Here is a 115,343-nt window from a genome sequence, read left to right on the forward strand (position 1 = left end):
TCGGCGACTACATCGGCGGCCCCAACCACGTGCTGCCCACAGCCCGCTCCGCCCGCTTTTCCTCGGGCCTGTCCGTCCTCGACTTCATGAAACGGACCACACTGGCCCGTATGACACCCGAAGCGCTCCGCGCCATCGGCCCCTCTGCCGAACGCCTGGCCACTTCAGAAAGCCTTCAGGCACACGGCTTGAGTGTGACCGCCCGTCTGGACAAACTGAACCGCTAGACCGTTGGTCGCGCATTTGACATTCCGCAAAGTGCCGAAACCTGTCAATTTGCGCACGGAAGGGGTATGATGCGTCGTGGAAACCCCTAATCTTTCATCTCAGCCAAGACAGCCCACGCACCGTCAGAACGTGTTGGCAATATGCCTTCTTGTCGTGATGCTGACCCTTCTATTGGCCGTTATCACCGCTGGAGGATGCCGATCCGAAAGCTTTGCGCATAAGACAAAGTTGGCCTTTTGTAACGCTGCCCTTGTCACCGCCACTCCGTTTCATGTTTTCCCGATTGAGCGTGACCGAAGTTCGATGATACGGCTCGAACGCGGCATTGCATTGGCACAATTGGAACGGACGAGCGACGCAAGAAGTGACTTTGCGGCAGCGCTCAGGTTCATGGTCAACAAAGGGCAGGCCTCATGGCTGCGGGATGAACACCTGCGCCGCATTGCGCGCCTAAGAGGCACAAGGACCGAGGCACTTTGGCGATCAGTGCTGGATGGTTTGATCGCAGACGAATACTGAACTCGACAAAGCGGCTCTTGTCTCACTCCAACCCGATTGTTGCTGCGCTGCGGCATTGCGTTGCACGCATGAAGCGCGTATCCATCCTGCGAACCCGTAATCAAAAGGATGCGATCCATGTCCCGCATCAGCCACATCAACCTAGACGACGCAGGCCTGCCGCCTCCCACGCCCGAGATCGAGCAGGAGCGCAAGGTCGCCGTCTTCGACCTGCTCGAAGACAACACCTTTGTTATACCCTCGCGTGACGACCGCCCCGTGCCGCAAGGCCCCTACCATCTGGGTCTGTCAATCCGTGACAAGCGGTTGGTGTTCGAAGTTGAGACAGAGCAGGCCGAAAAGGCCGCCGAATTCCACCTTTCCCTCGGCCCCTTCCGGCAAGTCGTCAAAGACTACTTCCAGATCTGCGAATCCTACTTCGACGCGGTAAAGAAACTGCCCCCCAGCCAGATCGAAACCATCGACATGGCACGCCGCGGTATCCACAACGAAGGCTCCCGCGTGTTGCAGGAACGCCTTGAGGGCAAAGCCGAAATCGACATTGACACCGCACGCCGCCTCTTTACCCTGATCTGCGTTCTTCATTTCGGAGGCTGAGTGTCCGAACCACTCCCCCAATCGGTGCTTTTCTGCTGCGATCACAACGCAGTACGCTCTCCTATGGCAGAGGGCATCATGAAGAAATTCTACGGCACGGACACTTACGTGCAGTCCGTGGGCGTGAAAAACGATCTCGAAATTGACGGCTTCTCTATCGCCGTCTGTGCCGAAATGGATGTGGAATTAAGCCGCCACCGCAGCCGCAGCTTTGATGAAATGGAACAATGGGGCGACGATTTGTCTTCTTTCGATCTGGTCATAGCGCTCAGCCCTGCCAGCCAGCGGCGCGCGCTGGAACTCACACGTTTTTTCCATCTCGAAGTGGAATACTGGCCGATCCTTGATCCGACAGGTCTGGGCGAAAACCGTGACGCCAAACTGGTGCAATTCCGCGCCGCCCGCGACCAGATCGTGACCCGCCTCAAGGATCGCTTCGGCCCGCCGCTTGAGGATTGAACTCTTGCGTCACAGTGCAGTTTTCTGAAAATTCCGCACCGTTTTCATTGAAAGAAACCGCCCTGCCTCAGACGCCGGAACAGGTGCGCGTCGCACTTTGCCCATATGCTTTCCAAGCCGCCCAAAAGCGCCTGTTGCTTGCGTTATTGTCCTGATTCTGCCGAACCTGCTGCAAGGCATGGGGATCTTTGAAATACTTCGCCCCGCGCCGCTGGTCCGCCGCTGACAATTCGCGGTTCGCGACCGCCTGAACACAGCCGCACCGCGCCCTCGTTGCTGCCTTGCGATCCTGCGCCTGACAGGCTTTCTGTATCGGGCCGGAGGCGAACTGTACCTGCGAAAACACCCTTTCACGCTGAGAGGATGATCCTCCGCAAGCGACCAAACCCAAAAGCGCAACAAGCGCCAAACCGGTACGTTTCATAACCACTGCCTCTGCCCATGGACCTGTGGGGTTTGCCCCTTGGTGGTCCTGTTCTGCCTGTCGCGCAGTATGACGGATTTAGGGCAGGGGGGCAAATCACGAATGGTGGGGTGGGATGTCACACTGTAGGGCGGGACTGGTCCCGTCGGATCAGCCCGTGATCAACCCATACAAGTTGAACAGCAAGGATTGATAGCCATACAGAAAAGGCCCAACCAAACTTGACCAGAACACAACCCCGATCCAGTAGATCAACAGAAGTGGAACTGCGAGGCCGAGAGTGAAAAACGATCCCAACAAAAACGTCGCCGCCACCCCGTCCAACGCCACGCCCTCATGCGCACGGCGGATCAAACCACACAAACCATTCCGCCACCGGAGCGGCAACAAAGCTTGCAGGCTGAGGCAGGCCAGACACAAGTGCAATACGGTGGGCAAGGCAGTGGAAAACAACATTGCATACAGCCACCAGTATTCCGACGCGCCGATTCGCTGTGTCAGTAGGGTATTCAGGTCGGCGAAAGGCACACCCGACAACGCCTCCATTCCACTGATCACCACCACCAGTACAGCGCCCAAGGCAAGGAACAGCGTCATAGCGACTGCTGCATCTGCCAACCCCCAAAGGAGCGCCCAGTCGTTTCGACCCCGCTCTGCAAGGGCCAGCGTGACCCCGTAGCTGACCGTATCGAACAGGGCGTTGAGAACGGGAAGGATGCCTAGGAACAGGAGGACTGTGGCCGCCAAAGGCGCGCTATCGCCAAATCCTTCCCAAGGCAGAAGCCACACGACGAGCAAAGCGCCAATCGAGGGGAAACCGATCGCCAGGAGCGAAGCGGTTTTCGTTCGTTCTGAGGCGATGAGCTTTGCGCTTGCGATTGCGAATGCGACTGTGCCTGCGACTGCGCCTGCGAATGCGACTGCGACTGCGACTGCGATTGCGATTGCGACTGTGCCTGCGACTGCGCCTGCGAATGCGACTGTGCCTGCGACTGCGAATGCGAATGCGACTGCGATTGCGACTGCGACTGCGCCTGCGAATGCGAATGCGACTGCGCCTGCGATTGCGAATGCGACTGCGACTGCGAATGCGCCTGTGGGCAATTCCGCAAAGTAATTAAACACGGTAAAACCAACAATCGCACCCGCACCCAGTAAGCTCGAAACACTTCGAACGAACCGTTTCGGGCTTACTGCGGCCCGTGTCTCACTAAAATAGGCCAGAAAGATCATGGCAACCCCGCCTAATGTCGCAGGCCCTTTCCAATACGCATCGGCTGGCGGGATGATCTGAACCTCCCCCAGAAATCCGCCTTGCCCGACCAGCGCCCAGTACAGCAGCAACAGCAACACGGGATAGGCTACTGCAATCAGCATGGCCCGGTCCAGCAAACGGTAAGTAAACACATCTGACAGCAAGGAAAAAAGCCCGCTGCCTTCCCGCGGTTCACTGATGGTCAAGGCAGCGCGCAATCTGGGCAGGGCAAAATCCAGCGACAGGTTATAGGCCGTCGGTGGTTTCGCGCTGGACAAGGCCGAGATGATCCAGTCTGCGGTCGTATATTTGTCAATCAGCAGCGCCGTGGCGGCAAACACCAGCGTCAACCCAAGCGTCACACAGATCATCAAGGGCATCTGGAACGCGGTAAACACGCCAATGAACAGTGCCCCTATTGCAAGATATGCCGCGCCAATCGCCAATTCGGGCATCTTGCTTGATTTTGGCACCTGCACGATGCGCTGCGACATATCTGAACCGCCCGTATCATCCACCTTGACCAAACCCCCAAACCGCCTCATATCCCCATACATGACACCACTTTCACACATCCGCAATTTCTCCATCGTCGCCCATATCGACCACGGGAAATCCACGCTGGCGGACCGCCTCATCCAATCGACGCACACCGTCGCTGATCGTGACATGAAAGAGCAGATGCTCGACAGCATGGACATCGAACGCGAACGCGGGATCACGATCAAGGCCCAGACCGTGCGGATCAACTACACCGCCAAAGATGGCGAGGATTACGTCCTCAACCTGATCGACACCCCCGGTCACGTAGATTTTGCCTATGAGGTGTCCCGCTCCATGCGTGCGGTCGAAGGGTCGTTGCTGGTTGTGGACAGCACCCAAGGGGTCGAGGCACAGACACTGGCCAATGTGTATCACGCGATCGAGGCCGATCATGAAATCGTGCCCGTCCTGAACAAGATTGACCTGCCTGCGGCCGATTGTGACCGCGTGGCCGAACAGATCGAAGATGTCATCGGTATCGACGCCACAGACGCCATCCGCGTCTCTGCCAAGACCGGTGTCGGGATCGCCGAAACACTCGAAGCGATTGTGACCAAACTGCCCGCCCCCAAAGGCACCCGCGATGCGCCGCTTAAGGCGATGCTGGTGGATTCGTGGTACGACAGCTATCTCGGTGTCATCGTCCTTGTCCGCATCATGGATGGCGTGCTGAAAAAGGGCGAGCGTATCCGCATGCTCTCCAACGACAGCACCCACCACGTGGACCGCATCGGCGTCTTCCGCCCCGCCATGACAGAGATTGACGAGCTTGGACCGGGCGAGCTTGGCTTCCTCACCGCCTCCATTAAACAGGTGCGCGACACCCGCGTGGGCGACACAATCACGCACGAACGCAAAGGCACCACCGAACGCCTGCCGGGCTTTAAACCCTCGCAGCCTGTGGTTTTCTGTGGGCTCTTCCCCGTAGACGCCAACGATTTCGAAGACCTGCGCGACAGTATCGAAAAACTCGCCCTCAACGACGCGTCCTTCAGCTTCGAGATGGAAACTTCCGCGGCTCTCGGTTTCGGCTTCCGCTGCGGCTTCCTCGGGCTTTTGCACCTCGAAGTTATCCGCGACCGGATCGAGCGCGAGTATGACATCGACCTTATCACCACCGCGCCGAGCGTGATCTACGACATCCACATGAAGGACGGCACGGTTACGCAGTTGCACAACCCCGCCGATATGCCCGACATGACGCTGGTCGACCACATCGAAGAGCCGCGGATCAAGGCGACGATCCTCGTGCCCGACGAATACCTCGGCGATGTGCTCAAGCTCTGTCAGGACCGCCGCGGCATGCAGCAGGATCTGACCTACGCAGGCTCCCGCGCCATGGCCGTATATGACCTGCCTCTGAACGAAGTGGTGTTCGACTTCTACGACCGTCTCAAATCCGTCACCAAAGGCTATGCGTCCTTCGACTACCAGATGGTCGGCTACCGGACAGATAACCTTGTAAAAATGTCGATCCTTGTGAACGATGAACCGGTCGATGCGCTCTCCATGATGGTCCACCGTGACCGGGCCGAAACGCGGGGCCGCGCGATGGTCGAAAAGCTCAAAGACCTGATCCCCCGCCACATGTTCAAAATCCCGATTCAGGCGGCGATTGGCGGCAAGGTGATCGCGCGCGAGACATTGTCAGCGATGCGCAAGGACGTGACGGCGAAATGCTACGGCGGCGACGCCACGCGTAAGAAAAAGCTGCTGGAAAAGCAGAAGGCCGGTAAGAAGAAAATGCGCCAGTTCGGTAAGGTGGATATTCCGCAGGAAGCGTTTATTTCAGCGCTCAAGATGGATGGGTAACTTGAGTGAGACCCTGGCGTCGCCCGCCTGCAACCCCCTGCAAAGCTTAGGTTTCACCTTGACTACACCATCGCTATGAACTGCCCTCTCTGCGACACACCCGATACACCACTGGTCAGCACCCCCGTCCCCGGAGGCCCTGCTGACGCATCTGTCGACATCTGTGGCATCTGCGCAGACCAGACGCAAAACAACACGCCCAACCCCGACCACTTTCGCGCCCTCGCTTCGACCATGTGGTCCGAAGACCCCGCTCTTCAGGTTCTCGCCGCGCGCACGCTCAAGCGCCTCGACACAGACTGGGCGCGTGATCTCTCCGATCAGCTGTACCTCGACGACGAAACGCAAGTCTGGGCTGACAATGTCCCTCAGGACACCGCACATAAGGACAGCAACGGCGTCCCGCTTAGTGCGGGCGATACCGTGGTGCTGATCAAGGACCTACCCGTCAAAGGCGCGGGCTTTACCGCCAAACGTGGTACCGCCGTCCACAAAATTTCGCTGGTCGCCGATAATCCTGCCCACATCGAAGGGCGCGTCGAAGGCCAGCGCATCGTGATCCTGACCGAGTTTGTCAAAAAGCGCTGAACCCAGCTTCCGAAATTTGACCCAAATCAACGTAGCGGCCCGTCACATCCCGTAATCCTTTCGCAGCGCAATCTGATCGAAAGGTTTCTCCATGCTTCGTCTCGCCTCCGTCCTCTATTCCATAATCGCTACAGCTATGGCTGGTGCGGGCGTGATCGCTGTGCTCTCCGCTGGATACGGAACGCTTACTCCGATCCTTGTCGCTGCGGGTATCGGGGCGGTTTTGGCATTTCCGGTGTCCTATTTTGTGGCACGGGAAATCACGAAACCCTGAAGGTCAAACATCGTCCGATAGCCGCTTCATTCAACGCTTTGTGCATGCGCGGTGTACAAGGTGTGACATTTAACGCAATGTAGAGAAAATCCAAAACCGCCATTGGGTAAGCGCTGCTTTTACCAATGTATTCAACGGAGTGCGTTCATGTCCAATCCCTGCATCCTCTGCGTCGCAATCACCGGATCTGTCCCGACCAAAGCGGCAAACCCTGCCGTGCCGACCACCACCTCCGAACAGATTGAAAGCACCCACGCGGCCTATGAGGCCGGTGCCGCGATCTGCCACGCCCATGTCCGCAATGCTGATGAAACCCCGTCCTCAGACCCCGATAAATTCGCCGCATTGATGGAAGGGTTGAAGAAGCACTGCCCTGACATGATCATCCAGCTGTCCACCGGTGGCCGCTCTGGCGCGGGTGAAGAACGCGGCGGTATGCTCCCCCTGCGCCCCGATATGGCGAGCCTCTCTGTCGGCTCCAATAACTTCCCCACACGTGTCTACGAAAACCCGCCACAGCTTGTCGATTGGCTCGCGGGCGAGATGCGGACCTATGACATCAAGCCGGAAATCGAGGCTTTCGATCTGTCCCATATCCACAAAGCGGCCGAGATGAACCGCGATGGCCGCATTCCCGGAAAGCTGTATGTGCAGTTCGTCATGGGCGTGAAGAATGCCATGCCCGCTGACAAAGAAACCTTTGATTTCTATATCAAAACGCTGGGGCGCTTGGCACCGGACGCGCTCTGGTGTGCGGCGGGCATCGGGCCAAATCAGGTCGTTGTTAACGAATGGGCTATCGCGGCAGGTGGCCACACCCGCGCGGGCCTGGAGGATAACGTGCGCATGGACAAAAACACGCTGGCCCCGTCCAACGCGGCGCTCATACAGCGCGCGGTCGATCTTTGCGACAAATATGAACGCCCTGTCGCGACGCCACAGCAAGCCCGCGAAATTCTGGGTCTACGTCCCGCCTGATATTCCGCTGTTCAAGGTAGGATAGCGCCGGATTTGCGTAGATCGACGGCGTCCGCGCCGCCATCGAGCAGGGTCTTGATGAGGCTTTCGGTGAACGCCCAAATCGCTTCGTCATGCACCAGATGATGGGTTAAAATACCAAGCGGTTCATCATTGTCGGTCTTGCCTTTTCGTCGGGCGGTCAGGTTTGCCGTGACCACAGCGACAATGTCGTCCGGCTCAACCAAGCCACCGCCTGCTTTCCAATGGATCGGATCAATGTGGGTATTGATTTGTGCCAGCCCGCGGGCCGCCAGCGGCGCTCGGCGCGGCGTGAATGTGGAAAGCGCTTTATATCCCAACCCTGCAAGTTGCGGTAAAAGGCCGGCGTCCACGCGGTTCCACGGCGGCGTGAAGACGGGCAGCAAATCATCCCCGAACAACCCTCGCAGTCGGACAATCCCTCGCTCAGCGTCATTGATTAGGTCGGCCCGCTGGTGGCCGAACTCAGCCTTCTTTTGATCCGCCGGCGCGTGATTAGCGTGAGCCCATCCATGCACAATCGGGATGATCTCGCTATGCTCTGCACAGTGCCGGACCAAACTGGCATCGGCGAATTTCGGGATAACAGCGAGGTGGACAGGCAGGCCGCTTGCATCAGACAACCGCGTCAACCGGTCGAGTTCTTTTGTCTGTGTTACCGCATCATCATCCCGCCACCACAGCTTTAAAGACAGGTTCTGCTGCCGCCAACGCTGGAATTCCTGCTCTAACGGTTGCCAGTCAACCTTCATGCCGCGCCCCGATGTACTGTTCCACAATGTCCACCGCAGTCGCCGCACCCTCAAAATTGACCGCTGAATTCGTCGCCCGCCCCTCGGCCACACAAGCATCCACCGCCGAAATCAGACCCGCGGGTGACAGATTTGCCGAAGTGACCAACCCAAAGCCGCGCTGTTCAGCCAGTGCTTTGGCGCGGATCATCTGTTCCACTTCACTGCCTTCGTCAAAGGGGACAAAAACGCCCGGACAAGGCGACTGCAACAGGTCCAGCGCAGTGTTGTACCCGCACATCGACACGGATGCGCGGGCATGATGCAGCATTTGGCGGAACTCCGGGCGGGCCGCTTCGACTTGCAGGTTCGCCGATGCCTGCCTAAGCAGTCGCTCAATACGGGGCGCGGCATCCCGCCCGCCGACAAGGATACGCCATGTCTGGTCCGGTGTGTCGAACGCGGCTTGTCGCGCGCAGTCGAACAATGCGTCCCCCACGCTGCCGCCGCCTGCGGTCACGATAATCTCGCCTGCGCCGATCCTATCCGGATGCGGCGCAGCTGCGGGCGGCGCAACAAATCCGGTGTAGCGCAGCATCGCTTCAAGAGGGGCAGAGACCGGCCAGCTTAGCGAAAGCGGCGCAATTGCGGGATCAGAATGCACAAGCACCGCGTCATAGAAAGCGCTCAGCGTCGCCTCGGCAAAATCTGCCTTGGACGGTTTGCTGGGCGGGGCAAGGATGTCACGAATAGAGGCGAAGACAGAGGGCGGCGCTGGCATCGCTTTTGCTGCACGGAGCAACGTTTGAAACTCTTCTTTCAAGACACGCCTTCCGAACGGAAAAAGCTCGGTAATCAACGCATCCGGTGCAAATTCGTCTAGCGTTTCACACAGCAGTTGCTTGCGCTGTTCAAGTGTCTGGGTCGAGGCGACAGAGCCGTTCAAATCCAGAAGCCGTGTAAAATCAACACCGTCAGAGCGCAGCGGCGGCAGCTGTACGTGCTCGACATCCTCAAAACGCAAGTGGTCGACAGACAAGCCACCGGAAACCAGCCTTACCGGGTGGCCCGCTTTCCGAAATGCTTTGGCAAGCGTTAAGGCGCGTGTCAGGTGACCCGTGCCCAACAGATGCGTGACAACGATCATCACCTTCACATTGACCGCTCCACCAATGGGATCGTATCGGGCTCCAGATACCATTCTCCATCTGCAATCCGGATGACATAAAGCCGGTTGCGCTTGATCCGGAACGGGGCGGGGCCTTCAAATTGCCATCCCGTCGCAAGCGCGAGCGCCGCGCGCATCACACCGATATGACAAACAGCAAGTGTGTCTTCGCTCAGGTTTTCCGCCCATGGTTTCAGCCTCTCGCGAAGCGCAGCAGGGGCTTCACCATTCGGCGGCGTATAGTTCCAGCCCCATGTCTCGATCGGGCGGTGGTCTGCATCTTCGGCAGCATGCAGGTCCGCCGCATGAAGACCTTCCCAATCACCCCAATCCATCTCCATGAGCGCGGGAACTTTCTCAGGTTCCCGACCCGACACCAGCCGCGCTGTCTCAGCGGCACGGGCCAGCGGACTTGAAGCCAGTGCACACGTGTCCCATGGACGCGGCAACGCCAAGGACCGCAGAACATCCGCGGCTTCTGGGTCTAGCGGAATGTCCGTGCGTCCCTGAATTCGGCCTGCGCGGTTCCACGACGTATGGCCATGGCGGAGCAGCGCAAGCCGTATCACGCGGTTACTCCCGCGATGCTCAGACCGTATTTCAACGTAGCAACCGCTGATGGCATCAGATTGTTTTCACTTGTGTAATCACGTATCCGCATGATCTCGGCTTGTGATGTGCAGCTCTCGCGCAGCTGCTGCTCAAGCACCCTCGCAAGACCCGCCGCGCCTTCTTCCACAGCAGGATATTCGCCGGGTGCCAGCACATCCCGCATGCCGGGTCGGTCTTGTGCAACAACCAGAAGGCCATGCGCCTGCGCTTCCAGATAAACCAATCCCAGTGCCTCATTCACACCGGGCCACAGCAGAATTCGTGCTGATTGATAGAGGTCCGACAGACCATCCGAAGATAGCTCTCCCAGAAATTGCACACGTTCGCCGAAGGGGGCCATCATGGCCTCGACCTTGGCACGGGCAGGGCCATCACCCGCGATATAAAGCTGCCATTCATCGCGCTGCAAAAGCGCCAGCGCTTCCGCGATGAGGGCATAAGATGCAAGCTTATCTCCTTCTCGCATCATGCCAACTGCGATCAAAGGGCCGAAACCTTCGGTAGCGTATGGTAGATCGGTACGTTGCAAAAACGGCTTCAGGTGGACAAGGGTTTGGCCCGCCGGCTGGTTCTCTTCCAACCCGATTGCGTCACGATGAGAGAAATAGAACACGACATCCGCCGCATCTGTTGCGGCCTCTGCCGCGTGCGCATACGCTTCCCAATCCCCGTGCAGTCGCTTTCGCGCGCGTGTGCTTTCGACCTGCAAATAGGGGATGCCCAAAGCGCGGGCGACATATGGCCCGACAAGATCAGGCGCTTTGTAATAGTTGTGATACGTGATCCATGCCTGCCAGCCGGATGTTCGCCCCAAACCGATACAACGGTCCACCTCAAGCTTGGCAGCCTGCATAATCTGCGCTTGCCGTTTTTGGTCACCCTTGCCATCACGACTGCGCAAGGAGCTTGGGACCTCTGTCTCAACACCCATCTCCGCCAGCGCCTGTCGCAAGGCGCGCGCAATTGTGCGGTCGCCCGACGGCACTGGATCGTCAGGCGGCTTCATCGGCGCATAGAAGGCAAGCTTCATACGCCGCCAGCTGACAACATTGCGTCCAGCCGCTTTTTCAGATGTACAATTCCGGGATGCATCAGGAAGTCTTGCGTCAGCCGTTCAAACGCAGCCTCCGTCATCTTGTCAGCCAGTGCCGGATCTGCCGCAAGCCGCATCATTTCAGATGCAAGGCTGGCAGGATCATCAGAGCTCAGAACGCCATGCACGCCATTGTCGATGAATTCGGGGATCGCAGACACAGGCGTGCTGAGGATAGCGAGCTTTTGGCTGGCCGCTTCCATCAGGACATTGGGCAATCCGTCCCGATCTCCGTCCTCGGCAATACGAGAGGGCAAGACAAACAAATCCGCTTGCCGCATGGCTTCGATCACTTCGGGCTGATCGCAGGCACCGCGCCATGTAATGCGGTCGTCGACACCCTTGTCAGCTGCACGCGCGCGCATCTGCGCATCAAGTGCGCCGCCGCCGATATGCGTCCAGTGCCAGTCCAACGTCGCAGGCAGCAACGCCAGCGCATCGATCAAATTGTCAAAGCCCTTCTTTTCCACAAGTCGTCCAACAGACATCATGTGAAAAGGCGAAGCCGGATTGCGCAGAGGGCGGTCTGGCGGAGATGGGAACCGGCTCAGGTCCAGCCCGTGATAGACCAGATCAACGCGGGTCGGTGTATCGGCAAGGTCTTGTAGATGCTTCGCGCCAAATCCGGTGCAGGTCGCACCGAATGATGCACCATGGGTCGTCGCCGACAGCTTTTCACGCAGTTCCCATTCGGGCGAGGTCCAGATGTCCTTGGCATGCGCAGAAAAGGACCATGGCAAGCCGCGCAGGATCGCCGCATACCGCGCAACCGAAGAAGGCGTATGTAGGAAATGGGCGTATATCCCGCCCACATCCGCAGGCAATTCATGTGCCATGACACAAGCCTGACCCCAACGCCTCCGCCGGTTGACGGTGTCATCGCGCGCAAGATCGGCGCGGTACGCCTCAGCGGCTGCTTCAAAACCCGGCATCTCTGCAGCGGCACCCATCGCGCGGGCAACCCGTGCAGGATCATCGCGCAGGTATTCCGGAAGATACAGCACCGGTGCTTTCAGCCGGTCATGCAGCGGATGGGTTTTGCCATCTGTCGGGTGGCGCAGGGACCAGATGTCGAAATCAACACCGGCTTCCTCCAACGCGACCAATTCTTGCGCGATGAACGTTTCTGACAGGCGCGGCCATCCCTTCACCACAATCGCCAAACGTTGACCGGTCATCGCACGGTTCCCTTCTCCATCAGGCGGCGGGCGCGTTCCACGACAACACCAAGTCCGTCCAGTAATCCATCCGCACCCGCTTCCGACGGCTTGCGCTGGTCGGGCAGGGCGCGGATTGCACGAATCATCGAATCTGTAGTCATTCCGTCACGGCTTTCGTCCAACATACGCACAAGGCCAAGCCCTTCGGCGCGGCTCGCACGTATCCACTGCTCAAGCCTTGGTTTGGTGCGCGGCAAGATCACCGCAGGTTTATCGAAGGATAGTACTTCGCAGAACGTGTTGTATCCGCCCATGCACACAACCCCGACAGCACCGGCAAAAAGCGCCTCGATCCGGCTGTCAAATCCAACGGCGGTCACGCGTCCGTTCAGCTTGGCCACCCGCGCATCAAAGGCGTCGCGTACTTCGCCTGACAGGAACGGGCCATAGATCAACATGGCATCCGGGCCCAGATCAGGGTCCTGTTCATAGGCCGACAAAACCAGTGACACCATTGCAGCACCATCACCGCCCCCGCCGGGGGTGACAAGAATATAGGGCGATTGCGGAATGTCGGAGGCATCTGTTACCTGACGCCGCAGGTATCCGGTCCAGTGAATACGCGCACGCGCCTCATCCGATAGCGGCAAACCTTCGGTGGGGTCATAGACGTCGCGCACGCCGTAAACCCAGATTTCGTCATATAGGTTTTCGGTCGCGGCAACCGCGCCCTTGCGCGCCCATTCCGCTTCCAGCACTTCCGGCTCGTCCAGAACATCGCGCAGTCCAAGCACCACACGGGTCCGCCCGCGCATCCGCAGATACTCAAGTGAAGGCAACAGCTCGCCGCGAAAGCCGGTGGGCTCCTTGTCCACAATCAAAAGGTCTGGCTCGTAGCGTTCGATCGCGCTCTGGATCAGACCGGCACGGATCGAAGTGGTATCGTCAATGTCCAATCCCATCGCCTGCGAAACATAGGTCCCGTCCTGCAATTTGGTCACGCCGGGCAAGCGGATGTGATCGACGCGTTCGGGAAACGTAAAGCGCCCCGCAACCGGAGACCCTGTCAGGATGATCGCCGAAGACCGGTCGTTGTCCTGTGTCAAGGCAGTGGCAAGTGCCCGCGAACGGCGCAAATGACCTAACCCGAAGGTATCGTGGCTATACAGAATAACGCGGCGGGCTTCCGTCTGCTCGCCTTGTGCGGTCGCGGGGAGGTGTCGCATAAAGGTCTTGTTCCTATCGGGCCTGCACGAAATATGCGCAAACCAGTCGTTTTGCTTTAGCCCGTTACCGCTTTGGACCGCTCTGATCAAAGTCTCGGAATCCTCTGACCCTAGACCGCTATGGCATAAACCGGGTTGCTTTGTAAAACATCGGCAATACGCAATCGCGTGATCCTGTTCCAGCCGCGCGATATGCGGCCAACATTGCCTTGAAAGGTGGCGTCGATTACCGTTGCCGGAAGAAGTTTATTCAGAAAGATACTGATGCGCATTTTGATGGCTTTATTGGCGCTGGTTTTCTCGTGCTTTGTTGCGTTCCCGCACAGCGTAGCGGCGCAAAGCCTGTCGGGGCTGTTAAGCGGCTCCCAACAGACCGAAGATGCAGCCACCGGCAACATTGACGACATCATGCGACAAGCCGCTGAGAACGGCGTCGGCGTGATTGTTATCGATGCAGAAGGCAACCTGCTGTCGCAGCCCGTTCCCCCCCAGGAGCCGGAGGTCGAGGAAACGCCTTCTGCCGAAGGCTCGGCGCTGATGAAAATTCAGGACCGCACGGTGCGTTTTCGCGGGGCTTTGGTCGACCGTCTGATCCATCTGCCCGATGCCATCAACGAGGTGCTATATATCCTGCGCGCGGCCAGCCCCGATGGCACGCTCTGGGCGTTCGGCAAGGTATTGCTTTACAGCCTGCTCCTGCTCGCTCTTGGTGTTGTGGTTGAGCGCCAAATCTATGGCAAACGCTTGATGAAAAGCGTCGTCATGTCCCGCATTCTCGATGCTCCCGAAGGCTACGTCGAAAAAATGCCCTTCCTCGTTCTGCGGTTCTTTGCAGGGGTCGGCGGCATTTTTGTATCAATGATGGTGGCCTATGTTGTCGGCTTTACGCTCTTTGGCGCGATTGAAGATACGGCGATCCAGTTCACCGCGACCTTGGTCAACATCGGGTATTTCGCATGCCGTTTTGTTGCAGGCCTGTGGCGCATGATACTGTCCCCATTCTTGTCACAGTACCGCATCCCCGCGCTGAACGATCGGGAGGCGAAGCGACTGCACCGCTGGCTCTGGGGGCTGGCAACCTTCGACATCTGCGCAATACTGTTCGGCGTCTGGATCGCGGAACTGGGCCTCAATTACGATGTCTTCGCATTCCTGACCTCCGGCCTTTCTGCGGTGAACGTGCTGGCGAACATTGCGCTTGTTCTGGTGAACCGCCGTGCAATTTCCGGCGCCTTGCGCCACGGCAGAACGCCAGATCAAAGCAGCATGCTGGTACGGATTCTCAGCGCTGTCTGGGCACCCGCGGTTATCATTTACATCGTCTTTGCTTGGTTCGAACTGACCTTTGATCTGGTGGTTGGCCAACCCGGTGGCATTCCTCTGATTGCCGGTGCCTATGGCATTCTGATCTCCATCATCGTGGTCTACGGTGTCATTAATTACCTGATCGAGCGCAGCTTTGCCCGTGCCCGTGCCGTGCGCCGCATGAACGAAATCATGCAAGAGGAAGAAGCGCAGGAAAGCGCACTTGCCCAGGCTCAGGAAGCGCAAGACAATTCCGAAGAAGTCGAACGTCTGACCGAAGAACTCCAAGAGACGCGGGCGACCGAAGAGGAAATGCGTGCCGTGGTCGGGCAGCGCACGCACATGAATACCTTTGAGGGACTGGCACGGCGCGTCGCGGGTATTCTTGCCTTTGTCGCTGGTGTCTATGCGTTCTTTTATATCTGGGACAACAACTCCGCCCGGATGGTCGAAAGCTATGCGGACCGGATGCTGGATATCATGGCGATCATCTTTATTGGCTACGTTGTGTATCATGCGTTCCGCATCTGGATCGACACCAAGATCCGCGAAGAATCCGGTGACGAGGTCGAGGCGGAACTGGGTGATGAGGGGGGCGGTTCTTCGGCCAGCCGGCTTGCAACGCTTCTGCCGCTTTTCCGTAATATAATGCTGATTGTGGTGGTCGTGACCATCATCCTCATTGTTCTGATGGAAATCGGGATCAACGTTGGGCCGCTCTTTGCAGGTGCGGGCATCGTGGGTGTGGCTGTGGGCTTTGGCTCGCAGGCGCTGGTGCGCGATATCTTTGCCGGTGCGTTCTTTCTGTTCGATGATGCGTTTCGCAAAGGCGAATATCTGGATGTCGGCGGCGTCAAAGGCACGGTTGAGAAAATCTCGGTCCGGTCCTTCCAGCTTCGCCACCATCTGGGTGCGCTGCACACCATTCCTTTTGGCGAATTGCAGGTGATGACCAACTATTCACGCGACTGGGTGATGATGAAACTGCCCTTGCGTGTGACCTATGACACTGATGTCGAAAAGGTCCGCAAGATGATAAAAAAGTTGGGTCAGGAACTGCTCAACGATCCTGTCATCGGGCCGGATTTCATCCAGCCGCTTAAATCCCAGGGCGTGATCGAAATGCAGGACAGTGCGATGATCATCCGTGTCAAGTTTATGACCAAACCCGGCGATCAATGGGTCATCCGCAAGCGAGTCTATGAAGAAATCCGCACCCTGTTCGAACAAAACGGCATCAATTTTGCCCACCGCGAGGTGACGGTGCGTTTGGCGGACGGCAAGGTGGCGGACCTGTCCGAGCAAGAACGCAAAACAGTCACCGCCGCGGCGCAAGCATCGTTGGAAGAGGACTTGCTGGAAGGCGGCGCGGACCCGTCAGGAGGTGACGACAGGTAGCGAATTGCTGCTGGTCGCCAACCGGCTTTGCTTGATCCGGCGCGCGGCCCGTCTAGGTTGAAGGGTATCACAATCAGAGGATTCCTTGATGTCTCAGAACTTTACCGCCCCGACGCGCCGCAGCTTTCTTGTGACCGGTGCCGCAGCAGCAGGCACTATTACGCTTCTGCCGTTTGCCGCCCGTGCCGCTGGCCATGGTGCCGATACATTTGAAACCGCCGCAGGCCCGATCACCGTCCATCCGGTGGCACATGCCTCTGTCGTGCTGGAAACTCCCAAAGGTACAATCTATGTCGATCCGGTAGGCGAGGCCGCTCAATACGAAAACATGCCGGCCCCCGATCTGATCCTGATCACCCACGAGCATGGCGATCACTACAATGAGGAAACCCTTCAGGCCATCGTCGCGGACAACACGGAAATCATCGCGAACCCCGCTGTAATGGGCAAACTCTCGGACGGGCTGAAGGCACGCGCAAGCGAAGTTGCAAACGGCGGCACGGCGACCTTTGCTGACATGGATATCGAAGCAATTCCTGCCTACAACACCACCGAAGAGCGCCTGAACTTCCACCCCCAAGGGCGCGACAACGGCTATGTCCTGAATTTCGACAGCTTCCGTGTGTATCTGTCCGGCGATACCGAAGACATCCCAGAGATGCGTAACCTGCAGAATATCGATCTGGCCTTTGTCTGCATGAACCTGCCTTTCACCATGGACGCGAATGCTGCCGCATCAGCGGTGTCCGAATTTGCGCCGACATATGTATATCCCTACCACTACCGTGGCCGAGACGGTGGCACGCAAGATCCCGAAAGCTTTGCCAAAATGATCGGGACCGGAACCGAGGTTAAGCTGGGCAACTGGTACGGATAAATCTCAACCGACAGCCATCGGGCGGCATCGCTGATGGTAGCCAACAGCAGGGCGCGGGACGGGACGAATTGCCCGGTCCGCGCCCTTAGCTTTTGTAAGGATCAAGAGAGGCGCGCAGGCCGTCACCAAGGAAGTTGAACGCCAGTACCACAACGATAATTGGCAGCATCGGAATGGCCGTCCACCAATAAATCTCGATACTCGCAAGGTTCTGTGCATCGTTCAGCATCACGCCCCACGACACCGCTGGTGCCCGCAGACCAAGACCCAGAAAGCTGAGAGCGGTTTCACCCAGGATCATTGCAGGAATGGAGAGGGTCGCACTGGCAATCAGATGCGACATAAAATTCGGCAACAGGTGCCTGCGGATCACCCGCGAGGGCTTGGCCCCCATCATCTCGGCTGCTTTTACATATTCCTCTTCGCGCAACGACAGGAACTTCGATCGCACCGCACGGGCCAGACCGGGCCAGTCAAGAATGCCAAGAATGATCGAGATGATAAAGAACACCGCCACTGGTCCCCAGTTAGACGGCACAGCAGCAGACAGCGCGAGCCACAGCGGCAATTCGGGCAAGGACCGCAAAATTTCGATGGCGCGGTTGATGATCCAGTCTGTTTTGCCACCGAAATACCCCGCCATCGCACCAAAGGTGATGCCGAGCAGGAACGACACGGTAATACCGATCAGACCCACTGTCAGTGACAGCTGCGCCCCGTATAGGATACGGCTGAAAACATCGCGGCCCAGACGGTCAGACCCCCACAAAAACACCGTGGCACCATCTGGCGCGCAGAACAGGTGGGTATCTGACGGGATGAGGCCGAACAAACGGTAGGTCTCGCCTTCGCAGAAATACTCCAACGGCATCGGCGTCGTTTCGTCAGTCTCATAGACCCAGCGGAAATTGACCAGATCGGCCTCTCCGGTGATGGGATAGACATAGGGGCCAACCAGCTTGCCCTCGTGCCAGAGGTTAATGCTTTGCGGGGGGGCATAGAGATAGTCGGCACTACGTTCGTTCGGGGTATAAGGCGCGATAAAGCCTGCGATTGGCAGGATCAGGTAACAGGTCAAAAGAAAAATGCCCGAGATCAGCGCCAGCTTGTGGCGCCGGAACTTGCGCCAAGTAAGCAACCAACCCGGCGCATCCATGTCCGACCGCTCCGGCGCGCTGATGTCGCTCTCGTCGGTCCAAGGCGCGCTGTCGACAAAGCGGTTGTCAGGCTGGATACCACTCATTTGCCACGCTCCCCGTAGCGGATGCGCGGATCAAGAAGTACCAGCAGAATGTCCGAAATCATCGTCCCGATCAGTGTTAACAGGGCCACGAACATCAGCACGAAAGCAGCCAGAAACTGATCTTGCGATTTTAGCGCCGTCAGCAGGGACGGCCCGATGGTCTGCAAACCCAGAACAACCGACACCAGAACAGAACCGGACACCATCGCAGGCAACAGGTTGCCGATATCCGCGACAAAAGGATTGAACGCCATGCGCAGCGGATATTTCGTCAGCATCCGCGTCGGTGACATCCCTTTCGCGATGGCTGTCTCCACGTAGGGTTTGCTCAACTCGTCCAGCATATTGGCCCGCAAACGCTGCATCATCGCGGCAGCACCCGATGTGCCGATCACAAAGGTAGGGACGATCAGGTGCAAAAGGATGGACCGCACCTTTTCCCATGACATCGGTTCGCCCTCATAGATGGGGTTCATCAGCCCGCCAATGGGCAGATTGAAATACTTGTTGCCATAGTAGAACAGGATCAACGCCAGCAGAAAGTTCGGCGTAGCAAGGCCGAGGTAGCCCACAAAACCGGCGGTATAATCCACCCAGGTCTCTGATTTGGCCGCTGCCAGCACGCCCAGCGGCAGTGCCACGGCATAGACGAACAAAACAGCAGCAAGGTTTACAAGAACCGTGAGCCACAAAGCGTCGCCCACGATCTCGCCCACCGGACGGTCAAATTCGAACGACCAGCCGAAATCACCCTGTATCAGCCCGGAAAAGCCGTTGGGACCAGGCAGCATGCCCACCCAGATGAAGTATTGCTCCCACAAGGGACGGTCCAGCGCGTATTCCTGTCGCAGAAACTCCGCCTTCGCAACACCCTCGGCCTGCCCGGTCGCGCGCAGTTCGGCGATCTGGTTGGATAGATAGTCGCCGGGCGGCAGGTTGATGATGACGAAGACAAGGATCGACACAACCCAAAGGGTCAGAAGCATCGTGATCAGGCGCCAGAAAGCATACCGCAGCAGGATCATTGCGTCACCTGCATGAACGGTTCTTCGAAATAGAATTCGTCAATCCGGTGAACGCCGAAGTGCGCACCGGGCTCGTAGGCCCAGATGGCGGTTTCCGGCACGTTGCGCAGTTTCTTTGAGACCACGACCGGCTGCGGTGCTTCAGACAGGATACCAATTCCGAATTGCTGTTCGGCATGTATGTCCAGCATCCGGTGCCAGATCTCTGTCCGTTTCGCGGTGTTCGTGGTGTGGTCCCAGTCCTGCGACAGCGCCAGCAACTCTTGTGCGGCATCAATATCCGGCGGCTCGCCCGCGCTGCCGGCGGTGGCATAGTACTGCCCCCACTTTGGCCATGCGAAAAATTCTTGATTGGTTGGCGCCAGATAGCGCGGCGAGGTGCCGGGCGTGGGCAGGCCATTGTCCCAACCGAACCAGATCGCGGCCATTGTGACACCTGCATAAACACGGTTGCGCAGAATATCGCGGTCCAGCGGCCGCATCACCAGCTTGATGCCCAATTCGCGCCATGTGTCGGTGACGATCGCCAAAGCGTTTTCGACCTCTTGCCGCTCGCCTGCGGTCTCGATCACAAATTCCATGGGCCGTCCGTCCGGCAGCTTGCGCAGACCGGAAGGCATCCGCTCCGTCAGGCCCATGTCGTCCAGCAGCGCGTTGGCCGCGTCGATGTCCATCTGCGACCACATCGTCAGGTCTTCGGCCTTGTAAAGCGGGCTGGACGACAACGCGGTCATGCCACCTTCTTTCGCCAGACCGAAATAAAGTGCGCGGTTAATCATGCGCCGGTCGATACCAAGGCTTAGCGCACGGCGGAACCGCACATCACGCATGATGTCGCGCCAGACCGGATCACGGAAATTCAGGTTCGGATAGATGGTGATCTGGTTCGACACGCCGTTCCCCCACAAAAGGGTCCGGTAGTTGCCGCCGTCCGTCTCGCCCTTGCGCAGGATTGCGATGTCGGGAAAATCCAGCCCGCGCGCCTGAAGATCCACCTCGCCCGCATTTGCCTTGGCCGCGACCAGTCCACCGCCGACAATGTCCATATTCACCACATCGATGTACGGCAGTTGCAAGCCCTTGGCGTCGATACGGTGGTAATATGGGTTGCGGACAAAAAGCTGTCGTGACGTGCGCCCGCTGGCGTTGATCCACGGCTGCAAGGTCGGCTGATCGGGGTTGTCGTATTTATACATGTTGTCGCGCTTGTTGTGCAGCGCGGCCCAACTCTTCACACGGGCGCGACGCACTTCGTTGGCAAGCGATTCAGTCTCTGCAAATTCGATGTGAAACTGTTTGAGGTAATGCGCAGGCCGGTAGATGAAGGGCGGTGAAGCCTGCGCCAGCAGCGGCAGGAAATTGGGGTTTGGCGCATCCCATTCAAAGACAACCGTGTGCAGATCAGGGAATGTCACGCGCCCCGGTTTGTCATCGACCAGCATGAATTCCGGCGTGCCTGAAGGCGTGATTTCACTGTTGTTGGCAATCTTTTCCCACCAATAGCGGAAATCATCCGATGTGAAAGGCGCGCCGTCTGACCAGCGGTGTCCGGGGCGCAGGTGCATGATGAACTTGCGGTCGTCGATCACCTCGATATCGCGCAGAATATCTGGATAAAGCTCGTATTTGGAATTGTACCCCACCAGCCGCGCATAGCCGTAGACCACCATTTGCCGCACATCCTTGGACCGCGTCACCATCGTGCGCAATGTGCCGCCTTGGGTACCAAAGGTACGGCCTTTTGCTTCCAGATCGACGATCAGCGGCGTTTCGGGAATACGCTCGGCAATCGGGGGCAGGTCGCCCGCGCTGACCTCGGATTCCCAGAATGTTGTTTCCTGCAATACAGGTTGCGGAAGGGCGGGTGTCGCAATCAGCAGCAAAAGGCACAGAAGCTTACGCATGGCACCGTACCTTATGGCCGGGTTCCAGCTCGCGCAAGGCGGGGGCCGCAGCACCGTCAAAGCGGAACATTTCCGGCCATGTAGTTGGCGCGCCGGCCCCTTTTGCCACCAGATCAAGGTCGATGGGGCGGGTGATGTCAGGCTCCGGCTGGGCCGCAATCAGCGCTTTTGTATAGGGATGTCGCGGGTTGTAGAATAGTGTGTCGGGCGGTGCCTGCTCCACGATCACACCGGCACGCATCACCGCGACTTCATCGGCAATCCGCGCCACGACAGCAAGATCGTGACTGATAAACAGATAGCTCAGACCCGCGCGGTCGCGGATGTCCTCCAGCAGCGTCAAAATCTGGTCCTGCACCGAAACATCAAGCGCACTCGTCGGTTCGTCGCAGATCAGCAGTTGCGGATCGAGCGTCAGGGCACGTGCAATCGACAGACGCTGACGCTGACCACCGGAAAAGGCATGCGGATAGCGACGCAGCATATCGGGGTTCAGTCCCACCAGCTCAAGCATCGCGGCGGCCTTGTCCCGCCGGTCGGCCCGTGTCCCGATGCGGTGGATTTCCATCGGTTCAACCATCGCATCCAGAACTCTCATGCGGGGGCTAAGCGAAGAATATGGGTCTTGGAAAACCATCTGCGCCTGCCGCTGGAATGCGGTGCGCTGGGCCTTGGTCATGTCATGAACCGGCATCGGGGCTGTGGCCTGATCCGGACAGAAAAGCACCTCGCCCCCCGGATCAGGGCGTTCCGCACCCAGCGCCACACGCGCGCAGGTCGTCTTGCCGGATCCGCTTTCCCCAACCACCGCCAGCGTCTTGCCGCGCGGCAGTTGCAGGTTCACATCGCGGCATGCCGTCACCTGCTGCGGTTTGCGCCAGCCACCCGCCTTGAGCGTATAGGTCTTGGTCACGTTCTTCAGATCAAGGATGATGTCGCCGTATTCTAGTTCCGGCGCGGGCGTCGCAACTGTCGGGATCATCGGTGCGGCGGCAAACAGTTTCGCGGTATAGCCATGAGCCGGACTGCCCAGAACATCCTCGGCACTGCCCGCCTCCATCACGCGGCCCTTGTTCATCACCACGACGCGCTCCGCCATGTTGGCCACAACACCCAGATCATGCGTCACAAGGATCACGCCCATACCGGTCTCTTTTTGCAGGCCATTAATCAGCCCCAGCACCTGCGCCTGCGTGGTGACATCCAGTGCGGTTGTCGGCTCGTCCGCGATCAACAGTTCAGGCTGTGCAACCATCGCCATGGCGATCATGGCGCGCTGCCGCATACCGCCCGACATCTCGAACGGATAGCTGCGAAAGGCGCGCTCCGGGTCGACAAACCCGACTTTCTCGAATTGTTCCAGCACCCGCACCTTGGCCTCTGACGATCCCATATTGCGGTGCAACCGCAGAACTTCGCCCACCTGATTGCCCAGACGGTGCAGTGGCGACAAGGAGCGCATCGGCTCCTGAAAGATCATCGCAATCCGGTTGCCGCGCAATTTGCGCATCTGCCGCTCGGGGGCGCGCAGCATGTCGATGGGCGCACCCTGTCCGGCAAACATCACGCTACCGCCCCTGATCTGCGCGGATGAAGGCAGGATCCGCAGCGCACTGCGGCAGGTCAGCGTCTTGCCTGATCCACTTTCGCCCACCAACGCCAGTGTCTCGCCCGCTTGCACGGAAAATGACACGTCCGATACCACAGGCGGGGCGGACCCGAACCCGATCGTCAGCGCATCTACATCCAGCAAAGCGGTCATCAAAGTCCTGACTGTGAAAGCATTTCCCTTGGATTCGGAGTGAAGCCGATTTGTGCCGCACCGTCCAGCGATCAAAGCATTTCTTTGGGTAAGCTGCCCCTCTGGCGCTGTGGGGGCGTTTCGCGCTATGGCAGGATCAACCGGAGCCGCAAGACACCGTTCTCCCCGAAACCAAAGGACACTCCCCATGAGCCGACTGGATAAATTCATCAACCGCATGACATCGCAACGCGCCTGTCTGAACCATGCCGCTAATCTTACTTCGGATATGCCGGGCCCTGTCTATGAACTGGGTCTGGGCAATGGCCGGACGTATCACCACATGGTCGAAATTATGCCGGGCCGCGAGGTCTACGTGTTTGAGCGTGCCGTTGCGTCCCACCCCGAAAGCACACCACCCGATGAAATGCTGATGCTGGGCGACGTTTACGAGACGCTGCCACAGGCGCTGGAGCGCTTCGGCCCAACCGCATCGCTGATCCACGCGGATCTAGGCGGGCATAACCCGAAAAAGAATGACGAATTTGCCCGCTCGATTTCCAAGGTGATCGAACCGATGCTGGCCAAAGGCGGTCTGATGGTTGCCAGTGACCGGATGTACTTCGAGGGCTTGACCGAACAGCCCCTGCCGGAAGGCGCTGTCGAGGGCAGCTGCTTTATCTACGGTTAAATCTGACGCGGCGTGGCACTTGCAGCCCGCCGCCCGATCAACGCATGATGCATCCCAAATGGGGGGCATCATCGCCGCACGGTTTTCGTGCGGAACACGGCTCTCCTGCCCGCAAGGGACGACAAATACATCAGGAGAGTATGATGAGCGACAAAATAGCATACGCCCGTCACGGTGATATCGCCGTGCTGCGGATCGAGAATCCCCCCGTCAATGCATTGAGCCAGGCCGTGCGGCAGGGTCTTTGGGATGCCATGGACCGCGCCGAATCCGACGAGGGCGTGCGCGCCGTCGTGATCGTAGGCGAAGGCCGTGCGTTTATTGCCGGTGCGGACATTACCGAATTCGGCAAGCCCCCGATGGAGCCGCATCTGCCCGTTCTGTGCAATCGGATCGAGGCATCGCCACTGCTGGTCGTGGCCTCCATGCATGGTGTGTCGCTCGGCGGCGGATTGGAAGTCGCGCTCAGCACACACTACCGTATCGCCCAACCCACCGCCCGAGTAGGGCTGCCCGAAGTCAATCTGGGTCTCATTCCGGGTGCCGGTGCCACCCAGCGCCTGCCGCGCCTGACAGGTGCGCAAAAGGCGGTAGAGATGATCACCAGCGGCGCACCGATCAAAGCCGGCGCAGCGCTGGATCTGGGCATTCTGGACCGCGTCACCGAAGGCGAACCCGAAGCTGTCGGTCTGGCCTACGCCAAAGAGCTGCTGGAACAGGACGCCGCACCGCGCCCCGTCAGCCAGTTGCCGGCGGCAGACCCGCTTGATTGGGATGCCACCTATGATGCCGTCCTTGCCAAGGGGCGCGGTCAGATCAGTCCGGCGGTCGCCGTGCGGGCGGTTCAGGCAGCCAGCGAGCTGCCCTTCGCGCAAGGACTTGAGAAAGAGCGCGAGCTGTTCATGGAGCTCATGCAGACCGACCAACGCCAGGGCATGATCCACGCATTCTTTTCAGAACGCGCTGTCAGCAACCTGCCGGAACTCAAAGGCGTCGCGTCGCGTGACATCAAGGCCGTTGGTGTAATCGGTGGTGGCACGATGGGGGCGGGTATCGCGACCGCGGCACTTTTGGCGGGCATGGAGGTTGTCCTGATCGAGATGAAGGAAGAGGCCGCCCTTGCTGCCCACGAGCGGATCAGCGGCAATCTTGCGGGCGCATTGAAGCGCGGCAAAATCAGCCAAGAGAAATTTGACGCCTTGACGCAGAAGGCGCTGACCGTTTCGACCAACTACGACAGCCTTGGCGATGTTGATCTGGTGGTCGAAGCAGTATTCGAAGATATGGACGTGAAAAAGCAGGTCTTTGCCAAGCTTGATGCCGTCTGCAAACCGGGCTGTGTTCTGGCTTCAAACACATCCTATCTCGATGTAGACGAGATTGCCGCAAGCACCTCGCGCCCTGCGGATGTGATCGGTCTGCACTTTTTCTCACCTGCGCATATTATGAAACTGCTTGAGGTCGTCGTGGCCGACAAGACTGCGCCGGATGTTGTGGCCACCGGTTTCGCGCTGGGCAAGGCGCTGGGCAAAATCTCTGTGCGGGCTGGCGTCTGTGACGGCTTTATCGGCAACCGCATCCTGGCGACTTATCGCACGGCAGCCGATCACATGGTGCTGGATGGTGCATCGCCCTACCAGATTGACAAGGCACTGGTTGATTTCGGCTTTGCGATGGGTCCTTTCGCGGTGGCTGATCTTGCGGGTCTCGATATCGGCTGGATGACCCGCAAACGCAAAGCGCCGCACCGCCACCCGGATGAGCGGGTGCCGACGTACATCGACAAACTCTGCGAAGAAGGACATTTTGGCCAGAAGACGGGCGAAGGCTATTATATCTACGCTGCCGGCAAACGCGCAGGTGTGCCCAACCCCAAAATCGCGGAACTGATCGCGGAGGAACAGGCCGAGCTTGGAATTACGCCACGTCCTTTCAGCGACGAGGATATTGTGCGCCGCTACATGTGTGCGATGGTGAACGAGGCTGCGAAGGTAGTTGGTGAAGGCATCGCACGGCGTCCTCTGGACGTCGATATGACGCTGCTCTTTGGCTACGGCTTTCCGCGCTATTGGGGGGGACCAATGAAATGGGCCGATATTCAGGGGCTGGACGCTGTTCTGGCCGATATCGAAAGCTATGCGCAAGACGATGCCTGGTTCTGGCAACCGGCCCCCTTGCTGAAAACACTCGTGGCCGAGGGCCGCACATTTGATGATCTGAACAAGGACGCCGGAAAATGAAACAAGCTGTTATCGTCTCCACCGCCCGCACGGGCCTCGCCAAGTCGTTTCGCGGGTCGTTCAACATGACTCACGGTGCCTCTATGGGTGGCCACGCGGTTAAACATGCAGTCGAACGTGCAGGTATTGATCCATCGCAGGTCGAAGACGTGCTGATGGGCTGCGCCAATCCCGAAGGGGCCACCGGCGGCAACATTGCGCGTCAGGTTGCCTTGCGGGCCGGTCTGCCGATCACTGCGTCGGGTGTTACCGTCAATCGCTTCTGTTCCTCTGGTCTGCAAACTGTTGCGATGGCTGCGAATGCCATCACCCAAGAGGGCGCAGGCCCTATGGTTGCAGGCGGGGTCGAAAGCATCTCGATGGTTGCGCCGGATTCCAAGACCGTAAAAGATCCATGGATCGAAGAGCATAAGCCCGCCATTTACATGACCATGATTGAAACGGCGGACATTGTCGCGGAACGCTATGGCATCAGCCGCGAGTATCAGGACGAATTCGGACTGCGTAGCCAGCAGCTGATCCATGCCGCGCAGCAAGCGGGCAAGTTCGACGATGAAATCGTGCCGATGCAAACCACCATGGGCATGAAGAACAAAGAAACCGGCGAGATCACGTATCACGAAGTGACCGTCGACAAGGATGAATGCAACCGCCCCGGCACTACGATGGAAGGTCTGTCCGGTCTTCAGCCTGTGCGCGAAGGTGGCTTTATTACCGCCGGTAACGCGAGCCAGCTTTCCGATGGGGCGGCCGCCGTGGTCGTGATGGACAGCAAGCAGGCAGAACAGCAGGGCCTTGAGCCGCTGGGCGCTTTCAAAGGGTTCGCTGTCGCCGGCTGCGAGCCTGACGAGATGGGTATTGGCCCGGTCTATGCTGTTCCTCGTTTGCTTGAGCGTCACGGCCTCAAGATCGACGACATCGACATCTGGGAACTGAACGAAGCCTTTGCGTCACAGTGTCTCTATTCACGCGACACGCTGGGCATCGACCCCGAAAAATATAACGTCAATGGCGGGTCCATCGCCATTGGCCACCCCTTTGGCATGACGGGTGCACGCTGCACCGGCCACCTGCTGCTGGAAGGCAAGCGGCGCGGGGCTAAATTGGGTGTGGTCACAATGTGTATCGGCGGCGGCATGGGTGCTGCGGGCCTGTTTGAAATCTACTAAGGGAGCCACATCATGGATCTGAGCTATTCTGACGAAGAGAAGGCATTCCGCGAAGAGGTGCGTACCTTTCTCAAGGAAAAACTGCCTAAAGACCTGAGCGACAAGGTCGCGGGGTCGGACGGGGACGACCTGACCAAGGATGATATGGAACGCTGGCATGCGATCCTGAACGAACAGGGCTGGCTTGTGCCAAACTGGCCAAAGAAATTCGGCGGTGCCGAGTGGAACGCCGTACAGCGCCACATCTTTGAAGAAGAAGCCGCCGCTGCCAACGCGCCGCGCATCGTGCCTTTCGGTTTCTCCATGCTGGCCCCTGTGTTGCAGAAATTCGGCAGCCAAGAGCAGAATGATTACTGGCTTCCCCGCATGTTGAACGGCGACGATTGGTGGTGTCAGGGCTATTCCGAACCGGGTGCCGGTTCCGACCTTGCTTCGTTGAAAACCACGGCCGTCAAGAACGAGGCGGGCACGCATTATGTCGTGAACGGTCAGAAGACATGGACGACACTTGGTCAGCACGCAAACATGATTTTCTGTCTGGTGCGGACCGACAAGGACGTGAAGCAGCAGGAAGGTATTTCGTTCCTGCTGATCGACATGGACACACCAGGCATCGAAGTGCGCCCGATCATTCTGCTGGATGGCACGCATGAGGTGAACGAGGTCTGGTTCACAGACGTCGAGGTGCCGGTCGAGAACCTTGTCGGCGAAGAGAACAAGGGCTGGACCTATGCCAAGTATCTGCTGACCCACGAACGCACAAACATCGCGGGCGTCGGGTTCTCTCAGGCAGGTCTGAACACCGTAAAGCGTCTGGCCAAATCCGAGATGGCAGGCGGCAAGCCTCTCATCCAGAACCCGCATTTCGCAGCACGCGTGGCGCAGGTCGAGATTGATCTCAAAGCAATGGCGACCACGAACTTGCGGATCATTTCCAAGGCTGCCGCAGGCTCCGCACCCGGTGTCGAAGCGTCAATGCTCAAGGTCAAAGGCACGGTAATCCGTCAGGAAATCAACGATCTGGCACGCCGCGCTGTCGGCTCTTACGCGATGCCATTCGCATCCGAAGCTGTTGAAGGATCGAACGCCGGTCTGCCCGATCCGCTGGGCGCGGGTCCGGTTGCGGCCAAGTACTTCAACAACCGCAAGCTGTCGATCTTCGGCGGCTCGAACGAAATCCAGCGCGGCATTATCGCCAAAGTCAGCATGCAGGGATAAGACCATGAATTTCGACCTTACAGAAGAGCGGCAGATGCTGCAGGACACCCTGCGACGTTTCCTGCGCGACCGTTACGACACAGCAACGCGCAACACGATCCTTGAGAGCGACACAGGCATGTCCAAAGAGATATGGGCAGAACTGGCGGAGCTGGGTGTCATCGGTGCACTGTTCACAGAAGAGCAGGGCGGCTTTGGCGGCAAGGGTTTTGACATCGCAGTGGTGTTCGAAGAACTGGGCCGTGCCGGAGTGGTGGAACCCTTTCTTGATACTGCCGTTCTGGGTGGTGGTCTGGTGGCTGATCTGGGCGACGAGAGCCAGCTTGCGCTGGTCGAAGAGGTCATCGGCGGTACGTCCCAGATGGCGTTTGCACATGGTGAGCCGTCCAGCCGCTATGACCTGAACCGCGTCCAGACAACCGCCAAGACGGAAGGCGACGACATCGTCCTGAACGGTCACAAGGCCGTGGTGGTAAATGCCGAAGCTGCCGATCACATCGTGGTGTCTGCCCGCGAAAGCGGCGACCGTGATGACGAGGCGGGAATTTCCCTGTTCCTTGTCCCTGCCGACACGAAGGGCGTCACTGTTCAGGGGTATGCCCTGTTGGCCGGTGGCCGTGCTGCCGAAGTCATGCTGGACGATGTGCGTCTCCCGGCAAGCGCACGTTTGGGCAAAGCGGGCGAGGCCTATGCCGCGATTGAGGCGCGTATCGCTGCGGCAAATGTCGCACAATGCGCCGAGACGCTGGGTGCGATGGAAACCGCAACCCATCTGACAAAAGACTACCTGATGACGCGCAAACAGTTTGGCCGTCCGATCGGCACGTTCCAGGCGCTTGCGTTCCGCATGTCCGATTTGCTGATCGAGATGGAGCAGGCACGTTCTGCCGTGATCAACGCTGCAGGCCATCTGGAAGGCGACCGGAAAACACGCGAAAGCAATATCTCGGCCACCAAGAACCTGATGGGCCGCGCTGGCCGTCTGGTGGCAGAGGACAGCATCCAGCTGCATGGCGGTATTGCCATGACGCAGGAATACGAGCTGGCCCATATCGCCAAGCGGATTGTCATGGCGGATCACCGCTTTGGCGATACCGATCATCATCTGGAGCGGTTTATCGCACTCGCTGCCGCCTGAACGGACAGGCAGATGAGTTCGCAACCTGATGAGAAGTTCCTGATCCGGGACGAAACAGGCACCCAGACCCTGATCGGATACGTCGTTGACGTGTCCGACGGGGTCCACGGTCGCTGTTTTCTGGATGTGGGGCCACAACACACCAACCGCCATGGCGTTTTACACGGCGGCATCGCAACCTGCATGCTGGACAACGCGTGCGGGTGCACAGGATCGCTGACGGTTGACCCCTCCGGGACGGCTCCGTTTCTGACGATCTCGATGAACACCCATTACATCGCACCGGGGCGCGCGGGCCGTGTCTGGGCCACCGGCACCCTACGGGGCGGCGGGCGCAGCCTCTTTTATATCGACGGTGTGCTCAAGCACGAAGATGGCACCGTCATTGCCACATCCAGCGGCGTTTTCAAACGCGTCCCACAGGAGAAACTGACATGAGTGCACGGATCGAGGATGCGGGCGACCGGTTGATCATCTGGAACGGCAATCAGGAAACGCGCGGCGCACTGTCGCCGGAGCTGTACCAATGCATCAAGGACGCGATGGAGCAAGCGCAACAGCCACGCATCCGGGCCGTCATTCTGACAGCCGACGGGCCGTTCTTCTGCGCAGGTGGCAACCTGAACGTCATCATCGAGCGCCGTCAGACACCCGAGATGGAACGGCGCGAGAGAATTGAAGATTTGCACGATCTGGTCCGCGCGATGCGGTCCTGTCCTGTGCCTTTGATCGCCGCTGTCGAAGGTGGTGCGGCGGGTGCAGGGTTAAGCCTTGCGCTGGCGTGTGATCTGATCGTTGCGGCGAAAGATGCCAAGTTCACAGCCGCTTATGTCAAAGCAGGCCTGGTGCCGGATGGCGGTTTGACGTCTTCGATGGCCCGTCTGTTGCCGCGTCCACTGGCGATGGAAATGTGCCTGTTGGGCCGGCCCGTTATGGCATCGCGTTTTGCCGAGCTTGGCGCGATCAGCCGCTTGGTGGCACCGGGCAAAGCGATGGAAGAAGCGACAGCCCTTGCTGACGCCATTGCGGCGGGTCCGAGAGAAGCGCAGGGTGTCATTCGCGGGTTGGTTGCGGATGCTTATGAAGCGACCGAAGCAGAGCAGCTTGATGCGGAGCGCAACGCGATGGCAGCAGCGTCAGGTCGCGACGAGGCCGCAGAAGGCATCGCGGCGTTCTTGGAAAAGCGCGCACCGAATTACAGTTGATCGGATAGATCAACGCGTCCGGCACTTGGGAGGGTAAGAATGGCACGTGTAGAAGAACTTTTGGCCGCGCAGGTTGCGGCGCGCCCCGCTGCGCTTGCGCTGACCGACAGCACCGGCACGCAGTGGACATACACGGACCTCGATACCGCGAGCACGGAGCTGGCTTATGTCCTGCGTGGTGCGGGTGTTGCTGCCAACGACCGTGTGCTTATGCTGTCCGAAAACTGTGCATATGCAGTTGCGGTTCTTTTTGCTTGCTGGAAGCTTGATGCGGTCGCAATTCCCGTCAACGCGAGGCAGACCGAAAGCGAGCTGAACCGCATACTGGATCACGCCACACCTGCGGCAGTGCTGATGACCACGGCAGTATCGAAAGACGCAACAGCCCATGCTGAGCGGTTGGGTGCGGCGGAAGTCAAAGGGACATTCGGCGGGCTTCACATGGCGGCGCGTACCACCGATCCTGATGCCGACCTGCATGATGTTGCTGTGTTGCTTTACACGACAGGCACCACCGGCGATCCTAAGGGCGTGATGCTGACACATGACAATATGTGCTTTGGCGCGGAGGCGTCTTCGAACCTGCGCAGGATGACCCCGGACGATGTAATCTATGGTGTGCTGCCGCTGACCCATGTGTTCGGTCTGGTCTCAGTTGTGACGGGGGCCTGCTTTGCGGGTGTGACCGTTCAGCAGGAGGCGCGGTTTTCAGCCAAGGCGCTGTATGATGCCGTTATGAACGGCGTGACGATCCTGCCCGCGGTGCCACAGATGCATGCGCTGGTGATGCAGTATGTGCGCGAACAGGGTCTGACGAAATTGAATTCGCCCAGCCTGCGATATGTCTCGTCGGGCGGTGCGCCGCTTGATCCGGCTTGGAAGCGCAAGGCAGAGAGCTTTTACGGCCTGCCATTGCAGAACGGTTTTGGCATGACAGAGACCTGTTCGGGTGCGTCGGCCACAGATAACCCGCTGGGGTCGAGCGACATTTCAGTAGGTCCCAAGACACCCGGAACAGAGATACGAATTGACGATCAGGCACCGGGCGGAAATGGCGCGGGCGAAGGTGAGGTCTTGGTCAAAGGTCCGCATGTGATGAAGGGCTACTACCGCAACCCGACCGAGACGGCCAAGGCGCTTGATGCGGAGGGCTGGCTGCGCACTGGTGATCTGGGCAAGATTGACGAGCATGGCCATCTGCACATTCTGGGGCGCTCGAAAGAACTGATTATCCATGGTGGCTTTAACGTCTATCCGCCTGAGGTGGAGGCCGCATTGAACGATCATCCGCAGGTGATCCAGTCAGCGGTGGTCGGGCGCATGAAAGACGGTGACGAACAGGTGCTGGCGTTCGCCCAGATTGCGGAGGGCGACACAGTCGATCCGGATGAATTGCGCAGGTTTGTTGCGGAACGTTTGGCAGGCTACAAACGCCCCTCGCAGATCGTGCTGGCCACCAGCTTACCGGCTGCACCTACTGGCAAGCTTCTCAAGCACAAGCTTCTGGATACGTTCGCGGACCAGCTTGGCTGAAGCAGCGCATGTTTCGCGTGCGAAACATTGCTTTTTAATCAATCCGTTAAGGGTTTAGACATAAACACCTTCAGCCGCTGCACGAATGGCGCGGATGTTCTCGCCGTAAGGGGCCGGATCGGAAACCGATCCGCCCTTGAACACGGCCGAGCCCGCGACAAGCACATCAGCCCCGGCGGCTGCAACCAGAGGTGCGGTTTTCGCATCAACGCCGCCGTCGATCTCGATATGGATCGGCCGGTCGCCAATCATGCGGCGCAGTGTCTCGATTTTGGTGCGCAGGTCGATGAATTTCTGTCCGCCAAAGCCGGGGTTCACCGTCATCACACAAATGAGGTCGGTCACTTCCAGCAGGTCCGCGACGCTTTCCGCAGGCGTGCCGGGGTTTAGTGCTACACCGGCCTTGGCACCACTTGCGCGGATTGCTTGCAGGGTGCGGTGGATATGGGGACCAGCCTCAAGATGGGCGGTGATGACATCGGCACCGGCTTGGGCGAAAGCATCGATATAGGGGTCAACAGGCGCGATCATCAGGTGCACGTCCATGACGCCTTTTATGTGGGGGCGGATCGCGGCACAGGTCGCTGGGCCAAAGCTGATATTCGGAACAAAGTGTCCGTCCATGACGTCGACGTGCACCCAATCGGCACCCTGTGCCTCAACCGCTGCACATTCGGCACCGAAGTTGGCGAAGTCGGCGGCAAGTATGGATGGGGCAATCTTGATTTTACGGTCAAAGGTCACGGGCGCGGCTCCTGTTTTGCGCTTCATAGCGGCTGGCAGTGCGGGTGGAAAGGACGGAGAGCTGAAAGGCCAAGTGAGGCCGTTGGTCAAACATTGTAATAGGCACGGTACCAGTCAACAAAATGCTGGATGCCTGTTGCAATCGGTGTAACGGGCCGTTGACCGGTGAGGGTTTTAAGCAAGGTCGCATCGGCCCAAGTGGCTGGCACATCCCCCGGCTGCATCGGGTGATAGGTTTTGATGGCTTCGCGTCCGCAGGCGGTCTCGATCGCCTTTATGAAATCCAGCAGGTTCACCGGACTGTCGTTGCCGATATTCACGACACGAAAGGGCGCAACGGGCGAGATGCTGTCTCCGGCGACGGGATGCTCGGGGTCGGGGACCTTGTCGGCGAGGGCCAGCAGGGAAGCGACAAGATCATCCACATAGGTAAAGTCGCGCTTCATGTCACCGTGGTTGTAGATGTCGATAGGATCGCCGTTCAGGATAGCACGGGTGAATTTGAAGTGCGCCATATCGGGACGACCCCAAGGCCCGTAGACCGTAAAGAACCGGTACATGGTGGTAGGTAACTTGTAGAGATGCGCATAGCTGTGGGCGAGGTTCTCGGTCGCCTTTTTGGTGGCCGCATAGAACGACATCTGGGTGTCGACCTTATCGCCTTCCGCGTAGGGAAGTTTCGTGTTTGCACCGTAAACGGAAGAACTGGAGGCCAGCAGAAGGTGTTTTGGCGGGAAGGTCCGCGCGGCTTCAAGCAGCTCGAACGTCCCGATCAGATTGGCTTCGACGTACGCGCGGGGCATCTGGATCGAGTGGCGCACGCCCGCTTGTGCGGCAAGGTGGATGACGATGTCGGGGCGGTGCTGCTCAAAAAGGGTAAGAAGCGTGCCGGGCGTTTCGATCTTGTCGTTGACGACCTGATATGCGGGATGGTCCAGCAGCATTGCCTGACGGCGTTCTTTCAGCGTGACATCGTAGTAGTCCGACATGCTGTCGATCCCGATCACGCGCCAGCCTGTATCCAGCAGGGCGCGGGCGGTAAAGTAGCCGACAAATCCGGATGCACCGGTCACAAGAGCGGTTTTCAAAGGTCGATCTCCACTACGCCGTCCGGTTCGGCCGCGCGGGACTGGCACAGGATCATCGATGTCTCGCGTTGGGCGGCGGAAAGGACAAAATCGCGATGCTCAACCACGCCAGAGGTGACGCCGCATTTACACACGCCGCAAATCCCGTCGCTGCATTTGAGGTCGACAGGGATGCCAGCGGCGATCAGTGCGTCGGAGGCTGTCATATCTGACGGCACGGCAATGTCGCGGCCTGATGACAGGCGCAGCGTGAAGGCGTGGTTCACGTAGTCGGGGACATCCGGCACCCCGAAATACTCAAGATGGCGGTGATCTTCGGGAATATGTGAGGCGGCTGCTGTATCCATAACGGCTTGCATGTAGGCATCCGGTCCGCATGTGTAAACATGTGCACCCCGAGGTAACGCGGACATGATAGCGGGCAGATCGGCACGCGTGCCTTCGTCAGAGAGATGCAGATGAACATTCGCGGCCCACGGCATATCTGAAAGGATGTCACAGAACGCCGCATCGGCGCGTCTGGTGGCGGAATAGTGCAGATCAAACGGGCGGCCCAGCGCGTGCAACCGGTGCGCGAAGGCGATCATAGGTGTGACGCCAATGCCGCCGCCCATCAAAAGGGAATGCGACGCGTCTTCGACCAGCTCGAAGTGGTTCACAGGTTTGGAGACAAACACCCGCCGCCCCTTGGTGAAGACCCGGTGCAGCAGGGCCGAGCCGCCACGGCCCTCATCCTCGCGCAGAACCGCAATCTGGTAGCAGGAGCGGTCGGCAGGGTCGCCCGTTAGGGAATAGGGGCGCAGATATTCAGGGGCGACGACCAGATCCAGGTGTCCCCCAGCCGTCCAGCTTGGCAGGGCGTGGCCTTGGGGGTGCGCGAATGTATAGAGTGTGACGCCATCACTGAGCCTTTCGGCTTTGGTGATGCGCAGGTCGAGCACGGGGGCGTCGCGGGAGGCATCGTAGAGGTGCAGGTGATCTGTATCGCCTGCCGCAGATTTCGCGCGGTGTTCATCTGCGCTGAGCAAAGCGGCATGTGCCGTAATTCCGGCTTCGCGGTTCATCGGATCTGGATAGGGCCAAGGATGGGGCGCAAGGGGCGCAGGGTAGACCGCAAGCGTCTGGTCTTCCGGCCTGACCTCCAGCTCGGGTTGCAATCCGCGGGTGTTCACGGGGGCTTCGGGCACCGAAAATCCGCCGTCCGCTTTCGCTTCGATATCCCACCACCACTTTTTCACGGGGTTGAGGCTGCCGCGCCCTGCTTTATCATCCAGCTTGGCCAGCAGCGGGGCCGCGCTTGGCACGTTGCTGGCCGCCCAGCGGAAAGGGCTTTCTGCGAACAATCCTTCGAGATTCCAGGGGCAGGTTTTCATGCAGCGTCCGCACATGGCACCGCCCTGATTTGTGATCCGGTAGGTCGCGCATTTCTGGCTGTCGGATTTCCAGATCTCGTAGCCGTTAAACATCTTCTTCGGACCGGCGGTGATCGCACCTGAAGGGCATTCGCGGGCGCATTTATTGCAAGCCTCGCAGAATTTTTGCAGGCCGAAGTCGATGGGTTTGTCAGCGGTTACCGGCAGGGTGGTGGTGACGACACCGGACTTGAGGCGCGGTCCGAGAAACGGGTTCAGGATAACCTCGCCGATGCGGCTCACCTCGCCCAGACCGGCCAGCAGCAGAAGCGGGGGTTGCAACACGTCCCCGTCCATCACGGTGTGCGCTTTGGCCGGATAGCCCAGATTGCGCAGATGCTGTGATAACACACCGCCCAGAATGGCAAAACGCAGGTAGGCGCGCATGCTTTGGCTGACGCTGATCCAGTCGTCGCCCGACGCCCCCTCCATCGTCTCAAACCCCTGATCTATAATCATCGAAAGTGCTTGATCATGGGGCGGGTCGACAGGCGTGCCTGTTGCGTCATGGCTGTACCACGTCCAGTCGGGGCAGGCCGAAAGACCGGCGGCATCGGCCCCGAGAAAATAGCTGGCGGCCTTCATGTTGGCGGCATTGCGGTCGGCATCGTTTTGCGCAGGCGCATCTGCAACCGGCCCGTCCTGCAACAGGATGAGCGCGCCCAAAAGGCGGCGTTGTGCGGCAGATGGGGCGGCTTTGACGATATGGTGCCCGCCTTTCATCGCGTTCTGGACCTTGGGGCCCATGTCGCCGAACTGGCCGCGTGCAAACATGTCGGTACGTTTGGGAATACGTGGCACGTTGGGCGCGTCGATATAGGTCGTCGGGCTGTCAACGCGCTTGAGCGTTTCGAACGGATGCGGGCCGCTGGCAAAGTCGCGGGCGCGGTAGGGGTCCTGGGTGCGCGCATTGTGGCCACCATGGGTGCCCAGCTGCCACAGTGGACCTTTGAGCGCCGACCAAGGTTGCCGCGCCAGAGGGGCGAGTGGTTTGTCTGGCGTGAGCGTCATGTCGGTTGTCACAACAGCAAGGCCAAAGCGGGTGCCGATCCACGGTGCCTGAGCGCGGCCACCTTCCCAGACAGCCAGACCTGCGGCCACGGCGCAGTGGTTGAGGTTTACGTCGGAGGTTGTGGTGGAATGCGCCCGCGCATCAAAGCCAAGTTGCCGGATATATTCGGCCAGCACCGTGGCGTTCTCGGTGGCACGCAGGCAGGCACGCTCGGCTTGTGCGTCCATGATCCAGTCGCTGCCCGGCTCGTCCTTGCGCGGATCGCGGGGGAACGCTGTGAGGACGACAAGTGCATGGGTGTGCTTGGGCAAAGGTCCGACCGGCGTGGATGCTGCGTCACGCAGGTTGGCCATGATCGCGTCGACACCGGCGGCAAGCGTTTTGGTCTGCTTGTCCCGCAAATCCTGAGCGAGCGCATCCATGTCCGGATTGCAGCGCGGTTGCGCGAGCGTTGCGGTGGAAGGCAGCGCACAGACGCCCATCATCGAGGCGTCATTGAAGTATCCGAATGCCTTGAGGTGGTTGGCGCGTTCCTGACCGTCTGCCGGGATCGTCGCGCGCACAGGATTGACCTTACCGGTGCGCAGCACATCCATCATCGCCTGAAACGGGGCCATCGCATTGACGATGTTGGCGGGGTCATCAGGGCGATGAAAGCTCAATGCAGCAAAGGGCAAACGGGGCATCTGGACGGGCATAGCGGGGAGGCGGTTGAGCCGCTCAAGTGGATATGACCCCAGATGAACGGGCCGCGACTTTGCAGAGAATAACTTCATTCGGAACTCGTGACACAGCGCGATGCGGAAAACCAGTGCAACAGTGCCGAGCCTTGACACCGGTGCCGTGCGCTGCCCATGGTTGGCCGCAAAAGGGGAGGAATACCATGACACGAATGAACCGCCGCCATGCGTTGGCCACACTGGGTGCCGCGACCGCCGTAGGACTGGCCGCACCTGCATTGGCGCAGAACCGCAAGATCACTGTAGGCGCGCTGCGCTTTACCAGCCATTCGGGCAGCTTTGTTGCTTTCGAGCGCGGCTATTTCGCGGATGCCGGTCTTGATGTTGAACTGCGTTTCTTTGAGGCGGCACAGCCGATGGCCGTCGCGATTGCCAGTGGCGATGTGGACTATGCCGTGACTGCGATTTCGGGCGGATTGGTTTCGTTGGCAGACAAAGGAGCCATCAAGGTGATCGGCGGCGCGTTGCAGGAAGATCCCGGTATCGACGGGCAGAAAATTCTGGTGTCGGATGCGGCCTATCAGGCAGGCATTACCAGCCCCGCGATGCTGGACGGCAAAAGCTGGGCTGTGACGCAGGCGGGATCATCGTTCCATTACATGGGCTCCAAGATCGCGCAGAAGGAAGGCATCTCGCTCAGCTTCAAGCCGTTGCAGAAGGTCGGCGCGATCATCGGCGCGTTGAAGTCAGGGCAGGTGGATGCTTGGTCAATCGTGCCGCATATCGCCAAGCCGTTGTCAGGCGGTGGTGCCGTGCACATCATCGGTAATGTCGCCGATTATGTGCCGGATTATCAGGTCACGACTGTCTTTACCTCTGCCAAGAATGCAGCAGACGAGCGTGAGATGACCAAAGGTTTCATCGACGGGTTCTCGAAAGGGGTGAAGGATTACAACAGCACCATGATCTCCAAGTACAAGGGCGATGAGGGCGTGAACGAGATGGTCGATCTTATTCACAAGTATGTCTACACCGACCGCCCGCGCGAGAAGGCGGCACCGTCAATCATCAACGGCACGATGCGGCTGAACGAAGGTGCGGCGCTGAACGTGGCCTCTGTGGCCGATCAGTTGGCATGGTTCCAGTCCGAAGGGCTGGTGGACGCGGACATCACAATGGAGACGCTGGTCGATACATCTTATGTAGAGACGATGGGCGCATAAGCGGCCCTTCGTCAGAACGCTTTGCCCGTGAGTGACACGGGCATCGCCCTCCCTTCCTGCGGAGGGCGATTTACTTTGGAAGACCGGAGCCGCCGTTGGACCTCAAAGCAGAACATATACACCACCACTACGGCGATACCGAAGTGCTGCGCGACATCACACTGGATATTCCGTCGGGCAGGATCGTGTGCATCGTAGGGCCTTCGGGCTGTGGCAAGTCCACCCTGCTGCGTCTTTTGGGTGGTTTGGAAAAGCCGAGCAAAGGCACGGTGATGCAGGTGGGGGCACCGCCCGAGGCCTGCCTGAACCCGCTCACATATATCTTTCAGGATTTTGCCCTGCTGCCGTGGCGTAGCGTGCGTGGCAATGTCTCGCTCGTGTTAGAGGATCACGGGCTTGCAGCGGCAGAGCGGTCGCGGATCATTGACGATGTGTTGGCGCGCACCAAGCTAAGCGAATTCGGTGATGCGCTGCCCAAACAGCTTTCGGGTGGCATGAAACAACGGGTCGCCATTGCGCGCGCGCTTGCCGTCAATCCGGCTGTGATGCTGATGGACGAGCCGCTGTCCGCGCTTGACAGCCAGACCCGCGAATTGCTGATGGATGATCTGATAAGCCTGTGGACGCGCCAGCCGTTCACCGCCGTTTACGTCACCCATAATCTGGCCGAGGCGGTACGTCTGGGTCATAAAATTGTTGTGTTGTCGCGCAGGCCCGGACAAATCCGCGAGGTGGTCGAGCTTGATACACCGCTGGCCGAGCGTAGCTATGGCGATGCAGCGCTGGAAGCCCAGCAACAGCACTTGTGGGGGCTGATGCGCGATGAGGCTGCGGCGGCAGATGCGGAGTTGTTGCATGTCTGATCCCCGGCGTCCGGTCCCCTTTCGCGGTGCGGGTTTCGTAGCCGAACGCAAGCGCGGTGTCGGTCTGGCCGTCTTTATCGTTTTGCTGTTGCTTGCCGAATGGGGCACGGGCACAGGCTTTATCTCGGCGCTGACACTGCCGCGCCCGAGCGATGTGTTGTGGACGTTTCAGGAGCTTTACCAGTCGGGGCTTTTGTTCAAGCATCTGGTGCCATCCCTGACGCGACTGGTTGTGGGGGCGGCCATGGGAGCGACGCTGGGCATTGCCATCGGCGTTTTGATCGGGCTGTTTTCATTGGTGCGGGCGGGGTTGGTGCCGTTGGTCGCCGCGATTTTTCCGATACCGAAAATCGCGCTGCTGCCGCTTTTTGTGATCTGGTTCGGCATCGACGAGATGAGCAAATACGCCCTTATCGCGTTTGGTACGTTCACGCCAACTGTTGTGGCCACCTATGCCGCCGTCGACAATGTGGACCGCACGTTGATCCGCATGGGGCAAAGCTTTGGCCTGAGCTGGCGTTCGATTGTTGGCAAGATCGTGCTGCCGGGCGCGATGCCCGGTATCCTGTCGGGGCTGCGCATATCGCTGACCATCGCGATTATCCTGCTTGTGGCCGCAGAGATGCTGGGCGCGGAATACGGGATAGGCGCCTATATACTTCAGGCAGGCAGTCTTTATGATCTGGAGCGGCTCTTTGCCGGGGTCGTCATTCTGTCAGTGTTGGGTGTCGCGGTATCTGCCGCTATCGCTGCATTGGAACGGCGCGTCCTGCGATGGCGCGTTTGACGGGAACCCGAAGCGCATTCCGGGGGTTTGCTGTCTGAAACCAGAATTGGAGACAGACATGGCAAACTCGTACAGCGAAGGCGACAAGGTAGAGTGGGACTGGGGCGACGGCACTGCCACAGGCACGGTGCAGAGTTCTTTTGAAGAAAAGACGACGCGCAAGATCAAGGGCAACGAAGTGACCCGTGACGGATCAAAGGACGATCCGGCGCTATATATCGAGCAGTCAGACGGTGACAACGTTCTGAAACTGTCATCCGAGGTGCGCAAAGCATGACCGCGCCGTCTCATCTGGTCCATGTTACGGATGCACAACCCGGCATCAAACGGCTGCGCCGCGGTCGGGGGTTCAGTTATGTGGCACCTGATGGGACGACGATCGCACGCGGAGCCGAGCGCAAGCGCCTTGAAGCATTGGCTGTCCCGCCTGCCTATGAAGACGTCTGGATGTGCCCGATGCCGAACGGCCACCTGCAGGCAACCGGTCGCGACACGCGCAAGCGCAAGCAATACCGGTATCATCCCGATTGGGCCGAGGCACAGGCGCAAACCAAATTTGATGGTCTGGTGCAGTTTGGCGAGGCTTTGCCACGTATGCGCCGTGCGGTGCGCCGCGATCTTGAGAACGAAGCAGGCGATCGCGCTTATGCGCTGGCCTGCGCTGTATCGCTTATCGACAAGACGGCCATCCGCGTAGGTGATCCGGCCTATACCCGCGAGAACGGGAGCTATGGTGCAGTGACGCTGAAATCCCGCCAGATCAGATTTCACGGTAACAGCATTGAGATGCGGTACCGTGCCAAAGGTGGCAAGAAGGTTCAAAAGCGGATCAACGACAAGCGGCTGGCAGCGATGTTGCACAGCATCAGCGACTTGCCGGGCGCGCAGTTGCTGTCTTGGGTCGATGATGAGGGAGATACGCAGACGGTGTCTTCTGCCGCGCTGAACGCTTATATCGCTGATGCGGCAGATGTTGAGGGCGTCACCGCCAAGACGTTCCGCACATGGAAAGGGACGCTCGCCGCGTTCGAGGTTGGCCAGCAGGGCGATGCCACGATCAAGGCAATGGCAGAGGCCGCCTCCGATGTGCTGAACAACACACCGACAATCGCCCGCAACAGCTATATCCACCCCGCCGTCATCGATATGGCAGGTGGTGACGCATGGGGTGTCGAGGGATACCAGCGCGCAGACCTTTATGCGGCGGAAGGACGGCTGCTCAAATTTCTCGAAGCGCTTTGAGGGCGCTGGCAGCACGCATCAAACCTGCTATCATCCGAGGGTAAATAACCTCAGAGGCCGCCGGAATGAGCACGACCCACGAAGCGCAGGAAGACGAACGCAATCGCGACATCAAAATCTATGTAAATGGCGAGATTGTTCACAGGGATATGGCCAAGGTTTCTGTCTATGACAGCGGCTTTATGCTGGGTGATGGCATCTGGGAAGGGATGCGTCTTTATGACGGCGTCTGGGCCTTCTTCGACGAGCATATGGACCGCTTTTTCAATTCCTGTAAGGCGATTTCGCTCGATGTCGGCATGGACAAAGAAGGCATCGCGCAGGCGATGAAGGCCACGCAAGCAGCCAACGACATGCACAGTGATGTGCATTGCCGGTTGATGCTGACGCGGGGGATCAAGGACAAGCCGTTTCAACACCCCGCACTCAGCACATCCGGCCCGACGCTCGTCATCATCATGGAACATTCAACGCCGGTGGACCGCCTGCAATCGGCGGGGATCAGGCTGGCGTCTGTACCGCAGGTGCGCGGATTGCCGATGGCGCAAGACCCCAAGCTGAATTCGCATAGCAAACTGAACTGCATCATTGCGTGCTTACAGGCAGAGGCCGCAGGGGCGGACGAAGGATTGATGCTTGATCCGCACGGATTTGTGAACACGACCAATGCTTGCAACTTTTTCATCGTGCGGCGTGGCGCGGTTTGGACGTCTACCGGCGATTATTGTATGAACGGTGTTACGCGGCAAAAGGTGATCGACCTGTGCCGCACAAACGACATTCCCGTTCTTGAGAAGAACTATTCCTTGTATGAGGCATATGGCGCGGACGAGGCGTTTCTGACCGGCACTTTTGGTGCGCAGACGCCAGTAGCCCAGATTGACGGAAAGCCGATCGGAGACGGATCGCGTCCGGTGACGGCGCGGATACAAGCGCTGTACAAGGATCTGATCCGCGACCATGTCGCCCAGCGCGGTTAGGCTTTAGGCACATCTCCGATCAGGATTGCACGAAAGTCATTCACATTCGTGCCGGTCGGTCCGGTCACAAACAAGTCGCCGACAGCGTCAAACGCGGTGTAGGCGTTGTTGCCTTGCAAATGTCCTTGCGGGTCAACGCCTGCCTGACGCATCCGGTCTGCGGTCTGTCCGTCCGCAAAAGCCCCCGCGTTATCTTCTGATCCGTCGATGCCGTCGGTGTCAGCGGCAAGCGCTGTGATCCCATCGGTGCCTTCCAGTGCTAGTGCGAGCGCAAGCTGGAATTCGCTGTTGCGCCCCCCGCGCCCTTTGTGGCGCAAAGTCACAGTTGTTTCCCCGCCAGAGAGCAGGACCACAGGTGCCGGATAGGGAAAACTGCTTTGCGCGGTTTGAAGGGCGAGGGCCGCATGGACCTGTGCCACGTCGCGGGCCTCCCCTTCGATGCGGTCGGACAGCACCCATGCCGCAACACCTCTTGCGCGGGCGGCGGCGGCGGCGGCGTCGAGCGAGATATTTGCAGAGGCGATGATGGTGGTCGTGATGCGCGGATCGTTGGCTGCCGTGGCGTCCGCTTCTTGCCGGGCGAGAAAGTCGGTCAGACGCTTCGTTAGTGTGATGCCGCGGGTTTCGATGATTTGACGGACGGCAGCGATACTCGGGCGCCCCGGCACTGTCGGGCCTGATGCAACTTCGCCCGGAGCATCGCCCGGCACATCCGATACAATCAGGTTGCAGACGCGGGCAGGGGCGGCGAGTGCAGCAAGGCGCCCTCCGTTGATCCCGCTAAAGCACTTGCGGATATCGTTCATCACAGAGATCGGGGCACCGGAAGCGAGAAGCGCATTGTTCAAATCTTGTAGATCCGAAAGCTCCAGCCCCTCGGGTGGATCTGGCAAAAGCGACGAGCCGCCACCGCAGATAAGGCCGATTATCAGATCGTCCGGTCCCAGATCGCGGACCATGTCTTTGAGCGCTTGTGCGGCATCAATTCCTGCGGCGTCGGGGACGGGGTGTGCCGCTTCCATCACACGAATGGTTTTGCATGTCGCGCCGTAGCCGTACCGCGTCACCACAACGCCCTCTACCGGCCCTTGCCACAGTGCCTCGAACGCTTGGGCAAGCTGTGCGGCACCTTTGCCTGCGCCGACCACAACTGTGCGACCCTTCGGAGGAGCGGGCAGATGCGCCTTGAGTGCGGCCATCGGGTCAGCGGCGCCGACTGCGCTGTCAAACAGGTGAGCCAGAAATGCGCGGTTCAGGTTTTCCATCGGAACATTGTCCCCAGATCAGCTTTTGCCAAAGATATCCCGCGTGAACACTTTCTCCGCCACATCGCTCAAATCCTCAGAGGCGCGGTTCGCCACGATGACATCACACTGCGCTTTGAAATCATCAAGGTCACGTACGACCTCGCAGGCCATGAATTTTTTCTTCTCAAGCGCAGGTTCGTAGATCAGCACCCGGATACCCGCATCGCGAATGTCGCGGATAACCCCTTGGACGGAGCTTTGGCGGAAGTTGTCCGAGCCGCTTTTCATCACGAGGCGATGAATACCTACCGTCTGCGGCTGCATCCCGATCACATGTGCGGCGATATATTCCTTGCGGGTCTTGTTGGCCTGTACCACTGCGCGCATCAGGTTTTGCGGCACGTCGGAAAAGTTCGCCAGCATCTGTTTGGTGTCTTTCGGCAGGCAATAGCCGCCGTATCCGAATGACGGATTATTGTAATGCGTGCCGATACGCGGATCGAGCCCGATGCCTTCGATGATCTGGTAGGCGTCTATATCCTGACTAAGCGCGTAGCTGTCCAATTCGTTGAAGAACGCGACCCGCAGCGCGAGGTATGTGTTGGCAAAAAGCTTGATCGATTCCGCTTCGGCCGGACCTGTGAACAGCATGGGAATGTCTGTGGCCTCGGCCGCTTCGGCCATCAAACGCGCAAAGTCATGCGCGGCAGGGCTGTCGGCGCCAACAACGATGCGGGAAGGGTGCAGGTTGTCGTGCAGCGCCTGACCCTCGCGCAGGAATTCAGGACAAAAGAAGATGCGATCGGTGTTATGAAGCGCACGCATGCGGGCCACAAACCCCACAGGCACCGTGGATTTTACAACGATGCTTGCCGTATCGCTTTGCCCAAGCGCAAGGGCGATCACGCTCTCGACTGATGAGGTATCAAAGAAGTCGGTTTTCGGATCATAGTCAGTCGGGGTCGCCACGATAACAAATTCCGCATCCGCGCAGGCTTCGGTCGCATCGGTGGTCGCGCTGAGGTCAAGCTCGCGGGTGGCGAGCCATTCGGAAAGTTCGGCTTCTTCCAGCGGAGAAACCCGCGCATTGATCTGGTCTACGCGTTCTTGTGACAAATCAACGGCCACAACGGTGTTGTTTTGTGCCAGCAGGACCGCGTTGGACAAGCCGACATAACCGATGCCAAAAACTGCTATTTTCATGTTCGGACTGCCGCCCCTCAATTCTTTGAAACTGTTTTTCACATAGGAACATGGCTGGCAATGTCAGGCGGGCCACGCGGGCGGAGACAAGATGTGGGTGATGCAATGGTGCAATGCAGTTTCGCGGTTCGCGTGTTGAAAATTGTCATGCAAGCAGGACTTTCGCGACGCCACACCTATCTGCATGACAGGACGGCAATGAGGGGCGGCAGGATGAAGGCATTGGTATCGGTCTGCATGGGATTGGGTATTTGCATCGCGGGCGCTGCGCTTGCGCAAGAGCTGCCGGGCGCGCTTTCGCCGCAGCAAAAAGCGGCGATGATGGAAGCGGATGTGGTGATCCTTGGTGAGGTGCACGACAACGCAGCCCATCATGAGGGGCAGGCGGCATTGATGGCAGAGATTGCCCCCCGTGCAGTGGTTTTCGAAATGCTTGACGGTCCGATGGCCGATACCCTGAATGGCTTGCCCCGCGATGATGTTGCGGATTGGGGAAAGCGCATTGGTTGGGAGGAGGCCGGTTGGCCCGATTTCGGTCTGTACCAGCCGGTATTCGAGGCGTTGGGTGACGCGGTTGTCGTGGGTGCGGCGGCAGATCGCGCGGTTGTCCGGGCGGCATTCGATCAGGGTGCGGCTGCAGCGTTCGGGAAAGGTGCAGAGCGCTTTGGCTTGCATGTGCCGCTGCCGGATGCGCAGCGGGAGGCACGACGGGCGCTGCAATTTGATGCACATTGTCAGGCGATGCCATTCGACTTGATGGACGGCATGGTCGAGGCGCAACGTTTGCGCGATGCCAGTTTTTCAAAAGCAGTTGTGGGGGCACTGGAACGCTATGGGCCTCCCGTGGTGGTGATTACCGGCAACGGGCACGCGCGGCGCGACTGGGCCATGCCCTTCATGCTGGCCCAAGCCGTCCCGACACGGTCTATTTATAGCATCGGATTTGTCGAGGCACCTGCCGCTGCCAAGGACGACAGGTTTGATGCGACCCTTGTGGCTGACGCCGCACCGCGCGATGATCCCTGCGCCGCATTTGCCAACTAGCCCGGAGAGCGAGATGTATATTGCCATGAACCGATTTCGTGTGACGCCACAGAATGCCGAGGCCTTTGAGGCGTTGTGGCTGGGCCGTGACAGTCACCTCAAGGAGATGGACGGCTTTGTGGAGTTTCACATGTTACGCGGGCCGGAAACAGAAGGAGCGATCCTTTATGCGTCTCACACGGTCTGGGCGTCCGAAGATGCGTTTCGTGCATGGACACGCAGCGATGCATTTCGCGCGGCGCACAAAGGGGCAGGGGCCACCGCCAAGCTGCATGAAGGTGCGCCGACCTTTGAGGGGTTCAGCACCATCCAGCACATCACCTGATGCGGGCGTGATCCAAAGGACGCGCAAGCGCGACGACTTTTTTGGCGCGTGGCGCGACGTGCTCGCGTAACTGGGATGTTGGGGACCTGTGCAAGGGCCCCAGATTGCTGAGAGGTGCTTGAGGGATCAGTATGATCCTCAAGTCACCGCGTTGAGGCTGGGGGCGATTCCGCACGGCATCAAGGACAGGCCAATCAAAGATTGGTCGCGTGCCGCGATCCTTGACCCCGTCCAGAATCACAGCGGGCGATCAGTCGTGCACTTGTGTTTCAAAATTTGCGGGCAGCGTGGCTTCAATCAATTCGCAGTCAGGCGATGCATCGATATATCGTGATTTGAGGAAAGGCGGCAGCACGAAGGCGTCGCCTGGCACAAGCTTTTGGGGCTGCGCATCTTCGGACGCGACCTCAAGTGTGAGTGTTCCTTCTTTCACGAAGGTGAACAGGATATCGGTGTCATGGCTAGTCCATGCAGGCGCTGCCGCTTTTGTGGGGCGGGCCACCATCACACCTGCCACGTTCTTTGTTGCGTCAGCGATGCCGGTGTCGCGGGCCTCCCATCCCGGGACGCGCCATGGCGTCCAGACGGCTTCTGCCGCTTTGTGATGGATAAATCTGGTACCCTGCCATTCACGGTCCGGGTTCACGGTGCCGTTGGGCAATTCCATATCGTGATCGATTGTCGTGATGTGTTCTGCCGGAACGCCAAGTTCAAGCACTTCGACGTTGTCTGACGCTTCCAGCACGCGGTGGCGGATTTGCGGTGGTTGGATGACGCAGTTTCCTGCTTCGAGGATGAAAGGCTCCCCCTGATCTTCATAGACCAGCTTGACCCAACCGCGATAACAAAAGATCAGCTGAAAGCCGACGGTGTGGTAGTGCACCATGTCCGGCACCGGCCCGCCATCAGGGATGCGGATGTGGCTGGCGATGATAGAGCCGCCAAGGCGGTCGGTGATCAGGTCGCGGTAGCGCATACCCGCGCGGCCGATGACCCATGCATCGCTGTCTGCCAGCCGCCGCACCATGAAGGAGTGACGCGTCTGCGGAACCACCAGCGGTGGATTGGCGTCGTGCATTTCGACAAGGTTGCCGTTTGGTGATGTCAGCGTACGCGCGGCGGAAGGGTCTTTCATGTCTTCATAGATGCGGATGAGGCCCGGCCCATTTTGCGCATCACGGTCGAGGCGCAGGCGCATACCATGGCCTGATACCACTGCCACCGCAGGGTCATCTGCGGGAAAGATCGTTTCAAGGCGGAACCCCAGTTCATTGAGAAAGAAGGGCATTTCAGTCTTGAGGTCCGTGACCGGCAGGACAACTTCGGCGGGGGTATGGGTGTCTGTCATGAAAGTGATCCGTTCATTTTTGCGGCACCGTTCCAGATCGGCAAAGGCTCTGCAAGGGATAAGCGCGGACAAGGCAGACCACAGATACCGGATGCTTGCCGCCTGCTGCGTCGCATGCCATCAAAGCGACCACTGCAAAGCAACGCCTAGGGAACCACATGACCAAACTTCTGATCACACGCCCGCTGCCGGAAAAGGTTGTGAAGGCCGCGCAGGCGGCTTTTGACGTCACGGTGCGTCTGGAGACCACGCCGATCACCGAGGCCGAGCGTGCCTCTGCGCTTGCCGATTATGATGCAATTTTGCCGACACTTGGGGATGTCTTTCCGGCAGAGGCGTTCGAGGTTGCAGCACGGGCGCGGATACTTGCGAATTTCGGTGTCGGGTTTAACCACATCAATGCGGATGCCGCCCGCGCGGCGGGCATCGAGGTGACCAATACGCCCGGTGCAGTAACGGATGCGACTGCTGATATCGCCATGACGCTGATGCTGATGACCTGCCGGCGCGCCGGAGAGGGCGAGCGTATGGTGCGGGCCGGCAAATGGCCGGGCTGGCACCCGACGCAGCTTTTGGGGTTGCATGTATCCGGCAAGACCCTTGGCATCATCGGCATGGGCCGCATCGGTAAAGCGATTGCCAAGCGGGCGCGGTTCGGGTTCGGCATGAAGGTGGTGTTCTATAACCGCTCCACCGTGGATATGCCAAAGGACGAAGCCACCCAACTGGACAGCCTTGAAGCCGTGATGAAAGCTGCCGATGTGGCGGTGATCGCCGTGCCTGCCACGCCGCAGACCCATCACCTGATTGATGCTGCCGCGCTGGAGGCACTTGGCGCTGACAGCTATCTCGTGAACATTGCGCGCGGCGATATCGTGGACGAGGCGGCGTTGATCGAGGCGCTGCAGCAGGGCCGGATTGCAGGGGCGGGGCTGGATGTTTACGAATTCGAGCCGAAGGTGCCCGAGGCATTGATCGCGATGGAAAACGTTACGTTATTGCCGCATCTCGGAACCTCGGCGCAGGAGGTGCGCGAGGGGATGGGCATGATGGCTATCGACAACCTGATTGCGTTTTTCAACGGAAAACCGGTGCCTAATCCGGTCTAGACCCTGCGACATTCATGCCCGCCATGGGGGAAATTTCTCTTAGACAGAATCGGTTCGCACCGTCAGACTTGCCCCCTGTTGAACTGTTACAAATCTTCACACTTCGGTACGTTGCTTCTTTTGCGCTGCCGCTGATAACAGAAGAGCGTAACGCTATAACGGATCTGGGAGGATCACTGAAATGGTTAAGAATTTTCTATATGCAAGCACGGCTGCGCTGACGGTTGCGGCACCCGCTGCGGCAGAGACAGAGGTTGAATTCTGGCATGCTTTTACCGGTCGTCTGGGTGAACTGGTGGCAGAGCAGGTTGAGACGTTCAACGGTGCGCAGTCGGACTATAAGGTCGTGGCAACGCACAAGGGCAACTACTCCGAGACATTGAACGCAGGCATCGCCGCGTTCCGCGCGGGAGAGCAGCCGGACATCCTGATGGTGTTCGAAGTAGGGACAGCCACAATGATGGCTGCCAAGGGTGCAATCAAACCCGTCTACGAAGTGATGGCAGACGCGGGTGCCGAGTTTGATCAGGACGCCTACATCGGGTCGGTCAAAGGCTACTACACCTCCAGCGACGGCAACATGCTGTCCCTGCCGTTCAACTCTTCCACTCCTGTTTTGTGGGTCAACCGTGACGCGCTGAGCGAAGCGGGCATCGACCCCGATGTCGATCTGTCCACATGGGAGCAGGTTGGCGATGTGTTGGGCCAGTTGAAAGAAGCCGGCAGCACGTGCCCGCTGACAACAGCATGGCAGAGCTGGATCCACCTTGAGAACCTGTCGGCCTATCACGACGTGCCTTTTGCAACCGAAGCCAACGGCTTTGGTGGTGTCACAACCGAGCTGGCGCTGAATGGCGAAGCACAGGTTGCGCATATCGGTGCGATGGGTGAGTGGGCCAAGGATGGCAAGTTCATCTATGCCGGTCGCCGCAACGAAGGGGGTGCAAACTTCCGTGGTGGCGAATGCGCGCTCTTTACCGAAAGCTCTGCCGGGTATGCTGGCATCAAGGCCGAGGCCGAGTTTGATTTCGACGTGCGCCCGCTGCCTTATTGGAAGGCTGTCGCGGACGAGCCGCAAAACACGATCATCGGTGGTGCATCCCTTTGGGTGATGGAAGGCCAGTCGGACGAGGAATACAAAGGTGTTGCCGAATTCCTGAACTTCCTGTCGTCAGCAGAGATTCAGGCGAAATGGCATCAGGACACAGGTTATCTGCCGATCACCGAAGCGGCGGCCGACCTTACACGCGAGCAGGGTTTCTATGAAGCGAACCCCGGCACGGATGTTGCTGTGATCCAGATGACAGCCAAGGCACCGACCGACAACTCCAAAGGTCTGCGTCTGGGGTCCTTCGACCAGATCCGCGGCATCATCGACGAAGAGCTTGAGGCCGTTTGGTCCGGCGACAAGTCCGCGCAAGAAGCGATGGACAGCGCGAAAGAGCGCGGCGATGCGTTGCTGCGCCGTTTCGAGCAAGCCAACCGTTAAGAAAGAGATGCCCCGGCCTTCGGGTCGGGGCACATCCCTATGGAAAAGCGCGTTACATTCAAAGGCATTTGGTTGCCGCTGCTGCTGGTATTGCCGCAGATATTCATCACGGCTGTCTTCTTTTTCTATCCCGCTGGGCAAGCGATCTATCAGTCGCTGTTTATCCCCGATCCTTTTGGGCTCTCGATGCAATACGTGGGGCTGGGGAATTTCGAGTATCTCTTTTCCAACTCCTATTATCTGGCGTCCTTCGCCACGACTGCAATTTTCTCGATCCTTGTCACCCTGGTTTCGATGGGCGTTGCCCTCTATCTTGCGGTGCTCGCCGACCGTCTGATCAAAGGGTCGGGCGTTTACCGAACACTTCTGATTTGGCCCTACGCGGTGGCCCCTGCTGTTGCGGGTGTGCTTTGGCTGTTCATGTTCAACACCCGCGTTGGCGTGGTGACGTGGTATCTGGGGCTGTTGGGCTATGACTGGAACCATGTGTTGAATGGTGAAGAAGCGATGGGGTTGGTTGTTGTGGCCTCTGCCTGGGGGCGCATCAGTTATAACTTCCTGTTTTTCCTCGCGGGTCTTCAGGCCATACCGCGCAGCGTGATCGAGGCGGCTGCTATAGATGGCGCGAAATTCTGGACGCGCTTTCGCACGATTGTCTGGCCCCTGTTGTCACCGACGACATTCTTCTTGCTGGTCGTGAATATCGTCTATGCGTTCTTTGAGACTTTTGGCGTGATCCACACGATCACTTCGGGCGGGCCGCAGCAATCAACGACGATCCTTGTCTACAAGGTCTACTCGGACGGGTTTGTAGGCCAGGATCTCGGCTCATCTGCCGCGCAGTCGGTTGTATTGCTGGCCATTGTGGGCGCGCTGACGATCTTCCAGTTCAAATTCATCGAACGCAGGGTGCATTACTGATGGCCGAACGTGAGGGCATGGTCGAGAAACGGGGTGCGGGCCTTTGGCTGACGCATCTGGGGCTTATCATCGGGTTGCTGTTCATCTTCTTTCCGATCTGGCTGGCCTTTGTCGCCTCGACCGTCAGCCAGCCGGAGATTGTGAAGCCACCGATGCCGCTTTGGCCGGGGGACCACTTTATCGAGAATTACCGGAAGGCCTTGCTGTCGGGTGTGAATGCACCTGTGGCGATGATGATGCTGAATTCACTGATCATGGCGCTGGGCATCACCATCGGCAAAATCGTGATTTCGCTGCTGAGCGCCTTTGCCATCGTGTACTTCAAATTCCCGGGGCGGCGGTTGTTTTTCTGGCTGATCTTTCTGACGCTGATGCTGCCGGTCGAGGTCCGGATCGTGCCGACCTATGAGGTGATCGCGAATTTTGGAATGCTGAACAGCTATTCCGGTCTGATCTTTCCGTTGATCGCAAGCGCCACGGCGACCTTTCTGTTCCGGCAGTTCTTTATGACTGTGCCGGATGAACTGGCCGAAGCCGCACGCGTGGACGGTGCCGGCCCGATGCGATTTTTCTGGGATATCCTGCTGCCGATGAGCCGCACGAACATCGCCGCGTTGTTCGTGATTCTGTTCATCTATGGCTGGAACCAATACCTCTGGCCGCTGCTGATCACCACGGACCCGTCAATGAATACCATCGTGATGGGCATCAAACAGATGTTCCCGAGCGGCGACGATATTGCGGATTGGCCGGTCATCATGGCGACCTCAATTCTGGCGATGATCCCGCCGGTCATCGTGGTCATCTCGATGCAGAAGCTCTTTATCCGCGGCCTAGTAGACAGCGAGAAATAATATGGCGACAGTCAGCCTATCAAACGTCAAGAAATCCTTTGGGAAAACGGATGTGATCCACGGGATCGACATCGATATTGCGGATGGTGAATTCATCGTAATCGTCGGCCCGTCTGGCTGTGGCAAATCCACGTTGCTGCGCATGGTTGCCGGGCTTGAAACGGTGACGGACGGAGAAATCCGTATCGGGGACCGCCGCGTTAATGATCTTGAGCCGATGGAGCGCGACATCGCGATGGTGTTTCAGAACTACGCGCTTTATCCGCATATGTCCGTCTTTGATAACATGGCCTACGGGTTGAAAATTGCAGGCACGCCCAAGGGCGAGATTGAAGCGCGGGTCGAAGAGGCCGCGACGTTGTTGCAGTTGAAGGACTACCTTAAGCGCCGCCCGCGAGAATTGTCGGGTGGGCAACGTCAGCGTGTGGCGATGGGCCGTGCGATTGTGCGTAAACCCGCGGTGTTCCTGTTTGACGAGCCGCTGTCGAACCTTGACGCAAAGCTGCGCGTCCAGATGCGGCTTGAGATCAAGCAGTTGCAGCGCAGGCTTGGGGTGACATCGCTTTATGTGACGCATGATCAGGTTGAGGCGATGACACTGGCCGACCGTATGATCGTGATGAACGCAGGGATCGCCGACCAGATCGGCAAGCCGCTGGACGTATACGGCAATCCGCAGACGGAGTTTGTGGGTGGCTTTATCGGGTCACCGCCGATGAATTTTCTGGATGTGACGATGGGGCAGGGCTTGCCCACGCAGGCAGCGCGACTGGGCGTGCGTCCCGAACATATGAGCCTGAGCGATACAGGCGCGCAAACCAGTGGCGAGGTGATGTATGCCGAAGCGCTGGGCGCGGAAACGCTGGTGCATGTAAAGTTGGCTGATGGGGAAATCGCAACAGTCCGGCAGGATGCGACCATACCGGTGCCCGAAGAGGGGGCGCAGGCAGGGATCGCTTGGTCGAAAGCGGATCAAATCGCTTTTGACGCGCAGGGCCATCGCTGCTGAGGTCAAACGAAAAAAGGGCGCACCGGATGGTACGCCCTTTTGTCATCATCTAGGCAGGATTACTTCCAGCCAACCTGATTAAAGATTTTCTGCGCTTCGGGTAGGTTCTTGGCCACATCAGACAGATTTACATCGTCCGCTTTGAACTCACCGAGCTTGGCGACGCTCTCGCTCAGGGCCACGCCTTCGACGGCTGGGAATTCATCGTTACCCGCAGAGAAATACTGCTGCGCCTGATCCGAGGACAGATACTCAAGAAACGCGATGGCGTTTTCGCGGTTTGGTGCGTAGGCTGCCACGCCGCCACCGGACAGGTTCATGTGTGCGCCTTCTGCGTCCTGCGCAGGGAAGATCCAGCCGACCTGATCGATATCAGCGCTCAGACCTTTTACGTCCGTCCGCAGGGCGCGGGCAAAGTAGTAGGTGTTTGCAACAGAGATATCGCACTGGCCGGAAACGATACCGCGCAGCTGGTCGGTGTCGCCGCCTTCGGGGTCACGCGCAAAGTTGGCAACCATGCCTGCGGCCCAATCTTTGGCCGCTTCCGCACCGTGGTTTTCAATCACGGATGCCAGTAGTGTCTGGCTGTAAACGTTCGAGGACGACCGGTGGCAAACCATACCTTTGTATTTCGGATCGGCCAGCGACAGGTAATCCATCGGCGGGTCCTGCACCTCGGCTTTGTTGTAGAAAATGATGCGCGCACGTTGTGAGAAAGCGAACCAGTTATTGTCGCTGTCTTGCAGGTTGGACGGGACGCGCTCTTCCAGAACGTCGCTGTCGATGGATTGCAGCACGCCTGAATCTTTGGCGCGTGTCAGACGTGATGTATCAACGGTGATCAGAACGTCAGCAGGCGAGTTCACGCCTTCCGCTTTCATGCGGGCAATCAGTTCGTCGGCATTGCCTTCGATGCGGTTGATGGTGATCCCCGTTGCTTCGGTGAAGTCGGAGTAGAGCCGCTCGTCCGTGTCGTAGTGGCGCGAGGAGTAGAGGTTCAACTCTTTGCTGTCGGAGGCGGCAAAGGCGGCAGTTGCTCCGCTCAGCGCGGTCGCGCCAGCGAGCAGTGTGGTGAGAGGGCGTGATGACAGGGACATGGAAAACCTTCCGATTAAATTCTTGACTGATTTAATCAACTACCACATTCAGCGGGCTTGGCAATATTCTTTATTAAAATAGTCGGATTAGGTGCCTGAGCCTTGTTATACTTGGCAATCTGTCCCCCCGCACTTCGTTCCGCATGTGTGGGAATATGCGGTATGTGAACTTTGTGCAGGCAGTGAATCACTTGTCATTCTGTGGTCAATCCGAAAGGATCAGCCGCACAACAGGGAGAGAGATTGATGAAATTCACCAAGATATTTGCGGCCGCGGCACTTACTGCGGGTCTATTGGCCCCCGCTGCGTGGGCCGAAACGCGGATCACCTACAAATCGGCCAAGACCGCATCGTCTTATTACCAGATGGGCGTGCAGATCGCCGAGGCCATGAAAACAGGCACCAATGGCGACGTGATCGTGACGGTTGAGGAAAGCCAGGGTTCGGTACAGAATGTCATGGAAGTGCGCGCGCGCGGCGGGGACTATGTGTTCACCACGCCACCCGCTTTGATCGGGCTGGCGCAAGGTGGCAAGGCGATGTTCGAAGGCAAAAGCGATCCTGCCTTCGACGAGATCCGCGCGCTTTTTCCGATCCCTTCACTCACCATGCACTTTGTGATGTCTGAGGCATCAGGCGTAACAGATTTCGCCGGCATGGAGGGCAAGACGATCCTCTTGGGCAGCGGCTCCTTTGGTGCGCGTGAAGGAGAGAAATATCTCGGCCTGTTCGGTCTGGAAGGCAAGGTGACCATTGCCGATAGCGAACTGTCGAACGCAGTATCTGCGTTGAAGAACGGCCAGATTGACGGCTTTGTCACCGCAGGGTCCTATCCGGCACCCAACGTGATCGAAGCGGCGGCATCCACACCTGTGAACGTTATTTCGCTGAGCGAGGATCAGGTCGTGGCATCCAAGCGCACGCGCCTCGTTATTCCGGCAGGTACCTATGCAGGCCAAGAGAGTGAGATCGTCACGACATCGCTGCCGGTTGCGGCCTTCACCACGACCAAGATGGATGACGACGCGGCGTATCTGCTGACCAAAACCTATTGGGAGCGTCAGGGCCTGCTTAAGGGTTCAGCTGCGTGGTGGGGCGGTGTCAACTTGCAGATGCTCTTTAACATCACCACCAAGATGCATCCCGGCGCACTGAAGTATTACAAGGAAATCGGTGCGCGCTTGAGCGACAACCATATGTGATCGCGCTTTGCTCCGGCGGTGGATGCTGCCGGAGCATTCTGTTTTGTGAAAGTCCCCCGACATGAGTGATTTCTCCCGTCCCGTTCTATGGGTCGCGCTTGGCGTGTTGACCTGCGTCTTTCACCTCGGGTTGATCTTTTACGGGCTGGTGCCCAATCTTGTAAGCCGTCCGTTGCATATGGCACTGCTGTTGCCATGGGTGTTTCTGTTCGCGGCGACAGGGCGTTGGCGGATTATCAGCGGCGCAGTCATTACGGTTATCGGGCTGGGGTGCTGTTTCTGGGTCGCGTGGAACCACCAGATGCTGCGCAATCAGTACGGGTTTCTGGAAAGCACCGGTCAGGTCTGGATCGCGGTGGCCCTGCTGTTAATCGCGATTGAGGGCGCGCGTCGGATGATCGGTTGGCCTCTGCCCATCGTGGCGTTGACGGCGCTGGCTTACGGGTTGTTCGGGCAGTACCTGCCCGGCGAATTTGGCCATTCCGGCACACCGCTGCGGTCGTTTCTGGGAACGCTGACCATTGCCGAAGGGGGGCTTTGGGGTAGCCTGACAGGTGTGTCGGTCAGTGTCGTGGCGATTTTTGTCATTTTCGGTGCCGTGTTGAATGCGGGCGAAGCGGGGCAAGGGTTCATGAACGTGGCCTCTGCGGCGGCGGGACGACTGAAAGGCGGGGCAGCAAAGGTATCTGTATTGTCGTCTGCGCTCTTCGGGTCGATCTCCGGCTCCGCCTCGGCCAATGTGGCATCAACGGGCGCGATTACGCTGCCTGCGATGACAAAACTGGGATATCCCAAGCGATTGGCCGCAGCGGTGGAGGCCGTGGCAAGTTCAGGCGGGCAGATCATGCCGCCGCTGATGGGGGCGGGTGCCTTCGTCATGGTTGAGCTTACGGGCGTTCCTTACACCCAGATCATGATCGCCGCGATTCTGCCTGCGTTGTTGTATTTCTTTGCGGTCTGGGTGGGGATCAACGCGTATGCGGGGCGTTATGACCTAAGAGGTGTGCCGGAGTACGAGCGACCCGGTACGCGCGATGTTGTAATTACCTCGGCGTTCTTCCTGATCCCTTTTACAGTGCTGCTGAGCGCGATGTTCGCGCTGGGTTTCACACCGCAATATGCCGCCTGCTTGGCGGTTCTGGCTGGCATCGTGGCGCTGGCCTTTGATGGTAAGCAAGGACTGAACCTTGCGCAATGGCCGGGCAGGCTGGCGGATGCGGCGGTGAATGCGGGTAAACAGGTCGCGATGATCGGGTCGATCATCATCTGCGCTTCGATCATCATCGGGGTGCTGGGGATCACCGGTCTGGGTGTGAAGCTGACCAGTGTCATTCTGTCCGGTTCGGGCGGGATGTTGTGGCCTGCGCTGTTGTTGACGGCGCTTGCCTGTCTGCTTTTGGGCATGGAGGTGCCGACCACGGCGGCCTATGTGATCTGCGTCTCGGTCGCGGGGCCTGCGCTGATCGAACTGGGACTAGAGCCGTTGCAGGCGCATCTGTTTGTTTTCTGGTTTGCGCTGTTATCCACGATTACACCGCCGGTTTGTGGCGCGGTGTTTATCGCGGCCGGTATGATCGGAGAGAACTGGCTCAAGGTTGCGCTGACTGCGATGGCGCTTGGCGTCGGGCTGTATCTGATCCCGCTAGGAATGATCGCCAATCCGCGTCTGATTGATCTGGGGGGCAGTCCGGCGCTGGCACTGATCGCAACCCTGCGCATGGCGCTTGGGCTGTCACTGATTTCGTACGGCTTGATAGGCAATGCAACAGCCGGTCTGCGGATGGCGCTGGCGTTGATGGGGCTTGTAGTGATCTTTTCCGGCATCTGGATTTAGGCGCGGCATTGAGCGAAGGGTTGATTTCCGGCCTTGTTAGCGCTAACGAGGCGGCAACCGATCATTCACCCATTTTAAGGAGCCGCTCCCATGACCACCAAAGTCGCTATTAATGGATTTGGCCGCATTGGCCGTTGCGTTCTGCGTGCAGTTTTCGAAAGCGGTCGCACCGATCTGGAGGTCGTGGCGATCAACGATCTGGCGAAGCCCGAACATCTTGCGCACCTGCTGAAGTACGACTCGGTACATGGGACATTCCAGCAGGACGTGTCGATTGATGGCGATGCGATGCTGGTCGGCGGCAAGCGTATCCGGTTGAGCGCCTCGCCAAAGCCTGAAGAGCTGGAGTGGTCCGACGTAGATATCGCGCTGGAATGCACAGGTCGCTTCAACAGCCGTGACAAAGCCGTAGCGCATCTGGAAAACGGCTCGAACCGCGTGCTCTGCTCGGCACCGGCATCGGGTGCGGACCGCACGGTGGTTTACGGCGTAAACCACAGCGAGTTGACGGCAGAAGATATCATCGTCTCGAACGCGTCCTGCACTACGAACTGTCTGGCACCTGTCGCGCATGTTCTCGACCAGGCGTTCGGCCTCAAGACCGGTTACATGACCACGATCCACGCCTACACCGGCGACCAGCCGACCCATGACCGCGACCACAGCGATCTTTACCGCGCGCGCGCGGCGGCCTTGTCGATGGTGCCCACGTCTACCGGTGCGGCCAAGGCGATTTCACTCGTGTTGCCACATCTGGAAGGACGTCTGGAAGGTTCAGCCATCCGCGTACCAACGGCGAACGTGTCGATGGTCGATCTGTGCATCATGCCCGAGCGCGACGCCACAGTCGAAAGCGTGAATGCTGCGATGAAGGACGCCGCCGAAGGGGCGCTGAAAGGTGTACTGGGGTATGAGGAAGCGCCGCTGGTGTCCTCTGACTTCAACCACAACCCGCTGTCATCCGTTTTTGCACCTGCGCAAACGAGCGTCACAGGTGACGGGATGGTCCGCGTGGTCAGCTGGTATGACAACGAATGGGGTTTCTCCAACCGCATGCTGGATACCGCCGCGCATATGGCAACGCTCTAAAGGCCGGGCAGCCAAAGGGCGATCTGCGGGAAGGCGACAAGCAGCGCCACCAGCAACAGCGAACAGCCAATAAATGGAAAGGCGGAGGTGTAAATCTCTCGCATGGTCGTCCCGGGAGGGGCGACCCCTTTCATCACAAAGAGCAGCAAGCCGAAAGGCGGCGTGGTAAAGCTGATCTCAAGCGCCAGAAGCATGATGAGGCCGAACCAGATCGGGTCAAACCCGAGTGTTTGGGCCAGCGGGAAAAAGATTGGCACGGTCAGCAGCATGATCGAGATTTGCTCCATGAACATGCCAAGCAACAGCAGCACACCGAACATCACCAGCAGCATCACCAGCGGTGCCAAATCGTATGATGTGGCCCAGTTGACCAGTCCGCGTGAAGCACCGGAGAAGGCCAAAAGCTGGCTGAACGTGGCAGATCCAAACACGATCAGATAGGCCATCAGTGTCACGCGCAGGGCGCCGACCACCGATTTCTTCATGGTCTGCCACGTGAGGCAGCGAAATACGGCGGCGAGGATCAGCACACCAAAAGCGCCAAAGGCGGCGGCCTCTGACGGGGTGACGATGCCATTGATCATCAGCACGATGATGGCGACCATGACGCCAACCATCGGCACAACTTCGGTCAACAGCAGCTTGAGCTTGGTCGTAATCGACATCGGATCTACGTCATAGGCAGGGGCCGCGTCCGGGTCGATTTTGGTCTGAAGCCAGATCGTCGTGATATAGAAGGTCGCGAGGATGAGGCCCGGAATGACACCCGCAATCAGCAAGGCACCAACATCAATCTGGGCGAGCGTCGCCAGCAGAACGGCCAGAGCGGAAGGCGGAATGATGATGGCCAGACCGCCGGTGCCAAGGATAGGACCGATGCTCATGTGGGATTTGTAGCCGCGCTTTGCCATCTCGGGCACCATCAGCGAGCCGAGCAACGCCGTTGATCCCATGGATGAGCCCGACAGCGTAGAAAAGGCTGTGCCGCCCAAGACGGTGACATAGCTCAGACGTCCGGGCAGGCGGCCCAGTAGTTTGTCGATGGCATTGAACATGCGCCCGCCAAGGCCGGTATGAAAGAAAATCTCGCCCATAAGCAGGAACAGCGGAATCGGAACAAGCGCGTAGGTGGTCAGTGACCCTAATCCGTTGTTCAGAAGCTGGCCGATGCCACGCTCCCCGCCCATGAAAATCCACGCGCCAATGATGTTTGCCGCAAGAAACGCAAGTGCCACGGGCATGCCCAAGGCCATCAGGAACATGATCGCGCCTAACAGCAGGCCCAGTGCTTCATACCATTCCATTATTCGTGAATTCCCGCTTCGCCAGAGTGCATGAGGTCGTCGCCAAAAACAAACCGCGAAAACTCGATGGCCATGATGCCGAAGCTCAAGGGGAAGGTGATCGTCAGCAGCCAGCGGGGATAGTAGTATGCACGCGTGTCAAAATCGCCGCGCGCGATGTTCTTGAGAAAAAGTTCAACGCCTTTCCACGCAAGGATCACGCAGACCAGCACGCAGGCCACGGCGACCAGGCGGCTGACAAGACGTCGTGCCTGTTCGGGCAGGGCCGCTGTCACCAGCTCGATATGCACATGCCCTTTTTCACGTACCAGCCAAGGTGCGCCCAGCATTGTCATATAAAGGATACCGTATTCGGCAGAGGTAAAGAGCCACGCAGCAGGTTGCATGCCGAGGTTGCGCATCATCACCGATCCGATGACCGATATCATCAGCCACAGCAATGTCGCGCCCGCAACGATTGCCATCGCATAGACCAATGCGCTGTAGGTTTTGAACACTGCCGTCATGCTGCCTGCCTTAAATGAGAAATAGGCCCGCCCCGATAAGGAGGCAGGCCCGTTTTCTGAATTAGTCGAGCTTGTAGAAAAGTTCGATCAACTGGTCGTAGTTGTCGGTGCCGCCAGGCTGACCGGCCATGACTTCTTTCATCCGCTCCCACGTCTTTTCACGCGCAGCAGCCAAATAGTTGGCTTTCGCTTCACCTTCGAGAGTGACAACCTTCATACCGGCCTCTTCGAGTGCTGCGAAATCCTCGTCACGCTTGGCACGCAGTGCTTCGACGCTGTCTTTTTCGTGCTGGATCGCGACGTCCTGAAGAATCTTTTTGGATTCGTCTGTCAGGCTGTCCCACTTTTCATTGTTTACGATCACACCAAGGTCGGTGGAAAAGAAGCAAGGTTCGATACGGTAATTCAGGAACTCGTTCCATTTCAGATCAATCAAACCGATCTGCGTCCAACCCGTCGCATCCACCACACCACGTTGCAGTGCGGAGTAGACTTCGCCCGTGGGCAGGTCGATGACCTGTGCGCCCAGATAGTTGGTAAAGAAAGCGTTGTAGACGTTATTGCCGCGCAGCTTGAGACCTTCGACTTCCAAGTTGCCATCCGCATCGAAGGACGGCTCGTCACGTGTCCAAAGGTTGTAACAGACGCCGGAATCGAACCAGCCAAGGTACTTCAGGCCCATCTTTTCCTGATGGATCTGGTCGATCAGTTCGATTCCACCGTTCTCGCGCGTTTCGATCGCAGTGAGGTTGGAGGCAACCATCGCGTCTTTCTCGGGCAGCGCACCGCCGTAAAATGAACCGGGGGTATAAACCATGTCGACGATCCCGTCGCGCACCGCATCCGGCTGCTGGAACATGCCAATCGCTTCTGGTCCGCCGCGCACTTCGATCTGTACAACGCCTTTGCCGGCTTCGTTCACCTTGTCTACAAACGACAAAAAGCTCTGCGTGTAGATCAGGGTTTCAGGAAACGCGTGAACGGCTGTTACTGTGTCTTCGGCATAGGCCGCACTGGCAACCAGTGTCGATCCGGCGATCATTCCGCCAATAAAATTCATCTTCATGTGTCTTCCTCTCACATTTCAGGTCCCAACGCTTTGCCGGTTCCGATTGATGGGCAACTCCCTTGTGCCCGGTGGTGCCGGCGTAGCGCCGGCTTTGGTCACGCCACCCCCGCAGGCCAGGCCCAGGGTGCAGTCGTACGTCTGTCGTCTTTGTAGCTTTCGATGGCTTGAGCATGTTGCAGCGTCAGATCAATGTCGTCCCAGCCGTTCATCAATTTGGTGCGCCAGCTGTCCTGTAGATCAAAGGGAATGCTCTGTGTCTGGGTGCTGATGACGCCGCGCTCAAGGTCCACCTTTAGCGTCCGGGGGGCCTCGCCGATCAACCGTTGTAGCGTCTCTGCACCGGCATCGCTGACCTTGGCTGGCAACAGTCCGTTATTAACAGCGTTGCTTGCGAAGATGTCGCCAAAGGCCGTGGCAATCACCACACGGACGCCTGCATCAATCAGGGCATAGACCGCTGCCTCGCGTGATGATCCGCTGCCAAAATTCGGGCCTGCGATCAGGATGCCAGTGTCTTTGTGCCGATTCAGAACGAAATCAGCGCGCAGCGTTCCGTCAGCTGCGCGGCGCATATCGTAAAGAAGGTAGTCGCCATACCCGTCCTTGCGTGGCACAGACATGAAACGCGCGGGTATCAATTGATCGGTATCGACATTGGCAATCGGCAGCAAAGAAGCCTTGCCCTCATATGTAGTCCAGCCGGCCATCACAGCGGCCGTTCCGCCAGTAGGGGACGCACATCGGTAATGGTGCCGGTGACAGCGGCCGCAGCGACCATGGCGGGGGACATTAAATGCGTGCGTGCGCCACGCCCCTGCCGTCCGCGAAAATTCCGGTTGGTCGAGGAGGCGCAACGTTTGCCTTCGGCCACCAGATCACCGTTCATGCCCACACACATGGAGCAACCCGACGCGACCCATTCGAGCCCCGCATCGGTAAAGATACGGTCAAGCCCTTCCTGTTCGGCCTGAATTTTGATGCGTGCCGACCCCGGTGAAACGATGCCGGGAAGTTGCGCACGCCTGCCTGACAGCACTGCGGCGGCGGCACGCAAGTCTTCGATGCGGCCATTGGTACAGGACCCGATAAAGACCTGATCCACAGGCGTGCCTGCAATCGGTTTGCCCGCCGTCAGCCCCATGTAGTCAAGCGCGTCAGTCACCGCTTTGGATTTGTCGGACGGCACGTTTTCAGGTGCCGGAATGTCAGCGGTCACGGGCAATGCCTGTTCGGGGCTTGTTCCCCAAGTGACCGTTGGTGCGATGTCATCAGCGTCAAAGACAACGTCCCTGTCAAAACTGACATCGTCATCGCTGCGCAGCATCGACCACGCCTCAACCGCCTGATCCCACGCGGCACCCCTTGGCGCAAAGGGGCGGCCTTCGATATAGGTAACCGTCGTATCGTCCGGTGCGATCATGCCAAACCGCGCGCCGCCTTCGATAGAGAGATTGCACAGCGTCATACGCCCTTCCATCCCCAGATCGGCAATTGCGCTGCCGGTATATTCCACCGCATGGCCTTGCGCGCCGCCTGTCCCCAACGCTGCGATCCAGTTCAACGCGATGTCTTTGGCCGATACCCCCGGCCCGAGTTTGCCGTTCACGGTGATCCGCATGGATGCCGGTTTTTTCTGCCAGATCGTTTGGGTCGATAGGACATGCGCCACTTCCGTAGCGCCGATGCCAAAAGCGAGCGCCCCAAACGCACCATGGGTGGAGGTGTGGCTGTCGCCGCAGTTGATGAGCAGACCGGGCAGGGTAAGCCCTTGTTCCGGTCCGACAACATGAACAATGCCCTGCGCCGGATGATCCAGATCGAAAAGTGTGATCCCATGCGCGGCGGTGTTGACCTTGAGTGTTTCCATCATGCGCGTGATGTCAGCGGCCACAGCGCGGTCGCGTCGTGTTGGCGCATAGTGATCCACAACGCCGAATGTCAGATCGGGCTGGGCAACCTGTGTACCCCTCTCAGCCAGCTTGGCAAAGGCGTGATGCGATCCTTCATGCACCAGATGCCGGTCCACCCACAAAAGGGACGTGCCATCGTCGCGCTGCAAGATTTCATGCGCGGACCAAAGCTTGTCCAGAAGGGTGCGCGGTGCTGTCATGTGGGGCTGTCCCCGTCCTTGCCGATGGCAGGCTCCCAATGCCGCGCCGCACCTTGCCCCACGCGGGTCAGCGGCATTTCCAGCCGGAACATATCGGGCCGGTAAAGACCGCTGAGATATTCGACGCCGTTGCCATCCACATCCAGCACAACGCGTTTCAAAGACAACAGCGCTGTGCCGACCGCGACCTCTAGCGCTTGGGCCACTTCGGGACCGGCGAGGCTGGCCGAGACAGATTGGTGAGCTTGGTCAATAGCCACGCCGCTGCGTTCCAGCAGCGAGAAAAGCGGGTGATTGGCGAGGTCGTCTTCGGAATAGTTGCGGGCGATACGCTCTGGCACATAGGTCGTGAGGTAAGAGAACGGTGTATCGTCCGCACTACGCACGCGGATCGCAGTTTGCACGGTGTCATCCCGCGACAACCCCAAGGCATTTCCCACAAAACTGGGCGCGTGCTCATAGGTGAATGACAAAAGGCGCGCCTGTGTTGTGTGGCCCATTTCAACCAATTGCGGCATCAGGGTGGTAAAGTTCATGGCAACCGGTGCACCGGATACAGCGCCTTCGCGCACGGTTGTGCCACTGCCCGCCTTGCGGTCGATCAAGCCGGTGCTTGCCAGCGCATCAAGCGCACGGCGCACGGTCACGCGGGAGACGGAAAAACTCTCGGCCAGCTTTTGCTCGCCCGGCAGTGACGCGCCCGCAGGCAGTGCCCCACCAGTGATCTGGTCGCGCAAAGACAGATAGACGCGCCGCGCTTTGGCCCCTTCAGGCAACAGTGCTGCTCCGGTGTTGTCCACGTCGATCCGACCCCCATTGTTGACCCGACCTTACCCACGAAATTCAAAAACGCAAGTTAATGTATTTTCAAAAGCGATAAATTGGTACTATAGATAATACAGATAATCCGGGGAGGGAGCATCATGCCAATCGTCGAAGTCCATATTCTGAGCGGATATGACGCCGAGGCCAAGCGACGTCTTGGTGAAGCTTTGACGGATGCTGTCCGTTTTGTGGTCCCAGCCCCGCCCGAGGCAGTGACGGTGATGATCCACGAAATGCCGGGTGAGCATTACTATAGAGGGCGCACACAAAGATCCGGTGCGCCCGCGCTTGCAGATCCCAAGGAAATCGTCCGCAGCTATCTGCTGGCGATGGAGCGGCGCGACATTGATACAGCGCAGGAGATGCTGGGTGATGGTTTCGTCATGCAGTTTCCGGGAACCGCGCCGATGAGCAAACTGTCCGAGCTGATAGAATGGGCAGCACCGCGTTACCGCTCTGTCACCAAAACCTACGAAGGATTCGATGCTATGCAATCCAGCAGTGATGCCGCGATCGTGTACGCGCGCGGTACGCTTTCGGGTGTCTGGCCAGATGGTACCGACTTTGAAGGCATCCGCTTTATCGACCGCTTCGAACTGATCGGCGGCCTGATCACGCAGCAGGATGTCTGGAACGATATTGCAGAGGTAAGAGCAAGCACATGAATACGTCGACGACATCCGAAATTGATCCGATCACGCTATCTGTCCTTGCCGGACGTATGGAACAAATCGCAGATGAAATGGACGCCACTCTGTTTCGCGCAGCCTTCAACCCCATCATCGCCGAAGCGCATGACGCCAGCCACGGCCTTTATCATGCGACCACGGGTGACACGCTGGTGCAGGGAAAATCCGGGCTGCCGATTTTTGTGGGCGTTATGTCGTTCGCCGTGCAGGCGGTGATCGAGAAAGCGGCCGCGGATGGCGATCTGGCGAATGGCGATATCTATATTTTCAATGATGCACACATCGGCGGCACACATTTAAGCGACATGCGGCTGGTGCGGCCTTACTTTCGCGATGGCAAATTGTTCTGCTACCTCGCCTCTGTCGGGCATTGGCATGATGTGGGTGGCGCGGTGCCGGGCAACTACAACCCCGCCGCGACGGATGTGTTTCAGGAGGCCTTCGTGCTGCCGCCGGTCAAGCTGGCGAAGGCAGGCGAGATCAATCAGGACATCATCGACATCCTGCTACGCAACACGCGACTGCCGCAGTCCGCGATGGGCGATCTGAACGGCCAGATGGGGGCGCTTGATCTGGGTGTGCGCCGGATGGACGAATTGCTGGATGAATACGGCGGTGATACGGTCAACGGTGCGCTTGATGCTTTGGGCCATCGCGCCGAGGCGCTGATGCGGTCCGAATTGCAGGGCCTGCCCGATGGGCGTTGGGAGGCGGAGGATTTCCTCGATAATGACGGGATCGCTGACGAACCTCTGAAGATCAAGGTGGCGTTGGAGATTAAGGACGACCGTATGACGCTCGATTTCACCGGCTCCGCACCGCAATGCGCAGGCCCTGTGAATATCGCGCTGCCGACAACGGTGGCGACCGCCTATGTCGCGATCAAACATATCTTTCCGGGCCTGCCTGCTAACGCAGGTGTGATGCGTCCGATTGATGTGATTGTACCTGAAGGGTCTTTGTTGTCGGCGCAGTTTCCGGCCCCTACGGGTGGCTATACGGAAACGATCTTGCGGATGATCGACGTGGTGTTCTGCGCATTTGCAGGAGCCGCGCCGGACCGTGTCGTTGCCAACGCTTACGGCACCATTAACGCGCTGTCGATTGCGGGCAAGCGCAGCAATGGTCAGCCCTGGGTGATGTTCAGCTTTTATGGTGGCGGGCATGGTGGTGCGATTGATGGCGACGGATTGAACCATGGCAATGCGCCGATTTCCACCGCGACGATCCCGCCTATGGAAATCCTTGAAGCGGCCTATCCGGTGATGTTCAGGCAATGGGCGTTGCGCCCTGACAGCGCGGGGGCAGGGGCGCATCGCGGGGGGCTGGGCGCCATTTACGAGATTGAAGTGCTTGAGGAAAACGGGGCCGAAGCTTTTCTGTTCGGTGAGCGCGGTCGCTTTGCGCCAAAAGGCATTGCTGACGGTGGGGATGGTGCGATGAATGTCTTTACCTACGAGCAGGACGAGGGCTGGGCCACGCCGCCGCTGGCTTCCAAGATGCGCGGGATCGTGTTGAAACAGGGGCAGGCGGTGCGTCTGGAAACACCCGGGGGTGGCGGCTATGGCACGGTGGGCGACCGTGCCGCACCTAGCATCGCGCGGGATGTGGCGCGTGGGCTGATCTCTGACACAAAGGCGGATGAAACCTATGGCACCGCATGGCGGGAGGTCGCACAATGAGTGGTCGTATGATTGGCGTGGACGTGGGCGGCACGTTTACAGATGTGTTTGTCCTGAACGAAGCGGACGGCACGGCGGCAGTGGCAAAGGTGCCTACGACGCGGCCTGACCAGTCGGGCGGCTTTCTGGACGGCATCGGGCGGCAGGTCTCGGATCTGGCGGATATTTCGGTTGTGGTGCATGGCACAACGGCGGGCACCAACGCGCTGTTGGAACGCAAAGGGGCTGTCACCGGAGTCATCTGTACCGAAGGGCTGCGCGATGTGCTCGAAATGCGGCGTCGCGACCGGCCCCGCACATGGGGTTTGCGCGGGGATTTCGAACCTGTGGTCGATCGCCGCAACAGATTGGAAGTGCCCGAGCGCACGCTGGCCAGCGGTGATATACGCACACCCGTTGATCTGGACGCGGTGCGGGCCGCTGCGCGAAAGTTGATAGATCAAGGCTGTGCGGCGGTGTCGATCCTTTTCGCCAACGCCTATGCGAATGCAGAGAACGAAGCATTGGCCGTGGCGGCTGTGCGTGAGATCTGGCCGAATGCGCATGTCTCTGCATCCTCCGAAATCTTGCCGGAAATCCGCGAGTTTGAACGGTTCTCAACCACGGCGCTCAACGCCTATCTGCAACCCGAAGTCTCTGGTTATCTGGGACGGTTGGAAGCGGCGCTAAAAGACGGCGGCTTTGACGGGGAATTCATGATCGTGCAGTCGAATGGTGGTGTGATGGCGGTCGATACCGCCTGCCGCCTGCCGGTGCGCACGGCGTTGTCCGGCCCCGCCGCAGGGGTGATTGCCGCAGGCTACATCGCGTCCTCTGCCGGTTTTGACAACGTGATTACGGGCGACATGGGCGGCACGAGTTTCGACGTATCTCTGATCGCTGACGGTCGGTCCATGCTCTCGCCGCAAACTTCTATCGACTTTGGCATGGTCGTTCGCGCACCCATGATCGAGATTACGACGATCGGTGCGGGCGGTGGCTCCATCGCGTGGGTGGACAAGGGAGGATTGCTGAACATCGGTCCTGAAAGTGCGGGGTCTGATCCCGGTCCGGTGGCTTACGGTTTGGGCAACGATCGTCCCACAGTGACAGACGCGAATGTGGTGTTGGGGCGGATCGATCCCGACAACCCCATCGGCGGCAAGCTGGACCGGTTGGATGTCGAAGCGGCACAGGTGGCGATTGATACGCATGTTGGCAAACCGCTCGGCCTCGATACATTGGCCGCCGCCGAAGCGATCCTGCGCGTGGCCAATTCGCGCATGGCCGGAGCGATCCGTCTGGTCAGTATTGAGCGGGGGTTTGATCCCAAGAATTTCGCCTTCATGCCCTTCGGGGGAGGAGGGGCGCTGCACGCAGGTGCCATGCTGGCAGAGGTCGGGATTGCGCGGGCCATCGTGCCACGTTACCCCGGTGTGACTTCCGCCATGGGGTGTGTGATTGCCGATATGCGGCAAGATTTCGTGCAAACGATCAACACGCTGGTCAGTGGTCTGGACACGCAGGCGCTTGGTCAATTCATGCAGTTACATACCGATCAGGGGATGGCGCTGCTGGATGCGGCGCGCACAACCTTTGAAGCGCGAGAGGTGCGGTTCGAGTTGGACATGGCCTATGTCGGGCAGACGCATACGGTTGCCGTGCCGGTTGAGGTGACGGTTGAAGACGGCAAAGTGACGCCGCCCGATATTGCGGCCGTCGAAGCGGCGTTTGATGCGGCGTACCAGAACACCTTTGGCCGTCTGCTGAAAGCCGGTGTGCGGCGTATCCTCAACCTGCGCAGTGCGGTGACGGGCAAGCGACCCAAGTTTGATTTGTCCACACTGGCTCCGACAACCAGCGGCGCGGTCGAACCCAAGGCGCAACGGCCTGTGCATTTCGGGGACGCGTGGCATGATACCGCGATCTATGACCGGCTCGATTTACCTGTTGGCACTGTGATCGCTGGCCCCGCAATTCTGGAGCAACCTGATACCACGGTGCTGATCGAGCCGCATCTCCAAGGCCGCGTCGATGACTTTGGCAATACGATTATCGAGCCAGCGAAGGGGACATCATGAGCGATCCAACCACATGGGATCTGAGCCGTACGGCGCTTTTGACCATTGATCTGCAAAATGACTTTATCCATCCCGAAGGGGCTTATGGCCGTGCGGGGCAAGGCGCGGCAAGTATCGCGGCTCTGCCGGATCGGGTGGCCCCTTTGGTCAAGGCGCTCAGGGCAAAGGGCGGGCATTATATCTCGGCGCAGTTCACGCTGGTGCCGGGACGGGACGGCGAGCCGCTGATCGCGCCGCACCTCAAAGAACTGCGGCCCTTCCTTGCCAAAGGCGATTTCGAGCCGGGGAGCTTTGGTCACACCGTTGTCGATACCTTGCATCCAGCGGACTTTGTGATCGAAAAAGTTGCCTATTCCGCCTTCTACCAGACGCGGCTGGAATACATCATGCGCGCAATGGGCATCGACCATCTGATTGTCGGAGGGATCGTCACCAATGGCGGTGTTGCCTCTACTTTGCGCGACGCGCATTTGCGCAATATCGCGACCTGTATGCTGACCGATGGCTGCGCGGCCTTTCGCGACGATGTGCATGAGGCCACGATCCTGTCGCTGGGGACAGTCACGCACCAAAAGACCTGCGCCGACGCGCTGACATGGCTGGAGGGCAAGGCATGACCCTCAAAGAGCGGCTGGCCCGCGATACAATCCTGACCGCCCCGGGTGTCTACGACGGGCTTACCGCAGCCATCGCCGCTGAGGCAGGGTTCGAGGCGTTGTATCTTAGCGGTGCGGCGGTCGCTTATACGCGGCTGGGGCGTCCCGACATTGGCCTGACATCGGTGACGGAGATGGCAGATACCATGACGCTGATCGCGGACCGTGTTGAATTGCCGGTGATCATCGACGCCGACACAGGCTTTGGCAACGCGCTTAATGCCCAGCGGACCATGCGGCTTTATGAACGCGCGGGCGCTTCTGCCTTGCAGATTGAGGACCAGACCTATCCCAAGCGCTGCGGACATCTGAAGGACAAATCCCTGATCCCTGTGGGTGAGATGGCAGGCAAGGTCGCCGCGATGGCGGATGCGCGGCAATCGGACGAGACGCTGATCGTGGCACGCACCGATGCGATTGCCGTCGAGGGGCTGAATGCCGCCCTTGATCGCGCGGAGCGATATCTGGAGGCGGGGGCGGATGTGCTGTTTATCGAAGCACCACAAGACCGTGCGCAGATGGAAGCGGTGACCAAGCGGTTTGGCGAGCGTGTGCCGTTACTGGCGAACATGGTTGAAGGGGGCGCAACCCCGATCACCTCTGCCCGCGACTTGCAGGCGCTCGGCTTCTCCATCGCGATCTTTCCGGGTGGCATTGTGCGGGCCTTGGCGCGCACGGCGCAAGATTACTACGCAAGCCTGCATTCCAATGGATCGAACAGGCCCTTTTCCGACCGGATGTTTGATTTCGACGGATTGAACAATGTCATCGGGACGGGTGACATGCTGGCGAAAGGTGCCGGGTACGAACACGATGACTGAACTGGTGACAGCACCACCGGCAGCGTTTGACATCGACTGCGAGACACTCATCATCGGGGCCGGGGCGTGCGGATTGGTGGCGGCTTTGGCCGCGCATGAGGCGGGACAAGAGGTACTGGTGATCGAAGCGGATGCCGTGCCAAGCGGTTCAACCGCGCTGTCTGCCGGTTTGATCCCTGCGGCAGGCACGGCGCAACAGCGCGGTGCCGGTATCGACGATACCGCTGAAATATTTGCGCAGGATATTCAGGACAAAGCGCATAACGAGAACGATCAAGGCTTGGTTGACCTGCTGGCGCAGAACGCAGGGCCCGTGATTGACTGGCTGACCGAAACGCATGGGCTGCCGTTCTCCGTTGTCACCAACTTTGACTATCCGGGTCACAGTCGCCGCCGGATGCATGGATTGCCCACGCGTGCGGGTAGCGAGTTGATCAATGCATTGCGCGCGGCGTGTGAGGCGCAGGGCATCGACGTCATCTGCGGGCGTCGCGCGGCGACCCTCTTCAGGGATGGTGATGAGATGTGCGGTGTCGCAGTGACGCGACCTGATGGCGGGGTCGAGACGCTAGGGTGCAAAAAGCTGATCCTTGCCAGCAACGGCTTTGGCGGCAATCGCAAACTGGTGTCCAAATATATGCCGCAGATTGATGACGGGATATGGTTCGGCCATGACGGCAATCAGGGCGAAGCGATGCTTTGGGGTGAAGCCTTGGGCGCGTCGCTCAAACATCTGGGGGCCTATCAGGGGCATGGCAATGTGGCCCATCCACATGGCATTCTTATTACCTGGGCGGTCATCACCCAGGGCGGTGTTCAGGTGAACCGTGACGGCAAACGGTTCTGGAACGAGGCGCAGGGGTATTCCGAAGCGGCACGCGCGGTATTGTCCCAACCGGGTGGTGAGGCATTCGCAATCTTTGATAGTCGGATTGCCGCGATTGCAGCGCAGTTCGAGGACTTCAAGCAGGCGCAGTCAGTAGGGGCAATCCGTTCGCACGACACACTTGACGGTCTGGCAGATGATCTGGGCGTGCCTGCTGGTGCCTTGACCAAGACCATCGGAGATATTCCAGACGATGGCACGGACGCCTTCGGACGTGTGTTCAGCGGGACGCGTTTGCAAGCGCCTTACTGCGGTGTGCGCGTGACCGGTGCGCTTTTCCATACCCAAGGCGGGCTTGAGATTAACGAACATGCGCAAGTGCTTTCAGTCGAAGGAACCGCCTTCCCTAACCTCTATGCGGGTGGCGGGGCGGCCTGCGGCGTGTCGGGCAAGGCAGACAGCGGATACCTGTCTGGCAACGGATTGCTGAGCGCAGTTGTGCTGGGTCGTCTTGCTGGATCGACACCCTTAAGCGGGGCGTAATCCGCCCGGAATAACTGCGCGGTTTCCTTTGAACATGCCGCCTGACTGGCTTAGGCTTTCGCGGTGACAGGTTCAGCAAGGATAGTAGATATGACCCTCCGACCGCTTGGCATTGATCCGGCCCTTTGTCTGATCGGCGGCAGCTGGGTGCCGCCCGAGGAAGGCGGTACACTTGAGCTGCGCAATCCGTCTGATGGCAGCACGCTGTGCGCGATTGCCAAGGGGACAGGCGCGGATATCGACAAAGCGGTACTTGCGGCGCAAGCGGCGCTGGAAGGCGCATGGGGACGTCTGCCAAATTTTGAACGTGGCCGCATCCTGTACCGTATCGGGCAAAAGGTGTTGGAGCATGTTGAAACCCTTGCAGAGCTGGAAGCGCTGGATGTTGGCAAGCCGCTGAAACAGGCGCGCGCCGATGTGATCGCACTGGCCCGCTATATGGAATTCTACGCCGGTGCTGCCGACAAAATCCACGGTGCCACGATTCCTTATCTGGAGGGCTATTCCGTCTATACCCTGCGCGAGCCGCACGGCGTGACGGGGCATATCGTGCCGTGGAATTATCCGATGCAGATCATTGGCCGGTCAGTCGGCGCGGCGCTTGCGATGGGCAATGCCTGCGTGTTGAAACCGGCAGAAGAGGCGTGCCTCACGGCGCTTGCCTTTGCCCAGATCGCGCAGGATGCCGGGCTGCCGGCTGGTGCGTTGAACGTTGTGCCGGGATTGGGCGCTGAAGCGGGTGCCGCGTTGAGCGGACATGCGGGCGTCAATCACATCTCTTTCACCGGATCGGTCGGGGTGGGAAAACTAATCCAATCTTCCGCCGCTGAAAATGTCGTGCCGGTTACGCTGGAACTTGGCGGCAAATCACCTCAACTGGTGTTCGAGGACGCGGATGTAGACGCAGCGCTTCCTTTTCTGACCAACGCAGGCATTCAGAACGCTGGCCAGACCTGTTCGGCGTCGTCGCGTATTCTGGTCCACCGCAGCCGATATGACGAAGTCGTTGCGGGAATGGCAGAGCGTTACAGCGCATTGCGTGCTGGTCCGGCGATGGACGACCTTGATGTTGGTCCGTTGGTGTCGATGCGCCAGCGCGAGATCGTCGAGGGGTTTCTTGAACAGGGGGCCGATCTTGAGATTGCAGCGCAAGGCCAGGTTATCGCCGATGCGCCTTCTGGCGGCGCATACGTCGCGCCGACCTTGTTCGCAGGTGCCTCTCCGGATCATACACTGTCACAAGATGAGGTGTTCGGCCCCGTTCAGGTGGTGATCCCGTTCGACAGTGAAGAGGAGGCAATTCGCATTGCCAATGGTACTGCATATGGGCTGGTGGCCTCTGTTTGGTCGCAGAACGGCGCACGGCAAATGCGTCTGGCAAAGCGTTTGCGGGCTGGTCAGGTTTTTCTGAATAACTACGGTGCAGGCGGCGGGGTGGAGCTTCCCTTTGGCGGTACCGGTCTGTCAGGACATGGACGCGAGAAGGGGTTCGAGGCGCTATACGGGTTCTCGACGTTGAAAACGGTTGCCGCGTTGCACGGTTAAGGGAGAAAAAGATGAGACTTGAAGGTAAAACAGCGATCGTTACTGGCGGTGCTTCGGGCTTTGGTGCGGGGATTGTGCGAAGGTTTCACGCAGAAGGGGCGCGTGTCCTGATCGCTGATCTCAACGAAGAGATGGCCCAAGAGCTGTCAGACGAGTTGGGCGAAGGAGTCGAGACAATGCGCGTCAATGTGGCCGACGGCGCTGACGTGCAAGCGATGGCAGACCGCGCTCAAACGCTTTGGGGGCAGATCGATATTCTGGTCAACAATGCAGGCGTCACCCATTTGCCTGCCGCGATGGAGGACATCAGCGAAGAAGATTTCGACCGTGTGATCGCGGTCAACGTCAAATCCGTTTACCTTACCGCGCGGTCCATTGTGCCGTTGATGAAAGAGCGCGGGACCGGGGCGATTCTTAATGTTGCGTCCACCGCAGGCGTTAGTCCACGACCGCGGCTCAGCTGGTACAACGCTTCAAAGGGATGGATGAATAATGCAACCAAGGGCATGGCAGTCGAGCTTGCGCCGGCCGGTGTGCGTGTGAACGCGCTGAACCCGGTTGCCGGCGAGACGCCGCTGCTGAAAAGTTTCATGGGCGAGGACACGCCCGAGATGCGGGCGAAGTTTCTGTCCACGATACCGTTGGGCCGCTTCTCAACGCCGGAAGACATGGGGAACGCAGCACTTTATCTGTGCTCTGACGAGGCGAGCATGATCACGGGCGTTTGTATGGAAGTTGACGGTGGCCGCTGCATCTAGCGCGCGCCTGCCTTAGCCGTTGCTTTTGACGCCAATCCTCAGTAGAAGGTCCTTGTTAGCGCTAACAAGTGTAATTCCATAGAGACCGGGAGCATCCAATGACCGTGAACGCCACACTTCTTGAGATCACCGACCGTATCATCGACCGCAGCGGCCCGAGCCGTTCTGCCTATCTTGACCGGATGCGTGCCGCAGAAGGCAAAGGGCCGTCGCGCGCGCATCTGTCGTGCAGCGGTCAGGCCCATGCCTATGCTGCTGCGGGCGAGGATCAGGAAACACTGGCCACCGGCACCGGAGGCAACCTTGGCATTGTAACCGCCTACAATGACATGCTGTCGGCGCACCAACCGTTCGAGACATATCCAGACGTCCTGCGCAAAGCGGCGCGTAGCGTGGGCGGCACCGCCCAAGTTGCGGGCGGGGTGCCTGCGATGTGTGATGGCGTCACGCAAGGTGAGGCGGGTATGGAGCTGAGCCTGTTCTCCCGTGATGTAATCGCCATGGCGGCGGGAGTTGCGCTTAGCCACAACACATTCGATGCGGCTGTTTTTCTGGGTGTGTGCGACAAGATCGTTCCCGGCCTTGTGATTGGTGCGCAAGTCTTTGGCCATCTGCCTGCTGTTTTCCTGCCTGCAGGGCCGATGACAAGCGGCTTGGCTAACGATGACAAGGCGATGGTACGTCAGAAATTTGCCGCGGGGGAGTGTGGCCGCGATGAACTGATGAAAGCAGAGATGGCTGCCTATCACGGTCCGGGCACCTGCACATTCTACGGCACCGCGAATACCAACCAGATGTTGATGGAATTCATGGGTTTGCACTTGCCCGGTTCAAGTTTTGTGACCCCCAACACAGGTATGCGAGAAGCCCTGACTGCCGAAGGGGCAAAACGTGCGTTGTCACTGTCCGCGCTGGGCAACAATTACACACCGGTCTGCGATATTCTGGATGAGAAGGCTTTCGTAAACGGGATGGTCGGGCTGATGGCGACAGGGGGGTCCACCAACCTGCTGATCCATCTCGTCGCAATGGCGCGTGCGGGCGGGATCATCCTTACACCTGAAGATTTTTCCGAAGTGTCCGATCTGGTGCCGCTGCTGGCACGGGTTTATCCGAACGGTCTGGCGGATGTGAACCACTTCCACGCTGCAGGGGGTCTGGGATATCTTATTGGTGAATTGCTGGGTGGTGGCTTGTTGCACCCTGATACCAAAACGGTCGCGGGCGAGGGGCTTGAGAACTATACTCAAGAGCCGTTCTTGCAAGATGGCGAGCTGACATGGCGCCCCGGCACGAAGGAAAGCCTGAATACCAAAATCGTAAGCCCGCTGACGGAGCCGTTCCAGAAGACCGGCGGCCTAAAGCGGTTGAGTGGATCATTGGGTACGGGCGTCATCAAGGTGTCAGCCGTAAAGCCCGAATTCCACGTGATCGAAGCGCCTGCGCGTGTCTTCCACACGCAAGAAGACGCGAAGGCCGCGTTCAAGGCCGGAGAGCTGACCGATGATGTTATCGTTGTCGTGCGTTTTCAGGGGCCGAAAGCCAACGGGATGCCGGAGCTTCACAGCCTCACGCCGATGTTGGCAATTTTGCAAGGACGTGGACAAAAGGTGGCGCTGGTCACAGATGGCCGCATGTCGGGTGCATCCGGCAAGGTCCCTGCGGCGATCCATGTCTGCCCCGAAGCTGTTGACGGCGGACCAATCGCACAGGTGCGTGACGGGGATATGCTGCGCGTAGATGCTGTTGCTGGAACGCTTGAGAACCTGGCACCCGATGCGGCTGACCGTCCTTTGGCGACGGCCGATCTGAGCGGGGGCCACGCAGGAACAGGGCGCGAATTGTTTGTGCCTTTCCGTACAGCGGTTGGCGCAGCTGATGATGGCGCATGTGTCTTTGGATGGTAAGGAACTGGATATGACTTCGAACACTCACTCAGTAGAGACCCGAAAATTATGTGCTCTGGCTCCGATCATTCCGGTGCTGGTTGTTGATGACGTGGCGCACGCCCGCCCTCTGGCCGAAGCGCTGGTGCGTGGCGGTTTGCCGGTGCTTGAAGTCACGCTGCGCACGCCTGCTGCATTGGATGTCATCGCAGAGATGGCAAAGGTCGAGGGTGGTCATGTGGGCGCAGGCACCTTGGTGACACCTGCCGACGTGACCGCAGCCAAGAACGCAGGGGCCACCTTTGGCGTGTCGCCCGGTGCCACGGATGCGCTGCTTGATGCGACGGAGGCAGCTGGCATGCCGATGCTGCCGGGAGCCGCGACCGCGTCCGAGGCGATGCGCCTGCTGGCGCGGGGATACGACATGCTGAAGTTCTTTCCCGCAGAAGCCTCTGGCGGCGTGCCTGCGTTGAAGGGCATCGGCGGGCCGCTGCCGCAGATCACGTTTTGTCCGACAGGCGGGATCAACCCCGACAACGCGGCCGGTTATCTGGCGCAGCCGAATGTTCTATGCGCAGGCGGAAGCTGGGTTGCACCGGGCGAGCTGGTCAAGGCAGGGGCCTGGGACCAGATCGAAGCGCTGGCACGCGCAGCAAGCCAGCTGCCGCGTTAAAGCGGTCCATCTTCGGATATCTTATCGAGGGTGGCCAGTTCCCCCTCGACATCCTTTGCATAAGCGCGAAGGAACACGCGCAAGCCGTTTGTAATGGAGCGGTGCAACGTATCGTCATCGGCAACGTCCTGCGGGAAATACAGCGCGTGATTGCGCGGTCCTGATAAGATCAGCGACCACAGATGTTCAGCCGCCACATACGCATCATCAAAAATCAAATGGCCCGCATCCCGCCGGTCTGTAAGATAGGCCGCGATGCCGCTTAGCGTGCGCGCTGGTCCCGTGTCATTGAACTGCTTGACGACTTCCGGCACCCGCTCTGCCTCACCAATCATCAGGCGTGCAACAGCAAGGTGATCCGGTCGTAGTACGTGGCGCGCATAAGCCCATGAAAACTGCCACAGTACACGCGCCATTGTGTGCGTTTGCGCCTCCGTAAAGGGGGCAAGGATCGTCTCACGCCCTGTCTCAAGCACGGCACGAAGGATTGCGTCTTTCTGACCAATATACTGGTAAAGCGTCGGCTTTGATACTTCTGCACGCTCCGCTATCGCCTGCATAGAGGTGCCTGAATAGCCGTTAAGGGAAAATTCACGCAGTGCAGCGTCCAGAATGCGAGCGCGTTTCGCAGCTTGCCGCGCTTGCTTTGCAGACGGGGCCGGCGGCTCTGCGAAAAGCGAGAGAAACTTGTGCAAATGCCGGTTCACCTGCGCCGGCGCTTCGAGGTTGCAGACATGACCGGCCCCCGCGACCACCTCGAACTGGACAAATGGCGCGGCGCTGGCGGCAAAACGCTTGCTGACCTCGCGGATTTCTGTTGGCGGGGCAAGCCGGTCATGTTCACCTGTCATCATCAGGACCGGAAAATCGGCGCTGTCGAATGCAAGTGCGGCAGGAGGGTTCGTAAAACAGGTCAGCGCGTCGCGGTAAGTGGCAGAAGGGATCGCCGCCATAGATGCGTGCAGTGTTGCGCGGACCTCGGTCGTGGCATCAGGTCCGGCAATCACGGCCAGAACTGCATCTGCAAAGTCGGCAGGCGTTTGTCCGGCATCCAGTGGCACTTGCCGCGCATTTCGAAAGGCGTCTCTGGCCTCAGTTGATGCTTCGGACATGCCGGTGCATCCGCCGCAAAGCACCAGACCCGCCATCCGTTCCGGCTTTTGCAGCGCGTAGCTCGCCGCAATCCAAGCGCCGTAGCTAAGGCCGCAAAGCACCAGCTTTTCCGCTCCGAAGTGGTCCATGACTCGATCAATATCGTCGAAATAATCCTGAAGAGTGGATTGCGCCGCGCCAAGCTCGCTGTCGCCGTAGCCGCGCAGGTCCAAAGACGCCATCGGCATCATACTTCCCAAGGCGGATACTTGGGTGTCCCAGTTGCTGCGGTTGCCGCCAATACCATGCAGGAAAAGGCACAAAACCTTACTGTCCGGGTATTTCCGCCGGAGTGTCGTCACTGCGAGGGAGGGAGAGCCCGCTATCTGGGTTGTGGTCGTCTTGACGGGATCCGGCAAAGAACGGTTTTTGCTCCGCTTCAGCGGGCCGGACGCCAAAGCTTCTATTCCGGCCTTAAAAACTGCTTCGGTGCCCTGCGCGATCTGACGTGCGCGCGTCGCCTCTGCGTCGATATCCGCCGACCAGTTTAAGCGTGAACCGGTGCCGTCATCGCTGATCTGCAACCACGCGTCGTAACGGTCCGCCCCGGTGATCCCCTCAAGCGCGGTATAGGCGAAGATACGATCGCTGTGACTGAGATAGGTCAGTTGTTCGCGCACCACCTGATCGTCACCCTTGGCTGCAAAGCGCCTGATGATCCTGCCGCCTGACGCGGGCTCCAGCGCCATCCAGTCGATCATCGGGTGCCACGGGGCGGCGAATTCGGCGGCCACCGCCCATATTTCGTCAGCAGAGCGATCAGAGGTGCCGATACAATGAACAGTTTTGACGGGCATCCTACTCGGCAGCTTGCGCCGCAAGAAATTCGGTATCCGGTCGCCAGAGCGAGACCCGAGCGCTGGCTGTTGCATCGCTCACATTGTCAATTTCATCCATATCATAAAGCGTCATTATGCTGAGGTAATCTTCCATGATTTCAGTGGTGTAAGGAAGCATCAACGCGCCGCACCGGCTGTCGCGGTACATCCGTTCGAGCGGGAGTGATTTTAGCATCGACTGTCCGCCACAGGTGCGGATGGCCAGCGCCGTCATCTCTTGCACACCCTCCATCACAGCGTATTGCGCCGCATACAGCCGCATGACTTGTGCCTTGCTGGGATAGCCTCGCGCTTCGGAAAAAGCAGTATGCCATAGGGTCCGCATCTCTGTCAGCTTTTGGTACATCTTTGCGACCGTCGCGCGTTTCGTCGGATAGATGCGTCGGTCAATCGGGGGCAGCCCGTCAACCTTTCCGCTGAGGTATGCAACGGTATAGTCGTAGGCCCCCTGCGCGATGCCCATGTATGCGGGCGTCAGTGTTGCCATCATATGCGGCCATTGTGGCAGGGTGCGCACGAACATCCCCTGCGGCATCATCATCTCTTCTTCTTTGACGAAAACATCTTTGAGGATCAGGTCCTTGGAGTGGGTGCCACGCATCCCGATGGGATCCCATTCGCCAACCACCTGCAAACCGGGTGTGTCCTTGTGAACGGCAAAGTTCATCGTGTCCTCGTGGCGCGGCTCAACCCCTTCGAAATGTTCTGTGCAGACGATGGAGTAGTAGTCACAGTGTCCGGCAAGCGAGGCGAATTTCTTGAATCCGTTGATCAACCAACCGCCATCAACCTTTTTGCAATTGGTCTGGATCGGTTTGGATGTCCAGTTGGTGCCGCCTTCTGAAATGGGCTGTGAGTAGATTGCATTGTCTTCGACCACGTTGCGAAACTGGCGTTCGCGCAAGGGGGCGAATGCGGCGCGGTCGGCGTCGGTGAGATTGGGCAATTCATACATAAACCGCGACCACATCATAGACGACGTGTGCATGTTGAACGTCAGCGCCGTGGCCCCGCAGTACTTGCCGATCTCCGATCCGATCATTGCGTATTGACCCAGTGAGAAACCAAAACCGCCAAATTCTTTGGGGATCACCAGTCGCAGAAATCCATGCTCGGCAAAGTCTTCATAATTGGCGGTAGGGAAGCTTGCATCCTTATCCACCTGCACCGCACGCTCCGCAAAGCGGGTCCGGCCCAGCTCGTTCACCAGCTCCATCATGCGCAGGAATTCTGGGTCCCAGTCCTGCGTGTTGTAATAATCGTGAAAACTGCTCATGCGAGGTCTCCTTGGAGTGTGCCGTCGATCACGACTGGCGTGCCGTCTAGGGAAATGGTGCAGCCGCGCATGGGCAAATCGAAATGTCCCAGCGTAAAGCGACCTGCGTATTGGTTGGACCCTGTGGACCACAGGAAATTTCCGGCCCACGCGCGGAATTCGGTTCCCTGGATGTCGCCCTTGTCATAAAGGGCAAGGCTCTCCCAACGGGCATGGGGGTTCATGCCCCAGCCCACATGCGAAAAGCCGTAAGCCTTGGGATCGTCCCACGCGGAGAGGTATGCGCGAAAAAGGTCGGCATCCAGATTATCGCCTTGGATGTCAGTAATGTAATCCTTCTCGACAATCATACGGACCGGGTCGCGCAGGTAGTCTTTGAACGTGAGGTTCATGTCGCCGGTGTTCATCACCACAGTGCCATTCACTGCGTTCTCACCGGGGAAACACAGGCATAACCCTCCGGGCCAGTGATCAACGGCACCTGGGCGTGTGGAAAAGCCGGGCGTGCCACCGCATGGAGCATCGCGAATGTCGATGGCCAGATCCGTGCCTGCCGCAGATGTGACACGCATTTCAGCGGCATCGCGCAGCATCTCGATCCCCAGCGCGACCTTCGGCCCCAATTCAGCACGTGGTTCGGTGCGCTCAAGTATTTCGGGATGTTCATTACAGATGACCAGCAGCCGTGTGCCAGCCTGCTCGATCTCAGCCATCTCTTCCGCGTGGATCAATCCTTCGACGGTCACATCGACGATGACCTCGACGCATTTGAGCGCTTCGATCACATGCCGCTTGTGCTGTATCGCATCACTCGTGCCGGTGGATTTTACGGGAACTGGTGCAGTTTGCGGCGCGCTGGGCAGCATGATTGTGGAATACACCGCGCCCAGATCATAGAGCGCCAGACCCGCAAGCTGCGCCAGAACGGGGCGGGACTGGGTTTCGGCGACAATAGCGACCTCTGTCCCTTCGCCAATCCCGTTCAGCGCGAAGACACGCTTGAAAGAGGCAATCCATTTACCTTCAGGGACTTCTTGCATCATGAGGTGATTCCAAAAATTTTACGATACGGTTTAGTAGATTCCAGAGGTGTGTGACGTGTCAACAATCCTCTCGCTATGTGGTGGAAACAGTTGCTGCAACACGATGCACGACAGTGTGATAAAACGCCCCCTTGCTTGCCTTTCCTTGCGTGATTTGATGTGAGGGGACAGTCACCCAGCAGCAAGGCAAAGCGTTATGGCAACTTGGGACGATCTAGAGGCAGAGCTTGATCTGTGGCATGCCGCAGGGGAGCAGCCGACATTCTGGTGGCGTGATGACGATGCAGAGGCACCGACCGATGCTTTGGGCCGCTTGATCGCTCTGACCGGGCGCCATAACGCGCCGCTGCATCTGGCCGTGATTCCAGTGGCCATTGATCGTGGCCTTGCTCCGATGCTGAAAGCAGCGCCGCATGTATGGTCAACGCAACACGGCTTTGCCCACAAAAACCACGAGCCCAAAGGCATGCGTGCTTCAGAGGTCGGTGTGTCGCGCGATCTGGACCTGATCCACGCCGATCTTCGCACCGGCTGGCAGCGGATGCAGGCGGCCGAATTACCGAACCTGATACCGGTTATTGTGCCACCGTGGACCCGTATCGGAGAGCAGGTTCTGCCGCACCTGAACGGTTGGGGCTATCCTGTGCTGTCTACTTTTGATCGTCGGCCCTGTCCGGCACCTGTTGCGGGCCTTACGCACTATAACGCCCACATCGAACCTTTGCGCTGGCGCCCCGATGCGCGTTTTGCCGGCGAGGAAAAGACGCTTGCGCAATGCGTCACCCATCTGCGGCAGCGCCGCACCGAAGGAGACGCGTCCGAACCGACCGGCCTGTTGACCCACCACCTCCAGACCCCTGACGAAGTTTGGGATTTTTGCGATGCGCTGGTCACGCGGCTGAACCACAAAAACCGCGTGCGGTGGATAACATTGAACGATGAAATGAAAGAGCAGTCCCATGGTTGATATCGCCTACGCCCGCCCCGAAGAGCGCGAAGAGATCGCGCAATTCATGAATACTGTTTTTAAACGGGCGAAATGGGACATTGATGGCTGGCGCAGATTGCTGGCCGGTCGGTGGTGTGGACCGGAAGGACGCTATGCCATCGCCGTTCGTGACGAAGGGCGGCTGATCGGAGTACTGGGTCTCGTCTATGCAGACCGGATGACGACCGGGGGACGGCGCACAACGGCGGATATGACCTCATGGTATGTCCTAGGCGATTATCGCGGACAGGGGATCGGGCAGAAGATGCTCGCGCTTGCCACTTCCGATCCTGAGGTGACTGTTACGAACTTCTCATCTGCCAAGGCAGCGGTGAGCGTATTGGTCAACGCCGGACTTACAGTGCTGGATAAGGAACGTCTGGTTTGGCACCCACGCACGCCCGAGGCGGGGTTCAAGCTGCATGATGATCCGCTCAGTTTGGGGGATCGTATCAGTGAAAAGGACCGGAAAGTGGTGGCCGACCATCAGGGATTGCGTTTGCGGCACCTGACGGTTGAAACGCCGGACGGTCTGGTCACGCTGGTCGTCTATCCGCAAAAGAAACACGATGAGTATACCACGCATGAGATCATGTATCTGGGTAATCAACCGTTGTTTGCCCGCTATGCTGCACAGATCGCCGCAGCGGTTCTGCCGAGTGAAGGCGCGATTCTGTCGCTTGACCGTCGCTTTGCCGCACCGGGGATTGAATGTGATGAAGTCCGCGAGTTTGCGACGCCCCGATACTGTCAGCCCGGTCTTTTGGCCCCGTCTGAGATCGATATGTTGTATTCTGAATGCGTCTTGCTGAACATCAAGATCCACTGACGTGATCTGTTCGTATGGCCGGATAGCCGTGCCTTGATAGACACGGCCAGCGACATGCCATCGCGTTTATCAATCTGAAACCAGTTCCAAGGTAAGCCTGCGCACATGCACGCGGCGATGCTTGTCTTTTGGCAGGCGGCTCCGATGCAGGGCGTAGCTGTGGGAGATATCCGGATGCTTACTGGGATCAGAAATCTGAAGATCGGGGTTAAGCTGCCGGTCATCATCGGGGTGTTGGTGGCAGTAACGATTGCCATCCTTACTGCGTCGAACATGATCCTGACCGGTGCGGTTCTCAAGCAAGCTGCACGTGAAAAACTGGAAAGCGTGGCGACCCTAACGTCAAAAAACATTTCGACGCTTTTGCATACGATCGAGCGTGATCTGAACCAGACAGCGGAACGACCGTCCACCATTCAGGCGGTTCTTGCGCTGACCGACGGTTTCAAAAGCACGCAAAATGCTCTGGATACGCTGACCCGCACTTATATCACCGAAAACCCTGCGCCCTTGGGCGAGAAGGATGCGCTGGTCAAGGCGGACACCGGATCAAGTTACGGGTTCATCCATGCGGTCTATCATCCTGTTTTCAACAGCTTGCAGGACAGCATGGGGTATTATGACATCTTCCTTTTCGACACCGAAGGAAACCTTGTCTACAGCGTTTTCAAAGAGAGAGATTTCGCCACCAACATGTTGACTGGCGAATGGAAGGACAGCGGCCTTGCCGAGGCATTCCGGCGAGGTTTGGAGCTTCCCCAGCACAGCGCACCTGCATTTGTCGATTTTGCGCCCTATGCTCCCAGCAATGATGCCCCTGCCGCATTTATATCCCGTCCCGTTTTTAACGGGCAGGGAACGCTGGTCGGTGTGCTGGCCTATCAGATGCCGGTTGACTGGCTTAATGCGACCGCCGCCGATCTTGAGGGGCTCGGGGAGACGAGCGATGGTTTGGTCGTGGGTGCGGACGGGCAATTGCGCACCGATTCTGTTCAAACATCTCAGGATGACACGTTGAAAATACTTCCGGGGTGGGATCATCTTTCCCAACTTGATGAAGCCGCAGGTGGGCATTTCGATGGTATCGGACATTATCAACAACAGGTAATGGGCTTTCGTGCGCCGGTAGAAGGGCTCGACTTGCAGTGGTCTGCAATAGTCCAACAGGACAAGAGTGTTTTGATGGCGGGGCGGACATGGGCCGTCCTTCTTTCAGGCGTTGTCTCACTTATAATACTCGCTTCGGCCCTGTTTATCGCACTGCTATTTTCAAAAGCTGTCACGCGCCCAATCCAGAACCTTACCACCACAGTCAAAGCTGTGGCTGGCGGCCATCTCGACGATGCTGTGCCCGGAAAGGAGCGCGAGGACGAGATCGGTGATTTGGCCCGCGCGACAGAAATATTCCGACAAAATGCGATCGAACGGGAACGGCTGATGGCCGAGCAAAAGACCGCACAGGCGCAGATGCAGGCAATGAACCGAGAGCGTGAGGCCGCTGCTGAGGACTCCATCAGGCTCGCCCGTGAGCGGCAAGAAATTGATGAGCGGCGCGCCGTGGAAACCCAAAACATGATGCGCGACTTGGGCACATCTTTCGGTGAAGTGGTAGAGTCCGCGATCGCTGGCAGGTTCTCGGACCGTGTCAAAGCGGATTTCAAGAATGAGCACCTCATAATGCTTGCGACGAACATCAACAGCCTGATGGAGGCTGTGGACCATGGCATCACCCAGACTGGCACACAGCTGGCCAGAGTGGCAGCCGGAGATTTGACGCAGAGGATGGAAGGGAATTTCAAGGGTGCTTTCGCTGACCTACAGAATAACGTGAACACGATGATCGATGCACTTACGCTTTTGATCGGTGACATTTCCGAAAGCGGGCTGACCCTTTCCGGCTCTTCAGAAGAGCTTCGCCAGACCGCTGATCAGCTTTCGCGGCAGGCAGAACAGAACGCGGCTTCGGTCGAGGAAACATCCGCAGCTCTTGAGGAATTGGCAGCCAGTTTGAAAAATGTGAGTGCAAACGTGGATGAAGTACGCACAACCGCGATTGACGCGAGCACGGCGGCCCAGTCGAGCGAGGTTATCGCGTCGGAGGCGGCGGAATCGATGGACCGGATCGCAGAAGGCTCGACCGAGATTTCGCGGGTGACAGCTGTCATTGACGATATCGCTTTCCAGATCAATCTGCTTGCACTGAATGCAGGCGTAGAAGCGGCACGTGCGGGAGACGCAGGACGAGGCTTTGCCGTGGTCGCGTCCGAGGTCCGCTCGCTCGCCCAACGTGCAAGTGATGCCGCGCAAGAGATCGGAACAGTCATCAAACAAAGTGATCATGCGGTGAGCGAAGGTGTGACCAAAGTTGCAAGCGCAAAGATGTCCCTCGAAAACATTGCCAAAAGCGTCTTGGAAATCTCGGCAAGCGTTAACGAGGTATCAACCGCAGTGACCGAACAATCCGCGGGTATCAGCGAGATCACAAACGCAGTGGGCCATATTGATGCTGTCACGCAAAAGCAGGCGGCATCTTTCGAAGAGGTCACGGCCTCAAGTCACGTTCTGGCTGATGAGGCCCGTGATCTGCGTGCGACAACTTCGCGCTTCAGAATTAGTGAGAATGTTCATGCGGGCGGCAGCGAAAAAGATGATGGTTTCATTGATGGTGAACAGGCACAAGACACGGCAGGGTCCGGGTCGGTCGCCGCTTGAGAATAGTGTTCTGGCCAGCTGTTGGATGTCGTCGATGGCCACCCTTTACCGTCAGGTTTTGAACAGCATCGCGAATATAGGGGCACCCGGAATAACAATGATTATCCGCAATACATGGTGGGCAATGACAAAAGCCATATCCGCACCGACGATCAGTGCCAGAACGGTTAGCTCTGCCTGACCACCCGGCGCAAAGGCGAGCAGGGTTTCCATCGGTGGGGCAAGACCCGCAGCATAGATAACTTCCGCGAAAATCACTGTCAGGATGATGAGGATCACACAAAACCCCAGACCCGCTGTTAGATCCCGACGGATCTCGGTCAGTGAAATTCCGGCATACTTTGCGCCGACAGACATCCCGATAAAGAACTGTGCGGCGCAGATCGCCTCAACCGGAGGACGATGATGTAATACACCGACAAGTGCTAAAGCCGCCGCAGCGATAAGCGAGCCAAGAATAGACGCACCGAATAAGCCGATCCGCTTAGCGATCTGCCAGCCAAAAAGTGCGCAAAGCACCATCATCAAAAGCTGATCGGGCGGGATACTTACGACAGGCGCACCGGGCGGGGTGCTCAGATCCGCTTGCCAAACGCTTTGCAAAAGAAACGGCAGCGCCACGACGATTACCAGAACGCGGGTTGCATGGATCAAAGACATGGCCCTGACATTGCCGCCTGCTTCTTCACCAAAGACCAGCATATCCTGCGAGCCGCCGGGCATCGTTGCATAGTAGCTGGTGGCAAAATCATAGCCCCAGACACGATGAAAATAGGGTACGCCGATGACACTTATGACGCCATCCATCACTGGTATCATCAATAAAGTTGGCCAAAAGCCCAACAACGTAAAGAGTAAAGCCTGCGTAAATGTGGCACCGACGACGACGCCGAGAATGGTGCGCATCGCTTCGTTCAGGGGTTTGTTTCCGCCCATTGGCACACCAGTCAACGCGGCACTTAAGCAGGCGAAAATTGGCCCCAGCAGCCCTGGCAGGGGCAGTCAGCGGTAGTGAAACACTGCGACGCTGATCGACGCGATAACAAATGTGAAGCCGATTTGCATCAGGTGCGCCACCAGCCGCCGAGCGTTTCGGCCGACACTGCTTGTTCGTAGCATCCCGATATCACGCCGCCCGAGAACAATATCGACACAGCGGTAGAGATAGAAACGCGCATGAAGGCCGATCCGACGATGTCAGTTATTGGCCGGATCATGTGGACTACTGTCGAGAATGCCAAGTACAAAGCACGAATGTATCGGCCTGTTTGACGCAAAAGGGTCTCTGCCGCGCGATGGCCTGATTAGAGATCCCGCATATGCCCCACCTGTCAGTGCCTAAAGAGCAACTTCGATCAGTCGCGGTCCGGTGCTTTCCAATCCGTCAGCGAGCGCATCCTCAAGCTCAGTGCAAGTGGTCACGCGACTGGCAGATACGCCCATCGAATGCGACATCTCCACCCAGTTGAGCGCGGGGCGGTCGAGCGAAAGCATGTCGATCGCACGAGGACCAGGGTTCTGGACTCCCACGTTCGTCAGCTCCCCGCGCAGGATCTGATAGCTGCGGTTGGCGAAGATCAACACTGTTATATCAAGGTCCTCGCGGGCCATGCTCCATAGCGCTTGCACCGTGTACATCGCCGATCCATCACCGGTCAGGGCCATCACTTTGCGATCTGGGCAAGCGACGGCGGCACCAATGGCGGCGGGCAGCCCATACCCGATAGAGCCCCCGCAGTTGTTAAGCCAAGTATGCGCGGGTGCACCTTGCGTCGCAGGGAAGAAAGCGCGGCCTGTGGTGACGGATTCGTCCACAACGATCCCGTTTTCGGGGATCGCCCTGCCGATCAACGTGGCAAGACTGTCGAGCGTGATCGGTCCTTCGGGACGGTCGGGAAGGTCTGCTTTGGCGACATGCGCGGGTGCTGTTTCTTTGGCTTCGGTCGCCACGCAAAGCGCTTCAAGTGCAGAAGTCAGATCAGTACCTGCGGGTGCGAGCGGAACGATTTCGGCATCCGGAGCCGTCAGAACAGCCGGTTTGCCGGGATAGGCGAAAAAACCGATGGGAGGGCGGGCACCTACTAGGACGATACGTTTGAACGGTGCCAGTACCTTGAGCGCGATATCAATCGGATAGGGAACGCGACCTACGATCACACGTCCCGCACCCCGCTCCATCCGTGCATTGGCCCACTCAGACTGCAGTTTGCATCCGGTCTTTGCAGCGATCTGTCCCGCGATGTGAAGGTTGTCTTCGGTCAGGGCCGCGCCACCCAAGAGCAGCAGGCTTTCCGGTCCCAAAAGCGCCTGGGCTGCATCAGCAAGCAGGTTGATTGCGAATACTTCCGGTTCGGGGACGGGCAGGGGATCATGCCGCACGCCCCCTTCGTTCCAAGCCGTGTCGCTGGGCAAAATCAGCGATACGATCTGGCCGGGAGCAACCTGCGCTGCCTGAACCGCGCGTGCGGCATCTTCACCCACAGTTGCGGCGGATTTCGACGTGTGCACCCAATGGGAAACGGGTCGTGCAATCCCTTCGATGTCGGACATCAAGGGCGCATCCAGCTCGATGTGGCTGGCGGCATGTTCGCCAATGATGTTGACCACGCCCGAGCCTGCTTTCTTCGCGTTGTGAAGGTTCGACAGGCCATTGGCCAGACCGGGACCGAGGTGGAGCAGGGTGGACGCAGGTTTGCCCTTCATCCGCCAGTATCCATCCGCAGCACCTGTGGCGACACCTTCCTGCAACGCCAGCACGGAGCGCATGCCGGGGATGTGGTCGAGAGCCGCAACAAAATGCATCTCTGACGTGCCGGGGTTGGTAAAGCATACGTCCACACCGCTATCGATCAGCGTATGTACCAGACTTTCGGCTCCGTTCATTGTCGGTGTATCGCTCATGCTTTTGGCTCCGGTGTGTTGGCCCAATAGGGGACGCGTAGGTCTTTCTTCAGTATTTTTCCGATGGTGCTGCGCGGCAGGCTATTGCGTATTTCTACGCCGGCAAGGCGCTGGCTTTTGCCAAGCACTCCATTCGCGCGGTCGCGGATGTCGTCGGCACTGCGGGTCGCGCCATTGCGCAGGACAACCAGCCCCAAGGGCGTTTCGCCCCAAGCATCGGACGGGATGCCGATTACGGCGGCGTCGGTCACGTCGGGGTCTTCAAGCAGGACAAGCTCTAGATCATTGGCGTAAATGTTCAAACCGCCAGAAATGATCATGTCTTTCTTGCGGTCGGACAGCACCAAAAAGCCATCGGCGTCAAAGCTGCCCATATCGCCGGAGCGGAAGTACACCTCGCCCTCTGCGTTGCGCCAGATGTAGTCTGCAGTCAGGTCATCCCGGCCATAGTAGCCTGCCATCATGGTTGGTCCGCGCCCGCAAATCTCGCCCACAGTGCCTTGTGGGACTTCTTTGCCCGCGCCGTCGATCAGCCGGATGTCATTGCCGGGGGCCAATTTGCCAACAGTGTGCAATTTGGTCGGAAATTCGTCAGCCACGAGAACAGTTACACCGCCACCTTCGGTAAGGCCGTAGTATTCGATGAGCTTGCCGGGGAAGCGGGCCAGAACGTCTGCTTTGACATCGGCGCGCAGAGGGGCGGAGGTTGAGAATTTGACGCGCATTGAAGACAGATCAAAGTCATCGAAGTCCGGCACATCCATGATGCGTTTGTATTGCACAGGGACAAGCATCGTATGAGTTATCTTCTCTGCCTGCACGATCTCAAGATACCCGAGTGCGTCGAACTTTGGCATAAGATGTACGGTCGATCCGCCAAACAACGTGGGGACAAAAGCCACAATGGTGGTGTTGGAATAGAGCGGGGTCGAGATGAGCGTGCGGGCGTTGTCATCGTAGCCGTTGGGTGTCACGCGGTCCATTTGCGCGGCGCGCATCGCGTGGTTCTGCACGATCCCTTTCGGAGTGCCGGTGGTGCCGGATGAATAGATCAGGTTGAACGGGTCATCCATGTCGATCGGGATCATCGGGTCGGTCTTGGCGGCAGCGTCCAATGCGGCGATATATGGCGTATAGTCAGGGTGTTCGAAATCAATTGCAAAGCGTTCAATCGGGAGGTCGCGCAGGAAGCCGTCCACCAGATCGAGGTATTGCTTTGCGACGAAAATCGCCTTTGGCGCACTGTCGCGCAGCATTTTTTCGAGCGCCTGCGGAGATGCCATGGACGACAGCGGTGTGACGCATCCGCCCGCACGGATGATGCCCATGAACAAGGTCGCGTAGGGGATGGAGTTGGGCGACAGGATTGCCACATTTCCCTGACGCTCAAGTCCGAGATCAAGCAGCAGATTGGCCACCGCGTTCAGGTCAATGTCGAACGCGCCCCACGACAGGCGCTGGTCGCCGCAAACCAGCGCCAACCTATCTGGATGCGACTTGGCGTTGCTGCGGATGCGGTCAACGATTGTTTCAGACAGGCTGGCTGGCGGAATAGGTGGATTTATCGGGATCATATCAGCCTCAGGCGGGGGTAGGTTCGGCGGCTTTGGCCCGCCATGCAATCAACATCGGTATGGCGCAAAGGGCGGCACCCATCAGAAAGGACGCACCATAGCTGAGATCAATAAGATCGGTCTTGGGTTTTGCGATCAGCAAGCCCCCAAAGAACAGCACGATCCGCAGGGGGATGCCCGCTGACCCCGTCAGGGGACCGACCAGACTGATATAACCCTGAAACGCGGATGAGATCATCGCAACACCGATAAGTGCACAGCTTAGTGCGACAACGATCTCCCAAGCGGGGGCCTGACCAATCAGCGCGGGGTTAAGAACGAAGAGGAACGGAGCGATATAGATCACACCCCCGAGACGCATCGCTTCGAACCCTGTTGCGATGGGGTTGGAACCGGCCATTGTGGACGCCGCGAAGGCACCCAAAGCCACCGGTGGTGTGATATAGCTGACCATCCCCCAGTAGAGGATGAAAAGGTGTACCGCGAGCGTGTTCAGTCCGCCGGTTTCCAGCGCAGGTGCCAGAACCACGGCCAGGAAGATATAGCAGGCGGTGACCGTCATCCCCATGCCAAAGATAAATGCCGTAAGCGCGCCCATCAGCAACAATACCAGCGTGTTGTCGCCAGCCATAAAGACCAGCTCGTTCACCAGTGTGCCTGCCAGACCGGTGGCAGAGAAGGACCCGACGATAAGCCCGACACCAAGAAGGATGGCAGTCAGCTCGGCCAACCCCATACCAACGCCGACGATCATATTGCCCAGACGTTCCATGTTCAGGCGATAACGTGCGCGGAACTGGTTTACCGCCAGCAAAAGTGCCGTGGCGTAGAAGGGAGCAGAGGTCTCCTGACGCAGGCCGATCATCATGTAGAGCAGCAGCGCGAAGACGAAGATATACGGCCAGCCCTCTTTCATCACGGCCCGTAGAACGGGCAGGTCGGGTTTGGGCAGGCCACGCAAACCGCGACGGGCGGAATAGGCGTCGATCTGTGCAAACAGACTCCAGTAGTAGAGGATGCTTGGTATCGCCGCGGCAAGCGCGATTTCCACGTATGGGCGCGACAGGAAGGACGCCATGATAAAGGCTGTGGCCCCCATGATAGGTGGCATCAATACGCCGCCCGTGGAGGCGCAGGCCTCGGTCGCCGCGGCAGTCTTGGCGCTGAAACCGGTCTTGCGCATCGCAGGGATGGACACAGCACCGGTGGTCAGAACGTTGGAGATCACGGAACCGGACATGGAGCCCATAAAGCCACTGGCAAAGATCGAGACCTTCGCCGCGCCACCCCGATAGCCGCCAACCATACCAAGTGCGAGATCATTGAAGAACTGGCCGCCACCGGTACGTTGCAGCACGGCACCAAATAGGATGAAGCCGATGACAACGCCGCCAAAGGCTTTCATCGGAATACCGAAAGAGCTTTCGGCGGAATAGATATGATAGGGCACGGTCTGCATGAACGTGCTTTGAAAGCCCGAGAACGGATCAGGCACGTGACCGGCGAAAGTCGGATAGAAGGCAAAGAGCACAACGATCAGAAACAGGATCAAACCGCCTGCGCGGCGCGTCGCCTCAAGGATCAGAAAGAAAAATACGACTGAAACGTATTGGGCCGTTTCGGGGGCGGCATATTCCCAGCCTTGCGACAGGTTGGTCTGCGCAGTTTGAGACAGGTATCCGGTGGTGGCAAGCGAGAGCGCAAAGAGCAGCCAGTCCAGTATGGATGGCTGGCCACCCTTGCCGCCCCGCATCTGGAAAATCAGAAAAGTGAGGGCCAGAAAAAGCCCGCCGAGGATATAAAGGTAACGTCCTTCAATCAGGACCAGTCCAAAAAGCTGCGCATTGAAGAGCTGGTTGATCACCAGAACAAGCGAGAGCAGCGTACCGCCCACAACCACCCAGCGTGCAGGCCCGGCAAGCCGCTCTGCTGGAGTGGCACCATCAATGGCCACAGCTTCGATTTTGCCAGCGGCAGGGGATTTTGGATCAGTCATGGGAACCTCGGATGAACAGGCGATAAAACGACGTGGACCGGCCAGATGTTAAGCTGGCCGGTCCCGTAATTTCGACAAGATCAGAAGACGATGTTAAAACCGCCGTCTTCCAATGCCTTACGACGCGCTTCGGCCCAGGCTGAAGTCCAGTCTTCTGGGTTTTCTGCCTTGAGAGCTTCCCATGCGGACTGCAACGCGGCCTGACGTGCGATCAGCCCGTCATTGTGCGCTTGCGCTGCATCACTCCAGACGCCCGCTTCGGTGTAATAGCGGATGGCACCTTCGTGGTAAGGGACAACCCATTCCATGTTCTGCTTGTCCATGGACCAGCCACCGATACCGGGTGCCTTGCCATCATACTGCGGGAACAGCTCAACCATCGCTTTGGTCATGTTATAGACCAGATCGGCTTCGGTGCTCTCAATTGCGGTAAGAACAGGATAGGCATAGCCCGCGCCCTGATAGCCGTCTGTGCCATCAATCGTCGCGCCAACCTTGGCTTTGTTTACCTGAAAGAAGGGTGCGATGCCCTGCATTGCAGCAAGGCCATCGGTGTTTTCCGGATCAATCGGTGGCCAGAACAATCCGCGCGGACCTGCTTCGGCCTCATAAGCCTTGCCGGAGTTGGTGGAGGCAAATGCCGCATCAACCTGACCTTCGATGAGGCCGGTCCAGCTAGCCCCGAATCCGCCGAAATCTACACGTTCGACATCATCCCACGTCAGACCGCCATAGGCGAGGTATGCTTCGGTGTTCACGTTCAGCGCCGGTGCGCCAACGATATAGGCCACGCGCTTGCCTTTGAGGTCTGCATAGGTCTCGATTCCCAGATCACCGGCAACACCAACCGCCAGATTGATGGCACCACCATTGTTCGCCATCAGGACGCGAATAGGCTGTGGACCCCAGTTTTCCTCACCGAAATCAAACACGCCTTCCTGCGCCATGAAGCTGCCGCCGACACCGGTCGCGGAGAACTGTACACGACCCTGCCGCAGCGGTTCTGTGCGTGACACGTCATTCTTGCCGGGCAGCACGCGCAGGTTCACACCTGTGGCGTCTTGCAATGCCGCGCCGATGGCAACGGCTTGGTTGTATCCGGCAGAGCCTGTTCCGTAAGCGGTCCATGACAGCTGTTTAGGCAGCTCGATGTCGCTTGCAAAGGCAGCGGTAGCGGTCATGCACAAGGCTGCCGCAGCTGTTCTCAAGTAAATCATTTCATTCCTCCCATGTGTGGTTCCGGGTTCCGCATAAGCGGAATCTGATCCGGTCAAGCAATCAGCGCTTTTTGAAACGCAGTTTCGCTATGTGGAATGAGTATGGAGTTTGTTCAAAGGGTGTCAACACGACACGGGGTGCCGGAAAAGAATTTTAAGTCGAAAGGACCCAGCGTTACTTCAACACATTCAGCATCTTGGGGTTTCTCGTGTCAAGGTAACCTTCTGCCATTGCTGTAAGTCCGCCTAGGCATCCGGTTCGCGCACCAACATCGCAAGGCTTTCTGCGGTCAGGACCGGTTTGTTGCTTCCTGCACATTCCATCGTGTTCTCAGTTGTCATCAGATACCGTCGGTTTTTCTTTTTCTCGAAACCGGTCAGCTTTGAGTGCAGGCGAAGCTTTGATCCGGCGGGCACAGGGGCAAGGAATCGAACCTTGTTAAGTCCATAGTTTACAGCTGCCGAAGTGCCTTCGGGCACTACGCCAATCTCCATCGCCATCACGGACAGCATCGACAGCGTGAGGTAGCCGTGGGCCACTGGCCCGCCAAAGGGGCTTTCCTCCTGCGCCCGCTCCACATCGATATGGATCCATTGTGTATCGCCGGTGCAATCTGCAAACATGTTGATCGCTTCTTGTGTCACAACATGCCAGTCAGACGTGCCCAACGGTTCACCGACCATATTGCCAAGGGCATCATAAGTAAGTCTGTGGATGATCGCTCTCCTCATCTTGAGGTGCCGCCAGAAGTAGCGGTCCGGCCACGCAGGCCGGATCGATTTTATGCCGGTGAAGACCTTTTAAAAGGTCGGGTTCAGCTTTTCTTTTTCGGGGACAGTTCGTCGACGCTTTCCATGACGCGGGCCTTGATGACATCGAAAGATTCGACATTACCCTGACGCAGGATCTCGGCCATTTCCTGCGTTGTCTGCAGAGTTGCATCAAACGTCTTTTTGGCTAGGTCCATCGGTGCCGACATCATCTTTGAGGTATCCGCACCCGATGATTGGCTCTGCACAGAACTGGAAATATCCGCCATCGCCTTTTCCAGCGCTTCGCGCTGCTTTGCCATCAACGCCTGTGCACTGCCGGAGCTGACCTGCGCGGCGGCCTGGAGTGCCTGCAAATTCTTGCGGTGGTATTCCATCATGTCGTTCATGTCGGGACCGGGAATGCTCATCGAATTGCCGAAATTCTGAAACATATCCATGAAAGGATTGCCGCTGCTTTTGTCCGCCATCTTATGTCCTCCGATAATTCCACCCGAATGTGCCGGACGGTTGGTGTATGCTAGGCGGCGCTGCGCCCTTAAGACAAGGCCGGATTTGAAAGCAGACAGACGGCCACGTTTCCGCGACCGTCATCTTCGTTTGCCTTTAGCCCAGAACGGAGGCGATCGCGTCTTTGGTTACACTGACCACATGATCCGCTTCATCCCGTGTGAGACAGAAGGGTGGTGCGAACCCGATGGTATCGCCTTGAGGCATTGCGCGGGCGATCACGCCGCGATCCAACATCGCGGCCACGACGCGGGGCCCTGTCTTATCGCCCGCATCAAAGAAGACACGGTCGTCCCGGTCTTTTACCAACTCAACCGCACAAAGCATGCCTTCGCCGCGAATTTCACCGACATGCGCATGGTCACCCAAAGCCTGCGTCATTGCGTTGTTCAGGTGCGCCCCCACGGTGCCCGCGTTGCCGACCAGATTAAGTGAATCCAGGAGTTTCAGGTTTGCCACACCGGCAGCGGCACCGATGGGATGCGCCGAGTAGGTCCAGCCGTGGCCCAATGGCCCGTTCTCATCCGTACCCTGTTCCAACACTTTCCACATCCGGTCCGATACAATCGAGCCCGACAAAGGCGCATAGGCCGAAGTCAAACCCTTTGCGATTGTGATCAGATCAGGCTTCAGGCCGTAATGGTCCGACCCCATCATCGTGCCCAAACGGCCAAAGCCGGTGACAACTTCATCCGCAATCAGAAGGATGTCGTGCTTTTTCAGTACGGCCTGTATGGCATCCCAATACCCGGCTGGCGGCGGGACAATACCGCCGGTCCCAAGAACGGGTTCACCAATAAACGCGGCAATCGTATCCGCGCCTTCGCGCTCGATCAGCGCTTCCAGTTTGGACACGCAATCGGCTGTAAAAGCTGCCTCGTCCATGGAGCGGTCGTCGCGGCGATAGAAATACGGGGCCTGCGTGTGCACAACCTGCGACAGCGGCAGATCGAATTTATTGTGAAACAGCTCAAGCCCGGTGAGCGATCCCGTCATCAGGCCTGATCCGTGGTAGCCGCGCCACCGCGCGATGATCTTTTTCTTTTCCGGTCTTCCAAGGATGTTGTTGTAGTACCAGACCAGTTTGATGTTGGTTTCGTTCGCGTCCGAACCGGACATTCCGAAATAGACATGGTTCATGCCTTCTGGTGCGCGTTCCGCCACCATGCGGGACAGGGTGATCGAGGCTTCGGACCCGTGTCCGGCGTAAGAGTGGAAATAGGCCAGCTCATGCGCTTGCGCGGCAATGGCGTCTGCGATTTCGGTACGCCCGTAGCCCACATTCACACAATAAAGCCCAGCAAATGCATCAAGCGACGTGTGCCCTTCGCGGTCTGTGATGTGAACCCCTTCAGCACCCTTGATAATCCGGTTTCCGATTTCGCGGCGGGCGAACTGGCCCAGATGGGTGGACGGGTGAAAAAAGTGATCGTGGTCCCATTGGGTCAATTGATCGTTCGTCATCGGGTTGGACATAATATTCTCCGGCAGCGCGTTCATTTGCGCCAACACCACCATGCCACAGACACAAAGGAAACCCCCCGTCTGGTATTGAACGCTTGTCAGCCGATGAAAAACGCACCACGGTTTCCTGTGAAGCCGAACGATGCGAGGGCACAGGGTATGACCGATCCAGATGCAAATTTCACCACCGCAGAATACGAGGGGCGCATTGCCAGAACCCGCGCCGCGATGGAGCAGCGCGGACTGGACGCGATCTTTGTCACCGATCCATCAAACATGGCGTGGTTGTCGGGCTATGACGGGTGGTCATTCTATGTGCATCAAGGCGTAATTCTGCGGCAGGAGGGGGAACCCGTCTGGTGGGGACGTGCGATGGATGCGCTGGGCGCCGAACGCACAGTTTTCATGACCCAAGACGGCAGCATCCGGGGATATGACGATACCTTTGTGCAAAACCCCGACAAACATCCGATGCAGGAATTGACCAGACTTCTGGGTGAGCTGGGTCTGGAAAAGGCTCAGATAGGAGTTGAGCTGGACAACTACTATTACACTGCTGCAGCGCACCATTCCCTGACCAAAGGACTTGCGCGGGCGACCTTTCATGATGCTACGGGACTGGTAAACTGGCAGCGGGCGATCAAATCGGATGGCGAGATTACATATATGCGCCGCGCTGCGCGTATTGTCGAAGGGATGCATGCGCGCATTCTGGAATGCGCCGAGCCGGGGATGCGCAAGAACGACCTTATCGCGGAAATTTATGCGGCTGGGATCAAAGGGGCGGATGGCCACTGGGGCGACTATCCGGCAATCGTGCCGATGGCTCCCTCGGGAATGGATGCGACTGCACCGCATCTGACGTGGGATGACAAGCCAATGCGCAAGGGCGAGGCCACGTTTTTTGAGATTGCAGGCGCGCACCGTCGTTATCAGTGTCCTCAATCACGCACGTTGTTTCTGGGCGATGTGCCGCAAAAGTATCGTGATGCGGAGGCTGCCGTGCTGGACGCTATGGACGCGGCACTTGAAAAGGCCAAGCCCGGCAATCAGGCCCAGGACATCGCCAACGCTTTCAACACAACGCTCAACAAGGCGGGGTTTGAGAAAGACAGCCGTTGCGGTTATGCGATCGGCATCAGCTACCCGCCAGATTGGGGAGAGAGAACAATCTCGTTCCGCCGGGGCGACACGACCGTCCTCCAACCGGGCATGACATTCCATTTCATGCCGGCGCTCTGGCTTGATGATGGTGGCCTTGAGATTACCGAGCCAATCCTGATTAATGACACGGGCCACGAATGTCTGTGCACAACGCCGCGCGAAATGTGGGTGAAGGCATGACGCAATCTGCCATTGTGCCGACAATCCCTCTGGATGCCGATGGTGTGCACCACGGTTTTCTGAAACTGCCTTATAGCCGTGATGACAGCGCGTGGGGTTCTGTGATGATCCCGATAACAGTGGTTGGAAACGGGCAGGGGCCAACCGCGCTGATAACCGGTGCCAATCACGGCGACGAATACGAAGGGCCGATTGCGTTGCAGGAACTAGCGCTGACGCTAAGGCCTGAGGACATCACCGGACGTGTAATCATTTTGCCGATGATGAACCTTCCTGCGTTTGCTGCAGGCCTGCGATGTTCTCCGATAGATGGCTTGAATATGAACCGCAGCTTTCCGGGACGCCCGGACGGCACCGTCACGCAAAAAATATGCCACTACATCGCAACAGTGCTGGTGCCGCAGGCCGACATCGTGCTGGATTTCCATTCTGGTGGGCGCACACTTGATTTCTTGCCCTTCGCAGCCGCGCACATTCTGGAAGATAAGTCACAAGAGGCTGCATGCATGGCGGCGATGCAGGCATTTAATGCGCCGTATTCTGTGCGGATGCTTGAGATCGACAATGTCGGCATGTTCGACACAGAGGTTGAAGAACAAGGCAAGGTCTTTGTCACCACCGAACTGGGGGGCGCGGGCACAGCATCTGCAAAAACCGTTGATATCGCCCGCCGCGGTATCCGAAACCTCCTGATCCATGCAGGTATTCTGACAGGTGACATCGATGTGCGAGAGACAGTGCAACTGGACATGCCGGACGCCAGCTGTTTCATTTTTTCAACAGAAGCTGGCATGATCGAATATCTCGTAGAGATGGGCGATGATGTGAAGAAAGACCAACCGGTTGCAAGGATTTGGCCAATCGACCGGACGGGGCAGGCCCCGCAGGTGTGTCATGCCGCGCGCAGCGGCGTGCTGGCTGCGCGGCATGTGCCGGGGCTGGTCAAGATGGGAGACTTTGTCGGACTGATCGCCGTCAGAGTTTAACCCAAGCCGCATTGCGCGCCGAGGAACGCACACAGGCGTCGATGAATTCAACGCCACGCAGACCATCCTCTATCGTGGGATACACGACACCTGGGGGCAAAGGCTTGCCGTTCCGCTTGGCCTCGATCGCCTCTGCCGCCTCGCTATAAATATTGGCAAAGCCTTCAAGATACCCTTCGGGGTGGCCCGGCGGAATACGGCTGAGCCGCGCTGCCGCATCGCCAGCGCCGGCCCCGTTGCGGGTGATGAGCCGTTTAGGTTCTCCGAAAGGCGTATGCCAAAGATAATTCGGATCTTCCTGCGCCCATTCCAGTCCGCCTGTCTCTCCATAAACGCGGATGCGCAGCGCGTTTTCATTGCCCGGGGCAACCTGCGAACACCAGAGCATGCCTTTGGCTCCGCCTGCAAACCGAAGCATTACATGGCCGTTGTCGTCGACCTGCCTGCCTGGAACAAATGCGTCCAGATCAGCTGCAAGGCTTTCGACCTCAAGACCCGTTATGAAACGTGCGAGGTTATGCGCGTGGGTGCCGATATCGCCAGTTGATCCGCCTGCACCGGACCGCGCAGGATCGGTGCGCCACTCGGCCTGCTTGAACTCTTCGTGGTTGGTCAGCCAGTCTTGGGGGTATTCCACCTGCACCACGCGAATTTTGCCGATCTCCCCGTTTGCAACCATTTCGCGGGCTTGGCGAACCATCGGATAACCGGTGTAGTTATGCGTAAGAACAAACAGCGCATCGGATTGCTCAGCTGCTTTGGCAAGCTTTTTTGCGTCTGCGAGGGTCGAGGTCAGTGGTTTGTCGCAGATCACATGGATGCCACGTTTGAGAAATTCCCGTGCGGCGGCATAGTGCACATGGTTTGGCGTGACGATGGCCACCGCTTCGATCCCTTCCTTCAGCCGCGCCTCGCGGATCGCCATCTGTTTGAAGTCATCATATATGCGCGGCAGGCCAAGTGCCTCGCCCGATGCCTGTGCCTTTTCAGGCGTCGAGGACAGCGCCCCCGCCACAAGCTCATAACGGTCATCAATACGCGAAGCGATGCGGTGAACCCCGCCGATAAAGGCGTCATTGCCGCCGCCGACCATGCCTAAACGAATTCTTCGTGTCATCTGGATTTTCCTTTCAGAAATGGAAACACCCCGTTCTGAAAACAGAACGAGGTGCATCTTCTCTCACGGTCATCGGCATCCCTGCCTGTCCCGCACTTGTGAGTTTTTCGTGATTGTCTGAATAAATCATTAACCAAAACCCCTTTTGAGACCTCGGATGCCTCCGGCGGGGATATTTGTAGAGAAAAGATGGCCAGGACGGCTCTCCAGTAACCTGCGACCGTCCTTTGTTGAGATGGCATACCATCTTTTCTCCTTAAATATCCCCGCCGGAGGCTCCCGAAGATTCTGCACTTTATTCGGCATACTATTCGCCAATACCCAGCATCTTGCGATTTGCAGCCTCGTCGGTGCCACCATCCGCAAAGTCATCGAAAGCGCGCTCGGTCACGCGGATGATGTGCTCGCTGACAAACTGTGCGCCTTCGCGTGCGCCGTCCTCAGGGTGTTTGAGGCAACATTCCCATTCGACAACGGCCCAGCCATCAAAATCGTTTGCTGCCATCTTGGAAAACACGGCACCGAAATCGACCTGACCGTCGCCCAAACTGCGGAAACGTCCCGCACGGTCAGCCCAAGGTTGATAGCCGGAATAGACGCCTTGCCGCCCTGTGGGATTGAACTCGGCATCCTTGACGTGGAACATCTTGATGCGATCCTTGTAGATGTCGATGTTGTCCAAGTAATCGAGGCATTGCAGCACATAATGTGATGGATCGTAGAGCATGTTGCACCGCGCGTGATTGTCGACACGCTCCAAAAACATCTCGAAGGTCACGCCGTCATGCAAGTCTTCGCCTGGGTGAATTTCGTAGCAGATATTAACGTCGTTGTCCTCTGCGTGGTCCAGAATGGGCCGCCAGCGTCTGGCCAGTTCGTCAAAGGCTGTTTCAATCAATCCGGCAGGACGTTGGGGCCATGGATAGACGTAAGGCCATGCCAGTGCGCCGGAAAAGGACACGTGGTTCTTGATCCCCATGTTGGCCGACGCAGTGATCGCCTTGATCACTTGATCGACGGCCCATTCCTGCCGCGCCTTGGGGTTGCCGTGCACGCCGGGATCGGCAAACCCGTCAAAAGCGGTGTCATAAGCGGGATGTACCGCGACCAGCTGACCCTGAAGGTGCGTAGAGAGTTCTGTCACCTCTACCCCATTCTCAACCGCCTGACCTTTGAACGTATCGCAGTAATCTTTGCTTTCAGCAGCTTTTGCCAAATCAAAGAGCCGTGCGTCCCATGACGGCACCTGGACGCCCTTGTAGCCACAATCGGCAGCCCATTTGGTGATTGCGTCCCAAGAGTTGAACGGGGCGTCATCGCCGGCAAACTGCGCCAGAAACAACGCCGGTCCCTTTATCGTCTTCATGTATGATCCTCCCAAATCATAAGCCGTGCTAAGGCGGCATATTTTCCTTTAGATAAACGTCGATGCGGATGCGTTCCTGTGCCAGATTGATCGGCATCCCGTCGGTATTTGCCCGCATAATACGCACCGCGCTGCGTACCAGATGCCCAGCATCCTGACTGATCACCGCATCGAATCGTCCCTGCGCGAGCGCGCTGCGTGACAGGGGCGTCAGCTCGTGCGCGACAACCACGGGGCGCGGAATATCGGGGTGTGTCTCAAAGTAGCGCAGTAAACCGTCGTTCCCTGCCGCTGACGAATAGACACCGATCACATCGTGGTTTGCGACGAACGCTTCGGGCAGCAGGCGTTGTATTAGTTCGGGATCGTCACGGCCCTCAAGCGATGCAAGCACCTCAAGGTCCGGAAAATCCCGCCCCATCACTTCGTCAAATCCAAGTCGCCGCTCTAGGTGGTCGCGGGCCAGCATAGAGCCGGTCAGCACAAGGATCTTGCCCTGCTTCCTGCCGAGAAAGCGACCAAGAAGCTGTGCGGCGGTCCGTCCAGCGGCGATGTTGTCGACGCCAATATAGTTGTCCCGCTCGGAGCTGGGGATGTCTGCCACCAGAGAGACAACCGTGACGCCGTGTGCCTTGAGGTGGGCCACTGAATCGCGCACTGATGGCGTCTCAGGCCCGAATATCGCAACGCCATCTACAGATGCCGGATCAATTGCATCAATGGCCTGGGCCAGAGCGATTGGATCGAAGGCGGCCACACGTACGAATGTCAGCTTGGTGCGTTCATGCCGCATGCTGCTATCGAGCATCCTGATCTGTGTCTCGAGCAGAGATAGAAACTCGTTCTCGTTCGATGGCAGGATAAACGTGAAGTTGTAAATCCGGCCACGGGCCAGATTGGCCGCAGCTGTATCGCGAACGTAGCCCAGTTGGGCAATCGCATTGTTGACCTTTTTCACGGTCACTTCGCGTACGCCGGGGCGCGCATTCAGGACACGGTCCACGGTCGCAAGACTAACCTCAGCGACACGGGCAATGTCGTTGATTGTCGGGTTGGGAAGGGAATCACTATGCTGTTTCATCGCGTCCTTCTGGCGGTATCACATGACCTTTGCCAGCCCCTCAAAAAGGCGGGCAACGGCTTCGGCACCGGGGTCGTTGTGACCGATGAGGTTCTCTTCGGGCACATATGACGCGCGCCCTGCTTTGGCCTGTCCAATAGAAGCTGTCGCATCCGCACCGCTACGTGCGGCGGCGGCCGCGGCGGCAATGCCATCTGGCAAGGCTTGCAAAGCCGGCTCAAGCGCATCGATCATAGTGCGGTGACCTTTTTGTGCTCCACCTACCTCACTGATGCGTTCCAACCCTGCCATGAGCGCCTTCGCTGTAGGTTTGCCGTTGGCACAGGCGTCCCCTGTGGCCCCAAAAAAGATGGCAAGGATGACACCGGATGAGCCGCCCATCGTCTGGCTTAGCTCATTGCTGATTGCACGGAAAAGCTGGGTCAGATCAGCCAGCGGCATCCTGTCCAGTGCACTTTTCAAAGCGCGGGCGGCAGTCGCAAGTGTGTTGCCAGTGTCGCCATCGCCTGATTTGGCATCCAGCGCATTGAGGTCGTCCTCGGCGGCGATCAGCAGGTCGCAGCATTGGGCGATGATGTCGCGGGTTTTGTCATTGGCGGAGGGGATGGGTTTGATCGGGCTCAGCCCGTCAGGCAAAGGCTGCGTTTTTACCGGCCCGATCATCATCATGCCGGGCCAAGCGGGCATATCAACAGGGGTGCCAAGGTGTCTTGCGTTGCTGTCGTCGACCGGCAGAACAGAAACAGAGAACCCGTGCATGTCGAGCGAGGTCATCAAAGGTGCGGGGCCAATGATGTGCTTGATGTTCTCCGCTTTGCTATTCGTGGCAAGTTCGTGCGCCAGCACGGACATCTCCAGCGGTGTTGTGCCGCCCAGATTGTTCAGGATCGCCACCTGAGGGCCATCCGCGATCTTTGATGACAGTTTGTCGAGCACCATGTCCATCGCCATTCGCGCGTCTTGGAAGGTCACTTGCTGTACACCCGCCTCGCCGTGAATGCCCAGACCAAGCTCGGCTTTGCCGGGCGCGATGCGGTCTTCCTTGGCGGAGCCGGGAACGGTGCAGGTGTCAAGCGACATACCGATAGACGCCATGTCGGTGATCGTCTTTTCTGCCGCTGCCGTGACGGTTGCCAAATCGGCACCGCCTTCAGCCAGGGCCCCTGCGATCTTGTGCACAAAAAGCGTTCCAGCCACGCCGCGCGGTTGCGGCAAGTGGGGTAGGGCGATATCGTCATCCACCACGACCATCGACACGTTCAGGCCAAAGGCCCGCGCACGTTCTGCCGCAAGGCCGAAATTCAGTCGGTCGCCGGTGTAGTTTTTCACGATCAGCAGACAGCCCGCTGTTCCTGTCACAGCCAGAATACCCGCCAGCACGGCGTCTACGGACGGTGACGCAAAGACTTCGCCACAAACCGCTGCGGTTAGCATTCCGGCCCCGACGAAGCCCGCGTGCGCAGGTTCGTGCCCCGATCCGCCGCCAGAGATCAGCGCGACGCGTGATTTGTCCCAATCCGTACGGCAGACCACCTTGATGTGCGGGTATCCGTCAAGCCGTGTCAGTGCCCCACCCGAGGTTTCAAGCAACCCGTCGATGGCGTCGGTGACCAGCGTGTCTTTTGCGTTTATGAACTGGCTCATGGGAACGTCTCCTCAGTAAATACGGGCACCTGTTGCGTCGAAACACAGCGGGTCTTTGGGCGCGATTTTCAGGGTGGTGCCGGGCGTGTAGCTGGCATGGGGGTCGGCGATGGTTGTAATCGCATGGCCCTGTAGCGACAAATGCAGCCGCGCATGATCGCCCAGATGCTCGACGCGATTGATCTGCGCCTCCTGACCTTCCCCTTGGGTAATATGTTCCGGTCGCATCCCGATCTGGGTCGTGCCCGCCGGTGCGTTTCCGAACAGGTCCGCCGGAACGATATTGATACGCGGCAGACCAAGACGGGAGGCCACATAAAGGCTGTTGGGGTTTTCATAGATTTCACGCGGGGTGCCGTATTGCACCAACCTGCCATGATTCAAAACGCCTACATGCGTGGCCATTGTCATCGCTTCGATCTGGTCGTGGGTCACATAAAGAAGCGTGGCACCAAGGTTTGCCTGAATGCGCTTAAGCTCCACTCGTAGATCGGTACGCAGTTTGGCATCGAGAGAGCTGAGCGGTTCGTCCATCAGATAGATCGACGGCTCGCGCACCAGCGCCCGTCCGATAGATACACGCTGCATCTCACCGCCCGAAAGCTCGGTCGCCTTGTTGTCAAGCTTGTGACTGATTTGCAGGACGCGGGCGACTTCAGCCACCTTCCGCTCGATCTCGGCTACGGGGGTCTTGAGGATCGGGGATTTCAGTGGGAAGGCCAGATTGTCACGGACCGTCAAATGTGGATAGAGCGAGTACTGCTGGAAAACCATTGCGACGTCGCGCTGGGCGGGCGTATCCGCACCGACGTTTCGGCCGCCGATCCAGACCTCGCCACCGTCCGCTTTGTCGAGACCAGAGATCAGCCGCAATGTCGTGGTCTTGCCCGCGCCTGTCGGGCCAAGCAGGACAACAAAAGCACCATCGGGAATGGTCATGGAGACATCTTCGATGCCAACATCGTCGCCGTAAGATTTTGACAGGTTTTTCAGGACAACCTCAGCCATGTGCCAGCACCTCTTTGTTGAGCTCAGAGCGCAGCGCCTGTCCCGATCCCGCGTCGAAAAGCGTGATGGTGCGCGGATCAAAATCAAGCCCGACCTTTTCACCGGTGCGTGCCACCTGACCGCTGTCGATGCGCGCCTTGATTTCACCGTTCGGGGTGTCGAGCGTGATGATCTGCGTTGTGCCCAGATATTCTGACGCAATCACTTCGCCGCGGTAGCTGCCGCTGTCCGACAGGGTGATGTGTTCTGGGCGCACGCCAAACACCAGCTTGCCCGAAGCGCCCTGCAATTGTTTGGGTACACCAAGAGACTGACCACCCAGATCAACATTTGTGCCGCCCTCGGCCACGGATCCGTCAAAGTGTAGGAAGTTCATCGACGGGGAGCCGATGAAGTCGGCGACAAACATTGTGGCGGGCTTGTCATAAATCTGTTGCGGCGTACCGAATTGTTCGACCACAGCGTTGTTCATCACAACGATCTTGTCCCCCATTTGCATCGCCTCAAGCTGGTCATGGGTGACGTATACCGTTGTAGCGTTCATCCGGTCGTGCAGCGCGCGCAGCTCTTCGGACATGTGTTCGCGGAATTCGGCATCAAGAGCACCCAAAGGTTCGTCCATCATGAAGGCTTTGGGGTCACGCACGATGGCGCGGCCTAGTGCGACGCGCTGCCTATCCCCGCCGGACAGGCCACCGACTCCTCTGTTGAGGATATCCTGAATGCCCAGAATGCCCGCGACTTCTTCGACCTTGGCCTTGACCTGGGCGCGGGGCATACCTTGTGAGACAAGCGGATAGCTGAGGTTCTTGCGTACGTTGAGATGCGGATAGAGCGCGAACATCTGAAATACAAAGGCGATATCGCGCTGGCTGGGTGGCTTCTGGCTGATCTCCTCGCCGTCGAGATAGATCTCGCCTGATGTGGGCAATTCCAGCCCTGCAATCATCCGCAGGGTTGTTGTCTTGCCGCAGCCCGAGGGGCCAAGCAGCATGAAGAATTCGCCGTCTTCAATGGTAAAGCTCGACTCCTTTACCGCGGTAAAATCGCCAAACTCCTTGCGGATGTTTTTGATAACGATCTGTGCCATGCGCGCCTACTCCTTGAAATGGGACACGACGATGAACATCACGGTACCCACCAGCGTCGTGATGAAAGAATAGGTATAGGCCCAGAGCACGAAGGGCTGCATCAGCATGAAGACCCCAAGACCAATGAGGATGGTTGCAAGCATCTCCCATGGACCGCGCTTGAGGCGCATCAGGCCAGTGAAAAAGTTATTCATGGCAGGACCTTTAGTTCGAGGACGCAAGTCGTAGGGGCGGGGCATTTCCGGTGACAGTTCATTTCCGGACCGCTCCGAATGTGATCCCGCGCAGAAGGTGTTTGCGCAAAAGGATAGTGAATATCATGACGGGGAGCAGGAAGATCGTCGCCCCCGCCGCAACGGCGGGCCAGTCGAGGCCGCCGACACCGATGATGGTGGGAATGAAGGGAGGCGCGGTTTGTGCCGTGCCGGATGTCAGCAGGACCGCGAACGCGTATTCATTCCATGCGAAGATCAGACAGAAGATCGCGGTCGAGGCAATGCCGGTAGCGGCCTGGGGCAGGACAACTTTGTAGAATGCCTGAAAGCGGGTGTAGCCGTCGATCAACGCCGCCTCTTCGTATTCTAAGGGGATCTCGTCGATGAAACCTTTGAGCAGCCAGACTGCAAGCGAGATGTTTACGCCGGTATAAAGGAGGATCATGCCAAGGTGTGTGTCCGAGAGACCAAGCTGACGGTACATGAGGAAGATCGGGATGGCGACGGCAATCGGCGGCATCATGCGGGTAGAGAGGATAAAGAACAGCAGATCGTCCGCCAAGGGAATCTTGAACCTTGAGAAAGCATAGGCCGCGAGGGTGCCGAGAAAGATGCTCAGGAAGGTTGAGCCGAAGCCGATGATAACGGAGTTGAGGAAACGTTCACCGAATTTCGACGGGCCTGCGATGACCATGTCATATTGGCGCACAATTTCTTCGTACCAAGTCTCGGGCGGGTTCGCGGCGAGAAATTCATCGGTCTGGCGGGTGCGTGTGGTGAACAGGTTTACATAGCCTTCCAGCGTAGGCTCAAACACCACTTTGGGCGGGTAGCTGATGGCATCGGACGGGGATTTGAAACCGGTCATCATGATCCAGACCAGTGGCAGCATGGTGACGAGCGCGTAGATGACGACCATCGTGCCCGCAAACCATTTGGAGCGTTTTGAGGGTTCTGTAACGGAGAAGCTCATGGTCGGGCACCTGTTTTGTGGGGCGAGGGATTAGGGGGGCTGTCTGCCCCCCGGCTGGCGCCTCCCCCCGAGGATGTTTCCAGAGAAAAGATGACGGGGCGTGCGGCGGGGGTCATCGTTCTTTCACCTTGTTGAGGGCCTTGACGTAGATGCTGGCAAGGCCAAAGACGGTGACGAAGAGGATGATTGCGTAGGCCGACGCGTAACCGGTGCGCCACTTCTCGAAGGCTTCGCGTTTGAGGTTGATCGAGGTGAGTTCAGTGGTGGAGCCGGGACCGCCGCCCGTGAGTTGGACGACCAAATCGAACATTTTGAAATTCTCGATCCCGCGGAACAGAACGGCCAGCATCAGGAAAGGCAGCACCATCGGGATGGTGATGGTGAAGAACTGGCGTAGCTTGGAGGCGCGGTCGACCTCTGCGGCCTCGTAGATGTAGTCGGGAATGGAGCGCAGACCGGCCAGACAGATCAGCATCACGAAAGGTGTCCACATCCATGTGTCGACGATCACAATCGACCATGGCGCAAGGTTGACCGAGCCTAGCATCTCGAAACTGGATGGGTCCTTGCCGGTGAAGAACGCGATGATGTAATTGAACAGGCCAATCTGGGGCTGGTAGAGGAATTTCCAGAAGTTGCCGACCACCGCCGGGCTGAGCATCATGGGCAGCACGATGATCGTCGTCCACAGGTCGTTGCCTTTGAATTTTTTGTTAATCAGATAAGCCAGTGTGAAGCCAATAAGCACCTGAAAGAAGATCGTCCAGAAAAGGAAATGCGCCGTGGCTTGCATATTTAGCCAGATGTCGGTGTCGGTCAGGATACGCTCGTAGTTGCGCAGGCCCACCCATTCTGGTTCGCGGTTGATGCGGTTGGCTTTGAAGTTCGTAAAGCTGAGCCTGATCGTCCAGATCAGTGGGAAAATGTTGATCGCCAGCAGCAGAAAGATCGTCGGCCCCACAAAAATCCACGCGATGGCGCGGTCGCTTAAGCCTTTGATCTTGCGGGCCATGCGCGGGGGCGTGGCGTTGGCGGCAATAGTGGCAGGGGTGTCTGACATCGAGGCGCAACTTTCCTGAGGCAGGGCGGGATGAATGCCGCCTTACCGAAGATAGGGGATGGTGGGCGGGGATGTCCCCGCCGCACATTTGGTTTAGAGTTTGCCTTCGTCCTCGAAGACTTCGGTCCAGTCCTCGACCAGTTTGTCGAGCGCTTCTTGCGCGGTGCCCTGATCGGCCACAACATAGTCGTGCATCCGCTTTTGCATCGCCAGCAGCAGTTCGGCATAGGCCGGCTCCTGCCAGAAATCCTGCACGGAACCCATCGCTTCAAGGAAGTCACCGGCGAACGGTGCGCTGTCTTTGAAGCCGGGGTCGTTCAGCACAGAGTTATGTGCGGAGTAGCCGCCCAGATCCCACCATTTGGACTGAACATCAGGCTGCGCAAACCACTTGATGTACTCAAGAGCTGCGTCCTGTTTGTCAGAATAGGCAACGACAGAGATGCCCTGTCCGCCCAAAGTGGAACCCGCGTTGTTTTGTGGCGGATTCACAAAGAAGTCGATCTTGTCACCACCGGTGTTCGGATCGGCATAGAGGCCGGGAAAGAACGCGAACCAGTTCATCGCCATAGCGACCTGACCGGATTTAAATGCGTCGAGGGATTCACCCATGTAGCTGTTGGTATAGCCCGGAGGTGTCGCGGTCTCATAGAACTCCTTGTAGAACTCCAGCGCTTCAACCGCTTCGGGCGAATTCACCGCGCCGTCCATGTCATATTCACCCGGTGTGTTTTCGTATTTGAAACCCCAGGGGTAGAGAGCAGACGTCACGCCCATTGTGATCCCTTCGGACCCACGCTCGGTAAAGATGGACGCACCATAAACAGTCTTGCCGTCAATCTCGCGGCCTTGAAAGAACTGGGCGATTTCAAGCAACTCTTTTTGCGATTTTGGCTCTGCCAGATCGCGACCTGTCGCTTCTTTGAACGCGGCCTTGATGTCGTCGCGGGCAAACCAGTCTTTGCGGTAGAACCAGCCATTTGCGTCACCCATTGCAGGCAGGGCGTAGTAGTTTGGCGTGCCCTTGGGCCATGTGGAGTAGGCGTACACCGTGGCATCCGCGAAGTCGGACATCGAGATGCTTTCGGCGTCGAAGAAGTCATTCAATTTGACGTAGTGACCGTTTTCCGCACCGCCACCGATCCACTGGCTGTCACCGATGAGCAAGTCGCAGAGTTTGCCGCCCGAGTTCAGCTCGTTCAGCATCCGGTCGGCGAAGTTAGGCCATGGAATGAACTCAAAGCTCATGCTGTGGCCGGATTGTGTTTCGAATTCCTTGCTCAGTTCAACAAGTGCGTTTGCGGGGTCCCAGGCGGCCCAGCAGAGTGTCAGATCTTCGGCTTGGGCCGTACTCGCCATTGAGGCGACAGCAATGCTCAGCGCGCTGGCCGAGGCCAGTTTATAATTATTCATAGATTTTCCCTCCCAGTGTGAAAACGGCCCTCCAGCCGAATCGTCGTGCAGTGGGGTAACGCTATTTGAGGTGCGTACCTCATGTCTACAAATCTTTGAGGTGCGCACCTCATTTCCAGTATGGATTTAGCTTAAGGGATTGTTTTAACGTCCCAATAATTGACATTTTTCAGTGGATAAAGATTTGGTCCGCACCAACATCTGGTCTCGAAAAGCCATCAACCCGCCGGTAATCCTTGCGATTTTCAGCTGTTGAGACTCGCAATCAGTTGCCTGAATTTTTCACCCTGAACACCGACGTGGCTATGCAGTGCCAGTGATGCGCGGGCCGGATCGCCGTCCTGTAATGCGGCTACAATCTCTACATGTTCAGCCATGGACTGGTCCAGACGACCGCGAAACCGAAGCTGCATTTTCCGGTATGCCTTCAACTTGTTCTGCAGCTGTATGGTCTGCTTTTCCAGATAGCTATTCGCCGACCCACGATAGATAATTTGATGGAACTTCTCGTTTTCTGCGTAGTATGCGTCATAGGCCCGATCGGCGAGGGCGCTTTTGCAGTTCTCGTTGGCTTTGACCAGATCGTTCAGCCCGCTGTCAGTGATCCGCGTGGCTGCAAGCCTGCCGCAGGCCGCCTCAAGCTCCGCCATCATCTCGAACATCTCCATGAGTTCAACGGGGCCGGGCTGGCGCACAAAAACGCCGCGACGGGGGATCTGCTCGGCCATGCCGGCAGAAACCAATACCTGCAACGCTTCTCTGATAGGTGTTCGCGATACCTTGAATTTCTCTGCGAGCTTAAGCTCGTCCAAGCGCTCACCATTCTGGTACACCCCTGAAAACACGAGATGTTCGAGCGTTTCGGCAATCTTGTCGGCGCGTCGGATATCCATAGGTGTTGGTCCGGAAACAGGCTGAATAATGCAAATCGTGAATTCTTGTATGCAATAAAATTGACTTGGCATGCAACCTGTGGAAACCATTCCTGATTGAATTGGAGCTTTGCACTCCGATCACACTCTGGGAGGAACAAATGAAATTTAAACATATTACAACAGCCGCCGCATTGGCCTGTCTTGCACTTGGCACGGCAGCATCTGCCGAAACGTTGCGCCTGTCGCACCAGTGGTCCAACAAAGATGTGCGCCACCAGGTCGCGCAGATCGTGGCAGACGAAGTTGCGGCGGCGGATGTCGGGTTGGATATCCAGATTTTTGGCTCGAAATCGCTATTCAAACCGCGCGAGCAGTATCGCCCGCTGAGCCGTGGTCAGCTCGACATGACCGTCCTGCCGCTGAGCTACGCAGGCGGCCAGCAACCTGCCTATAACCTCACATTGATGCCCGGCATGGTGAAAAACCACGATCACGCCGCACGGCTCAGCGCTTCGCCGTTCATGGCTGCTCTCGAAGAGAAGATGGCCGAAGATGATGTGATGGTTCTGGTGCACGGGTATCTGGCTGGCGGTTTCGTCGGCAAGGACAAATGCATCACGGCACCTGCCGACGTTGAGGGTCTGCAAACCCGCGCTGCGGGCAAAGCCTTTGAACAAATGCTGGCCGGGGCAGGGGCGTCCATTGCGTCAATGGCGTCCTCCGAAATCTACAATGCCATGCAGACCGGTGTTCTGACCGCGGCAAATACCTCGTCGTCTTCGTTCGTCTCTTACCGGATTTATGAGCAGGTCAGCTGCTACACGCCCGCTGGCGATGTTGCGCTGTGGTTCATGTACCAGCCACTTCTGATGAACAAAGCCAAGTTTGACGGCCTGACTGCAGAGCAGCAGCAGGCACTGCTGGATGCATCTGCCAAAGCCGAAGCCTTCTATCTGGAAGAGGCAAAAAAGCAGGACGCCGCATCAGAGCAGGTGTTTCGTGATGCCGGCGTAGAAATCGCACAAATGTCCGCGGAGGATTTCGAAGCATGGCGCGCACTGGCGCAAGAGACGTCCTACAAGGCATTCGTTGAAGAAGTGCCAGATGGTCAGGCACTGCTGGACATGGCGCTTGCTGTCGAGTGATCTTGAGCGATACAGAGGCCGCTGCACGCCAGCGGCCTTTTTTCTGACTGACCTTTAAGACGAGGAAATACGATGGCGGGCCACAGCTCTGCCGGCATGGCGCAAACGGGTGGTAATCCGTTCCTGCGTCTTGTTGCGGCTCTTTCTACACTTGCGGGCTGGTGCTCTGCTGCGATGATTGTCGCGGCTGTTGCGATCACTTGCCAGATGATCTTCATCCGGTTCGTGCTGAACGGCTCGACCGTGTGGCAGACCGAAGCGGTGATCTATCTTGCCATCGGTGCCACACTGATCGGGCTACCCTATGTGCAGCGTCTGCGCGGTCATGTAAATGTAGACCTGATACCGCTTTGGCTGGGCACCCGCGCACGGTTTGCACTTGCGATGTTCACGCTGTCGCTGTCGATCATCATGGTGGCGATCATGCTGTGGTACTCTTACGAATTCTGGCACCTGACTTGGGCACGGAATTGGAAATCCGACACGGTATGGGGTGTCCGCCTCTGGATCCCTTATGCGGCGCTTCCGATTGGATTTGCGCTCTTTCTTTTGCAATTGGTCGCCGACCTTGTCGCGATCTTGCTGAAAGTCGAAAAACCATTCGGGCTGGAGGATAACTGATGGATCCGATCACGCTTGGCGGTGTCGTTGCGTTGTGCACCATCGCGGTTTTGTTCTCCGGTGTCTCAGTGGCGCTTGGACTGCTTATTGTCTCTACCGGCTTCCTGTTGGTCTTTGACGGTATGCGCTCTCTTGAGTTGTTGCCCGAGATCCTTTTTGGCAAGCTTGACAACTTCGCGCTGCTTTCGATCCCTATGTTCATTATCATGGGGTCATCCATTGCTTCGACCCGCGCGGGTGCTGACCTATATGAAGCGCTTGAACGCTGGCTGACGCGTGTGCCGGGTGGATTAGTTATTTCCAACCTTGGCGCTTGTGCGCTTTTTGCGGCTATGTCCGGTTCAAGTCCTGCAACCTGTGCGGCCATCGGCAAAATGGGTATCCCCGAGATGCGCAAGCGCGGCTATCCGGATGGCGTTGCTGCCGGCTCCATTGCGGCGGGGGGCACCTTGGGCATTTTGATTCCGCCCTCAGTGACGATGATCGTCTACGGCATCGCAACCGAAACTTCGATCGGTCGCCTGTTTTTGGCGGGCGTCATTCCGGGCCTGATGCTGGTCGCGCTCTTCATGGCATGGTCGTTGTATGCCACTTGGCGTTCCGGCGATCAGAGATTGCTCAACTCCACCAGCTACACATGGAAAGAAAAGTTCGAGATTCTGCCACGTGTCCTGCCCTTCCTCTTCATTATCATCGGTGTGCTCTATGCGATGTACGGCGGTGTCGCTACACCGTCAGAAACCGCAGCGGTTGGCGCGCTCTTGTGTCTGCTGATTGCCATGGTGATCTACAAGCTCTGGAATCCGCGCGATCTTTGGGTGGTGCTGCGTGACAGTACCAAAGAAAGCGTGATGATCTTGTTTATCATCGCCGCGGCGGGCGTGTTTTCCTATATGCTATCGAGCCTTTATATCACGCAGTCGATTGCAAACTGGATCGGCACACTGGATGTAAACCCTTGGGTATTGATGGGAGCGGTGAACGTCTTTCTATTGATCGCAGGATTCTTCCTGCCCCCTGTCGCGGTGATCCTGATGGCGGCACCGATCCTCCTGCCGATTATCACGACGGCCGGTTTTGATCCGATCTGGTTTGCGGTTGTCCTGACGATCAATATGGAAATCGGGCTTATCTCGCCGCCCGTGGGGTTAAACCTTTATGTGATCAACGGGATCGCACCTGACATATCGCTCAAGACCATTCTGACAGGCTCGCTGCCTTTTGTGGGGTGCATGGTGCTGGCGATTGTTCTGTTGTGTCTCTTTCCGGGTCTTGCGACATGGCTCCCCGATGCAGTGATGGGAGCCGGGCTGTGAGCTTCTTTGGCGGTCTGATCTCGACTGTGTTTGAGCGCCGCTATCGGGGGGCAAGTGAAGATGATGCGCAAGGGCGCTCTACGCAGGCGCTTGCAGCGGAGTTGCTGGGCACCCATGGCGAAGTCTCGGGCGGCACGCTCGCGCGCCTGATCCTTGATCAATATGCTGCAATGAATGCGTCGGAACAGCGCGCCTTTTTCGGCTTCATGGTGCATGATCTGAACATCGATTTCGAGCGCGTAACAGAGACGGTCGCCACCTATCGGGACACCCCCTCAAAGAAGAGCTACCGCGCTTTTGCCAGCGCGTGTGAGCCGAAAAGACAGGAACTTATCAGAAGATTAAATCAGGTGCCCGGCGCCACGGCGCGGCTTGTTACGATGCGGCGCGACCTTTTGGGGTTGTTGCCGGACTACCCTGAACTGGCACCACTGGATGTTGATTTTCAACATCTCTTTGCCTCTTGGTTCAACCGCGGGTTCCTTGTGATGCGGCCGATCAACTGGTCCAGCCCTGCCGATATTCTTGAAAAGATTATCGCATATGAGGCCGTGCATGCCATCGACAGCTGGGAAGACCTGCGCCGCCGGTTACAGCCGGAGGACCGGCGCTGCTTCGGCTTTTTTCATCTTGCGATGCCGGACGAGCCGTTGATTTTTGTCGAAGTGGCGCTGACGTGCGGTATCCCGAACTCTATCCAGCATTTGCTGGCAGACGCGCGCGATCCGATAAAGGCTGAGGAGGCGGACACTGCTGTCTTTTATTCTATCTCGAACTGTCAGGCTGGTCTGGCAGGTATTTCATTTGGAAACTCTTTGATCAAACAGGTGGCGGCAGACCTCGCCCGCGATCTGCCAGAGATCGCGAACTTTGTAACCTTGTCGCCGATCCCGGGCCTGAAAAAATGGTTGAGCCATTTGGAAGAGGGCGTAGCGCTTGACGCGGATCACCAAGCCATCGCGGCGCATTATCTGCTTGAAGCAAAGCGCAGCGATGGGATGCCGGCAGATCCGGTTGCGCGTTTCCACCTGGGCAACGGAGCGATCGTGCACGCTGTCCATGCGCAGGCTGACCTGTCCGACAACGGGATGCAGCAATCAGGCGGTGCCATGGTGAATTATCTTTACGATCTGGACCAGATCACTGCGAACCACGAAAAATTTGTGGGCGAGAAAACGGTCATTGCCTCAGATGAGGTTCGCGCATTAAGCGAAACCGTCCGTCCGGCACGCTGAATAGTCCGTTTGTGGCGAAGAAGCCCACTGCGCTGCCGCTCATGGCGTTGACTGACGTCTACTAGAGGATAATACATGTCCGACAGAGACGGCGCTGCGGCGCTTTGACGATATCTGCCGTGGTTTCCTAGATATAGATCCATCAAGGAATACACAGGCACGAATTTGCAGGGAGATTGCGACCAATGAAACGTCTGGATGGAAAATCTGCACTGATCACCGGAGCTGCGCGGGGCATCGGTACCGCTTTTGCAGAACGCTACATCGCTGAAGGCGCTCGCGTAGCGGTTGCCGATATCAACCTTCAGGCAGCACAGGAAACAGCAACGGCGCTGGGCGACGGTGCTTATGCGGTTCATCTTGATGTGACAAAACAGGACAGCATTGATGCGGCTGTTGCTCAAGTGGTGGCCGAAACCGGAAAGCTCGATATCATCATCAACAACGCCGCACTATTCGACGCCGCAGAGACCGTCGATATCACACGCGAAAGCTACGACAGGCTTTATGCTGTGAATGTCGCTGGCACCCTGTTCACGCTGCAAGCTGCCGCAAAGCAAATGATCGCCCAAGGCCATGGCGGTAAGATTATCAACATGGCATCTCAGGCGGGCAGGCGTGGAGAAAGCCTTGTGCTTGTCTATTGCTCCACCAAGGCGGCGGTGATCTCGATGACCCAATCTGCCGGTCTGAACCTGATCCGACACGGCATCAACGTAAACGCCATTGCGCCGGGTGTCGTTGACGGAGCCCATTGGGAACATGTGGACGCGATGTTTGCCAAGCTGGAAAACAAGCAACCCGGCCAGAAGAAAGCAGAAGTCGCGGCGGGAGTGCCAGCAGGCCGTTTCGCAGTACCAGAAGACCTCACAGGTATGGCCGTGTTTCTGGCGTCGCCGGAATCAGACTACATTGTATCTCAAACATACAACGTCGATGGCGGGCAGTGGATGAGTTGACGGGGGTAGTAAGGGCAACTCCGGGCACAATTTAGATGAAGTGACCCTTTCACACGATCCTGCGCTACCAGACCCTTTTGTCTAAAATGACTTTCAGCGTCACCAAAACAACCGCCAGACAAAGCGCCGCTTTGGTCATGCTTTCCATGGACCCCTCGATCAGCAAAGCATGGGCTACGGTCCCGCCAACAATGACAGCTGCAAGGGCGGTATGCATTGCGCGCCAGCGGTTGGGGGGCAGCTTGAGCCGACGGCGGGTGAGGACCAGCAAAAAAGTTGCAAAAATGGTCCACATGGCAATCACACCCCAGACGGAAAAGGGGGTCGGTGATGTGAAAGTCAGTGCATCGACCATGTCAGGGGGGCTGGTGATCCAGAGGGCTGCTACGTGCACGATCACCGCAGCGACAAGCGCTGTGCCCGACCATCGGTGCACCCTCCGCGCTCGAGGCGGCGTAATGCCGTGCAGATAATCACCCGAGAGCAGCGGC

At 58.2% G+C, this 115,343-nt stretch carries 103 protein-coding genes (2 of these 103 running past the window's edge); 54 read left to right on the plus strand and 49 right to left on the minus strand.

Going from position 1 to position 115,343, the window contains the following annotated elements:
- The 4 genes from hisD to Z946_RS0111240 form a co-directional block, all read left to right on the plus strand.
- Positions 1–227, plus strand: partial view of a histidinol dehydrogenase gene (hisD, locus tag Z946_RS0111225; protein ID WP_025055829.1) — the end only. 1,075 nt of this gene lie to the left of the window's left edge; the window shows 227 of its 1,302 coding nt (coding positions 1,076–1,302); its start codon lies off the left edge, out of view; its stop codon occupies positions 225–227.
- 154 nt (positions 228–381) lie between these two features.
- Positions 382–747, plus strand: coding sequence for a hypothetical protein (locus Z946_RS0111230; RefSeq protein ID WP_152540573.1), 366 nt, complete (start codon positions 382–384; stop codon positions 745–747).
- 117 nt (positions 748–864) lie between these two features.
- Positions 865–1,344 (plus strand): UPF0262 family protein, encoded by a 480-nt coding sequence (locus Z946_RS0111235; protein WP_025055831.1) that lies wholly within the window; start codon positions 865–867, stop codon positions 1,342–1,344.
- Positions 1,345–1,803: an arsenate-mycothiol transferase ArsC gene (locus Z946_RS0111240; protein WP_025055832.1), complete on the plus strand. Its 459-nt coding sequence runs from the start codon at positions 1,345–1,347 to the stop codon at positions 1,801–1,803. It abuts the gene before it with no gap.
- Between the two features lie 67 nt (positions 1,804–1,870).
- Here Z946_RS0111240 and Z946_RS0111245 read toward each other — a convergent pair whose 3' ends face one another.
- Together Z946_RS0111245 and Z946_RS21720 are read right to left on the minus strand one after the other, a co-directional pair.
- Positions 1,871–2,227 (minus strand): hypothetical protein, encoded by a 357-nt coding sequence (locus Z946_RS0111245; protein ID WP_025055833.1) that lies wholly within the window; start codon positions 2,225–2,227, stop codon positions 1,871–1,873.
- A 150-nt stretch (positions 2,228–2,377) separates the two neighbouring features.
- Positions 2,378–4,027, minus strand: a complete 1,650-nt coding sequence (locus Z946_RS21720; RefSeq protein ID WP_184600946.1) for a hypothetical protein — start codon at positions 4,025–4,027, stop codon at positions 2,378–2,380.
- A 10-nt stretch (positions 4,028–4,037) separates the two neighbouring features.
- Between Z946_RS21720 and lepA the strand changes: the two genes are divergently transcribed.
- The 4 genes from lepA to Z946_RS0111270 all read left to right on the plus strand — a co-directional run bounded on the left by lepA (position 4,038) and on the right by Z946_RS0111270 (position 7,677).
- On the plus strand, positions 4,038–5,837 hold the full coding sequence (gene lepA, locus Z946_RS0111255) for a translation elongation factor 4 (protein ID WP_025055835.1): 1,800 nt from the start codon (positions 4,038–4,040) through the stop codon (positions 5,835–5,837).
- 75 nt (positions 5,838–5,912) lie between these two features.
- Positions 5,913–6,425: an alkylphosphonate utilization protein gene (locus Z946_RS0111260; protein WP_025055836.1), complete on the plus strand. Its 513-nt coding sequence runs from the start codon at positions 5,913–5,915 to the stop codon at positions 6,423–6,425.
- A gap of 91 nt (positions 6,426–6,516) precedes the next feature.
- Positions 6,517–6,699: a hypothetical protein gene (locus Z946_RS0111265; protein WP_025055837.1), complete on the plus strand. Its 183-nt coding sequence runs from the start codon at positions 6,517–6,519 to the stop codon at positions 6,697–6,699.
- A gap of 147 nt (positions 6,700–6,846) precedes the next feature.
- The gene (locus Z946_RS0111270) at positions 6,847–7,677 is read left to right on the plus strand and encodes a 3-oxoadipate:acetyl-CoA acetyltransferase (RefSeq protein WP_025055838.1); all 831 of its coding nucleotides are present in this window, start codon (positions 6,847–6,849) and stop codon (positions 7,675–7,677) included.
- Positions 7,678–7,688: 11 nt separating this feature from the next.
- Here the strand turns inward: Z946_RS0111270 and Z946_RS0111275 are convergent, their stop codons facing one another.
- Genes Z946_RS0111275 through Z946_RS0111300 form a run of 6 tightly spaced genes read right to left on the minus strand, consistent with a single transcriptional unit; the run spans position 7,689 to position 13,688 of the window.
- Complete coding sequence (locus Z946_RS0111275) at positions 7,689–8,450, minus strand: polysaccharide deacetylase family protein (protein ID WP_025055839.1); 762 nt, start codon at positions 8,448–8,450, stop codon at positions 7,689–7,691.
- Entirely contained in the window at positions 8,440–9,630 is a 1,191-nt protein-coding gene (locus Z946_RS0111280) for a glycosyltransferase family protein (RefSeq protein WP_221228721.1), read from the minus strand. The genes Z946_RS0111275 and Z946_RS0111280 overlap by 11 nt, the downstream gene beginning before the upstream one ends.
- Positions 9,582–10,166 (minus strand): histidine phosphatase family protein, encoded by a 585-nt coding sequence (locus Z946_RS0111285; protein WP_025055841.1) that lies wholly within the window; start codon positions 10,164–10,166, stop codon positions 9,582–9,584. The genes Z946_RS0111280 and Z946_RS0111285 overlap by 49 nt, the downstream gene beginning before the upstream one ends.
- Positions 10,163–11,239, minus strand: coding sequence for a glycosyltransferase (locus Z946_RS0111290; protein ID WP_025055842.1), 1,077 nt, complete (start codon positions 11,237–11,239; stop codon positions 10,163–10,165). Before Z946_RS0111290 ends, Z946_RS0111285 begins: the two co-directional genes overlap by 4 nt.
- Entirely contained in the window at positions 11,236–12,480 is a 1,245-nt protein-coding gene (locus tag Z946_RS0111295; RefSeq protein ID WP_025055843.1) for a glycosyltransferase family 4 protein, read from the minus strand. The genes Z946_RS0111290 and Z946_RS0111295 overlap by 4 nt, the downstream gene beginning before the upstream one ends.
- Positions 12,477–13,688: a glycosyltransferase family protein gene (locus tag Z946_RS0111300; protein WP_025055844.1), complete on the minus strand. Its 1,212-nt coding sequence runs from the start codon at positions 13,686–13,688 to the stop codon at positions 12,477–12,479. Before Z946_RS0111300 ends, Z946_RS0111295 begins: the two co-directional genes overlap by 4 nt.
- Before the next feature lie 264 nt (positions 13,689–13,952).
- Between Z946_RS0111300 and Z946_RS0111305 the strand changes: the two genes are divergently transcribed.
- Both Z946_RS0111305 and Z946_RS0111310 read left to right on the plus strand, forming a co-directional pair.
- Complete coding sequence (locus Z946_RS0111305) at positions 13,953–16,391, plus strand: mechanosensitive ion channel family protein (RefSeq protein WP_025055845.1); 2,439 nt, start codon at positions 13,953–13,955, stop codon at positions 16,389–16,391.
- Between the two features lie 88 nt (positions 16,392–16,479).
- A complete protein-coding gene (locus Z946_RS0111310; protein ID WP_025055846.1) occupies positions 16,480–17,268 on the plus strand; it encodes an MBL fold metallo-hydrolase in 789 nt (262 codons plus the stop codon).
- Between the two features lie 85 nt (positions 17,269–17,353).
- Here Z946_RS0111310 and Z946_RS0111315 read toward each other — a convergent pair whose 3' ends face one another.
- The 4 genes from Z946_RS0111315 to Z946_RS0111330 are packed head-to-tail and all read right to left on the minus strand — an operon-like array spanning position 17,354 to position 23,202.
- Positions 17,354–18,511 (minus strand): ABC transporter permease, encoded by a 1,158-nt coding sequence (locus Z946_RS0111315; RefSeq protein ID WP_025055847.1) that lies wholly within the window; start codon positions 18,509–18,511, stop codon positions 17,354–17,356.
- Positions 18,508–19,536 (minus strand): ABC transporter permease, encoded by a 1,029-nt coding sequence (locus Z946_RS0111320; RefSeq protein ID WP_025055848.1) that lies wholly within the window; start codon positions 19,534–19,536, stop codon positions 18,508–18,510. The genes Z946_RS0111315 and Z946_RS0111320 overlap by 4 nt, the downstream gene beginning before the upstream one ends.
- Positions 19,533–21,440, minus strand: a complete 1,908-nt coding sequence (locus Z946_RS0111325) for an ABC transporter substrate-binding protein (protein ID WP_025055849.1) — start codon at positions 21,438–21,440, stop codon at positions 19,533–19,535. The genes Z946_RS0111320 and Z946_RS0111325 overlap by 4 nt, the downstream gene beginning before the upstream one ends.
- Positions 21,433–23,202: an ABC transporter ATP-binding protein gene (locus Z946_RS0111330; RefSeq protein ID WP_025055850.1), complete on the minus strand. Its 1,770-nt coding sequence runs from the start codon at positions 23,200–23,202 to the stop codon at positions 21,433–21,435. The genes Z946_RS0111325 and Z946_RS0111330 overlap by 8 nt, the downstream gene beginning before the upstream one ends.
- A gap of 187 nt (positions 23,203–23,389) precedes the next feature.
- Between Z946_RS0111330 and Z946_RS0111335 the strand changes: the two genes are divergently transcribed.
- The 8 genes from Z946_RS0111335 to Z946_RS0111370 all read left to right on the plus strand — a co-directional run bounded on the left by Z946_RS0111335 (position 23,390) and on the right by Z946_RS0111370 (position 32,375).
- Complete coding sequence (locus Z946_RS0111335) at positions 23,390–23,872, plus strand: class I SAM-dependent methyltransferase (RefSeq protein ID WP_025055851.1); 483 nt, start codon at positions 23,390–23,392, stop codon at positions 23,870–23,872.
- A 143-nt stretch (positions 23,873–24,015) separates the two neighbouring features.
- Positions 24,016–26,112 (plus strand): 3-hydroxyacyl-CoA dehydrogenase NAD-binding domain-containing protein, encoded by a 2,097-nt coding sequence (locus Z946_RS0111340; RefSeq protein ID WP_025055852.1) that lies wholly within the window; start codon positions 24,016–24,018, stop codon positions 26,110–26,112.
- On the plus strand, positions 26,109–27,281 hold the full coding sequence (locus Z946_RS0111345; protein ID WP_025055853.1) for an acetyl-CoA C-acyltransferase: 1,173 nt from the start codon (positions 26,109–26,111) through the stop codon (positions 27,279–27,281). Before Z946_RS0111340 ends, Z946_RS0111345 begins: the two co-directional genes overlap by 4 nt.
- Before the next feature lie 12 nt (positions 27,282–27,293).
- Positions 27,294–28,499 carry an acyl-CoA dehydrogenase family protein gene (locus tag Z946_RS0111350; protein WP_025055854.1) on the plus strand — a complete coding sequence of 402 codons (1,206 nt, stop codon included), beginning with the start codon at positions 27,294–27,296 and terminating at the stop codon, positions 28,497–28,499.
- Positions 28,500–28,503: 4 nt separating this feature from the next.
- Complete coding sequence (locus Z946_RS0111355) at positions 28,504–29,637, plus strand: acyl-CoA dehydrogenase family protein (protein WP_025055855.1); 1,134 nt, start codon at positions 28,504–28,506, stop codon at positions 29,635–29,637.
- A 12-nt stretch (positions 29,638–29,649) separates the two neighbouring features.
- Entirely contained in the window at positions 29,650–30,075 is a 426-nt protein-coding gene (locus Z946_RS0111360; protein ID WP_025055856.1) for a PaaI family thioesterase, read from the plus strand.
- Positions 30,072–30,842: an oxepin-CoA hydrolase, alternative type gene (locus Z946_RS0111365; protein WP_025055857.1), complete on the plus strand. Its 771-nt coding sequence runs from the start codon at positions 30,072–30,074 to the stop codon at positions 30,840–30,842. The genes Z946_RS0111360 and Z946_RS0111365 overlap by 4 nt, the downstream gene beginning before the upstream one ends.
- Positions 30,843–30,881: 39 nt before the next feature.
- Positions 30,882–32,375 (plus strand): class I adenylate-forming enzyme family protein, encoded by a 1,494-nt coding sequence (locus Z946_RS0111370; RefSeq protein WP_025055858.1) that lies wholly within the window; start codon positions 30,882–30,884, stop codon positions 32,373–32,375.
- Positions 32,376–32,429: 54 nt separating this feature from the next.
- Here Z946_RS0111370 and rpe read toward each other — a convergent pair whose 3' ends face one another.
- From rpe to Z946_RS0111385, 3 genes are all read right to left on the minus strand, one after another.
- Positions 32,430–33,119, minus strand: a complete 690-nt coding sequence (rpe, locus tag Z946_RS0111375; RefSeq protein WP_025055859.1) for a ribulose-phosphate 3-epimerase — start codon at positions 33,117–33,119, stop codon at positions 32,430–32,432.
- Positions 33,120–33,205: 86 nt separating this feature from the next.
- Positions 33,206–34,207 (minus strand): NAD-dependent epimerase/dehydratase family protein, encoded by a 1,002-nt coding sequence (locus tag Z946_RS0111380; RefSeq protein ID WP_025055860.1) that lies wholly within the window; start codon positions 34,205–34,207, stop codon positions 33,206–33,208.
- Positions 34,204–37,407, minus strand: a complete 3,204-nt coding sequence (locus Z946_RS0111385) for a 4Fe-4S dicluster domain-containing protein (RefSeq protein ID WP_025055861.1) — start codon at positions 37,405–37,407, stop codon at positions 34,204–34,206. Before Z946_RS0111385 ends, Z946_RS0111380 begins: the two co-directional genes overlap by 4 nt.
- 107 nt (positions 37,408–37,514) lie before the next feature.
- On the opposite strand from Z946_RS0111385, the gene Z946_RS0111390 reads away from it, so the two are divergent.
- From Z946_RS0111390 to Z946_RS0111415, 6 genes are all read left to right on the plus strand, one after another.
- Complete coding sequence (locus Z946_RS0111390; RefSeq protein ID WP_025055862.1) at positions 37,515–38,534, plus strand: ABC transporter substrate-binding protein; 1,020 nt, start codon at positions 37,515–37,517, stop codon at positions 38,532–38,534.
- Positions 38,535–38,629: 95 nt separating this feature from the next.
- Positions 38,630–39,397 (plus strand): ABC transporter ATP-binding protein, encoded by a 768-nt coding sequence (locus Z946_RS0111395; protein WP_025055863.1) that lies wholly within the window; start codon positions 38,630–38,632, stop codon positions 39,395–39,397.
- Complete coding sequence (locus tag Z946_RS0111400) at positions 39,390–40,184, plus strand: ABC transporter permease (protein ID WP_025055864.1); 795 nt, start codon at positions 39,390–39,392, stop codon at positions 40,182–40,184. Before Z946_RS0111395 ends, Z946_RS0111400 begins: the two co-directional genes overlap by 8 nt.
- A gap of 58 nt (positions 40,185–40,242) precedes the next feature.
- Positions 40,243–40,461, plus strand: a complete 219-nt coding sequence (locus Z946_RS0111405) for a hypervirulence associated TUDOR domain-containing protein (RefSeq protein ID WP_025055865.1) — start codon at positions 40,243–40,245, stop codon at positions 40,459–40,461.
- Entirely contained in the window at positions 40,458–41,426 is a 969-nt protein-coding gene (locus Z946_RS0111410; RefSeq protein ID WP_025055866.1) for a DNA topoisomerase IB, read from the plus strand. Before Z946_RS0111405 ends, Z946_RS0111410 begins: the two co-directional genes overlap by 4 nt.
- A 65-nt stretch (positions 41,427–41,491) precedes the next feature.
- On the plus strand, positions 41,492–42,406 hold the full coding sequence (locus Z946_RS0111415; protein WP_037969183.1) for an aminotransferase class IV: 915 nt from the start codon (positions 41,492–41,494) through the stop codon (positions 42,404–42,406).
- On the opposite strand, the gene Z946_RS0111420 is transcribed toward Z946_RS0111415, so the two are convergent.
- Positions 42,403–43,671 carry a glycerate kinase type-2 family protein gene (locus Z946_RS0111420; RefSeq protein ID WP_025055868.1) on the minus strand — a complete coding sequence of 423 codons (1,269 nt, stop codon included), beginning with the start codon at positions 43,669–43,671 and terminating at the stop codon, positions 42,403–42,405. The genes Z946_RS0111415 and Z946_RS0111420 overlap by 4 nt on opposite strands.
- A gap of 18 nt (positions 43,672–43,689) precedes the next feature.
- Positions 43,690–44,856, minus strand: coding sequence for a nucleotide sugar dehydrogenase (locus tag Z946_RS0111425; protein WP_025055869.1), 1,167 nt, complete (start codon positions 44,854–44,856; stop codon positions 43,690–43,692).
- A gap of 213 nt (positions 44,857–45,069) precedes the next feature.
- Between Z946_RS0111425 and Z946_RS0111430 the strand changes: the two genes are divergently transcribed.
- Both Z946_RS0111430 and hmuQ read left to right on the plus strand, forming a co-directional pair.
- Positions 45,070–45,900, plus strand: a complete 831-nt coding sequence (locus tag Z946_RS0111430) for a ChaN family lipoprotein (RefSeq protein ID WP_025055870.1) — start codon at positions 45,070–45,072, stop codon at positions 45,898–45,900.
- A 13-nt stretch (positions 45,901–45,913) separates the two neighbouring features.
- Positions 45,914–46,225, plus strand: coding sequence for a heme-degrading protein HmuQ (gene hmuQ, locus Z946_RS0111435; RefSeq protein ID WP_025055871.1), 312 nt, complete (start codon positions 45,914–45,916; stop codon positions 46,223–46,225).
- Positions 46,226–46,475: 250 nt separating this feature from the next.
- Here hmuQ and Z946_RS0111440 read toward each other — a convergent pair whose 3' ends face one another.
- Positions 46,476–47,573, minus strand: a complete 1,098-nt coding sequence (locus Z946_RS0111440) for a cupin domain-containing protein (protein WP_025055872.1) — start codon at positions 47,571–47,573, stop codon at positions 46,476–46,478.
- Between the two features lie 158 nt (positions 47,574–47,731).
- On the opposite strand from Z946_RS0111440, the gene Z946_RS0111450 reads away from it, so the two are divergent.
- From Z946_RS0111450 to ugpC, 5 genes are all read left to right on the plus strand, one after another.
- A complete protein-coding gene (locus Z946_RS0111450; protein WP_025055873.1) occupies positions 47,732–48,682 on the plus strand; it encodes a 2-hydroxyacid dehydrogenase in 951 nt (316 codons plus the stop codon).
- A gap of 181 nt (positions 48,683–48,863) precedes the next feature.
- A complete protein-coding gene (ugpB, locus tag Z946_RS0111455) occupies positions 48,864–50,171 on the plus strand; it encodes a sn-glycerol-3-phosphate ABC transporter substrate-binding protein UgpB (protein WP_025055874.1) in 1,308 nt (435 codons plus the stop codon).
- Between the two features lie 39 nt (positions 50,172–50,210).
- Complete coding sequence (gene ugpA / locus Z946_RS0111460) at positions 50,211–51,092, plus strand: sn-glycerol-3-phosphate ABC transporter permease UgpA (protein WP_025055875.1); 882 nt, start codon at positions 50,211–50,213, stop codon at positions 51,090–51,092.
- A gap of 17 nt (positions 51,093–51,109) precedes the next feature.
- Positions 51,110–51,946: a sn-glycerol-3-phosphate ABC transporter permease UgpE gene (gene ugpE / locus Z946_RS0111465; protein WP_025055876.1), complete on the plus strand. Its 837-nt coding sequence runs from the start codon at positions 51,110–51,112 to the stop codon at positions 51,944–51,946.
- 1 nt (position 51,947) lies between these two features.
- Complete coding sequence (ugpC, locus tag Z946_RS0111470; RefSeq protein ID WP_025055877.1) at positions 51,948–52,955, plus strand: sn-glycerol-3-phosphate ABC transporter ATP-binding protein UgpC; 1,008 nt, start codon at positions 51,948–51,950, stop codon at positions 52,953–52,955.
- A gap of 59 nt (positions 52,956–53,014) precedes the next feature.
- Here ugpC and Z946_RS0111475 read toward each other — a convergent pair whose 3' ends face one another.
- Positions 53,015–54,052, minus strand: a complete 1,038-nt coding sequence (locus Z946_RS0111475; protein ID WP_052836094.1) for a Fe(3+) ABC transporter substrate-binding protein — start codon at positions 54,050–54,052, stop codon at positions 53,015–53,017.
- A 246-nt stretch (positions 54,053–54,298) separates the two neighbouring features.
- Between Z946_RS0111475 and Z946_RS0111480 the strand changes: the two genes are divergently transcribed.
- The 3 genes from Z946_RS0111480 (at position 54,299) to gap (ending at position 58,178) form a co-directional block, all read left to right on the plus strand.
- Complete coding sequence (locus tag Z946_RS0111480) at positions 54,299–55,255, plus strand: TAXI family TRAP transporter solute-binding subunit (protein WP_025055879.1); 957 nt, start codon at positions 54,299–54,301, stop codon at positions 55,253–55,255.
- A gap of 61 nt (positions 55,256–55,316) precedes the next feature.
- On the plus strand, positions 55,317–57,089 hold the full coding sequence (locus Z946_RS0111485) for a TRAP transporter permease (protein WP_025055880.1): 1,773 nt from the start codon (positions 55,317–55,319) through the stop codon (positions 57,087–57,089).
- Positions 57,090–57,179: 90 nt separating this feature from the next.
- Entirely contained in the window at positions 57,180–58,178 is a 999-nt protein-coding gene (gap, locus tag Z946_RS0111490; RefSeq protein WP_025055881.1) for a type I glyceraldehyde-3-phosphate dehydrogenase, read from the plus strand.
- Here the strand turns inward: gap and Z946_RS0111495 are convergent.
- The 6 genes from Z946_RS0111495 to Z946_RS0111520 all read right to left on the minus strand — a co-directional run bounded on the left by Z946_RS0111495 (position 58,175) and on the right by Z946_RS0111520 (position 63,967).
- The gene (locus Z946_RS0111495) at positions 58,175–59,482 is read right to left on the minus strand and encodes a TRAP transporter large permease (RefSeq protein ID WP_025055882.1); all 1,308 of its coding nucleotides are present in this window, start codon (positions 59,480–59,482) and stop codon (positions 58,175–58,177) included. The two genes, gap and Z946_RS0111495, sit on opposite strands and share 4 nt — an antisense overlap.
- On the minus strand, positions 59,482–59,988 hold the full coding sequence (locus tag Z946_RS0111500; protein ID WP_025055883.1) for a TRAP transporter small permease: 507 nt from the start codon (positions 59,986–59,988) through the stop codon (positions 59,482–59,484). The genes Z946_RS0111495 and Z946_RS0111500 overlap by 1 nt, the downstream gene beginning before the upstream one ends.
- Before the next feature lie 61 nt (positions 59,989–60,049).
- Positions 60,050–61,054, minus strand: coding sequence for a TRAP transporter substrate-binding protein DctP (gene dctP / locus Z946_RS0111505; protein ID WP_025055884.1), 1,005 nt, complete (start codon positions 61,052–61,054; stop codon positions 60,050–60,052).
- A 98-nt stretch (positions 61,055–61,152) separates the two neighbouring features.
- Positions 61,153–61,764: a 3-isopropylmalate dehydratase small subunit gene (leuD, locus tag Z946_RS0111510; protein ID WP_025055885.1), complete on the minus strand. Its 612-nt coding sequence runs from the start codon at positions 61,762–61,764 to the stop codon at positions 61,153–61,155.
- Positions 61,764–63,167 carry a 3-isopropylmalate dehydratase large subunit gene (leuC, locus tag Z946_RS0111515; RefSeq protein ID WP_025055886.1) on the minus strand — a complete coding sequence of 468 codons (1,404 nt, stop codon included), beginning with the start codon at positions 63,165–63,167 and terminating at the stop codon, positions 61,764–61,766. Before leuC ends, leuD begins: the two co-directional genes overlap by 1 nt.
- Entirely contained in the window at positions 63,164–63,967 is an 804-nt protein-coding gene (locus Z946_RS0111520; RefSeq protein ID WP_174416554.1) for a GntR family transcriptional regulator, read from the minus strand. The genes leuC and Z946_RS0111520 overlap by 4 nt, the downstream gene beginning before the upstream one ends.
- Positions 63,968–64,090: 123 nt before the next feature.
- Between Z946_RS0111520 and Z946_RS0111525 the strand changes: the two genes are divergently transcribed.
- The 10 genes from Z946_RS0111525 (at position 64,091) to eda (ending at position 76,131) form a co-directional block, all read left to right on the plus strand.
- Positions 64,091–64,657 carry a tautomerase family protein gene (locus Z946_RS0111525; RefSeq protein WP_025055888.1) on the plus strand — a complete coding sequence of 189 codons (567 nt, stop codon included), beginning with the start codon at positions 64,091–64,093 and terminating at the stop codon, positions 64,655–64,657.
- The gene (locus Z946_RS0111530) at positions 64,654–66,363 is read left to right on the plus strand and encodes a hydantoinase B/oxoprolinase family protein (RefSeq protein WP_025055889.1); all 1,710 of its coding nucleotides are present in this window, start codon (positions 64,654–64,656) and stop codon (positions 66,361–66,363) included. Before Z946_RS0111525 ends, Z946_RS0111530 begins: the two co-directional genes overlap by 4 nt.
- A complete protein-coding gene (locus Z946_RS0111535) occupies positions 66,360–68,423 on the plus strand; it encodes a hydantoinase/oxoprolinase family protein (RefSeq protein WP_025055890.1) in 2,064 nt (687 codons plus the stop codon). Before Z946_RS0111530 ends, Z946_RS0111535 begins: the two co-directional genes overlap by 4 nt.
- Complete coding sequence (locus Z946_RS0111540) at positions 68,420–69,040, plus strand: cysteine hydrolase family protein (RefSeq protein WP_025055891.1); 621 nt, start codon at positions 68,420–68,422, stop codon at positions 69,038–69,040. Before Z946_RS0111535 ends, Z946_RS0111540 begins: the two co-directional genes overlap by 4 nt.
- Positions 69,037–69,900, plus strand: coding sequence for an isocitrate lyase/PEP mutase family protein (locus Z946_RS0111545; RefSeq protein ID WP_025055892.1), 864 nt, complete (start codon positions 69,037–69,039; stop codon positions 69,898–69,900). Before Z946_RS0111540 ends, Z946_RS0111545 begins: the two co-directional genes overlap by 4 nt.
- Positions 69,893–71,269 carry an FAD-dependent oxidoreductase gene (locus tag Z946_RS0111550; protein WP_025055893.1) on the plus strand — a complete coding sequence of 459 codons (1,377 nt, stop codon included), beginning with the start codon at positions 69,893–69,895 and terminating at the stop codon, positions 71,267–71,269. The genes Z946_RS0111545 and Z946_RS0111550 overlap by 8 nt, the downstream gene beginning before the upstream one ends.
- A 90-nt stretch (positions 71,270–71,359) precedes the next feature.
- Entirely contained in the window at positions 71,360–72,814 is a 1,455-nt protein-coding gene (locus Z946_RS0111555) for an aldehyde dehydrogenase family protein (protein ID WP_025055894.1), read from the plus strand.
- A gap of 11 nt (positions 72,815–72,825) precedes the next feature.
- Positions 72,826–73,572, plus strand: a complete 747-nt coding sequence (locus Z946_RS0111560; RefSeq protein ID WP_025055895.1) for an SDR family oxidoreductase — start codon at positions 72,826–72,828, stop codon at positions 73,570–73,572.
- Positions 73,573–73,670: 98 nt separating this feature from the next.
- Complete coding sequence (gene edd, locus Z946_RS0111565; RefSeq protein ID WP_025055896.1) at positions 73,671–75,479, plus strand: phosphogluconate dehydratase; 1,809 nt, start codon at positions 73,671–73,673, stop codon at positions 75,477–75,479.
- A 10-nt stretch (positions 75,480–75,489) separates the two neighbouring features.
- Positions 75,490–76,131, plus strand: coding sequence for a bifunctional 4-hydroxy-2-oxoglutarate aldolase/2-dehydro-3-deoxy-phosphogluconate aldolase (eda, locus tag Z946_RS0111570; RefSeq protein ID WP_037969185.1), 642 nt, complete (start codon positions 75,490–75,492; stop codon positions 76,129–76,131).
- Here the strand turns inward: eda and Z946_RS0111575 are convergent.
- Genes Z946_RS0111575 through Z946_RS0111585 form a run of 3 tightly spaced genes read right to left on the minus strand, consistent with a single transcriptional unit; the run spans position 76,128 to position 80,441 of the window.
- Entirely contained in the window at positions 76,128–78,080 is a 1,953-nt protein-coding gene (locus Z946_RS0111575; RefSeq protein WP_025055898.1) for an alpha/beta fold hydrolase, read from the minus strand. The two genes, eda and Z946_RS0111575, sit on opposite strands and share 4 nt — an antisense overlap.
- Before the next feature lies 1 nt (position 78,081).
- Positions 78,082–79,398, minus strand: a complete 1,317-nt coding sequence (locus Z946_RS0111580) for an acyl-CoA dehydrogenase family protein (RefSeq protein WP_025055899.1) — start codon at positions 79,396–79,398, stop codon at positions 78,082–78,084.
- Positions 79,395–80,441: a 2,5-dihydroxypyridine 5,6-dioxygenase NicX family protein gene (locus Z946_RS0111585; RefSeq protein ID WP_025055900.1), complete on the minus strand. Its 1,047-nt coding sequence runs from the start codon at positions 80,439–80,441 to the stop codon at positions 79,395–79,397. Before Z946_RS0111585 ends, Z946_RS0111580 begins: the two co-directional genes overlap by 4 nt.
- A 196-nt stretch (positions 80,442–80,637) precedes the next feature.
- Here Z946_RS0111585 and Z946_RS0111590 point away from each other — a divergent pair, with 196 nt between their 5' ends.
- From Z946_RS0111590 to Z946_RS21110, 3 genes are all read left to right on the plus strand, one after another.
- Positions 80,638–81,408 (plus strand): polysaccharide deacetylase family protein, encoded by a 771-nt coding sequence (locus Z946_RS0111590; RefSeq protein WP_025055901.1) that lies wholly within the window; start codon positions 80,638–80,640, stop codon positions 81,406–81,408.
- Positions 81,401–82,258 (plus strand): GNAT family N-acetyltransferase, encoded by an 858-nt coding sequence (locus tag Z946_RS0111595; RefSeq protein WP_025055902.1) that lies wholly within the window; start codon positions 81,401–81,403, stop codon positions 82,256–82,258. The genes Z946_RS0111590 and Z946_RS0111595 overlap by 8 nt, the downstream gene beginning before the upstream one ends.
- A 105-nt stretch (positions 82,259–82,363) precedes the next feature.
- Positions 82,364–84,970 carry a methyl-accepting chemotaxis protein gene (locus tag Z946_RS21110; RefSeq protein ID WP_025055903.1) on the plus strand — a complete coding sequence of 869 codons (2,607 nt, stop codon included), beginning with the start codon at positions 82,364–82,366 and terminating at the stop codon, positions 84,968–84,970.
- Between the two features lie 51 nt (positions 84,971–85,021).
- Here the strand turns inward: Z946_RS21110 and Z946_RS20660 are convergent, their stop codons facing one another.
- The 9 genes from Z946_RS20660 to Z946_RS0111640 form a co-directional block, all read right to left on the minus strand.
- Complete coding sequence (locus Z946_RS20660) at positions 85,022–85,972, minus strand: AbrB family transcriptional regulator (protein ID WP_338152265.1); 951 nt, start codon at positions 85,970–85,972, stop codon at positions 85,022–85,024.
- A 62-nt stretch (positions 85,973–86,034) separates the two neighbouring features.
- Positions 86,035–86,211, minus strand: coding sequence for a hypothetical protein (locus tag Z946_RS21590; RefSeq protein ID WP_160170278.1), 177 nt, complete (start codon positions 86,209–86,211; stop codon positions 86,035–86,037).
- 97 nt (positions 86,212–86,308) lie between these two features.
- Positions 86,309–87,871 carry an acetolactate synthase large subunit gene (locus Z946_RS0111610; RefSeq protein WP_241461327.1) on the minus strand — a complete coding sequence of 521 codons (1,563 nt, stop codon included), beginning with the start codon at positions 87,869–87,871 and terminating at the stop codon, positions 86,309–86,311.
- Complete coding sequence (locus tag Z946_RS0111615) at positions 87,868–89,445, minus strand: class I adenylate-forming enzyme family protein (protein ID WP_025055905.1); 1,578 nt, start codon at positions 89,443–89,445, stop codon at positions 87,868–87,870. Before Z946_RS0111615 ends, Z946_RS0111610 begins: the two co-directional genes overlap by 4 nt.
- 7 nt (positions 89,446–89,452) lie before the next feature.
- Positions 89,453–91,441, minus strand: coding sequence for a TRAP transporter permease (locus Z946_RS0111620; protein WP_025055906.1), 1,989 nt, complete (start codon positions 91,439–91,441; stop codon positions 89,453–89,455).
- Between the two features lie 80 nt (positions 91,442–91,521).
- Positions 91,522–92,658, minus strand: a complete 1,137-nt coding sequence (locus Z946_RS0111625; RefSeq protein ID WP_025055907.1) for a TAXI family TRAP transporter solute-binding subunit — start codon at positions 92,656–92,658, stop codon at positions 91,522–91,524.
- 246 nt (positions 92,659–92,904) lie between these two features.
- Positions 92,905–93,390 carry a MaoC family dehydratase gene (locus Z946_RS0111630; RefSeq protein ID WP_037969186.1) on the minus strand — a complete coding sequence of 162 codons (486 nt, stop codon included), beginning with the start codon at positions 93,388–93,390 and terminating at the stop codon, positions 92,905–92,907.
- Positions 93,391–93,473: 83 nt separating this feature from the next.
- Positions 93,474–93,899, minus strand: coding sequence for a TIGR01841 family phasin (phaP, locus tag Z946_RS0111635; RefSeq protein WP_025055909.1), 426 nt, complete (start codon positions 93,897–93,899; stop codon positions 93,474–93,476).
- A 136-nt stretch (positions 93,900–94,035) separates the two neighbouring features.
- Positions 94,036–95,415, minus strand: a complete 1,380-nt coding sequence (locus Z946_RS0111640; protein WP_081780877.1) for an aspartate aminotransferase family protein — start codon at positions 95,413–95,415, stop codon at positions 94,036–94,038.
- 147 nt (positions 95,416–95,562) lie between these two features.
- Here Z946_RS0111640 and doeA point away from each other — a divergent pair, with 147 nt between their 5' ends.
- On the plus strand, positions 95,563–96,747 hold the full coding sequence (doeA, locus tag Z946_RS0111645) for an ectoine hydrolase DoeA (protein ID WP_025055911.1): 1,185 nt from the start codon (positions 95,563–95,565) through the stop codon (positions 96,745–96,747).
- Positions 96,744–97,733 carry a N(2)-acetyl-L-2,4-diaminobutanoate deacetylase DoeB gene (doeB, locus tag Z946_RS0111650; protein WP_025055912.1) on the plus strand — a complete coding sequence of 330 codons (990 nt, stop codon included), beginning with the start codon at positions 96,744–96,746 and terminating at the stop codon, positions 97,731–97,733. Before doeA ends, doeB begins: the two co-directional genes overlap by 4 nt.
- Here the strand turns inward: doeB and Z946_RS0111655 are convergent.
- From Z946_RS0111655 to Z946_RS0111705, 11 genes are all read right to left on the minus strand, one after another.
- Positions 97,723–98,850: a Gfo/Idh/MocA family protein gene (locus tag Z946_RS0111655; protein ID WP_025055913.1), complete on the minus strand. Its 1,128-nt coding sequence runs from the start codon at positions 98,848–98,850 to the stop codon at positions 97,723–97,725. The two genes, doeB and Z946_RS0111655, sit on opposite strands and share 11 nt — an antisense overlap.
- Before the next feature lie 307 nt (positions 98,851–99,157).
- Positions 99,158–100,216 carry a sugar phosphate isomerase/epimerase family protein gene (locus Z946_RS0111660; RefSeq protein WP_025055914.1) on the minus strand — a complete coding sequence of 353 codons (1,059 nt, stop codon included), beginning with the start codon at positions 100,214–100,216 and terminating at the stop codon, positions 99,158–99,160.
- A 28-nt stretch (positions 100,217–100,244) separates the two neighbouring features.
- On the minus strand, positions 100,245–101,297 hold the full coding sequence (locus Z946_RS0111665) for a LacI family DNA-binding transcriptional regulator (protein WP_025055915.1): 1,053 nt from the start codon (positions 101,295–101,297) through the stop codon (positions 100,245–100,247).
- Between the two features lie 18 nt (positions 101,298–101,315).
- A complete protein-coding gene (locus Z946_RS0111670; protein ID WP_025055916.1) occupies positions 101,316–102,941 on the minus strand; it encodes a dihydroxyacetone kinase subunit DhaK in 1,626 nt (541 codons plus the stop codon).
- Between the two features lie 12 nt (positions 102,942–102,953).
- Positions 102,954–103,949, minus strand: a complete 996-nt coding sequence (locus Z946_RS0111675) for an ABC transporter ATP-binding protein (protein WP_025055917.1) — start codon at positions 103,947–103,949, stop codon at positions 102,954–102,956.
- A complete protein-coding gene (locus tag Z946_RS0111680; RefSeq protein WP_025055918.1) occupies positions 103,942–105,039 on the minus strand; it encodes an ABC transporter ATP-binding protein in 1,098 nt (365 codons plus the stop codon). The genes Z946_RS0111675 and Z946_RS0111680 overlap by 8 nt, the downstream gene beginning before the upstream one ends.
- Before the next feature lie 6 nt (positions 105,040–105,045).
- A complete protein-coding gene (locus Z946_RS0111685; protein ID WP_025055919.1) occupies positions 105,046–105,234 on the minus strand; it encodes a hypothetical protein in 189 nt (62 codons plus the stop codon).
- Between the two features lie 58 nt (positions 105,235–105,292).
- Positions 105,293–106,228 (minus strand): carbohydrate ABC transporter permease, encoded by a 936-nt coding sequence (locus Z946_RS0111690; RefSeq protein ID WP_025055920.1) that lies wholly within the window; start codon positions 106,226–106,228, stop codon positions 105,293–105,295.
- 112 nt (positions 106,229–106,340) lie between these two features.
- Positions 106,341–107,288 carry a carbohydrate ABC transporter permease gene (locus Z946_RS0111695; protein ID WP_025055921.1) on the minus strand — a complete coding sequence of 316 codons (948 nt, stop codon included), beginning with the start codon at positions 107,286–107,288 and terminating at the stop codon, positions 106,341–106,343.
- A gap of 93 nt (positions 107,289–107,381) precedes the next feature.
- On the minus strand, positions 107,382–108,701 hold the full coding sequence (locus tag Z946_RS0111700) for an ABC transporter substrate-binding protein (RefSeq protein ID WP_025055922.1): 1,320 nt from the start codon (positions 108,699–108,701) through the stop codon (positions 107,382–107,384).
- Positions 108,702–108,946: 245 nt separating this feature from the next.
- Complete coding sequence (locus tag Z946_RS0111705; RefSeq protein ID WP_025055923.1) at positions 108,947–109,594, minus strand: GntR family transcriptional regulator; 648 nt, start codon at positions 109,592–109,594, stop codon at positions 108,947–108,949.
- Between the two features lie 140 nt (positions 109,595–109,734).
- Between Z946_RS0111705 and dctP (Z946_RS0111710) the strand changes: the two genes are divergently transcribed.
- From dctP (Z946_RS0111710) to Z946_RS0111730, 5 genes are all read left to right on the plus strand, one after another.
- A complete protein-coding gene (dctP, locus tag Z946_RS0111710) occupies positions 109,735–110,721 on the plus strand; it encodes a TRAP transporter substrate-binding protein DctP (RefSeq protein ID WP_025055924.1) in 987 nt (328 codons plus the stop codon).
- Between the two features lie 72 nt (positions 110,722–110,793).
- The gene (locus Z946_RS0111715; protein ID WP_025055925.1) at positions 110,794–111,342 is read left to right on the plus strand and encodes a TRAP transporter small permease; all 549 of its coding nucleotides are present in this window, start codon (positions 110,794–110,796) and stop codon (positions 111,340–111,342) included.
- Positions 111,342–112,658, plus strand: coding sequence for a TRAP transporter large permease (locus tag Z946_RS0111720; RefSeq protein ID WP_025055926.1), 1,317 nt, complete (start codon positions 111,342–111,344; stop codon positions 112,656–112,658). Before Z946_RS0111715 ends, Z946_RS0111720 begins: the two co-directional genes overlap by 1 nt.
- Positions 112,655–113,893, plus strand: a complete 1,239-nt coding sequence (locus tag Z946_RS0111725) for a malonyl-CoA decarboxylase (RefSeq protein WP_025055927.1) — start codon at positions 112,655–112,657, stop codon at positions 113,891–113,893. The genes Z946_RS0111720 and Z946_RS0111725 overlap by 4 nt, the downstream gene beginning before the upstream one ends.
- Positions 113,894–114,078: 185 nt before the next feature.
- Positions 114,079–114,852: an L-iditol 2-dehydrogenase gene (locus tag Z946_RS0111730; protein ID WP_025055928.1), complete on the plus strand. Its 774-nt coding sequence runs from the start codon at positions 114,079–114,081 to the stop codon at positions 114,850–114,852.
- Between the two features lie 64 nt (positions 114,853–114,916).
- Here Z946_RS0111730 and Z946_RS20665 read toward each other — a convergent pair whose 3' ends face one another.
- Positions 114,917–115,343: the 3' portion of a ferric reductase-like transmembrane domain-containing protein gene (locus tag Z946_RS20665; RefSeq protein WP_052836096.1), read on the minus strand. 176 nt of this gene lie beyond the right edge of the window; the window shows 427 of its 603 coding nt (coding positions 177–603); the start codon falls outside the window, past its right edge — the gene reads right to left on this strand; the stop codon is at positions 114,917–114,919.

The organism is Sulfitobacter noctilucicola (assembly GCF_000622385.1).
Taxonomy (GTDB): Bacteria; Pseudomonadota; Alphaproteobacteria; order Rhodobacterales; family Rhodobacteraceae; genus Sulfitobacter; species Sulfitobacter noctilucicola.

Coding starts and splice junctions, on each gene's coding strand:
- Z946_RS0111655 (WP_025055913.1), bottom strand. CDS start 98,850: ATGACACGAAGAATTCGTTTAGGCATGGTCGGCGGCGGCAATGACGCC.
- Z946_RS0111345 (WP_025055853.1), top strand. CDS start 26,109: ATGAAACAAGCTGTTATCGTCTCCACCGCCCGCACGGGCCTCGCCAAG.
- Z946_RS0111400 (WP_025055864.1), top strand. CDS start 39,390: ATGTCTGATCCCCGGCGTCCGGTCCCCTTTCGCGGTGCGGGTTTCGTA.
- Z946_RS0111370 (WP_025055858.1), top strand. CDS start 30,882: ATGGCACGTGTAGAAGAACTTTTGGCCGCGCAGGTTGCGGCGCGCCCC.
- Z946_RS0111405 (WP_025055865.1), top strand. CDS start 40,243: ATGGCAAACTCGTACAGCGAAGGCGACAAGGTAGAGTGGGACTGGGGC.
- Z946_RS0111615 (WP_025055905.1), bottom strand. CDS start 89,445: ATGATCCCGATAAATCCACCTATTCCGCCAGCCAGCCTGTCTGAAACA.
- Z946_RS0111235 (WP_025055831.1), top strand. CDS start 865: ATGTCCCGCATCAGCCACATCAACCTAGACGACGCAGGCCTGCCGCCT.
- Z946_RS0111340 (WP_025055852.1), top strand. CDS start 24,016: ATGAGCGACAAAATAGCATACGCCCGTCACGGTGATATCGCCGTGCTG.
- Z946_RS0111330 (WP_025055850.1), bottom strand. CDS start 23,202: ATGACCGCTTTGCTGGATGTAGATGCGCTGACGATCGGGTTCGGGTCC.
- Z946_RS0111595 (WP_025055902.1), top strand. CDS start 81,401: ATGGTTGATATCGCCTACGCCCGCCCCGAAGAGCGCGAAGAGATCGCG.
- doeA (WP_025055911.1), top strand. CDS start 95,563: ATGACCGATCCAGATGCAAATTTCACCACCGCAGAATACGAGGGGCGC.
- Z946_RS0111660 (WP_025055914.1), bottom strand. CDS start 100,216: ATGAAGACGATAAAGGGACCGGCGTTGTTTCTGGCGCAGTTTGCCGGC.
- Z946_RS0111310 (WP_025055846.1), top strand. CDS start 16,480: ATGTCTCAGAACTTTACCGCCCCGACGCGCCGCAGCTTTCTTGTGACC.
- Z946_RS0111475 (WP_052836094.1), bottom strand. CDS start 54,052: ATGTCCCTGTCATCACGCCCTCTCACCACACTGCTCGCTGGCGCGACC.
- Z946_RS0111420 (WP_025055868.1), bottom strand. CDS start 43,671: ATGGAAAACCTGAACCGCGCATTTCTGGCTCACCTGTTTGACAGCGCA.
- Z946_RS0111450 (WP_025055873.1), top strand. CDS start 47,732: ATGACCAAACTTCTGATCACACGCCCGCTGCCGGAAAAGGTTGTGAAG.
- Z946_RS0111365 (WP_025055857.1), top strand. CDS start 30,072: ATGAGTGCACGGATCGAGGATGCGGGCGACCGGTTGATCATCTGGAAC.
- Z946_RS0111440 (WP_025055872.1), bottom strand. CDS start 47,573: ATGACAGACACCCATACCCCCGCCGAAGTTGTCCTGCCGGTCACGGAC.
- Z946_RS0111525 (WP_025055888.1), top strand. CDS start 64,091: ATGCCAATCGTCGAAGTCCATATTCTGAGCGGATATGACGCCGAGGCC.
- Z946_RS0111560 (WP_025055895.1), top strand. CDS start 72,826: ATGAGACTTGAAGGTAAAACAGCGATCGTTACTGGCGGTGCTTCGGGC.
- Z946_RS0111390 (WP_025055862.1), top strand. CDS start 37,515: ATGACACGAATGAACCGCCGCCATGCGTTGGCCACACTGGGTGCCGCG.
- leuC (WP_025055886.1), bottom strand. CDS start 63,167: ATGACAGCACCGCGCACCCTTCTGGACAAGCTTTGGTCCGCGCATGAA.
- Z946_RS0111325 (WP_025055849.1), bottom strand. CDS start 21,440: ATGCGTAAGCTTCTGTGCCTTTTGCTGCTGATTGCGACACCCGCCCTT.
- Z946_RS0111265 (WP_025055837.1), top strand. CDS start 6,517: ATGCTTCGTCTCGCCTCCGTCCTCTATTCCATAATCGCTACAGCTATG.
- Z946_RS0111705 (WP_025055923.1), bottom strand. CDS start 109,594: ATGGATATCCGACGCGCCGACAAGATTGCCGAAACGCTCGAACATCTC.
- Z946_RS0111335 (WP_025055851.1), top strand. CDS start 23,390: ATGAGCCGACTGGATAAATTCATCAACCGCATGACATCGCAACGCGCC.
- ugpE (WP_025055876.1), top strand. CDS start 51,110: ATGGTCGAGAAACGGGGTGCGGGCCTTTGGCTGACGCATCTGGGGCTT.
- Z946_RS0111535 (WP_025055890.1), top strand. CDS start 66,360: ATGAGTGGTCGTATGATTGGCGTGGACGTGGGCGGCACGTTTACAGAT.
- Z946_RS0111730 (WP_025055928.1), top strand. CDS start 114,079: ATGAAACGTCTGGATGGAAAATCTGCACTGATCACCGGAGCTGCGCGG.
- Z946_RS0111715 (WP_025055925.1), top strand. CDS start 110,794: ATGGCGGGCCACAGCTCTGCCGGCATGGCGCAAACGGGTGGTAATCCG.
- Z946_RS0111270 (WP_025055838.1), top strand. CDS start 6,847: ATGTCCAATCCCTGCATCCTCTGCGTCGCAATCACCGGATCTGTCCCG.
- Z946_RS21720 (WP_184600946.1), bottom strand. CDS start 4,027: ATGAGGCGGTTTGGGGGTTTGGTCAAGGTGGATGATACGGGCGGTTCA.
- dctP (WP_025055884.1), bottom strand. CDS start 61,054: ATGAAGATGAATTTTATTGGCGGAATGATCGCCGGATCGACACTGGTT.
- Z946_RS21110 (WP_025055903.1), top strand. CDS start 82,364: ATGCACGCGGCGATGCTTGTCTTTTGGCAGGCGGCTCCGATGCAGGGC.
- Z946_RS0111610 (WP_241461327.1), bottom strand. CDS start 87,871: ATGAGCGATACACCGACAATGAACGGAGCCGAAAGTCTGGTACATACG.
- Z946_RS0111630 (WP_037969186.1), bottom strand. CDS start 93,390: ATGAGGAGAGCGATCATCCACAGACTTACTTATGATGCCCTTGGCAAT.
- Z946_RS0111625 (WP_025055907.1), bottom strand. CDS start 92,658: ATGATTTACTTGAGAACAGCTGCGGCAGCCTTGTGCATGACCGCTACC.
- Z946_RS0111485 (WP_025055880.1), top strand. CDS start 55,317: ATGAGTGATTTCTCCCGTCCCGTTCTATGGGTCGCGCTTGGCGTGTTG.
- Z946_RS0111305 (WP_025055845.1), top strand. CDS start 13,953: ATGCGCATTTTGATGGCTTTATTGGCGCTGGTTTTCTCGTGCTTTGTT.
- Z946_RS0111415 (WP_037969183.1), top strand. CDS start 41,492: ATGAGCACGACCCACGAAGCGCAGGAAGACGAACGCAATCGCGACATC.
- ugpC (WP_025055877.1), top strand. CDS start 51,948: ATGGCGACAGTCAGCCTATCAAACGTCAAGAAATCCTTTGGGAAAACG.
- Z946_RS0111665 (WP_025055915.1), bottom strand. CDS start 101,297: ATGAAACAGCATAGTGATTCCCTTCCCAACCCGACAATCAACGACATT.
- Z946_RS0111670 (WP_025055916.1), bottom strand. CDS start 102,941: ATGAGCCAGTTCATAAACGCAAAAGACACGCTGGTCACCGACGCCATC.
- Z946_RS0111350 (WP_025055854.1), top strand. CDS start 27,294: ATGGATCTGAGCTATTCTGACGAAGAGAAGGCATTCCGCGAAGAGGTG.
- Z946_RS0111550 (WP_025055893.1), top strand. CDS start 69,893: ATGACTGAACTGGTGACAGCACCACCGGCAGCGTTTGACATCGACTGC.
- Z946_RS0111620 (WP_025055906.1), bottom strand. CDS start 91,441: ATGACTGATCCAAAATCCCCTGCCGCTGGCAAAATCGAAGCTGTGGCC.
- doeB (WP_025055912.1), top strand. CDS start 96,744: ATGACGCAATCTGCCATTGTGCCGACAATCCCTCTGGATGCCGATGGT.
- Z946_RS0111385 (WP_025055861.1), bottom strand. CDS start 37,407: ATGAAGTTATTCTCTGCAAAGTCGCGGCCCGTTCATCTGGGGTCATAT.
- Z946_RS0111700 (WP_025055922.1), bottom strand. CDS start 108,701: ATGAATAATTATAAACTGGCCTCGGCCAGCGCGCTGAGCATTGCTGTC.
- Z946_RS0111260 (WP_025055836.1), top strand. CDS start 5,913: ATGAACTGCCCTCTCTGCGACACACCCGATACACCACTGGTCAGCACC.
- Z946_RS0111640 (WP_081780877.1), bottom strand. CDS start 95,415: ATGTCCAACCCGATGACGAACGATCAATTGACCCAATGGGACCACGAT.
- Z946_RS0111695 (WP_025055921.1), bottom strand. CDS start 107,288: ATGTCAGACACCCCTGCCACTATTGCCGCCAACGCCACGCCCCCGCGC.
- Z946_RS0111425 (WP_025055869.1), bottom strand. CDS start 44,856: ATGAAAATAGCAGTTTTTGGCATCGGTTATGTCGGCTTGTCCAACGCG.
- Z946_RS0111320 (WP_025055848.1), bottom strand. CDS start 19,536: ATGATCCTGCTGCGGTATGCTTTCTGGCGCCTGATCACGATGCTTCTG.
- hmuQ (WP_025055871.1), top strand. CDS start 45,914: ATGTATATTGCCATGAACCGATTTCGTGTGACGCCACAGAATGCCGAG.
- Z946_RS0111555 (WP_025055894.1), top strand. CDS start 71,360: ATGACCCTCCGACCGCTTGGCATTGATCCGGCCCTTTGTCTGATCGGC.
- edd (WP_025055896.1), top strand. CDS start 73,671: ATGACCGTGAACGCCACACTTCTTGAGATCACCGACCGTATCATCGAC.
- Z946_RS0111290 (WP_025055842.1), bottom strand. CDS start 11,239: ATGAAGCTTGCCTTCTATGCGCCGATGAAGCCGCCTGACGATCCAGTG.
- Z946_RS0111690 (WP_025055920.1), bottom strand. CDS start 106,228: ATGAGCTTCTCCGTTACAGAACCCTCAAAACGCTCCAAATGGTTTGCG.
- Z946_RS0111300 (WP_025055844.1), bottom strand. CDS start 13,688: ATGCGACACCTCCCCGCGACCGCACAAGGCGAGCAGACGGAAGCCCGC.
- Z946_RS0111430 (WP_025055870.1), top strand. CDS start 45,070: ATGAAGGCATTGGTATCGGTCTGCATGGGATTGGGTATTTGCATCGCG.
- Z946_RS0111545 (WP_025055892.1), top strand. CDS start 69,037: ATGACCCTCAAAGAGCGGCTGGCCCGCGATACAATCCTGACCGCCCCG.
- Z946_RS0111530 (WP_025055889.1), top strand. CDS start 64,654: ATGAATACGTCGACGACATCCGAAATTGATCCGATCACGCTATCTGTC.
- ugpA (WP_025055875.1), top strand. CDS start 50,211: ATGGAAAAGCGCGTTACATTCAAAGGCATTTGGTTGCCGCTGCTGCTG.
- Z946_RS0111575 (WP_025055898.1), bottom strand. CDS start 78,080: ATGCCCGTCAAAACTGTTCATTGTATCGGCACCTCTGATCGCTCTGCT.
- Z946_RS0111675 (WP_025055917.1), bottom strand. CDS start 103,949: ATGGCTGAGGTTGTCCTGAAAAACCTGTCAAAATCTTACGGCGACGAT.
- Z946_RS0111580 (WP_025055899.1), bottom strand. CDS start 79,398: ATGAGCAGTTTTCACGATTATTACAACACGCAGGACTGGGACCCAGAA.
- Z946_RS0111590 (WP_025055901.1), top strand. CDS start 80,638: ATGGCAACTTGGGACGATCTAGAGGCAGAGCTTGATCTGTGGCATGCC.
- Z946_RS0111245 (WP_025055833.1), bottom strand. CDS start 2,227: ATGAAACGTACCGGTTTGGCGCTTGTTGCGCTTTTGGGTTTGGTCGCT.
- lepA (WP_025055835.1), top strand. CDS start 4,038: ATGACACCACTTTCACACATCCGCAATTTCTCCATCGTCGCCCATATC.
- ugpB (WP_025055874.1), top strand. CDS start 48,864: ATGGTTAAGAATTTTCTATATGCAAGCACGGCTGCGCTGACGGTTGCG.
- Z946_RS0111355 (WP_025055855.1), top strand. CDS start 28,504: ATGAATTTCGACCTTACAGAAGAGCGGCAGATGCTGCAGGACACCCTG.
- Z946_RS0111315 (WP_025055847.1), bottom strand. CDS start 18,511: ATGAGTGGTATCCAGCCTGACAACCGCTTTGTCGACAGCGCGCCTTGG.
- Z946_RS0111685 (WP_025055919.1), bottom strand. CDS start 105,234: ATGAATAACTTTTTCACTGGCCTGATGCGCCTCAAGCGCGGTCCATGG.
- Z946_RS0111720 (WP_025055926.1), top strand. CDS start 111,342: ATGGATCCGATCACGCTTGGCGGTGTCGTTGCGTTGTGCACCATCGCG.
- dctP (WP_025055924.1), top strand. CDS start 109,735: ATGAAATTTAAACATATTACAACAGCCGCCGCATTGGCCTGTCTTGCA.
- Z946_RS0111410 (WP_025055866.1), top strand. CDS start 40,458: ATGACCGCGCCGTCTCATCTGGTCCATGTTACGGATGCACAACCCGGC.
- Z946_RS0111495 (WP_025055882.1), bottom strand. CDS start 59,482: ATGGAATGGTATGAAGCACTGGGCCTGCTGTTAGGCGCGATCATGTTC.
- Z946_RS0111480 (WP_025055879.1), top strand. CDS start 54,299: ATGAAATTCACCAAGATATTTGCGGCCGCGGCACTTACTGCGGGTCTA.
- Z946_RS0111275 (WP_025055839.1), bottom strand. CDS start 8,450: ATGAAGGTTGACTGGCAACCGTTAGAGCAGGAATTCCAGCGTTGGCGG.
- Z946_RS0111360 (WP_025055856.1), top strand. CDS start 29,650: ATGAGTTCGCAACCTGATGAGAAGTTCCTGATCCGGGACGAAACAGGC.
- eda (WP_037969185.1), top strand. CDS start 75,490: ATGACTTCGAACACTCACTCAGTAGAGACCCGAAAATTATGTGCTCTG.
- Z946_RS0111500 (WP_025055883.1), bottom strand. CDS start 59,988: ATGACGGCAGTGTTCAAAACCTACAGCGCATTGGTCTATGCGATGGCA.
- gap (WP_025055881.1), top strand. CDS start 57,180: ATGACCACCAAAGTCGCTATTAATGGATTTGGCCGCATTGGCCGTTGC.
- Z946_RS0111295 (WP_025055843.1), bottom strand. CDS start 12,480: ATGACCGGTCAACGTTTGGCGATTGTGGTGAAGGGATGGCCGCGCCTG.
- Z946_RS0111280 (WP_221228721.1), bottom strand. CDS start 9,630: ATGGTATCTGGAGCCCGATACGATCCCATTGGTGGAGCGGTCAATGTG.
- phaP (WP_025055909.1), bottom strand. CDS start 93,899: ATGGCGGACAAAAGCAGCGGCAATCCTTTCATGGATATGTTTCAGAAT.
- Z946_RS0111540 (WP_025055891.1), top strand. CDS start 68,420: ATGAGCGATCCAACCACATGGGATCTGAGCCGTACGGCGCTTTTGACC.
- Z946_RS0111680 (WP_025055918.1), bottom strand. CDS start 105,039: ATGGCACAGATCGTTATCAAAAACATCCGCAAGGAGTTTGGCGATTTT.
- Z946_RS0111585 (WP_025055900.1), bottom strand. CDS start 80,441: ATGATGCAAGAAGTCCCTGAAGGTAAATGGATTGCCTCTTTCAAGCGT.
- leuD (WP_025055885.1), bottom strand. CDS start 61,764: ATGGCCGGCTGGACTACATATGAGGGCAAGGCTTCTTTGCTGCCGATT.